General features: G+C 55.0%; 104 protein-coding genes and 4 pseudogenes (2 of these 108 cut by a window edge). 36 read left to right on the forward strand and 72 right to left on the reverse strand.

Annotation, left to right across the window (positions count from 1 at the left end; all coding sequences use genetic code 11):
* From J1779_RS10605 to J1779_RS10630, 6 genes are all read right to left on the reverse strand, one after another.
* Nucleotides 1-783 carry the 5' portion of a M20 family metallopeptidase gene (locus tag J1779_RS10605; protein ID WP_217203730.1) on the reverse strand. 345 nt of this gene lie to the left of the window's left edge, so only the first 783 of its 1,128 coding nucleotides appear in the window; its start codon is at nt 781-783; the stop codon falls past the left edge of the window.
* The gene (locus J1779_RS10610) at nt 783-1,538 is read right to left on the reverse strand and encodes a glutamine amidotransferase (protein WP_217203731.1); all 756 of its coding nucleotides are present in this window, start codon (nt 1,536-1,538) and stop codon (nt 783-785) included. Before J1779_RS10610 ends, J1779_RS10605 begins: the two co-directional genes overlap by 1 nt.
* 10 nt (nt 1,539-1,548) lie before the next feature.
* A complete protein-coding gene (locus J1779_RS10615; protein WP_056772444.1) occupies nt 1,549-2,631 on the reverse strand; it encodes a phosphotriesterase family protein in 1,083 nt (360 codons plus the stop codon).
* Between the two features lie 3 nt (nt 2,632-2,634).
* Entirely contained in the window at nt 2,635-3,636 is a 1,002-nt protein-coding gene (locus J1779_RS10620) for an ABC transporter permease (protein WP_162997907.1), read from the reverse strand.
* A gap of 19 nt (nt 3,637-3,655) precedes the next feature.
* Nucleotides 3,656-4,402, reverse strand: coding sequence for an ATP-binding cassette domain-containing protein (locus J1779_RS10625; RefSeq protein WP_162237796.1), 747 nt, complete (start codon nt 4,400-4,402; stop codon nt 3,656-3,658).
* Between the two features lie 355 nt (nt 4,403-4,757).
* Nucleotides 4,758-5,783, reverse strand: a complete 1,026-nt coding sequence (locus J1779_RS10630) for a LacI family DNA-binding transcriptional regulator (protein WP_217203803.1) — start codon at nt 5,781-5,783, stop codon at nt 4,758-4,760.
* 360 nt (nt 5,784-6,143) lie between these two features.
* Here J1779_RS10630 and J1779_RS10635 point away from each other — a divergent pair, with 360 nt between their 5' ends.
* Nucleotides 6,144-7,094, forward strand: a complete 951-nt coding sequence (locus J1779_RS10635) for an ABC transporter substrate-binding protein (protein WP_217203732.1) — start codon at nt 6,144-6,146, stop codon at nt 7,092-7,094.
* A 42-nt stretch (nt 7,095-7,136) separates the two neighbouring features.
* Here the strand turns inward: J1779_RS10635 and J1779_RS10640 are convergent, their stop codons facing one another.
* Nucleotides 7,137-8,003: a ribokinase gene (locus J1779_RS10640; protein WP_217203733.1), complete on the reverse strand. Its 867-nt coding sequence runs from the start codon at nt 8,001-8,003 to the stop codon at nt 7,137-7,139.
* Nucleotides 8,004-8,030: 27 nt separating this feature from the next.
* Between J1779_RS10640 and J1779_RS10645 the strand changes: the two genes are divergently transcribed.
* Nucleotides 8,031-8,876, forward strand: coding sequence for a BtpA family protein (locus tag J1779_RS10645; protein ID WP_217203734.1), 846 nt, complete (start codon nt 8,031-8,033; stop codon nt 8,874-8,876).
* Nucleotides 8,876-9,532, forward strand: a complete 657-nt coding sequence (locus tag J1779_RS10650) for a TenA family protein (RefSeq protein WP_217203735.1) — start codon at nt 8,876-8,878, stop codon at nt 9,530-9,532. Before J1779_RS10645 ends, J1779_RS10650 begins: the two co-directional genes overlap by 1 nt.
* Before the next feature lie 58 nt (nt 9,533-9,590).
* Here the strand turns inward: J1779_RS10650 and J1779_RS25535 are convergent.
* Nucleotides 9,591-9,692: pseudogene (locus J1779_RS25535) on the reverse strand (LysR family transcriptional regulator); the annotation flags it as partial.
* 209 nt (nt 9,693-9,901) lie between these two features.
* Here J1779_RS25535 and J1779_RS10655 point away from each other — a divergent pair.
* The gene (locus J1779_RS10655) at nt 9,902-10,420 is read left to right on the forward strand and encodes a hypothetical protein (protein ID WP_238485132.1); all 519 of its coding nucleotides are present in this window, start codon (nt 9,902-9,904) and stop codon (nt 10,418-10,420) included.
* A 95-nt stretch (nt 10,421-10,515) separates the two neighbouring features.
* Here J1779_RS10655 and J1779_RS10660 read toward each other — a convergent pair whose 3' ends face one another.
* The 3 genes from J1779_RS10660 to J1779_RS10670 form a co-directional block, all read right to left on the reverse strand.
* Nucleotides 10,516-12,069: a peptide MFS transporter gene (locus J1779_RS10660; RefSeq protein ID WP_217203736.1), complete on the reverse strand. Its 1,554-nt coding sequence runs from the start codon at nt 12,067-12,069 to the stop codon at nt 10,516-10,518.
* A 326-nt stretch (nt 12,070-12,395) separates the two neighbouring features.
* Entirely contained in the window at nt 12,396-12,680 is a 285-nt protein-coding gene (locus tag J1779_RS10665; RefSeq protein ID WP_217203737.1) for a hypothetical protein, read from the reverse strand.
* A complete protein-coding gene (locus J1779_RS10670) occupies nt 12,677-13,171 on the reverse strand; it encodes a MarR family winged helix-turn-helix transcriptional regulator (RefSeq protein WP_235533420.1) in 495 nt (164 codons plus the stop codon). Before J1779_RS10670 ends, J1779_RS10665 begins: the two co-directional genes overlap by 4 nt.
* 56 nt (nt 13,172-13,227) lie before the next feature.
* Here J1779_RS10670 and J1779_RS10675 point away from each other — a divergent pair, with 56 nt between their 5' ends.
* Nucleotides 13,228-14,733 carry an FAD-dependent oxidoreductase gene (locus J1779_RS10675; RefSeq protein ID WP_217203738.1) on the forward strand — a complete coding sequence of 502 codons (1,506 nt, stop codon included), beginning with the start codon at nt 13,228-13,230 and terminating at the stop codon, nt 14,731-14,733.
* A gap of 123 nt (nt 14,734-14,856) precedes the next feature.
* Complete coding sequence (locus tag J1779_RS10680; RefSeq protein ID WP_056773987.1) at nt 14,857-16,098, forward strand: diguanylate phosphodiesterase; 1,242 nt, start codon at nt 14,857-14,859, stop codon at nt 16,096-16,098.
* Between the two features lie 62 nt (nt 16,099-16,160).
* On the opposite strand, the gene J1779_RS10685 is transcribed toward J1779_RS10680, so the two are convergent.
* From J1779_RS10685 to J1779_RS10705, 5 genes are all read right to left on the reverse strand, one after another.
* Complete coding sequence (locus tag J1779_RS10685) at nt 16,161-16,418, reverse strand: biofilm development regulator YmgB/AriR family protein (RefSeq protein WP_056773983.1); 258 nt, start codon at nt 16,416-16,418, stop codon at nt 16,161-16,163.
* Between the two features lie 27 nt (nt 16,419-16,445).
* Nucleotides 16,446-16,745: a biofilm/acid-resistance regulator YmgB/AriR gene (locus J1779_RS10690; RefSeq protein ID WP_371414322.1), complete on the reverse strand. Its 300-nt coding sequence runs from the start codon at nt 16,743-16,745 to the stop codon at nt 16,446-16,448.
* A 16-nt stretch (nt 16,746-16,761) separates the two neighbouring features.
* Nucleotides 16,762-17,085 carry a hypothetical protein gene (locus J1779_RS10695; protein WP_235533417.1) on the reverse strand — a complete coding sequence of 108 codons (324 nt, stop codon included), beginning with the start codon at nt 17,083-17,085 and terminating at the stop codon, nt 16,762-16,764.
* A 154-nt stretch (nt 17,086-17,239) separates the two neighbouring features.
* Nucleotides 17,240-17,479: a regulatory protein YcgZ gene (gene ycgZ / locus J1779_RS10700; RefSeq protein WP_056773978.1), complete on the reverse strand. Its 240-nt coding sequence runs from the start codon at nt 17,477-17,479 to the stop codon at nt 17,240-17,242.
* Nucleotides 17,480-17,711: 232 nt separating this feature from the next.
* Nucleotides 17,712-18,365 carry a DUF1028 domain-containing protein gene (locus tag J1779_RS10705; RefSeq protein ID WP_217203739.1) on the reverse strand — a complete coding sequence of 218 codons (654 nt, stop codon included), beginning with the start codon at nt 18,363-18,365 and terminating at the stop codon, nt 17,712-17,714.
* A 143-nt stretch (nt 18,366-18,508) separates the two neighbouring features.
* On the opposite strand from J1779_RS10705, the gene J1779_RS10710 reads away from it, so the two are divergent.
* From J1779_RS10710 to J1779_RS10730, 5 genes are read left to right on the forward strand one after another with little or no spacing between them, the layout of a single operon-like run.
* Nucleotides 18,509-20,083 carry an ABC transporter substrate-binding protein gene (locus tag J1779_RS10710; protein WP_122096660.1) on the forward strand — a complete coding sequence of 525 codons (1,575 nt, stop codon included), beginning with the start codon at nt 18,509-18,511 and terminating at the stop codon, nt 20,081-20,083.
* Between the two features lie 12 nt (nt 20,084-20,095).
* Complete coding sequence (locus J1779_RS10715) at nt 20,096-21,043, forward strand: ABC transporter permease (RefSeq protein ID WP_122096661.1); 948 nt, start codon at nt 20,096-20,098, stop codon at nt 21,041-21,043.
* Nucleotides 21,040-22,836 carry a dipeptide/oligopeptide/nickel ABC transporter permease/ATP-binding protein gene (locus J1779_RS10720; RefSeq protein WP_217203740.1) on the forward strand — a complete coding sequence of 599 codons (1,797 nt, stop codon included), beginning with the start codon at nt 21,040-21,042 and terminating at the stop codon, nt 22,834-22,836. The genes J1779_RS10715 and J1779_RS10720 overlap by 4 nt, the downstream gene beginning before the upstream one ends.
* Nucleotides 22,833-23,618, forward strand: a complete 786-nt coding sequence (locus tag J1779_RS10725) for an ATP-binding cassette domain-containing protein (protein ID WP_122096663.1) — start codon at nt 22,833-22,835, stop codon at nt 23,616-23,618. The genes J1779_RS10720 and J1779_RS10725 overlap by 4 nt, the downstream gene beginning before the upstream one ends.
* Nucleotides 23,619-23,634: 16 nt before the next feature.
* On the forward strand, nt 23,635-24,402 hold the full coding sequence (locus J1779_RS10730) for a FadR/GntR family transcriptional regulator (protein WP_183849100.1): 768 nt from the start codon (nt 23,635-23,637) through the stop codon (nt 24,400-24,402).
* A 101-nt stretch (nt 24,403-24,503) separates the two neighbouring features.
* Here J1779_RS10730 and J1779_RS10735 read toward each other — a convergent pair whose 3' ends face one another.
* The 3 genes from J1779_RS10735 to J1779_RS10745 all read right to left on the reverse strand — a co-directional run bounded on the left by J1779_RS10735 (nt 24,504) and on the right by J1779_RS10745 (nt 28,591).
* Nucleotides 24,504-25,976, reverse strand: a complete 1,473-nt coding sequence (locus tag J1779_RS10735) for a pyridoxal phosphate-dependent decarboxylase family protein (protein WP_056773956.1) — start codon at nt 25,974-25,976, stop codon at nt 24,504-24,506.
* Nucleotides 25,977-25,994: 18 nt separating this feature from the next.
* Complete coding sequence (locus J1779_RS10740; protein ID WP_056773953.1) at nt 25,995-27,380, reverse strand: diaminobutyrate--2-oxoglutarate transaminase; 1,386 nt, start codon at nt 27,378-27,380, stop codon at nt 25,995-25,997.
* Nucleotides 27,381-27,802: 422 nt separating this feature from the next.
* Entirely contained in the window at nt 27,803-28,591 is a 789-nt protein-coding gene (locus J1779_RS10745; RefSeq protein WP_217203741.1) for a MipA/OmpV family protein, read from the reverse strand.
* 126 nt (nt 28,592-28,717) lie between these two features.
* Here J1779_RS10745 and J1779_RS10750 point away from each other — a divergent pair, with 126 nt between their 5' ends.
* From J1779_RS10750 to J1779_RS10765, 4 genes are all read left to right on the forward strand, one after another.
* Nucleotides 28,718-29,413, forward strand: coding sequence for a response regulator (locus J1779_RS10750; RefSeq protein WP_122096667.1), 696 nt, complete (start codon nt 28,718-28,720; stop codon nt 29,411-29,413).
* Complete coding sequence (locus J1779_RS10755) at nt 29,410-30,579, forward strand: sensor histidine kinase (RefSeq protein ID WP_217203742.1); 1,170 nt, start codon at nt 29,410-29,412, stop codon at nt 30,577-30,579. The genes J1779_RS10750 and J1779_RS10755 overlap by 4 nt, the downstream gene beginning before the upstream one ends.
* A 120-nt stretch (nt 30,580-30,699) precedes the next feature.
* Complete coding sequence (locus J1779_RS10760; protein WP_056773940.1) at nt 30,700-31,836, forward strand: efflux RND transporter periplasmic adaptor subunit; 1,137 nt, start codon at nt 30,700-30,702, stop codon at nt 31,834-31,836.
* On the forward strand, nt 31,833-34,898 hold the full coding sequence (locus tag J1779_RS10765; RefSeq protein WP_217203743.1) for an efflux RND transporter permease subunit: 3,066 nt from the start codon (nt 31,833-31,835) through the stop codon (nt 34,896-34,898). The genes J1779_RS10760 and J1779_RS10765 overlap by 4 nt, the downstream gene beginning before the upstream one ends.
* 33 nt (nt 34,899-34,931) lie before the next feature.
* On the opposite strand, the gene J1779_RS10770 is transcribed toward J1779_RS10765, so the two are convergent.
* Nucleotides 34,932-35,801 carry a LysR family transcriptional regulator gene (locus J1779_RS10770; RefSeq protein WP_217203744.1) on the reverse strand — a complete coding sequence of 290 codons (870 nt, stop codon included), beginning with the start codon at nt 35,799-35,801 and terminating at the stop codon, nt 34,932-34,934.
* 112 nt (nt 35,802-35,913) lie between these two features.
* Here J1779_RS10770 and J1779_RS10775 point away from each other — a divergent pair, with 112 nt between their 5' ends.
* Together J1779_RS10775 and J1779_RS10780 are read left to right on the forward strand one after the other, a co-directional pair.
* Nucleotides 35,914-36,906 (forward strand): nitrilase family protein, encoded by a 993-nt coding sequence (locus tag J1779_RS10775; protein ID WP_217203745.1) that lies wholly within the window; start codon nt 35,914-35,916, stop codon nt 36,904-36,906.
* A gap of 608 nt (nt 36,907-37,514) precedes the next feature.
* The gene (locus J1779_RS10780; protein ID WP_217203746.1) at nt 37,515-38,435 is read left to right on the forward strand and encodes a hypothetical protein; all 921 of its coding nucleotides are present in this window, start codon (nt 37,515-37,517) and stop codon (nt 38,433-38,435) included.
* 116 nt (nt 38,436-38,551) lie between these two features.
* On the opposite strand, the gene J1779_RS10785 is transcribed toward J1779_RS10780, so the two are convergent.
* From J1779_RS10785 to J1779_RS10840, 12 genes are all read right to left on the reverse strand, one after another.
* Nucleotides 38,552-40,207, reverse strand: a complete 1,656-nt coding sequence (locus J1779_RS10785; protein ID WP_122096675.1) for an alpha,alpha-trehalase — start codon at nt 40,205-40,207, stop codon at nt 38,552-38,554.
* 80 nt (nt 40,208-40,287) lie between these two features.
* Nucleotides 40,288-41,694, reverse strand: a complete 1,407-nt coding sequence (gene otsA / locus J1779_RS10790) for an alpha,alpha-trehalose-phosphate synthase (RefSeq protein WP_056773915.1) — start codon at nt 41,692-41,694, stop codon at nt 40,288-40,290.
* Nucleotides 41,691-42,518 (reverse strand): trehalose-phosphatase, encoded by an 828-nt coding sequence (gene otsB, locus J1779_RS10795; RefSeq protein ID WP_238485133.1) that lies wholly within the window; start codon nt 42,516-42,518, stop codon nt 41,691-41,693. Before otsB ends, otsA begins: the two co-directional genes overlap by 4 nt.
* A gap of 171 nt (nt 42,519-42,689) precedes the next feature.
* On the reverse strand, nt 42,690-43,043 hold the full coding sequence (locus tag J1779_RS10800) for a DUF2493 domain-containing protein (protein WP_056773910.1): 354 nt from the start codon (nt 43,041-43,043) through the stop codon (nt 42,690-42,692).
* A 30-nt stretch (nt 43,044-43,073) separates the two neighbouring features.
* On the reverse strand, nt 43,074-44,759 hold the full coding sequence (locus tag J1779_RS10805; RefSeq protein ID WP_217203748.1) for a Na/Pi cotransporter family protein: 1,686 nt from the start codon (nt 44,757-44,759) through the stop codon (nt 43,074-43,076).
* A 98-nt stretch (nt 44,760-44,857) separates the two neighbouring features.
* Nucleotides 44,858-47,572: a magnesium-translocating P-type ATPase gene (mgtA, locus tag J1779_RS10810; protein ID WP_217203749.1), complete on the reverse strand. Its 2,715-nt coding sequence runs from the start codon at nt 47,570-47,572 to the stop codon at nt 44,858-44,860.
* Nucleotides 47,573-47,875: 303 nt separating this feature from the next.
* Nucleotides 47,876-48,121 carry a hypothetical protein gene (locus J1779_RS10815; protein ID WP_217203750.1) on the reverse strand — a complete coding sequence of 82 codons (246 nt, stop codon included), beginning with the start codon at nt 48,119-48,121 and terminating at the stop codon, nt 47,876-47,878.
* A gap of 347 nt (nt 48,122-48,468) precedes the next feature.
* Nucleotides 48,469-49,149, reverse strand: coding sequence for an oligogalacturonate-specific porin KdgM family protein (locus J1779_RS10820; protein ID WP_056773898.1), 681 nt, complete (start codon nt 49,147-49,149; stop codon nt 48,469-48,471).
* A gap of 75 nt (nt 49,150-49,224) precedes the next feature.
* Entirely contained in the window at nt 49,225-51,393 is a 2,169-nt protein-coding gene (locus tag J1779_RS10825) for a right-handed parallel beta-helix repeat-containing protein (RefSeq protein ID WP_217203751.1), read from the reverse strand.
* Between the two features lie 96 nt (nt 51,394-51,489).
* On the reverse strand, nt 51,490-53,055 hold the full coding sequence (locus J1779_RS10830; protein ID WP_122096681.1) for an MFS transporter: 1,566 nt from the start codon (nt 53,053-53,055) through the stop codon (nt 51,490-51,492).
* Between the two features lie 369 nt (nt 53,056-53,424).
* On the reverse strand, nt 53,425-54,408 hold the full coding sequence (locus J1779_RS10835; protein ID WP_217203752.1) for a VirK/YbjX family protein: 984 nt from the start codon (nt 54,406-54,408) through the stop codon (nt 53,425-53,427).
* 144 nt (nt 54,409-54,552) lie between these two features.
* Nucleotides 54,553-55,689 (reverse strand): oxidoreductase, encoded by a 1,137-nt coding sequence (locus tag J1779_RS10840; protein ID WP_217203753.1) that lies wholly within the window; start codon nt 55,687-55,689, stop codon nt 54,553-54,555.
* A 221-nt stretch (nt 55,690-55,910) separates the two neighbouring features.
* Between J1779_RS10840 and J1779_RS10845 the strand changes: the two genes are divergently transcribed.
* The 8 genes from J1779_RS10845 to J1779_RS10880 all read left to right on the forward strand — a co-directional run bounded on the left by J1779_RS10845 (nt 55,911) and on the right by J1779_RS10880 (nt 68,214).
* Nucleotides 55,911-56,978, forward strand: coding sequence for a sugar ABC transporter substrate-binding protein (locus J1779_RS10845; protein ID WP_056773881.1), 1,068 nt, complete (start codon nt 55,911-55,913; stop codon nt 56,976-56,978).
* Between the two features lie 9 nt (nt 56,979-56,987).
* The gene (locus tag J1779_RS10850; RefSeq protein WP_122096684.1) at nt 56,988-58,235 is read left to right on the forward strand and encodes an LVIVD repeat-containing protein; all 1,248 of its coding nucleotides are present in this window, start codon (nt 56,988-56,990) and stop codon (nt 58,233-58,235) included.
* A 144-nt stretch (nt 58,236-58,379) separates the two neighbouring features.
* On the forward strand, nt 58,380-58,856 hold the full coding sequence (locus tag J1779_RS10855; RefSeq protein WP_217203754.1) for a GNAT family N-acetyltransferase: 477 nt from the start codon (nt 58,380-58,382) through the stop codon (nt 58,854-58,856).
* A 98-nt stretch (nt 58,857-58,954) separates the two neighbouring features.
* Entirely contained in the window at nt 58,955-60,400 is a 1,446-nt protein-coding gene (locus tag J1779_RS10860; protein ID WP_217203755.1) for an MFS transporter, read from the forward strand.
* A 49-nt stretch (nt 60,401-60,449) separates the two neighbouring features.
* Nucleotides 60,450-61,343, forward strand: coding sequence for a dihydrodipicolinate synthase family protein (locus J1779_RS10865; protein WP_217203756.1), 894 nt, complete (start codon nt 60,450-60,452; stop codon nt 61,341-61,343).
* A gap of 175 nt (nt 61,344-61,518) precedes the next feature.
* Complete coding sequence (locus J1779_RS10870; protein ID WP_217203757.1) at nt 61,519-62,880, forward strand: SrfA family protein; 1,362 nt, start codon at nt 61,519-61,521, stop codon at nt 62,878-62,880.
* Between the two features lie 4 nt (nt 62,881-62,884).
* Nucleotides 62,885-65,857: a virulence factor SrfB gene (locus J1779_RS10875; protein ID WP_122096687.1), complete on the forward strand. Its 2,973-nt coding sequence runs from the start codon at nt 62,885-62,887 to the stop codon at nt 65,855-65,857.
* On the forward strand, nt 65,854-68,214 hold the full coding sequence (locus tag J1779_RS10880) for a virulence factor SrfC family protein (protein WP_217203758.1): 2,361 nt from the start codon (nt 65,854-65,856) through the stop codon (nt 68,212-68,214). The genes J1779_RS10875 and J1779_RS10880 overlap by 4 nt, the downstream gene beginning before the upstream one ends.
* A gap of 78 nt (nt 68,215-68,292) precedes the next feature.
* On the opposite strand, the gene J1779_RS10885 is transcribed toward J1779_RS10880, so the two are convergent.
* Together J1779_RS10885 and J1779_RS10890 are read right to left on the reverse strand one after the other, a co-directional pair.
* Nucleotides 68,293-68,973, reverse strand: a complete 681-nt coding sequence (locus tag J1779_RS10885) for a type 1 glutamine amidotransferase domain-containing protein (RefSeq protein WP_217203759.1) — start codon at nt 68,971-68,973, stop codon at nt 68,293-68,295.
* A gap of 125 nt (nt 68,974-69,098) precedes the next feature.
* A complete protein-coding gene (locus J1779_RS10890) occupies nt 69,099-69,710 on the reverse strand; it encodes a TetR/AcrR family transcriptional regulator (protein ID WP_217203760.1) in 612 nt (203 codons plus the stop codon).
* A 201-nt stretch (nt 69,711-69,911) separates the two neighbouring features.
* On the opposite strand from J1779_RS10890, the gene J1779_RS10895 reads away from it, so the two are divergent.
* Genes J1779_RS10895 through J1779_RS10905 form a run of 3 tightly spaced genes read left to right on the forward strand, consistent with a single transcriptional unit; the run spans nt 69,912 to nt 73,546 of the window.
* Nucleotides 69,912-71,597: an Hsp70 family protein gene (locus J1779_RS10895; RefSeq protein ID WP_217203761.1), complete on the forward strand. Its 1,686-nt coding sequence runs from the start codon at nt 69,912-69,914 to the stop codon at nt 71,595-71,597.
* A 4-nt stretch (nt 71,598-71,601) separates the two neighbouring features.
* On the forward strand, nt 71,602-72,174 hold the full coding sequence (locus J1779_RS10900; RefSeq protein ID WP_183849056.1) for a molecular chaperone DnaJ: 573 nt from the start codon (nt 71,602-71,604) through the stop codon (nt 72,172-72,174).
* 28 nt (nt 72,175-72,202) lie between these two features.
* The gene (locus J1779_RS10905; RefSeq protein WP_338019858.1) at nt 72,203-73,546 is read left to right on the forward strand and encodes a J domain-containing protein; all 1,344 of its coding nucleotides are present in this window, start codon (nt 72,203-72,205) and stop codon (nt 73,544-73,546) included.
* Between the two features lie 33 nt (nt 73,547-73,579).
* On the opposite strand, the gene amyA is transcribed toward J1779_RS10905, so the two are convergent.
* On the reverse strand, nt 73,580-75,061 hold the full coding sequence (gene amyA, locus J1779_RS10910; protein ID WP_183849054.1) for an alpha-amylase: 1,482 nt from the start codon (nt 75,059-75,061) through the stop codon (nt 73,580-73,582).
* 122 nt (nt 75,062-75,183) lie between these two features.
* Nucleotides 75,184-76,686: a glycine betaine/L-proline transporter ProP gene (gene proP / locus J1779_RS10915; protein ID WP_056774022.1), complete on the reverse strand. Its 1,503-nt coding sequence runs from the start codon at nt 76,684-76,686 to the stop codon at nt 75,184-75,186.
* A gap of 284 nt (nt 76,687-76,970) precedes the next feature.
* Between proP and J1779_RS10920 the strand changes: the two genes are divergently transcribed.
* Nucleotides 76,971-78,152 carry an oligogalacturonate lyase family protein gene (locus J1779_RS10920; RefSeq protein WP_122096693.1) on the forward strand — a complete coding sequence of 394 codons (1,182 nt, stop codon included), beginning with the start codon at nt 76,971-76,973 and terminating at the stop codon, nt 78,150-78,152.
* A 3-nt stretch (nt 78,153-78,155) separates the two neighbouring features.
* Nucleotides 78,156-78,476 carry a cupin domain-containing protein gene (locus J1779_RS10925; RefSeq protein WP_056773847.1) on the forward strand — a complete coding sequence of 107 codons (321 nt, stop codon included), beginning with the start codon at nt 78,156-78,158 and terminating at the stop codon, nt 78,474-78,476.
* 78 nt (nt 78,477-78,554) lie between these two features.
* Here the strand turns inward: J1779_RS10925 and J1779_RS10930 are convergent, their stop codons facing one another.
* The 3 genes from J1779_RS10930 to J1779_RS10940 form a co-directional block, all read right to left on the reverse strand.
* Complete coding sequence (locus J1779_RS10930; RefSeq protein WP_056773844.1) at nt 78,555-79,193, reverse strand: RpiB/LacA/LacB family sugar-phosphate isomerase; 639 nt, start codon at nt 79,191-79,193, stop codon at nt 78,555-78,557.
* Between the two features lie 77 nt (nt 79,194-79,270).
* Nucleotides 79,271-80,032 (reverse strand): 2-dehydro-3-deoxy-D-gluconate 5-dehydrogenase KduD, encoded by a 762-nt coding sequence (kduD, locus tag J1779_RS10935; RefSeq protein WP_056774019.1) that lies wholly within the window; start codon nt 80,030-80,032, stop codon nt 79,271-79,273.
* 356 nt (nt 80,033-80,388) lie between these two features.
* Nucleotides 80,389-80,745, reverse strand: coding sequence for a helix-turn-helix domain-containing protein (locus tag J1779_RS10940; protein ID WP_056773842.1), 357 nt, complete (start codon nt 80,743-80,745; stop codon nt 80,389-80,391).
* Between the two features lie 445 nt (nt 80,746-81,190).
* Here J1779_RS10940 and J1779_RS10945 point away from each other — a divergent pair, with 445 nt between their 5' ends.
* Both J1779_RS10945 and oqxB read left to right on the forward strand, forming a co-directional pair.
* Nucleotides 81,191-82,321: an efflux RND transporter periplasmic adaptor subunit gene (locus J1779_RS10945; RefSeq protein ID WP_238485139.1), complete on the forward strand. Its 1,131-nt coding sequence runs from the start codon at nt 81,191-81,193 to the stop codon at nt 82,319-82,321.
* Between the two features lie 16 nt (nt 82,322-82,337).
* Nucleotides 82,338-85,490, forward strand: coding sequence for a multidrug efflux RND transporter permease subunit OqxB (gene oqxB, locus J1779_RS10950; RefSeq protein WP_217203762.1), 3,153 nt, complete (start codon nt 82,338-82,340; stop codon nt 85,488-85,490).
* Nucleotides 85,491-85,578: 88 nt separating this feature from the next.
* Here the strand turns inward: oqxB and J1779_RS10955 are convergent, their stop codons facing one another.
* Both J1779_RS10955 and J1779_RS10960 read right to left on the reverse strand, forming a co-directional pair.
* The gene (locus J1779_RS10955; RefSeq protein ID WP_056773831.1) at nt 85,579-86,064 is read right to left on the reverse strand and encodes an RrF2 family transcriptional regulator; all 486 of its coding nucleotides are present in this window, start codon (nt 86,062-86,064) and stop codon (nt 85,579-85,581) included.
* A 210-nt stretch (nt 86,065-86,274) separates the two neighbouring features.
* Nucleotides 86,275-86,766: pseudogene (locus tag J1779_RS10960) on the reverse strand (porin); the annotation flags it as partial.
* A gap of 195 nt (nt 86,767-86,961) precedes the next feature.
* Here J1779_RS10960 and J1779_RS10965 point away from each other — a divergent pair.
* On the forward strand, nt 86,962-87,237 hold the full coding sequence (locus J1779_RS10965) for a DinI-like family protein (RefSeq protein WP_217203763.1): 276 nt from the start codon (nt 86,962-86,964) through the stop codon (nt 87,235-87,237).
* Between the two features lie 653 nt (nt 87,238-87,890).
* On the opposite strand, the gene J1779_RS10970 is transcribed toward J1779_RS10965, so the two are convergent.
* The 7 genes and pseudogenes from J1779_RS10970 to J1779_RS11000 form a co-directional block, all read right to left on the reverse strand.
* The gene (locus tag J1779_RS10970; protein WP_217203764.1) at nt 87,891-88,043 is read right to left on the reverse strand and encodes a hypothetical protein; all 153 of its coding nucleotides are present in this window, start codon (nt 88,041-88,043) and stop codon (nt 87,891-87,893) included.
* Nucleotides 88,044-88,087: 44 nt separating this feature from the next.
* Nucleotides 88,088-88,357: a S24/S26 family peptidase gene (locus tag J1779_RS10975; RefSeq protein WP_217203765.1), complete on the reverse strand. Its 270-nt coding sequence runs from the start codon at nt 88,355-88,357 to the stop codon at nt 88,088-88,090.
* Between the two features lie 465 nt (nt 88,358-88,822).
* Entirely contained in the window at nt 88,823-90,358 is a 1,536-nt protein-coding gene (locus J1779_RS10980; protein WP_217203766.1) for a pyocin knob domain-containing S74 family peptidase, read from the reverse strand.
* 60 nt (nt 90,359-90,418) lie between these two features.
* Complete coding sequence (gene cor, locus J1779_RS10985) at nt 90,419-90,655, reverse strand: phage exclusion lipoprotein Cor (RefSeq protein ID WP_217203767.1); 237 nt, start codon at nt 90,653-90,655, stop codon at nt 90,419-90,421.
* Between the two features lie 125 nt (nt 90,656-90,780).
* Complete coding sequence (locus J1779_RS10990; RefSeq protein WP_217203768.1) at nt 90,781-91,455, reverse strand: hypothetical protein; 675 nt, start codon at nt 91,453-91,455, stop codon at nt 90,781-90,783.
* 316 nt (nt 91,456-91,771) lie between these two features.
* Entirely contained in the window at nt 91,772-93,061 is a 1,290-nt protein-coding gene (locus J1779_RS25710) for a phage tail tip fiber protein (RefSeq protein ID WP_338019860.1), read from the reverse strand.
* A gap of 102 nt (nt 93,062-93,163) precedes the next feature.
* Nucleotides 93,164-95,686: pseudogene (locus J1779_RS11000) on the reverse strand (TipJ family phage tail tip protein); the annotation flags it as partial.
* Nucleotides 95,687-95,847: 161 nt separating this feature from the next.
* On the opposite strand from J1779_RS11000, the gene J1779_RS11005 reads away from it, so the two are divergent.
* Nucleotides 95,848-96,054 (forward strand): hypothetical protein, encoded by a 207-nt coding sequence (locus J1779_RS11005; RefSeq protein WP_217203769.1) that lies wholly within the window; start codon nt 95,848-95,850, stop codon nt 96,052-96,054.
* A 73-nt stretch (nt 96,055-96,127) separates the two neighbouring features.
* On the opposite strand, the gene J1779_RS11010 is transcribed toward J1779_RS11005, so the two are convergent.
* The 18 genes and pseudogenes from J1779_RS11010 to J1779_RS11090 all read right to left on the reverse strand — a co-directional run bounded on the left by J1779_RS11010 (nt 96,128) and on the right by J1779_RS11090 (nt 110,718).
* Nucleotides 96,128-96,745, reverse strand: a complete 618-nt coding sequence (locus J1779_RS11010) for a tail assembly protein (protein WP_056769676.1) — start codon at nt 96,743-96,745, stop codon at nt 96,128-96,130.
* On the reverse strand, nt 96,738-97,457 hold the full coding sequence (locus tag J1779_RS11015) for a C40 family peptidase (RefSeq protein WP_217203770.1): 720 nt from the start codon (nt 97,455-97,457) through the stop codon (nt 96,738-96,740). The genes J1779_RS11010 and J1779_RS11015 overlap by 8 nt, the downstream gene beginning before the upstream one ends.
* Nucleotides 97,458-97,459: 2 nt before the next feature.
* Entirely contained in the window at nt 97,460-98,197 is a 738-nt protein-coding gene (locus J1779_RS11020; RefSeq protein WP_217203771.1) for a phage minor tail protein L, read from the reverse strand.
* A 56-nt stretch (nt 98,198-98,253) separates the two neighbouring features.
* On the reverse strand, nt 98,254-98,595 hold the full coding sequence (locus J1779_RS11025; RefSeq protein WP_217203772.1) for a phage tail protein: 342 nt from the start codon (nt 98,593-98,595) through the stop codon (nt 98,254-98,256).
* A 36-nt stretch (nt 98,596-98,631) separates the two neighbouring features.
* Nucleotides 98,632-100,368 (reverse strand): phage tail tape measure protein, encoded by a 1,737-nt coding sequence (locus J1779_RS25785; RefSeq protein WP_420804205.1) that lies wholly within the window; start codon nt 100,366-100,368, stop codon nt 98,632-98,634.
* A gap of 87 nt (nt 100,369-100,455) precedes the next feature.
* Nucleotides 100,456-101,319, reverse strand: a pseudogene (locus J1779_RS25790) (phage tail length tape measure family protein); the annotation flags it as partial.
* Nucleotides 101,300-101,614 (reverse strand): phage tail assembly protein T, encoded by a 315-nt coding sequence (locus J1779_RS11035; RefSeq protein WP_112166094.1) that lies wholly within the window; start codon nt 101,612-101,614, stop codon nt 101,300-101,302. The pseudogene J1779_RS25790 and the gene J1779_RS11035, both read right to left, overlap by 20 nt.
* Before the next feature lie 20 nt (nt 101,615-101,634).
* The gene (gpG, locus tag J1779_RS11040) at nt 101,635-102,042 is read right to left on the reverse strand and encodes a phage tail assembly chaperone G (protein ID WP_217203774.1); all 408 of its coding nucleotides are present in this window, start codon (nt 102,040-102,042) and stop codon (nt 101,635-101,637) included.
* A gap of 10 nt (nt 102,043-102,052) precedes the next feature.
* On the reverse strand, nt 102,053-102,790 hold the full coding sequence (locus J1779_RS11045) for a phage tail tube protein (RefSeq protein WP_217203775.1): 738 nt from the start codon (nt 102,788-102,790) through the stop codon (nt 102,053-102,055).
* Nucleotides 102,791-102,797: 7 nt separating this feature from the next.
* The gene (locus J1779_RS11050) at nt 102,798-103,202 is read right to left on the reverse strand and encodes a phage minor tail U family protein (protein ID WP_217203776.1); all 405 of its coding nucleotides are present in this window, start codon (nt 103,200-103,202) and stop codon (nt 102,798-102,800) included.
* Entirely contained in the window at nt 103,199-103,753 is a 555-nt protein-coding gene (locus J1779_RS11055) for a phage tail protein (RefSeq protein WP_112166087.1), read from the reverse strand. The genes J1779_RS11050 and J1779_RS11055 overlap by 4 nt, the downstream gene beginning before the upstream one ends.
* Before the next feature lie 10 nt (nt 103,754-103,763).
* Nucleotides 103,764-104,039: a DNA breaking-rejoining protein gene (locus tag J1779_RS11060; protein WP_112166085.1), complete on the reverse strand. Its 276-nt coding sequence runs from the start codon at nt 104,037-104,039 to the stop codon at nt 103,764-103,766.
* Nucleotides 104,032-104,358 (reverse strand): DUF2190 family protein, encoded by a 327-nt coding sequence (locus J1779_RS11065; RefSeq protein WP_133822246.1) that lies wholly within the window; start codon nt 104,356-104,358, stop codon nt 104,032-104,034. The genes J1779_RS11060 and J1779_RS11065 overlap by 8 nt, the downstream gene beginning before the upstream one ends.
* Before the next feature lie 83 nt (nt 104,359-104,441).
* Complete coding sequence (locus J1779_RS11070) at nt 104,442-106,400, reverse strand: ClpP-like prohead protease/major capsid protein fusion protein (protein WP_217203807.1); 1,959 nt, start codon at nt 106,398-106,400, stop codon at nt 104,442-104,444.
* Between the two features lie 49 nt (nt 106,401-106,449).
* A complete protein-coding gene (locus J1779_RS11075; protein ID WP_217203777.1) occupies nt 106,450-107,925 on the reverse strand; it encodes a phage portal protein in 1,476 nt (491 codons plus the stop codon).
* Nucleotides 107,922-108,140 (reverse strand): hypothetical protein, encoded by a 219-nt coding sequence (locus J1779_RS11080; protein ID WP_112166080.1) that lies wholly within the window; start codon nt 108,138-108,140, stop codon nt 107,922-107,924. Before J1779_RS11080 ends, J1779_RS11075 begins: the two co-directional genes overlap by 4 nt.
* Nucleotides 108,137-110,230 (reverse strand): phage terminase large subunit family protein, encoded by a 2,094-nt coding sequence (locus J1779_RS11085; RefSeq protein ID WP_217203778.1) that lies wholly within the window; start codon nt 110,228-110,230, stop codon nt 108,137-108,139. Before J1779_RS11085 ends, J1779_RS11080 begins: the two co-directional genes overlap by 4 nt.
* Complete coding sequence (locus tag J1779_RS11090; RefSeq protein ID WP_112166076.1) at nt 110,230-110,718, reverse strand: DUF1441 family protein; 489 nt, start codon at nt 110,716-110,718, stop codon at nt 110,230-110,232. The genes J1779_RS11085 and J1779_RS11090 overlap by 1 nt, the downstream gene beginning before the upstream one ends.
* A 748-nt stretch (nt 110,719-111,466) precedes the next feature.
* Here J1779_RS11090 and J1779_RS11095 point away from each other — a divergent pair.
* The gene (locus tag J1779_RS11095) at nt 111,467-112,018 is read left to right on the forward strand and encodes an ATP-dependent Clp protease proteolytic subunit (RefSeq protein WP_217203779.1); all 552 of its coding nucleotides are present in this window, start codon (nt 111,467-111,469) and stop codon (nt 112,016-112,018) included.
* A gap of 305 nt (nt 112,019-112,323) precedes the next feature.
* A complete protein-coding gene (locus tag J1779_RS11100; RefSeq protein WP_217203780.1) occupies nt 112,324-112,611 on the forward strand; it encodes a hypothetical protein in 288 nt (95 codons plus the stop codon).
* Between the two features lie 17 nt (nt 112,612-112,628).
* On the opposite strand, the gene J1779_RS11105 is transcribed toward J1779_RS11100, so the two are convergent.
* From J1779_RS11105 to J1779_RS11130, 6 genes are all read right to left on the reverse strand, one after another.
* Complete coding sequence (locus J1779_RS11105) at nt 112,629-113,132, reverse strand: lysis protein (RefSeq protein WP_217203781.1); 504 nt, start codon at nt 113,130-113,132, stop codon at nt 112,629-112,631.
* Nucleotides 113,125-113,655 carry a lysozyme gene (locus tag J1779_RS11110; RefSeq protein WP_476655340.1) on the reverse strand — a complete coding sequence of 177 codons (531 nt, stop codon included), beginning with the start codon at nt 113,653-113,655 and terminating at the stop codon, nt 113,125-113,127. The genes J1779_RS11105 and J1779_RS11110 overlap by 8 nt, the downstream gene beginning before the upstream one ends.
* A 1-nt stretch (nt 113,656) precedes the next feature.
* Nucleotides 113,657-113,926 carry a phage holin family protein gene (locus tag J1779_RS11115; RefSeq protein WP_217203782.1) on the reverse strand — a complete coding sequence of 90 codons (270 nt, stop codon included), beginning with the start codon at nt 113,924-113,926 and terminating at the stop codon, nt 113,657-113,659.
* A 386-nt stretch (nt 113,927-114,312) separates the two neighbouring features.
* Nucleotides 114,313-114,567, reverse strand: a complete 255-nt coding sequence (locus J1779_RS11120) for a hypothetical protein (RefSeq protein ID WP_136377038.1) — start codon at nt 114,565-114,567, stop codon at nt 114,313-114,315.
* Nucleotides 114,568-114,674: 107 nt separating this feature from the next.
* Nucleotides 114,675-114,926 carry a hypothetical protein gene (locus tag J1779_RS11125; RefSeq protein ID WP_217203783.1) on the reverse strand — a complete coding sequence of 84 codons (252 nt, stop codon included), beginning with the start codon at nt 114,924-114,926 and terminating at the stop codon, nt 114,675-114,677.
* Nucleotides 114,927-115,113: 187 nt separating this feature from the next.
* On the reverse strand, nt 115,114-115,343 hold the 3' end of the coding sequence (locus tag J1779_RS11130; protein WP_217203784.1) for a DNA-methyltransferase. 826 nt of this gene lie beyond the right edge of the window; the window shows 230 of its 1,056 coding nt (coding positions 827-1,056); its start codon lies beyond the right edge, outside the window; it ends in the stop codon at nt 115,114-115,116.

Below are 115,343 nucleotides of genomic sequence, written 5' to 3' on the forward strand. Positions count from 1 at the left end.
GGTCGCATGTTGCAGATTTGGCGCGGTACGGATATCCACATCAAATTCGGTGTGATCAGGCACCGAATTGATATTCAGCCCGCCACGAATGCGCCCGACGTTCAGCGTCGGCTTTTTCATCAGCGGGTGAGCCGCGCCCGGTTCGAAATGCTGGATTTTCCCCAGCGCTTCGGTGGCGAGATAAATAGCGTTGATCCCCAGCTCAGGCATCGCGCCGTGCGCCGTTTTTCCGCGCGTTTCACAGCGCAACCACAGCGCACCTTTATGGCCGATGACCGGATAGTTGGCCGTCGGTTCCCCGACGATCAGCGCGCCCACCGGCGGCAGTTCGCCCGCGTCGATCAGCGCTTTTGCGCCGTCACAGCCGGTTTCTTCTCCGCCGGTAATGATCATCACCACGCCCTTTCCTGCCCGGATGGCGGCCTGATGTGTCACGCAGGCCACAGCAAACGCGGCTACGGCGGCCTTCATATCGCTCGAACCGCGACCGTACAACCGGTCAGACGTCAGGTCAGAACCGAACGGATCGTACTGCCAGGACTCATTACCCAAGGGCACGGTATCCAGATGCCCGGTAAAAGCCAGCGGTTTGCCCGGTTTGCTGCCGTGTAGACGGGCGATCAGATTGAAACGTTTTTCGCCAAAGCCGCTGAGCGTAACGTCAAAACCCTGCACCTGCAGCCAGTCGGCAAAAAACGCCATGCAGGCCGCCTCATCGCCGGGTGGATTGATGGTGTTGAAACCGAGAAGTTGTTGTGCCAGTGACAAGGTAGCGCCGGTCATCACACTTTCTCCGTCAGCCAGTCCAGACAATTCACCCACAACTGGCGGTAGCCCGGCCAGGCAGCAAATTCAGCCGGCAGCCAGTGTGCAGACATATCACTGGTCCACACCAGCGATCTTCCCTGCTGATATTCCCGTATCGCGACCAGCGGATGCGGCGTCCCGGCCACCGTCGCCAGCAGCTTGCCTTCCGGGTGCATTTCTACTTCGTTGTAGCCCAGCAACCACGGCCAGTCACCGGCGATATCACTGAATACCGCGTGTGGTTCTTTGATCTCAGGATAGATGCCTTCCGGTGTTTCGATTCGGTCATCCCATGCCAGACAGCGCACCGGTAAAACCTTTTCCACCGCCGTATTGTGATAACGCGCCCCGCCGTTGATCCCCTGGAAACTGTAATAGCCACCGATCATCATCAGGCTGCCACCTGCGGCCACGTAATCGTGGATCAGCGTCAGGCGGTTGGCGGTGCGTTGGCTTTTAAGCCAGGTGTCCGGGTGCAGCAGCAACGTATTGGCACCGATATCCGAAAGAATGATCGCATCCCACTGCTGTAATTCCGCCAGCGTGAGTGGGAAACTGACCGGCGCTTCGTGGGCAGTCATGTGCGTGATCTCGTAGTGGCTGTCCGCCAGCGCGGCGAGAAAATCGGTCGCGCCGTTGTGCCAGGTTGCTGTAGCAAACTGGTCGAAACCTTTGATATGCGTGGATGTGCTGGTCCAGGATTCACCGACCAGCAGGATTTTCTTGTTCATCACCTTCTCCTTATTCTCCGCCAAAGACACGCTGCGGGTTATTAATCATTATGTTTTCAAGCTGCTCGCCGCTGACGCCATGCCGGCGCAAACGGGGAACAAAATGCTTCAGGATGTAGCCGTAACCGTGGCCGCCGTAGCGAGTCAGCATGGTTTTTAAAAACACGTCCTGCGACAGCAGAATTTGTCCGATGAAACCATCATCAATCAGCTCGCGGATCGCCCGCGCGTTCTCTTCGTCCGACGGCGACTGCGCAGATTCATCGGCGTAGTAGTAGCTCATGCCGATCATGTCGTACTCGAGGAATGCGCCACGCTGCGCCAGCTCGCGCTGATAACGTTTGTCGGCAAAGCTCGGGTTCATATGGCACAGCACGGTATGGCGCAGATCCGCCCCTTCGTGCTCGAGGATATCCAGCACTTTGTGGCCGAGGCGTTCCCAGCCCGGCAGATGCACTTCGATCGGCACGCCGGTAGCCGCGCTCGCCCGGCCTGCGGCGCGCAGCGATTTCTCTTCATCCGGCGTAAAGCGGCTGGAAACCCCGATTTCGCCAATAAGCCCGGCAATGACTTCCGGCTTATTCTCTGCGCCGCCGACGTCATAAATCAGCTTTTCGGTTAGCTGTTCCAGCGAGATGCTTTTCACCCATTCCGGGTGTGACGGCTCAAGATACAGGCCGGTGCCCATGACAATATTGAGGCCGGTGAGGCGCGAAATCCGTTGCAACGCTTTGGGGTCACGCCCGATGCCGATATTGGTGGGATCGACCACCGTTTGCCCGCCCAGCGCGCGGTACTTCATCAGCTCTTCAATCGCCACATCCACATCAAACAGCTGGCAGTTATCGCGGCTCATCAGCGGATTGAGCGACAGTTCACCCAGATTCTCGATAGACACCGGCATTTCGGCGACGTGGCGATCGCTGCAACAGCATGGCGCGACCCACTTGCCCGAGGCATCCAGCAGAATATGTTCGTGCATCAGCGTGACGCCCATTTCGGCTAACGGGAGCGGCCCGAGTACGGTCATCACATGACCGCTGCCAATGCCGACCGGCAAGGGATCCGCATGGCGAAAAATAGACCCTTTCATTGGCTATCCTTTCGACGGCGTTCGCGCCGGGTTGAGAATGCGGGTGTTTAGCCAGATGGCCAGCAGGATGATCGTCCCGGTGGCGATTTGGGTGTAGAACGGGGAAATGTGCGACAAAATCAGGCCGTTCTGGATAATCGCAATCGACATCGCGCCCAGCAGCGTGCCGATGATGGTGCCGAAACCGCCGAACAGGCTGGTGCTGCCGAGAACAACGGCGGCGATCACTTGCAATTCAAACCCTTCGCCCTGATTCGACGATCCGCTGCCAAGACGTGCAGTAATAATCATCCCGGCCAGTGCTGCCGCCATGCCGCTGATGATATACACGCGCATCGTGACCGCTTTAGTGTTGATTCCGCTGCGGCGTGCGCCTTCGGCGTTAGCACCAATCGCCGTGACGTAGCGGCCAAAGCGCATGTGATTCAGCACGATATGTCCGATACCCAGAGCAAAAATGGCAATCAGCGCAGGCATCGGAATGCCGACTACCCAGGCGCGTCCCATAAAGGCGAACAGGCTGTCTTGCGGGATCGGAATGGAATAACCCTGGGTAATCAGCAGCGCAACACCGCGCACCACCGCCAGCATGGCGAGGGTCACGATAAACGCCGGGATCCCCTCGTAGGCGATGAAAAACCCGTTTATCGCTCCCACCAGCCCGCCGAGCACCAGTCCGCCGATTAACACAACCGGCCACGGCAACCCCCAGTAGTTCAGCGCAATCGCGGAGAGCGCGCCGACCAGCGCCAGCGTCGAGCCGACCGAGAGATCGATACCGCCGGTCGTGATCACCAGCGTCATGGCCGTCGCGACGATCAGCAGCGGTGCGCTCTGACGAACGATATTCAGCCAGTTAGCGCTGCTGAGAAAGTTATTGGTGATAAGCGAAAACACCACGCAGCAGAAGATAAAAAACAGCGCAATGCTCACCACGCCTGAGTGGTTGTGCAGTATGCGGCGCGGCAGCGAATGCCGGATAACACGTGAACCGCTTAAATTGATCATACTCATCCTGTTAACCTCAATGCGCGGCGGCAGATTGCGCGGTGAATTTCTCACCGACAATAAGATTGACGATGTCTCCCAGACTGGTGTCGGCCACCCTGCGGTCCGCGACGTTGGTGCCTTCGTACATCACCATGATGCGGTCGCAGACCAGGAACAGATCCTGCAACCGGTGAGTGATTAAAATCACGCTAACGCCTCTGGCACTGACGCGGCGGATCAACTCCAGCACCGCTTCCACTTCGGCTACCGCAAGCGCAGCGGTCGGTTCATCCATGATCAGCACTTTCGGGTCGAACGCGGCAGCGCGGGCAATCGCAATCGCCTGTCGCTGTCCGCCGGAGAGATTGCGCACCAGCAGATGCGTATCAGGGATCGAAATTCCCAGCCCTTTCAGCATCTCGCGTGCATCAGCGTGCATTTTTGTCTGGTCAAGAAAGGGAATGCCGAGCACGTGTTTCAGCGGCTCGCGCCCCATGAATAAATTACCGGCCACATCCACGGTGTCGCACAGCGACAGATCCTGATACACCATCTCGATATGGCAGCGGCGGGCATCCGCCGGATTGGTAAAGTGCATCACTTCGCCATCCACGCGGATAGCGCCACTGGTCGGTACAACCGCACCGGACAACACTTTGGTCAGCGTCGATTTCCCCGCGCCGTTATCCCCCACCAGCCCCAGCACTTCGCCCGGTTCCAGTTTGAGATTCACGCCGCGCAGTGAACGAATTGACCCGTAAGTCTTGGTGATATTGACCATTTCTACCCGCGGTATGCCGGGTTTAGCCTGTTGCATCTGGAACTCCTGTCACCCGATATCGGTTATTAGGGGTTGGATGGCGCGGAGAAAAAGGTTCTGTTATTCACGGCTTACACCCTTGTAAACCGGTTTACCTGAATAACAGAACTGTCTCCAGTGCCCGTGGGACAAAACGCTTCACTACTTGTTAGCCACAGTGAACTAAGCAGCTTCCATGCCAGAGCGCAGGTAAAGGGGAATCGAAGATTTTTAACTGTCTGTAATTGCGATGAATAAATTTTAATCGCGAGGTAAACCGGTTTACCCGATCAGGCTATGCGAACACTTCATGCGCTAAAATCGTGCGCAATTTGCGCTATTTTGGATCGGGTGAGCGTTGCTGGATGGAATCACGCCCTACCCAGCTAACGGGCAGACGGGTTTCAGCGGGGACATTTTCTTCGCCGTTGAGCAGCCGCAACATCAGGCTGACCGCCGTCCGCCCCAGTTCCCGTGCGGGCTGGCGGATGGTGGAGATCCGTGGCTGGGTGAAGTCGGCATAGCTGGCATCATCGAAACCCACCAGCGACAGCGCCTCCGGCGCGCGCAGCCCCAAATCGCGCAAACCATCGAGCAGGCCGAGCACCAGAAAATCGCTGGCGGCGAACGCGGCGGTCGGGCGTTTTGTGTGGCTGAACAGCTTGTGCAAGGCGTGCTGACCGAATTCTCGCCGGTAGTCGCCATACATCACCCACTCCGGCGGACAGCTCAGACCGGCCTGCGCCAGCGCGGTGCAGAAGCCCTGATAACGTTCGCGCACGCTCATCAGTGCGTCCGGCCCGCCGATAAAGGCGATGTCGCGGTGCCCGGCGGCAATCAGTTCCTGTGTAGCGAGCATGCCACCCTGCACGTTGTCGGCAAAAACCTTCGGCGCAAAACTGCCGGGAATATCTTCATCGAGCAGGACAATGCGCTGATGGCGCTGGATTTCTTTGCATAGCGATCCGTTATCCGGTCGGTTAGTGGCAAACAGCAGACCATCGACCTGGCAGGTATCCAGCCAGCGAATAAACTGACTTTCTTTCTCGGGATTGTTGCGGGTGATACATAAAACCAGGCTGTAGCCGTGTTCGAACGCAGCCTCTTCGGCCGCATCCGCCAGTTCGGCGAAGAAGGGGTTGGTGATGTCCGACAGCACCAGACCGAGGGTTTCGCTTCCGCCCTTACTCAGGCGACGGGCAAGGCTGTTCCCCCGGTAATCGAGCTGTGCGATTGCGGATTCAATCCGGCTGACCGTGTTCTGAGGCAATACGATGCTGTTGTTCATGTAGCGCGACACGGTGGCCTTGGAAAGACCGGCAAGGTTTGCCACATCGGATAACAGCACGCGTTTTTTCATCATCAGGCCACGTTGGATAAAAGGTATCAGTAACATAATTGAGCGTGATTGTTATAGCATTTTCCGCCCTGAACGCGACGCAAAAAAATAGCACTTGACAAAAAATCCGAGTCAGAGAATTGTAATAGCCAGTTTACCTGCACCACCCGGGAAGCAATTCCCAACCGGTAAAACGCATTTTATCCACGCACCGAAACGGACCGGTTGCTTAAATGCTTTTTTACCGGCCTCAGCAATCAGCCTGTTTTTTTAACAGGTTTACGACGATCACTTTGCTATTTGTCCTGCCAACACATTCTGTGCTCAGCGATTATTCGCCCGGGCAATGCTGGTTATATCTCAATCCCAATGAGGACAAAAACAATGATATTCAACACCGGAAAATTTCGTGTTTTAGCGCTCGTCATAGCATTATTTTCTTCAGGTACTTACATGTCTGGTGCAATAGCCGCAGAACCCACTTATGCCCTGGTGCAAATTAACCAACAGGCGTTATTCTTTAATCTCATGAATAAAGGCGCGACGGACGCAGCCAAGGCCAGCGGTAAAAATCTGGTGATTTTTAATGCCACGGATAATCCGGTGGCACAGAATGACGCTATCGAAAACTATATTCAGCAAGGTGTGAAAGGCATTCTGGTCGATGCTATCGACGTCAACGGTATTATGCCAGCCATTAAGGAAGCGGCGGCGGCGCACATTCCGGTGATCGCCATTGATGCCGTGCTGCCGGACGGGCCGCAGGCGGCGCAGGTCGGCGTGGATAATATCGAAGGCGGTAAGATCCTCGGTAAATACTTCCTTGAATACGTGAAAAAAAATATGAATGACAAAGCGCACGTCGGCATTGTGGGTGCGCTGAACTCTGCCATTCAAAACGATCGCCAGAAAGGTTTCACAGACACCCTCAAAGCTAACAAGAAGATCACCGTGGCTGATGTGGTGGATGGCCGCAACGTGCAGGACAGTGCGATGACCGCCGCGGAAAACCTCATCACGGCCAACCCTGACCTCACCGCCATTTACGCCACGGGTGAACCGGCATTGCTGGGCGCGATTGCTGCGGTGGAAAACCAGGGGCGTCAGAAAGATATCAAGGTATTTGGCTGGGATCTGACGGCGAAAGCCATCAGTGGCATTGATGGCGGTTACGTCGCGGCAGTGCTGCAACAGGATCCTGAGCAGATGGGCGCTCAGGCACTGAAGGCGCTAAACGACATCACCGCCGGGAAAACCGTACCGAAGAAAATTCTGGTACCGGCCACCGTGGTTACCAAAACCAACGTTGATACCTATCGCTCACTGTTTAAATAACACCGGATACCGGCCCGCATAATGCGGGTCGGTGCTGGCGTTTCAGGGGGCAGGGTTCAGTAAGGTGTGCAGTTCGGCACAGGTGGGGAACGCGCTGTAGGTACCCCAACGGCTGACGGTAATGGCGGCGGCCTGACTGGCGTGTGTCAGGGCCAGTTCATCAATGCCGCTGTTGCGCAGCAGCGATGAGGCCAGCATCACGGCCAGAAAGGTATCGCCCGCACCGGTGGTATCCACCGCCTGAGTCACCGCGGCCGGACAAAACGTTTGCTGAGTATCCGTGAGCAGTGTGGCACCCTGCGCCCCCTGGGTTATCACCAGATTTGTGACGCCTGTGGGGTGCAATTCCTCCGCCTCCAGCTGGTTGAGCACCGCGATATCTACCCACGGCCAGAGGTGGCAGAAGTCAGGTTTCACCGGCGATGGATTGAACACAGTGGTCATGCCGCGTGCTCTCGCCAGCCGGAACAGATGGCGGGTTTTCTCAAACGAGAAGTTACCCTGCATCAGCATCATGTCGCCGGGCACGGCATCTGCCAGCGCCAGAGTGATGGCTTCTGCGGTGAGGGAATCCGCTGCAGTGGTGGTAGTAATAATGGCATTGTCGCCATCGGCACAATTAAATATCAGCGACATATCGCTGTTACAGGGAGAAAAAGAGACGGGTAAATGACGCAGGGTTTCGTGACGAATTTTTTCCGCCATCCAGCGGCCATTGACGTCATTTCCCATAGCGGCAATTAAGGTGGTGTTTATTCCACAGCGGGAAAGCAGGATTGCCTGATTAGCCCCCTTTCCGCCAATGTCTTGCGAGACTTTATTTCCATGAATGGATGAACCTTTTGTTGGAATATCGGCAATCGCCCAGTTTTCATCGACAGTAATATTACCGATAACATAAACACGCATAGTGTTTCCTTGAACAGGATGAATAAGATGGTTTCTATATCAGCAGAAAAAGTTAACGCAATACAAGCTATTTTTTCACGTAAGAAAGCCGTGATTGGTGTTATTCATTGCGACCCTTTCCCTGGTACACCAAAATACAGCGGCAAATCAATCAGTGATATTATTGAGCGTGCACTGCGAGATGCTGATAATTATATTTCCGGCGGTGTGCATGGTCTGATTATTGAAAATCACGGCGACATTCCTTTTTCCAAACCCGATGATATCGGCCCTGAAACTTCCGCGCTGATGGCGGTAATCACCGACCGCATCCGCACCCGCTTTGATGTGCCGCTGGGCATCAACGTGCTGGCGAATGCCGCGATCCCCGCGCTGGCAACCGCGCTCTCCGGTGGAGCCGATTTTGTGCGCGTCAACCAGTGGGCAAACGCGTATATCGCCAACGAAGGTTTCATCGAAGGCGCAGCGGCAAAAGCGTTACGCTATCGCAGCCTGCTGCGTGCCGAGCATATCCGCGTTTTCGCTGACAGCCACGTCAAACACGGCAGTCACGCCATTGTCGCAGACCGCTCCATCAAAGAGCTGACGCGGGACGTCGATTTCTTCGAGGCGGATGCAGTGATCGCCACCGGTCAGCGCACCGGAGATACCGCCACCCTGAGCGAGATCGACGAAATCCGCAGCGCGACCGAGTTGCCTCTGCTGGTGGGTTCGGGCGTTACGCCGGACAACGTCGGGGAAATCCTCACCCGCACTCAGGGTGTGATCGTCGCCAGCGCATTAAAAGTGGACGGCGTGTGGTGGAATGACGTCGAACTGGCACGGGTGAAACATTTCATGGAAGCCGCACGTGCCGTGCTGGAGGATGAGTGATGGAAACCTTCACCGACCGGCTTTTGCGCGACCATCACAATGTGTGGCAAAGGATGCAGCAACATCCGTTTGTCTGCGACATTGAGCGCGATACGCTTCCCGCCGCTGTGTTTAACCGTTATCTGGTTTTCGAAGGTCAGTTTGTCGCCACGGCGATTGCTATCTTTGCACTAGGCATCAGTAAAGCACCGCATCTCCGCCCGCAACGCTGGCTGATTGGAGTACTGAACGCGCTGGTGGATACGCAGATCGCCTGGTTTGAAACCGTACAGGCAAAGCGGCAGGTGAACCCGGCAGAGTATCCCGACAATCTTCCCGGCGTGAGAAACTTCAGCGACAACATGCTCAGTGTGGCGCAGCGTGGCAGCTATGAAGAAATCATCACGCTGATGTTTGGCGCGGAATGGATGTACTACGCCTGGTGCAAACGCGTGAGTGAGAAAACGCAGATTGATGAGGATCTCCGCCGCTGGGTGGAACTGCATGCCGAAGAGTCGTTTTATCAGCAGGCATGCTGGCTGAAAACGGAGCTGGACCGCTGTGCCGAAACGCTGAGTACCGCACAGCAGCAAGCGCTTTCCGCGTTATACGGCCAGGTGCTGACGTGGGAGATTGATTTTCACAGTGCGGCGTATTGGGATAAACCCGCTGGTTAAGCTGAAACGAAAGCTTCTGTCGCAAAAAAGCCGCATGGATGCGGCCACATCATCGCCTTTAAGACTGATACTTCTTTTCAAAGACATCCGCGAACCAGTCGATAAATACCCGGACTTTCGGTGAAAGGTAGCGCCGGTCAGGGAACAAAATGGACACGGGAGTGGTCTTTAAGGATTTTTGGCGGTGTATTCTCCGTCTCCGACACAGTGCTCCAGCCCCTTCGTTAAGTGACTCATCTCCTCGTCTTCCCGCCCGTTTTGGACAAAATTCCATCCTGTCTTAAAATAATAAGTGTGCGATCTATTACACCCGTGGACGTTACCGCACGTAAAAACATTACGCCTTAGTAATCAAAGAGATTATTCAACATGCTAAAAAATATTAGCCAGATTTTCTGTTTGTTCTTACTGGTCGTTACCGTCGGGATCCACGCGGGCGAAATCAATTTATACTCTTTCAACACCGGTTCGTTTGTCTACCATCTGACCGGCAACTACGGGCAATACAATGAGTTTTTCGACAATAAATTCATGTCTGTTGAAAGAAAATTCTCAGAAGACTCCAAATACAGCGCCCTGCTGGGCACGATGGATAACAGTTTTGGCGATCGCTGTATCGCGATGGGGCTGAGAAGGGACTGGGCATCCGGGGAGTCGGGGTGGGTGTTCAAAGGCGTTTATGGTTATACCGGCGAATTCTTTTTTAATGCCTTCAAGGATTGCGGTGACCATGGCTCCTACAACGATTTTAAGAAAGTCACCGGCATTGGCTTCTCCCCTTACATCTATCACGCCATTCAGTACAACTTCACCGACTATTTCGGCGTGGAAAGCGGGATCATTATTCCGTCTGTTTTTGTCATCAGCGTGCAGTGGAGTTTCAGGTAGGGGCTGGCCGGAAATGACTGAGGCAAATCTTTCGATCTGCCTCAGTGAAGGATTACCTTATTGAGCGGCTATTTGCGCGCAACAGCGTTAACGCATCAGGCATGGCTGACGGGTTTTTGCCCGGTCTTAACGTCGGCATTTTCCAGCATCCGTCGCACAGGAATGATCAGCAGGAACAGCACCGCAGCGCAGATAAGCAATGCGATGGAACAACGCGCGAAGAGATTCGGCAGCATGTCCAGTTGATCCGCTTTGACGTGGCCGCCAATCAAACCGGCAGCGAGGTTACCCAGCGCGCTGGCGCAGAACCACAGCCCCATCATCTGACCACGCATTCTTTCCGGCGCCAGCAGCGTCATGGTCGCCAGCCCAATCGGGCTGAGACAGAGTTCACCCAGCGTCAGCATCAGAATACTGCCCACCAGCCACAACGGTGACACCCCTGCTCCGCCGTTGTTCAGCACGTTTTGCGCCGCCAGCATCATGATCCCAAAGCCCGCCGCCGCACACAGAATGCCGATGATGAACTTAGTGATGCTGCTTGGACGCACTTTTTTCCGTGCCAGCATCGGCCATGCCCAGCTAAATACCGGTGCCAGCAGAATGATAAACAGCGCATTGATTGACTGGAACCAGACGGCAGGGATCTCAAAATCGCCGATCATGCGGTTGGTATAGTCGTTCGCGAACAGGTTAAACGAGGTCGGTTTCTGCTCAAACGCAGACCAGAAGAAAGCGGCGGAAACCAGCAGAATAAAGCACACCAGCAGGCGCGCCCGTTCTTTGCGGTTAAGACCGGCAAACAAGAAAAGATAGACAAAATAGAGGATGACCGACGCGGCGATCACGTACACCAGCGTACTGGCGACGGCGACCGGGTTGATCACAATCACGCCCTGCGCGATCAGCGTCACCACGACAACCACACCTGCCGCCAGTGCCAGCAACCAGCCGCCAACACCCTTTTTCTTCGCCACCGGATTGTTCCAGGTGGAATCCAGCCCGACTTCGCTGTCGTAACGTTTCATTGCCGGAACGGCGTAAACGCGGAAGATAATCAGGGCCACCAGCATACCGATACCGCCGATACCAAAGCCCCAGTGCCAGCCGTGGGTTTTAATCAGCCAGCCGGAAATCAGCGGCGCGATAAAGGAACCCATGTTGATGCCCATGTAGAACAGCGAAAAACCGCCGTCGCGACGCGCATCCCCTTTTTTATACAGCGTGCCGACCATGACCGAGATACAGGTCTTGAACAGACCGGAGCCGAGCACGATAAACATCAGGCCGATAAAGAACAGGTTGTCGCCCAGCACAGCGGATAACGCGATGGACAAGTGCCCGAGCGCGATAAGAATCGAACCGTACCAGACCGCTCTCTGCTGCCCGAGCCAGTTATCCGCCAGCCAGCCACCCGGCAACGCGGCGAGATACATACAGCCTGCAAAGATACCGACGATGGCCGACGCGCTTTCCCGCGCCAGCCCCATGCCGCCGTCGTAAACCGTGGCGGCCATAAACAGAATCAGTAAAGGGCGAATCCCGTAAAACGAGAACCGCTCCCACATCTCAGTGAAAAACAGTGAACCCAGCGGATATGGATGGCCGAAAAAGGTTCGGCTCTCGTTTTTGTTAACAGAGGAATGCATAAATTCTCCAGAGAAAGTCGGTCGGAATGTGTGTGCAAAGCGCCCTGTCCGGCGGCTGTCATGCAGCCGCTCTTGAAGACTCAGCAGGTTAAGATCATTGCTGAATACGGGTATTGTTTGGCGCTGAGGGCAGGACTTTAAGATGAAAAGTCGACGATTGTCCACTTTTAAAGACGTTACGGCGGTTATTTTGCGTACGGAATAGGTATAAATGCGATGAATAGTCTAATTATCACGTATTCATGTGGGTGATTTTCTTTCAGCGAGTGACTTTTCCTGAAAAACTGAAACGCAAAAAGCAGCCACTCCGGTGGCTGCTTTCAATCTCACCACTCTCCGCTCAGGTTCAGCATCAGCGCAAACACCACAAGCGTGACGAGAATTGCCACGACGCTTTCCCCGAAAAGCTGTGTTCTGCCGTAGCCGCGTAACAGTGTTGTTTTAGAGGGAGCTGCCCGCTGCGGGTCGCCGGGTCTGGCGCTCTTTAACCATTCCCGCGTGTGCCGGTAAAGCCGTATCCACAACGTGGCGACAATCAGCAGCAACACCGTGAATACCACGATGCTATTCAGTTGAAACTGCGTTCCCCAATGCCAGTTTGTATTGTTCATGACGGTTGATCCTGTGTATTGACCGGCGCTTCGTCTTTTATGTCGTCAGCAAATCGGCGCATCAGTCGCGCCAGTCCGACGATATCCTCGTTTTCCCAGCGGGAGAAAATACCCTGAGCAATTCTATTGCGCGCCTCATCGATGCGTGCGGTCATGGCTTTGCCTTGCGCAGTCACAACAGCTTCGCGCACGCGGCGGTCGCTGGCATTTGCCTGCCGGGTGATAAGCCCGAGCGTTTCCATTTTAGCCACCTGCCTGCTGACGGTGGTGTAGTCGCGCCCCACTCTGTCTGCCAGCTCGACAACGCCGATCGGGCCGAGCCGTTCCACCAGCACTAACAGCGGAAACAGTGCACGATCCAGCGCGATACCGGCTTCCCGGATCATGGCTTCGTCACGCTGCGGGCGGTTCATGACGCCGACGATTTCCAGTAACGCCCCGTGCAGTTCACGGAGTGTTTCTTCAATATGTGTATTTTGCACGTTTTTAATTGACAATGGACTTCCCCTCTGACTAATGTGTGCATATTACACATAAGAGGTGAGCGATGGAAAAAATATTCAAGACAGATGTGCTGATTTGCGGCGCGGGCGCGGCAGGTTTAACACTGGCTATCGAACTGGCGCGCCGGGGTATTGCCTTTCATCTGATAGAAAAGAGCCCGGCGCCGTTCGGTGGTTCCAGGGGCAAAGGCATTCAGCCACGTACCCTGGAGATATTCGAGGATCTGGGTATTCTCGAACAGATCGCGGCCGCGGGAGGCGTTTATCCGCCTATGCGCCATTACGCTGAAGGGGGCGGCTATCGCGATGAAGAGGTGATTGAGCACGCGCCGCCGACGCCTGCCGAGCCTTATTCGCACCCGCTGATGGTGCCGCAGTTTATGACCGAACGGATCATGCGCGAACGGTTACTCGGACTGGGGCATCAGCCTGAATTTGGCTGCGAACTGCTCAGTGTCGAACAAAATGCAGAGGGCGTAATTGCAAAAGTCATCAGCGATACGCAGGAAAGAACGCTGTCTGCACGCTGGCTGGTCGCGGCTGACGGTGGCCGCAGCAGGGTACGGCAGGCGCTGGACATCCCCTTCCCCGGTAAAACGCTCGGGGTGCGGGCGATCGTCGCCGATGTCACGCTCAGCGGATTAACGCGCGATGCCTGGCACTGTTTTCATCAGGGCGATATGGCGCGACAAATAATGCTCTGCCCGCTCGCCGGTACCGCCCTGTTTCAGGTGCAGGGGCCGGTACCTGCTCAGGGCGAGATTGATTTAACCGCCGAAGGGTTAGATGCCCTCGTCGCAGAACGCACCGGGCGCAGTGATATTCGTATCCGGTCAGTTTCCTGGGCATCGGCCTACAACATGAATGCGCGGCTGGCAGAGCAGTATCGCGTTGGCCGTATTTTACTGGTCGGCGATGCGGCTCACATTCACCCGCCAACCGGCGGACAGGGGCTTAATACCAGCGTGCAGGATGCTTACAATCTTGGCTGGAAACTGGCAGCCGTTGCCGGTGGCGCGCCGGATGCCCTGCTCGATACCTATGAGGAAGAACGCAGGCCTGTCGCGGCGGGGATGCTCGGGCTGGCGACCCACCTTCTGGAAGCGCAGAAACGCGGTGACATGCGGCGCGGTCGGGAAGTACATCAGCTGGATATCGGCTACGCCGGTTCTTCCCTTGCGCAGGAAGACACGGGGCGTCAGCGTACCCTCCTCGCCGGTGACCGTGCGCCGGATGCGCGGGTTCGCCGTGCAGGTGGCGAAAGCGTACGGCTGTTTGATCTGCTAAAAGGAACCCACTGGACGTTACTCGGCGTGGAAATCCCGGCCGGGCAGATCGCCCCTCTCCCCGGCGTACACCTGCATTTACTGGGCGCGGGGGGCGATCTGACGGATGAATGGGGGGAATTTAATCAGGCGTACGATCTTGTCGCGGGTGAAGTTTTGCTGGTGCGCCCTGACGGGTATATTGCCGCCATCGTGACGGCGAAAAATAGCGCGTTTCCCGAAGAGTATTTCGCTAAGTTTTTGACCCATCAGGGAAAGCATTAACAGACGGATGGGCAGACATTTGCAAAATAAAAGTTAAGAAAATCTGATCGATCAAGAATTTTCCATAACAAAAATTTATCTGATATTGTGTCGCTTCTGAGAAGATTCACACTGGAAGATCGAATGCTGTTAACCCTCGTTTATCGCAGTCATGTCAGCGAGCATGTTCAGTCCGCCTCCCTTGCGGGGTTGGTGACACAAGCGAGTTTTAAGAATGAACTGTCAGGTATTACCGGTATCCTGCTTTTTGACGGAACGCATTTCTTCCAGTTGCTGGAAGGGCCCGAAGACGCGGTCGATGCGCTTTATTACACCATCAGTCAGGACCGCCGGCACCATAACGTCGTCGAACTGATGCGAGATTATGCGCATTCCCGGCGGTTCGGTAATGTCGGTATGGAACTTTTTGATCTGCGATCTCATCATGAAGATGTGGTGCTTCAGGCGGTACTGGATAAGGGAACGTCGAAATATCAGCTGACCTATGATGACCGCGCATTGCAGTTCTTATGCACTTTTGTGCAGGCGCGTGAAAAGGAGAATTATCTCGAAATTCTTCCTGCGGGCACCTGGTCGTTTCTGCCTGAAGAACAGCCGGAAGCTGAAGTAGAATTTATCTTTCCGGAAATGCAGGACTACAGCTTTGCGTTCCAGCCGATTATTGATCCGCTGAGCCGTGAGATCATTTCGTACGAGGCGACCTTGCGCGGGCCGGACGGCGGTTCGCCGATGGGCTATTTCTCTAAGCTTTCGCGCATGACCATTTATGAAGCAGATCTTAAATCTAAAAAGCTCGCCTTCGCGCTGGCCAATCAGATGGGGCTGAACAGTAAAACGCTGACGGTCAAACTCCTGCCCATGACGCTGGTGATGGTGCCCGATGCCGTCGAGTTTCTGATTCAGGAAATCACGGCAAACGGTCTGGTGCCGGAGCAGATTGTCGTTGCGATCACCGAGAACGGTGTGATTACCCGCGAAGACAAATTCAACGCAGCAATGAAACAGCTGAAAGCCTCGGGAATGCGTCTGGCGATTGATGATTTTGGTGCGGGATCGGCGGGGTTATTGCTGCTGACGCAGTGCCAGCCTGACAGCATCATGATTGACCGTAATATCATCTGCGACGTTCACACCAGCGGGCCGAAGCAAGCGGTTGTGCAGGCGATCATCAGGTTCTGTTCTTCACTCGAGATATCGGTGATTGCGACCGGTGTGGAAAAGCCGGAAGAATGGATGTGGCTGGATGCCGCCGGGATATGTAATTTTCAGGGTGAGTTGTTTACCACGCCACGGGTTAATGCCCTGCCGGTGGTCGCCTGGCCTGAAATTTTGCAGGAAGATCAGTTACTCAATCAGAATTTTTAAGGCATGCAGGGTCGTGGAAACACGTCCCTGCATCAGGACTGACAAAATATGTCCGGGAATGCTTATTCAATATCATCGTCCGAGGTGCGGTAAACCACATATTCCAGCGCTTCTAAATAAACATCCTGCTTATCCGCGTCACTTTCCTGTTCAATCTTCTGAATCAGACAAAGAATAATATCTTTGTGGGTGACATGCCCTGTCTGGCTTTTTAACGTATTGTAGATACGGATGACTGTTTCATTACCCACCAGAAGTTCAGGATCTTCCGTAAGAATATAATCAGCCAATTTCACATGAGTATAAGACACGTCTTGCATTTTAATACTCTCCATCACTGAGTTTAATTAAAAGCCGGAATCATCAGGGGTGTATCCCACCACTAATTCCAGGGTTTTACGCAGAACATCCAGTTGCACGATATCGGATGTACTTTCGAGCTGATTGATCAGGTGCAAAATGATGGCTTTATTCGTCACCACACCGTTGCTTGCCAGAATAAGGCGAATTGCCGCACCCAGCACTTCGGTTTCGCTGGAATAAAGTTCACCGGCTTTCTCGAAATGCTTATACATCACCGTATGACTGGCTGAATCAATCATCGAATGAGAGTGGTTTGAGGGCATCGTTTCGTTGTAATGAGTCATAACAGAATCAGATGGCTCAATGTTTTTTCTTGTCATCGGACGGCCCTTCAGCGTTGAAAAAGTGTCGAACATTGTCGACGTCACGAACCTCATAACTGATTTGCCCGCGCTTTTGCGCAATGTTATGGCGTATCTCGTTAATAACCTGTTCGCACGCGCTTTTTCGGTTAATGGAATCCGCACTTACAGCCATATACTGTAATTGCGCAATGAGTTTATCGGTCGATATTTGTTTTTTGCTTTTGAGCAAAGAAACAACGGCCTCACCTATCAGTTTGTCCGTCAATTTTTCTTCGTTACTTCTGTACATATTATCAGCCTCTGAATTTACGCCGGCCATAAGGCCTCGGCAGATTAGCTTCAGGTTCAGAGTTATTACCTTGCGCCGTAAGCGGTAAAGGGTTTTAAGGCGATGAATAAATCAGGCCCGCATAATATGTCGAACTGAATAGCTAATATAACCAATCTTTACTTAATAAAATAACTGCCCGGCATTAAGAATCACGTTCAAGTACCAGGTGGATAAGCTTCATATAATGCTTCTCCTCCGCTTCACTTCCGGCCATTTCCACGCGGCTTAAAAGCTTGGAACATAAGGCTTTGCGATTCAGGTTTTTGCCTGCTTCCAGAATTTCAACGACAACGCGGCCCATCGTTTCTTCCTCAGAAAAAACCTGAGTGTACAGTGAAGAAAATGTGTCAGAAGACGATGGATTGAGTTTATTCTGTCGCATGATTAACCCTTATGTTAATACGTGTGTGAATAATAATTGCTGGTGTGACCATAAAGTTATACAAGATATGCAATGTTGTACAGGTATTTTAGGAAAAAAAAGCTAGCAATAAAACTATCTGGCAACAGTATTGTCTTAACTGGCTGAAATTTATGTGTTTCTAGGATTTTTCTGCAAAGCCGTTTCCGCGTAAAAAAGCGTCACCTGTCTTTGCTACGATCCTTGTATCGATTTAACCGCCTGACTGCCCTTTCGGCAGTGCGGCGAAAAAGTCTGCATGCGCGGGCGCGCGGGTTTGTTGCAGGATTTCCGCCAGCATCTCCAGCGGTGAATCCGACCAGTCGGCGCGCAAATCGACGCTGGCATACTGCCGGTCGCACCAGACTTTCAGCGCAGCGGATTTCAGCCCGCGACGGTCACCGCCTGCGGCCGCCCCGGCGTTCATCGCCGCCAGCAGGCGATCGGCGAGAGGCAAGCCGTCACTGTTCTGATAAGTGGCCAGCATCGCCTCCAGCGTTTTCGCCCCCGTCAGTAAATTGCCACCGACCACGCACCCCGCTCCTTCAAGGCTTCCCGCCCAGCCACCGCACTCGGCGCCGCTCCAGCGGGCACAGCGGCCCTGACTGTCGACGATCAGCACCTGCCTTTTGGCCGCGTCGGCATCGTTTTCAAGGATCATGTTCAGCGCACTGGCCGCGTCTTCACCTTGCTGCAACAGCGCCAGCCCCTGCCCGCCGTAGAGCGGATTGGTCATAGCCTGGGTGGCGATCGCGCCGCACTGCGCCCGCCCGTGAACCACCAGCGCCCCCACTGCCGGACCGGCGGTGGCGGTAGCGACGCCCAGCGCCCCTGAGAGCGGATCGCGTGCGACGATCGAAAAGGTCATAAATACTCCGTGACGGTCTGGTTAAATTTATGCGTATAAATTATTGCAATTCAGTTTATTTATACGCATAAATAATAAACAGGACAACGCCTGATTTCCCAAAAAGGTGTTCATTACAGGCTTTACAACGCGACGAGGTCGATATGCTGCCAGCTTTGCGAACGTTAGTTATCCCGCTCTGTCTTTGTCTTGGCACACTGTCGTGGCAGGCTTCGGTGCAGGCGAAAACCCCGGCGGATGCGCTGTTAATCGGTCAGGTGGCGGAGCCGCAGTCTCTGGATCCGCAGGTCGCCACGGCGGCCAACGATTCCCGCATTCTGGTGAATATCTTCGACGGGCTGGTGCGTAACGGCGAAGGCAAGCTGGATATCGAACCGGCGCTCGCCACCCGCTGGGAAATCAGCCCCGATGGCCTGACGTACCGTTTTCATCTGCGTGAAGGGGTTTCATTTCAGGATGGCACACCGTTTAATGCCGCCGCGGTGAAATTCACCTTCGACCGGATGCTGGATGATAAAAATCCCTGGCACAACACCGGCCCGTTCCCGCTGTCGTTCTTCTTCTCGTCGATTAAATCCATCGACACACCCGACGAAAACACGGTGGTGTTCACGCTGAAAGAGCCCTTCTCGCCTTTTCTTTCCAACCTCGCCACGCCGACCGGCCTGATTGTCTCGCCGGAGGCGGTGAAAAAGTACGGTAAAGACGCAGGCCGCCATCCGGTGGGGACCGGTGCGTTTCGTTTTGCCGAGTGGAAAGCCAATCAGCGGGTGGTGCTGACGGCCAATGACGCCTACTGGGATGGCAAACCGGCGGTCAAAAACGTGGTGTTCAGGCCGATTACCGACGGCAATACGCGGGTGGCGGAAATGCTTTCCGGCGGCATTGACGCCATGGTGGAAGTGCCGCCCGATACGGTCAAACTGTTTGCGCAAAAAAGCAATCGCTTCCGTCTCTATCAGACCACCGGCCCGCACGTCTGGTACGTGATGCTCAATACGCAGGTACCGCCGTTTAACGATGTGCGCGTGCGTCAGGCGGTGAATTATGCGGTTAACAAACAGTCGCTGGCTGACAATATTTTGCAGGGTTCAGCCGACGTCGCCGACGGGCCGATCCCGCGCGCGTTTAACTGGGCTGCCAACAAAGACGTTTCCCCTTATCCCTATGATCCCGCCAAAGCCCGCGCCCTGCTCAAAGCGGCCGGTGCCGAAGGCGCCTCGCTGACATTTTATGTGACCGAGGGCGGGTCGGGCATGCTGGATCCCATCCCGATGGCGACCGCCATTCAGGCGGATCTCAAAGCGGTCGGGCTGAAGGTGACCATCCAAACCTATGAGTGGAATACCTATCTGTCGAAGGTCAATGCCGGTCTGGATAACCATACCCAGATGGCAGAAATGGCGTGGATGACCAACGATCCGGACACCCTGCCGTTCCTGACCTTACGCACCGACGCCTGGCCGAAAAAAGGCGGATTTAACTCCGGGTATTACAGCAATCCGCAGGTCGACATCCTGTTGCAGAAAGCCCGTCTGACCACGGACACCGCCGCCCGCGCTGCCCTTTACCGCGAAGTGCAGCAGCGCGTACACGACGATGCCCCCTGGATTTTTGTCGCTAACTGGAAGCAGAACGCCGTGACCTCCACGCGTATTCAGCATTTCGCGCTGCAACCTAATTTCAACCTGTTGCTCAACCGGGTAACCAAACAGTAATCGGAGATGTTTATGGGGAGTTACGTGCTTAAAAGGCTGTTCTCGACCATTCCGGTGTTTATCGGGTTGTCGTTAATTGTTTTTCTGATCATGGCGATGATTCCGGGGAACCCGGCGCAGGCGCTGTTGGGTGCCTGGGCAACGCCGGAAAACGTGGCGCGCATTAACCGCGAGCTGGGGCTGAACAAGCCGCTGTATCAGCAATATCTGATCTGGGCAGGCAATATTCTGCACGGCGACTTTGGCCGCTCATACGTGCTGAACCGGCCAGTGATTGATGAAGTGATGGAGCGATTCAGTGCAACGCTGCTGCTCGGCGGCTGCGCGCTGTTACTCAGCACCGTACTGGGACTGCTGGCAGGGATTTTCTCGGCGGTCAGGCAGTTCGGCTGGGGCGACCGCATCATCACGCTGCTGGTGCTGCTGGGCATTTCTATGCCGTCATTCTGGATAGGCTTGCTGATGATCATGCTGTTCGCCGTGCAGCTGCAATGGTTCCCGGCGTCCGGGATGTATGCAGTCTGGGGCGGCGGTGACGTGGCAGATCTGCTGCACCATCTGGCGCTGCCCGCCGTGACGCTGGCGATAGTCGCCACCGGTGTGATCGCCCGTCTTACCCGCACCGCGATGCTGGAAGTGCTGCGTCAGGACTTTATCCGCACCGCCCGCGCCAAAGGGCTGTCTGAACGCAAAGTGATTTATAAGCATGCGTTCCGGATGGCACTGGTGTCGGTTATCCCGGTGATCGGCATTCAGGCGGGCTTCGTGCTCGGCGGCGCAGTGTATATCGAGACGGTGTTCCAGTGGCCGGGGCTGGGCGCGATGATGGTGAAAGCCGTTGCCACCCGTGATCTGCTGCTGGTTCAGGGCGGCGTGCTGGTCGCCGCCGCAGCCTATGTGTTGATCAACCTGTGCGCAGACATTTTGCAGGCGCTTCTCGACCCGAGGTTAAAATCATGAGCCAGACCATCACTTCCCCCGCGCCGCGCTACCGCCAGTCTTTGTGGGCGCTGCTGCTGGCTAACCGCCTGGCAACGCTCGGCCTGACGCTGCTTGTTCTTGCCGTGGCCGCCGCTCTCGCCGCCCCGCTGTTGCCGATACCTGATCCGGACGCGACGGATTTACTTAACCGGCTGTTGCCCCCGTTTTCGCCCGGCCACTGGCTGGGAACCGATCCGCTGGGGCGCGATATGCTTTCACGTCTGCTGTGGGGAACGCGGGTGTCGCTGGCGGTCGGGATATGCGCGACGCTGCTGGCCGCGCTGCTGGGGACGCTGATCGGGCTGGTTGCCGGGTACGCCGGTGGCAAAACGGACAGCCTGCTGATGCGGCTGATCGACATGCTGATGGCCTTTCCCTACATCCTGCTGGCGCTGGTGATCGTCGCGGTGCTCGGCCCCGGCCTGCTGAATGCGCTGTACGCCATCGCCGTGGTCAATATTCCCTTCTTCGCCCGTAACATTCGCGGGCTGACCGTCGGCCTGCGGCAGCGTGACTTTATCCAGGCGGCGCGGCTGTCGGGTAAAAATCATCTGCAAATTTTGCTCACCGAAGTGCTGCCCAACGTGATGCCCGTGGTGGTGGTCACCATGTCGACCACCGTCGGCTGGATGATTTTAGAAACCGCCGGGTTGTCATTCCTCGGGCTGGGTACGCAACCGCCAAATGCAGATCTCGGCTCGATGCTCGGTCAGGGGCGCGCGCAAATGTTCAGTGCGCCGCACGTCTCCGTGGTGCCGGGGTTGATGATTTTCCTGCTGGTGATGAGTTTTAACCTGCTCGGCGACGGCATCCGCGATCTGCTGGATCCGCGTCTTAAATCCGGTATTTTGCTGCGCGCCCGCGCCGTGACCAGCGTAACGCGTTCCGCCGTGCCGCCCGCCGTAAAGGGAAGCGACGCCCTGCTCGAAGTGGTGGATTTGCAGGTCAGCTTCCGCTCAGGCCGGCAGTCAGTGGCGGCGGTAAAAGGGGTCAGCTTCCACGTGGCAAAAGGCGAATGTCTGGGGCTGATTGGCGAAAGCGGCTCAGGCAAAAGCGTCACCGCGCTGTCGGTGATGGGGCTGGTCTCGTCACCGCCGGGTGAAATCACCGGGGGCGCCATTTATGTCGGCGCAGAAGAGATGCTCGGGTTGTCGCAAACCCAGCTGCAACAGCGGCGTGGCGCGCGCGTGGCCTACATTTTCCAGGATCCGCTGACCACGCTGCACCCGCAGTTCAGCATTGGTGCGCAGATCATCGAATCCATTCAGGCGCATCAGGCGATGCCAAACCGTGCAGCGAAAGACAAAGCGCTGTCGCTGCTGGTCAGCGTAGGCATTGAGGATGCCGCGGCGCGCTTTGATGCGTTTCCACACCAGTTGTCAGGCGGTCAGCGGCAACGCGTGGGTATCGCAATGGCGCTGGCGAATGACCCGGAAATCATCATTGCCGATGAACCGACCACCGCGCTGGATGTCACCGTGCAGGCCCGTATTCTCGATTTGCTGCAACAGTTACGGCGCGAACGCGGCCTGACGCTGCTGTTCATTACTCACGATTTCGGCGTGATTGCGCAGATTTGTGACCGCGTGGCGGTGATGCGTCACGGCGAAATCGTGGAAAGCGGCGATACCCGTTCGGTGCTGCGCGATCCGCAACATGATTACACCCGCAGACTGATCGCAAGCGTGCCCAAACTCGGCCAGGGGCGCGGTTTCCTCAAACAGGTCGGCGAACTGTATGCCACACAAAAACCGCAGCCGGAGGCACTATGAACAATGTCATTGAAGTCAGCGGATTGGTGAAAACCTTTGGCAGCCGTTCAGGCTGGTTCTCCGGTAAAAAACATCAGGTGGAAGCGGTTAAAGGTGTCTCTTTCCATCTTGCCGAAGGCGAGACGCTGGCGGTGGTGGGCGAAAGTGGCTCCGGGAAAAGCACGCTGGCGCGGATGCTGGTCGGGCTGGAGCGGCCGACCTCCGGCTCGGTGACACTGATGGGCGAAGAGATGTCGGCGCACAGTAAACGCGGCGATAAAGCCTTTGGCCGGATGATCCAATATGTGTTTCAGGATCCGGTGGCCTCACTGAACCCGCGCAAAACCATCGCGGATACGCTGGACGTGCCGCTGCGTTATCTGTGCGGCTACCCTGCCGCGCGGCGACAGGCGCGGATGCGCGAGCTTATGGACGCGGTACAGATGCCTGCGGACGCCCTCACCGGCTATCCGCATGAGTTTTCCGGCGGACAGGCGCAACGGCTGGCTATCGCCCGCGCACTGGCGGCGGAGGCGCGCATACTGGTGCTCGACGAGCCGGTCAGCGCGCTGGATGTTTCGGTGCAGGCACAGGTGTTATTGCTGCTCGATCAACTTAAACGTGATTTCGGCCTCTCCTATCTGTTTATCAGCCATGATTTAGCGGTGGTAGAGTCGATAGCCGATCGCGTGGCGGTGATGTATCACGGAGATTTGGTAGAATGCGCGGATAATGACATGCTGTTCAACGCGCCTCAGCACGACTATACCCAACGTCTGCTGGCCAGCGCGCCCAGGGTTTGAGCCAATGAAGGGATGTATGAGCACTGAAACGTCACACCAGCCCGAACCGGTACGCCGCAAGCGCACCGACGAAATCGTCGATGCCATTAAAGAGAGCATCATCAGCGAAAATCTGCTGCCGGGCGACCGTCTGCCGCAGGAAAAAGACCTGATCACCCGCTACGCGGCGGGCAAAGGCACGGTGCGCGAGGCGCTGAAATCCCTTGAAGTTCAGGGGCTGATCCGCACCAAAACCGGCCCCGGTGGCGGTGCGTTTATCGATTCGATGACCGAATCGCGCGCCATGAGTTTGCTGTCCAATTATCTGTTTACGCGCCAGCTTTCCATCAGCAATATCTACGCGCTGCGTAAAGCGCTGGAGCCGCTGGTGGCAGTGAGCGCCATCGGCAACATCGACGCCAAAGGCTTTGAGCAGTTGCATCAGCTGATCGCAGTCTACGATCATGAACCCGCCGACGAAAACGAACGCTGGGAACAGCGTATGGCCGAACTCGATTTCCACGGTGTGGTCGCCAGCTACTCCGATAACGTCCTGCTGGCGTTTATCTGCCACTTCCTGCAACGCCTGCTCAAAGATCTGGCGGTCTGCAAAGACATCTACCAGCGGCCCGAACCGGTAGCGCGCCGTGCCGGTATCGATTATCAGTACCGTCTGATCGACGCCATGCGCCGTCAGGACGCCGACGCAGTGCAACAGATCATGACCGAACACATGCAACACGCCGAAGACGCCATGCTCGGTTTAGAAGCCACGCTGGAGGACCGTTTTTTGAGTGAGCGATGAGGCCGTCATCAGACGATTTCAGCCTGACATGCAGACACAAAAAAGCCGGCAGCATTTTCATGCTACCGGCTTTTTCATACGCTTTACCGCAGAACTAAACCTTACGCGTTCAGCAGTTGCTGCGCCGTTTTTTCAACCAGCGCCAGCAGAACTTTGACGTCGTCCAGCGTGACGGTCGGGTTCAGCAGGGTCAGCTTCAGGCAGGTCACGCCGTTATGCTCGGTGACACCCACGTTGGCGCGGCCTGAATCCAGCAACGCATCGCCGATCTTCTGGTTCAGCAGTGCGACAGCGGCATCGCTGCTGTTTGCCAGTTGCTCAGGACGGTAGCGGAACAGCACGCTTGCCAGCTGTGGCTGCATCACCAGTTCCAGCGCGGCTTCAGACGTCACGTACTGCGCGACGTCCTGTGCCAGCGTTACACCGTGATCGATGATCGCGGCGTACTGTTTCTGCCCTAACGCTTCCAGCCCCATCCACAGTTTCAGTGCATCGAAACGGCGGGTGGTTTGAAGTGATTTAGACACCAGATTTGGCACGCCCGCCTCTTCGTCAAACTCAGAGTTCAGGTAAGCCGCCTGATAACGCATCAGCTCATAGTGACGCGCTTCTTTCAGCAGGAACGCGCCGCAGCTGATGGTCTGGAAGAACTGTTTGTGGAAGTCCAGCGTGATGGAATCCACTAACTCGATGCCATCCAGATAGTCGCGGTATTTTTCGGACAGCAACAGAGCACCGCCCCACGCCGCATCCACGTGAACCCAAATCTGATGCTCAGCCGCCAGTTCAGCGATAGCGCGCAACGGGTCGATCGCACCGGCGTCGGTGGTACCGGCAGTCGCCACAATGGCCAGGATCTGATCGCCATTGGCTTGCGCCTGTGCCACTTTCTCGCGCAAATCGTTGAGATCCATACGGGCAAACTCATCGGTTTTCACCAGGGTCACGCACTGATAGCCGAGGCCGAGCAGTGCCATGTTCTTCTGCACGGAGAAGTGTGCATTTTCAGAACATAACACCTTAATTTTACGCAGGTTGCCGACCAGACCGTCCTGCTGCACGGAGTGTCCCTGACGGGCGAAGAAGGCGTCACGCGCCAGCATCAGCCCCATCAGATTGCTCTGGGTGCCGCCGCTGGTGAACACGCCCGCGTCGCCAGCCTGATAACCTACCTGAGTGCGCAGCCATTCGATCAGCTTCATCTCAATGATGGTGGCTGACGGGCTTTGGTCCCAGGAGTCCATGCTCTGGTTAGTGGCGTTGATCAGCACTTCAGCGGCCTGGCTTACCACCAGGCTCGGGCAATGCAAATGCGCAACACATTGCGGATGGTGTACAGACAAGCTGTCTTTTAAAAAGTATTCAATGGCGCGTTCAATCGCGGCCTGGTTACCCAGGCCGTTTGGATTGAAGTCCAGTTTGATACGTTCACGCAGCTCAGCAACGGTTTTGCCCTGATACATCTCAGGTTGTTGCAGCCACTGCACGACAGCTTCACTGCTCTGTGCAATGGCCTGCTGGTAGGCTTCAGTGCTTTGCGCTGAGCCTGCCAGAATCGGGTTTAACTCGGACATCAGAATCTCTTACTCCGCTCAGACAGGTTTGACGCCAGCCGCTAACAGCGCCTGCTCAAACTTATCGAGGAAAATACCCAGCTCATCATTGGTGATCAGCAGAGAAGGCAACAGGCGCAGAACGCAACCGTTACGGCCACCGCGCTCGAGGATCAGGCCCGCTTCGAAGCATTTTTTCTGCAACAGGGCGGACAGATCGCCATCGGCCGGGTAACAACCCATGTGATCCTGCGCTTCGTCAGGTTTAACAATCTCGATACCGATCATTAAGCCTAGGCCGCGCACATTACCGATGACCGGGTAACGTTTTTGCATCTCGGCCAGTTTGCCTTTCAGCCATTCGCCCTGTTCAGCGACTTTGCCTGCGATGTTGTTGTCTTTCAGGTGCTTCAGCGTGGTCAGGCCGGTCGCCATTGCCAGCTGGTTGCCACGGAACGTGCCGGTATGGTGACCCGGTGCCCATGCATCGAACTGTTTTTTGATACCCAGAACAGCCAGTGGCAAGCCACCGCCGACCGCTTTAGACATCACAATGATGTCCGGCTCAATGCCCGCGTGTTCGAAGGCAAATGGTTTGCCGGTACGGCAGAAACCCGCCTGCACTTCGTCGAGGATCAGCAGAATGCCGTGTTCCTGAGTGACTTTACGGATGCGCTGTAACCATTCGGCAGGAGCCGGGTTAACGCCGCCTTCACCCTGAACGGCTTCCAGAATGACGGCCGCAGGCTTACGTACGCCACTTTCGACGTCATTGATCAGGTTATCGAAGTAATAGGTTAATGCTTTAACGCCAGCGTCACCGCCAATGCCCAGCGGGCAACGGTACTGGTGCGGATAAGGCATAAACTGCACTTCTGGCATCATGCCGTTGACGGCTTCTTTCGGAGACAGGTTACCTGTTACCGCCAGCGCGCCATGGGTCATGCCGTGATAGCCGCCGGAGAAGCTGATCACGCCGGAACGCCCGGTGTATTTTTTTGCCAGTTTCAGTGCAGCTTCCACCGCATCGGCGCCAGACGGGCCGGTGAACTGTAAGCAATACTCTTTGCCCTGTTGCGGCAATAAAGAAAGCAGATATTCAGAGAACTGATCTTTCAACGGGGTTGTCAGATCCAGTGTATGTAACGGCAAGCCGCTGGTAATGACATTTTGGATGCTTTGCAGCACGTCAGGGTGGTTGTGTCCAAGCGCTAACGTTCCTGCGCCTGCCAGACAGTCAAGATATTGATTATTCTCAACATCGGTGATCCACACGCCGTTGGCTTTGGCAATCGCTAACGGTAACTTACGTGGATAACTCCTGACATTCGATTCAAATTCAGCTTGTCTTGCCAAATAGGTTTCATTGTTTCCATTTAATGAATTCGCACCTAAATTATCAATACGGACTTTATCCGTCATCATATCTCTCCTACAACCGGGGGTTATCGCTAACGCCTAAGTTGAATAATTGAATAAAAGAAGTCACTACCGTGAAAAAACGCGGCCAATATATGGCTTTTTTGCCCCCGGCTCAATAACTTATTTTGTATAGAATTGTTTATTCTTTTTCATATGAATCAATAACATGCTGATTTTATGACCGATAATGCTGCCATAACTCTGTTACGCGGGCATTAATAAGGCACTAAATTGCTGTTAAATGGGCAGGCAGACACCGCCGGAGGGCGGTATTCAGAAGGCCTGACGACGATAAAAGGGGGGGAACCCCCCTGTCTGTCAGGCGCGGAAAAAAACAAAAAATACGCTGTTTAAGAGCGCGTACAGCAGCAATATAAGCAGTATAACCCGTGTATCGATATTCATCCTGCGCTCTGTCCGGGTGGTTAAAAGGTGTAGAGCAGCGCCGCGGAGGCGGTGGCCTGATTGCGGCGAAACACAATCGGGCTGTCGGCGGCGTGATCGTCAAGCCAGGTATATCCGCCGATTAACACCGTCGCCCAGTGCGGTGAAAACTGATGGCTCCAGGTTAAATCCGTATTGATGCCGTAAAACCCGCCGCCCGGCTGATAGCGTGCATAACCGCTGCGTTCACTCTGGGCGCTGTTCACCCCGTAAAACGTTTGCATGTAACGGCTGTCACCAAACAGCGCCGCCGATTGCAGCGCCACGGTATCCGTCTCGTCCTGCCACGGCAGCACCGTCAGCGATGCCTGATATTGTGCGCCCTGCCCGTCGGTCAGCGGCAAGGTGGCTTTCCCCTCCAGCGAAAACCAGCTGGTGGCCTGCCAGCCCACCGCCACGGAGGTGTTCATCACCGCTTTGATGGAGCCCATGCCCTTCAGCTCTTTTGAACCGTCTCGCCAGGTGGAGTCCTTTTCGGTTCGTCCGAAGCTGTAACCCAGGGTGTGCTCCAGATATAACCCGTTATCGCTTTGCAGGTCGTAGCCGATGCCTTTCAGGCCGTCGAAGAAAAACGCGCCGTCGCGCGCCTGAATCACCGGGGCTATGAGCGTGTGGCGCTTGTCTGAACCGCTGTATTTCGGCGCATTCTGCACGCCGACGCCGAGCGTGACACTTGACGCCGGTGTACTGCTGTCTTCTGCCCAGGCGACCGTTGCGGTGGTGGTGAATGCAACACATGTCATGTGCATGATCAGTTTTCTGGTTATCATGAATTCCTCGTTACCCGATGTTTGACGGCCAGGAAGGGGTTCAGGGCACGTCCGAAGCGGGAAGTATGGAGAGGCAGTGTCAATAAACTGCTTGGGAATTATGAAGAAACTGTCAAGGTCACCTCAATGCAGACTAAACGAGTGCTGGTTATAGAAGATGATGCCGATGCGGCGGGCGTTCTTGAGGCCTACCTGAAACGTGAAAATTATGAGGTGAAGGTGGCGGGCGACGGGTTGCTGGGGCTGGAAATGGTGAACAGCTGGAAGCCTGATCTGATCCTGCTCGACGTGATGTTGCCCGGCATGAACGGTACTGAAGTGCTCTCGACCCTGCGCCGTACGCGTGATACGCCGGTGATTATGGTCACCGCCATGGGCGATGCGCCTGACCGCATTGGCGCGCTGCGTTACGGCGCGGATGATTATGTGGTGAAGCCTTATAATCCCGGCGAAGTGGTGGCGCGCGTTCAGGCCGTTCTGCGCCGTGCCGCACCGAAAACCCGGCAGGCCGAACTCCTGCGCTGGCAGGGGCTTGAGGTGGATACCGAATCGCTCACCACCACGGTGACTGACGCTGACGGCATGCCGAAAAGCCTCGAGCTGACGCCCACTGAATTCGCGCTGTTAGTGATACTGATGGGCGCCCCCACGCGCCCCTTTACCCGTCAGCAACTGCTGGAACGCTGCCTGCCGGAAAGCGAAGCGCTGGAGCGCGTGGTGGATACCCACATCTATAACCTGCGTAAAAAACTTGAGCTGGCAGGCATTCTGAATGTCCTGATCAACGTGCGCGGTATCGGTTACAGGTTCAGACAGCCATGAAAAAGCCACAACATCAGTCTCTTTGGCGTTGGATCTGCCTGCGTGTTCTGACGCTGGCGATCGGTTCCGTGGTGCTTATCGCCTTATGCATGTGGCTGAGATTTGTCATCCAGAATTTATGGATCCTTCACCATATGCCTGTCTCGATGAGAGAGGAGTTTGCCCTGCTGCGCGAACAGCCCGCGCTGAATCTGGCGCGTTTTCACCAGATTGTCGATGAGCGCTGGGGGATCCGCTACTCCGATCCCAGCATTGCGTCTTCGGACTGGATCACCGTCGGCGTGCTGGTGCTGACCGTGATTCCTTTTATCGTTGTGCTCGGGTTGCGCGCCGCGCGTCCGCTTTCGGCGCAGGTGAGCAGGCTGGCGGCGGCGGCGGGATCGGTGGCACGCGGGGAATTCAGCACACGTGCCGAAAAGGTGGAAAAGGCACCGGCGGAACTTATCCAGCTGACGGAAAACTTTAACGCCATGACCGGGCAACTGGAACGTTACGATCGTGAACTGCGGGCCTCCCACGTGGCGATGGCGCATGAATTACGCTCGCCGCTGACCGCCGCCATTGGCCGGTTGCAGGGCATGATCGACGGTGTGTTTGAGCCGGAGCCTCAGCAACTGAATATGGTGATGAAGCAGCTTCGCCACCTCAGTCGTCTGACGGACGAACTTCACCTGCTTTCGCTGGCCGACGCCGGACAACTCCAGCTGACGCCTGTCACGCTTAATCTCACCGATCTGCTGCTCGAACGCGCCGCCTGGCTTAAACCGCAGGCCGAAGCGGCGGGCATGGCGATTGAGATAAACCCGTCACAGCCTTATAGCTGCGTCGGCGATCCGTTCCGCCTTGCCCAGGTGTTCACCATATTGATGGAGAATGCCCTGCGCTACGCCGCAGAAGGCGCGCATCTGGAGGTGAACGTCCGTAAGCTGGCGGGCGGGATAGAGATTGCGTTTCGTGACTTCGGGCCAGGCGTCACGGCGGGCTTTTTGCCTGATATGTTCGAGCGTTTCACCCGCGCAGAATCCTCGCGTGCCCGCGATTCCGGCGGCAGCGGGTTGGGGCTGTCAATCGCCAGGGCGATCTGCGTGGCGCATGGCGGCACCATCCGCGCTACCCTGCCGGACAGCGGCGGCCTGCAAATTTCAGTATTCCTTCCTGACGCGTAACGCGCTTTTTAACAGGACGGGCAAATAAATTGCCCGTCTTGAATTTTCCTTGATGAAACATACAGGGAATCTGGACATAACCCGGTTTGAATAGCGCCATCTCAATTCAGGAACCGGGTCATGACAGACACATTCACCGATTACGCCAGCCGGGCCATTTGCCACCTCACCGGCTCACAACGCCTGCGCGCCCTGTGGCCTTTTTTGCTGCTGATCCCGCTCGGGTTAGCGCTCACCGCCTGCCATGATCAGAAGAAAAAATCTGAAGCCCCTGCGCGGCCTGTGCGGTTTATCATCGCGCCTGCCCCTTCGGGGGCCAGCACCCTGCTGCAAACCGGTGAAATCCGCGCCCATGACGACGTCACGCTGAGTTTCCGGCAAGACGGACGTCTGATCAGCCGCGCCGTTGACGTGGGTGACCACGTGCGCGCCGGGCAGTTACTGGCCACGCAGGAAAGCGATACCAGCCAGAATCAGCTCAGCAGCGCCAGGGCCGATCTGAACAGCGCGCGCGCCGCCGAACGGGTGGCGGCGCTGAACCTGCATCGGATGACACTGCTGATGCCGCAAGGGGCGATATCCCGCGCACAGTTTGATACTGCGCAGTCAGACTGGCAGGCCGCGTTGTCGCGCCGTCAGAGCAGCGAATCCAGCCTGAAAACGGCGCAGGATAATCTGGCGTGGACGCGGCTGACCGCCCCGGACGACGGCGTGATCACCGCCGTCAGCGCCTCTGCGGGCCAGGTGGTCAGCAGCGGTCAGGCGGTGGTCACAGTAGCAGGCAGCAACGCACGCGATGCGGTGTTTAACGTCGCCACACCGCAAGCCCTGACGCAACAGAGCGCGGTGTCCGTTTCCCTGCTCTCCGATCCCGCCGTTCGCACGACCGGGCATCTGCGCGACATCAGCCCGCAGGCCGATCCACAAACCCGCACCTGGCGGGTGCGGGTGACGCTGGATAATCCGCCACCGGCCATGGCGCTGGGTGCCAGCGTTCAGGGCGCGTGGCAGCAATCCGGCCAGACGATGATTTCCCTGCCCGCCTCGGCCCTCACCCGTATTGGCAATAAACCGGCGGTGTTTGTGGTTGACCGCGCAAGCCAGCGTTTGCAACTGCGTGAAGTGACTCTTGGCCGCTACACCACCGATGACATCTCTGTCTGCGCCGGGATCGTCGCCGGAGACGCGGTGGTCACCGCGGGCGTCAGCAAACTGCGTCAGGGTGAAAAAGTCATCGCTCAGGAGAGCAATCCATGAGCCCGCGTTCCCTTAAAGAGACGTTTAACCTTTCCGGCTGGGCGCTGGGGCATCAGCAGCTGATGATCTTTTTCATGCTGATGATCATGGTGGCGGGCGTGCTCAGTTATGAGCATCTGCCGCGCAACGAAGATCCGGCGTTTACCATAAAAACGGCGGTGGTCTCGGCGCAGTGGCCGGGTGCCAGCGTCCATGACACGGTCAGCCTGCTCACCGATCCGCTGGAGAAAAAACTTCAGGAAACGCCGCATCTGGATTACGTGCAAAGCGAAACCCGCGCCGGGCAGACGATCATTATGGTCAATCTTCGCGACGACACGCCGCCCGCCGCGGTGGCGGATATCTGGTATCAGGTCCGTAAAAAAATGCAGGATATCAGCCCGTCACTGCCGCAGGGCGTGCAGACCGTCGCGGTCAACGATGAGTTCGCCGACACCTTTGGCACCCTCTACGGGTTTACCGCAGAAGGTTACAGCATGCGGGAGTTGCGCGATCAGGTGGAAGGGATCCGCCGCAGCCTGATGTCCGTGCCGGACATCGGTAAAGTCAGTCTGCTCGGTGAACAGGAAGAGCAAATCGTCATCGCCTTTTCGCCGCGTAAGCTGGCCGGAATGGGAATTGATTTACAGCAGGTCACCAGTGCGCTGAAAGCACAGAATGCGGTGGTGCCCGCCGGGACAATACGCAGTGACAAAGAGAATATTTCACTGCGGGTCAGCGGCGCGCTGAATTCGGAAGAAAATCTGCGCAATGTGACGCTGCATATCAACGAGCGCTATATTCCGCTGACCGATATCGCCACCCTCAGCCGCCAGAGTCAGTCGCCGCCTGCCCTCGCCTTTCGGGTGAACGGCCAGCCCGCCATTGGTCTGGCGATATCGATGGCCGCCAGCGGCAACATGACAGACTTTGGTCAGGCGGTTAACCAGCAGATGACCGATATCGGCAAACGCCTGCCGCACGGGATCGAAATGACCAAAGTCGCCGATCAGTCCGCCGTGGTGGCGCAGGCGGTCAGCGGATTTGTGCGGGTGCTGCTGGAGGCGATTGCCATCGTGCTGGCGGTGTCTTTTGTGTCGCTGGGCACCCGCGCCGGTCTGGTGGTGGCGGCGGCGATCCCGCTGGTGCTGGCGATGACCTTCACCGGCATGCTGCTGGCCAATATCGGCCTGCAACGCATCTCCCTCGGCGCGCTGATCATTGCGCTCGGCCTGCTGGTGGATGACGCGATGATCACCGTGGAGGCGATGGTGTCACGGCTTGAAGCGGGCGACAGCCGCTGGCGCGCGGCCACCTATGCCTTTGAAACCACCGCATTCCCGATGCTGACCGGCACGCTGGTGATGATCGCCGGTTTTATTCCGGTGGGGTTTGCTGCCTCCAGCGCCGGAGAATATTGTTTATCGCTGTTTGCCGTGGTGCTGATTTCCCTGCTCAGCTCGTGGGTGGTGGCGATTCTGTTTTCGCCGCTGATGGGCACCTGGCTGCTTTCCTCGCAGGTAAAACATCCTCACGCCGGACCGGGCAGGCTGATGCGTTTTTATCAGCGGTTACTGCTTACTGCGCTGCGTCACCGCCTGCTGACCGTGGCGTGCGCGGTGGCGGCGCTGCTGATTGCCCTTTACGGCACGACCTTTATGCAGGGTGAATTCTTTCCGGCCTCCGATCGCCCTGAATTGCTGGTCAGCCTGACGTTACCGGCAAATGCGTCGCAGACAGAAACCGCGCGGCAGACCGAAAAACTGGAGCGCACCCTGCGCGGAAACCGCAACGTCGATCACTACTCCAGCTATGTGGGCGGCGGTGCGATTCGTTTTTATCTGCCGATGGATGTGCTGAGCGACAATGAAAATACGGCGCAGCTGGTGGTGGTTGCCAAAGATCTTGAGGCGCGTGACCGCCTCCGGCAACAACTGGAAACCGAGCTGGCGCGCGATTTCAGCGATCTGACCACCCGCGTTTCACCGCTGGAGCTGGGCCCGCCGGTTGGCTGGCCGCTGAGATATCGGGTCAGCGGCGCGGATTATGCCAAAGTCCAGACCATCGCCCGCCAGCTGGCGACCCTGGCCGGAAATAACCCCGGCGCGCGCGCGGTGAACCTCACCGCGGGCGAACCGGAGCGCGCCATTACCCTGCGCGTCAACCAGACTGCCGCGCGGGCTGCGGGCGTCTCTTCCGAATCGTTGGCGGAAACGCTCAACACCCTCTATTCCGGCAGCACCATTACTACGGTGCGGGATCGTAACCGGCTGGTGGACGTGATCATGCGCGGCAACGACGCAGAGCGTCAGGATATCGACACGATTTCAGGGATGATGCTGACCACTTCCGGCGGAGCAAAAATCCCGCTGGCGCAGGTCGCTACGCCGGAATGGGGCATTGATGAACCGGTCATCTGGCGGCATCAGCTGCTGCCGTTCATCACGGTGCAAACCGATCTCGCGCCGGGCATGAGTGCCGAAACGCTCTCCCGGCAACTGTCTGCGCAGGTGTCACGCCTGCAGGCCTCACTGCCTGCCGGTTATCACATTGAGGAAGGCGGTACGGTGGCTGAATCGGACAAGGGCAACCGTTCGGTGTACGCCATGCTGCCGGTGACATTATGCGCAATGCTTATCCTGCTGATGATCCAGCTTCAGCGTTTTTCCCGCATGCTGCTGGCGTTAATGATGGCGCCATTTGGGCTGATCGGCATTGTGCTGGCGATGCTGCCGACCGGCACGCCGATGGGATTTGTCGCGCTGCTGGGGGTGATTGCTCTGGCGGGGATGATTATCCGCAATGCTGTGATCCTCATTAACGAAGTCGATAACAATAGCCGCAACGGCATGGAGAACAATGCCGCGATTATCGCCGCCGCCGCACACCGCGCCCGCCCTATCCTGCTGACCGCCTGCGCGGCGATCCTCGGGATGATCCCGATTTCCCACCAGGTATTCTGGGGGCCGATGGCCTTCGCGATCATTGGCGGACTGATGGTCGCCACGCTGGTAACGCTGACGGTGCTGCCTGCGGCAATGAGCCTGGTGATGGAAAAGGCAGGAAAGAATAAGCCGTCATGAAAGGAGCCAGCCCCGCCGAAGGGGCTGCTGTGTCTACTCGCTTTCAGCCACGCAGGCGGTCACCATCTTCACAAAATTATCGCGGATGACATCCGTGGTCTGCGGGTCCCACGCGATACCCACTTCCCAGCAGGTTGCGCTGCCGGTCAGCGGCAGAATGTTCAGCCCCGGCGGTGCGATGTGCGTGACGCTTTGCGGTAACAGCGCCACGCCAATACCGGCAATCACCAGCGCCACCAGCGTCTGGATATCTTCCGCCTGCTGCGTGGCACATACCTCAAGCCGGTTTTCTTCAAGAAAGCGGTCGGTCTGTGCATTCAGACCGCGCCCGCGTTCATTGTAGAGCCGCAGTAAAGGCAATTTTTTCAGCCACTCTGCGGCGCTCAGATCGTTTTTATTCGGTGTGATTAACACCAGTCGGTCTTCAAACAAGGTGTGATAGCTGAGTTGTGCGGGCGCCGGGGTGCGGACAAAGCCTGCCTGCAACTCGCCGGTTTGCAGCATGTCATATTGCTTAGCGGAAGGCAGATCTTCCAGGGTGAACGCCACCCCCGGATATTCCGACCTGAATTTTGCAATGCATTGAGGCGCAAAGAGAAAACTCGACAGCCCGAATCCGGCGGCAATCACCCCTTCGCGGCCTCTGGCGACCTGATCGGCGTGGTGTAAAAACACGGCGGTTTGCCTGAGGGCTTTCTGCGCTTGCGGGAGGAGTAATTTCCCTCCGGCGGTCAGGCATGTGCCGTGCCTACCGCGTGCAAACAGCGTCACACTGAGCATCGATTCCAGCAGATTTATTTGCTTGGTCAGCGCCGGTTGAGAGATGGAAAGTGCGTCGGCGGCGCTGGCGTAATTCTGTTTTTCAGCCAGAACCACAAAAGCGTTAAGTAAACGAAGGTTCATTTGTCATTCCGGTTGGTTATCAGGGATGGAAAATCATTCATTATAAAGTTATCAACGTCATTGCTGTAATACCAGCGTCAACAGATAAACCTGAAACGACCGGAGAACAGCGATGCATGAAAATCAGTTAATCAAGGCGGCAGTGATTCAGTTCCAGCATCAGGCGGGTGACAAGAAATATAACCTGATGATGATGGAGAAATTTATCGGCCAGGCGGCCATTGAAGGGGTGAAAATCCTCGCGTTTCCCGAGATGTGTATCACGGGCTACTGGCATGTACCAAAACTAAGCGTGGCAGGCGTAGAAGCGCTGGCGGAACCGGTGGAGACTGGCCCGTCTGTCGGCCTTATCCGCGCCCTTGCCATGAAACATCAGATGCTGATTGGCGCGGGATTGATCGAGCGCGCCGCGGACGGGCGTCTCTATAACGCCTACGTGGCCTGCATGCCGGACGGGTCGCTGCATACCCACCGCAAGCTGCATGCTTTTGAGCATCCGGCAATCAGCAGCGGCGCGGGCTTTACGGTATTTGATACGCCGTGGGGCGTGAAGGTGGGCATCCTGATCTGCTGGGATAATAATCTTGTGGAAAACGTGCGTGCCACCGCGCTGCTCGGCGCGGATATTCTGCTGGCCCCGCATCAGACCGGCGGAACGCATTCCCGCAGCCCGCATGGCATGAAGCCGATCCCTCTGGAACTTTGGGCGCAACGCGCTGAGCGCAAGGCCGAAATCACCGCAGCGTTTAAAGGCCCCAGCGGTCGTGAATGGCTAATGCGCTGGCTCCCTGCCCGTGCGCATGATAACGGGCTGTTTATTCTGTTCAGCAATGGCGTCGGGGCTGACGATGACGAAGTGCGCACCGGCAATGCGATGATTCTCGATCCGTATGGCCGCATTGTGCGGGAAACCTGGGCAGCGGCTGACGCGATGGTGTGTGCGGAGCTCGATCTCTCATTAATTCCCATGTGTACCGGGCGCCGCTGGATGTCAGGACGCCGTCCCGAGCTGTATAAGATCCTGACTGAGCGTCAGGGCTATGAGCGGGATGCGATAACGGTGCGGTTCTCAGAGGCACTGCCGGGAATAAAACAGCAGGAATGATAGTACGTTGATAATGATATTAATAAATTCTAATTTTTAAATTTATATCATTTTTAGGGCGCCCCTGAATTTTTTACGTTAAATGGTGACTTTACTGTGTCAGCAACAAATGGATTCAATTCCATTGGATTGTCTGATTATCCGCAGAGTTAAGTTTCGTTTTAAGTCATATTTCTTTTTATGTGAATTCACTCCCGGAATACTCTTTCCGGGAGTGAAACGGTATTTATATCGTGCTTATCCTGCCGGTCCCCCGTTGCTGCGGCGGTTACTCGCCATTCTCGCCATACAAACCCATCCTGTAGCGGATATTCGCCGCCGGCGCGATCCTGTGTGGGTTTCTGATGATTGACAGGACATTGCAATACCCTTTCTTTTTGCCGTGTCAGTCACATGATGACGCTATTTTATGTATAAATGATGCGTCAATCAGATCGTTGTTATTTTTTTTCATCGTGATTAATTCGGTATTTATTATTTTTAGTTTGATGATTATTTTTGTGTTGCGTAATCATTAGTTATTAAATTTCTCCGGTAGTAATTTGCACCCATCAAATGTTGTGCCTGTTTCATTTCAATCTACTATTAACGCTAACAAAGGAAACACTATGTCCCGATCAACATGGTCTAAAGTTGAAGAATTTGCAGTAAGACTGCCTTCTGGTGAAAGTTCAACGACTGTCACGGCGAATGGAAATCAACAGGTTGAAGTCATTGTTGATATTAAAGTGGTCGATGCTAATGGCTATCCGGTTCAGCTGACAGAATTTGATATTAACCATCTGAATTTAATCGACTCTAATAACGGCGACCGCTTTGTTTACGACTGGTCTTTTAGAAAATCAGCAGAACCGAATAATAATCCTGTCGCCCCTGCGACAGCCGTCTCGGGAGCCGGTCCGTTGTCTGGCGTTCAGTCTTTCAGTTTTTGGGTGAGTACCGTGGTGCCGGAGCCTGTCTCTATCGGCGCCTCTGTTCTCATGCCTGATGAGTCGCTTGTCACCACTGTTAAAGCCCCTTTTAGTAGTCACGTAAGTTGTCGTGGCACAGCGCCAATCTCCTATACCGTAGCGGATGTTAATTTCTTCTATGAGAACACCTCTAACTCGAAGCCTTTCGCTGATGGCGTGACGATGGATCAGGATAATTACTATCTTACATTGAAAAATGGTAATCCGATTGTTTCTGTTGAGTGGAATTATGGTGTTCTCAACATGTTTACACTTTTCAATGAGCCAGTCCGTTGCGTTCAGCAATTTGCCTGGCCGCTGGACAGTGCGGAAAAACAAACAATTACCTATCAGTCTGCAACGGCAACAGACAGTTATGAAATCAAGGTAAATAACCGCGCGGGCACGGTCTGTTTCACCCGGATGTCTATTAAAGACACGGCGAATCCTTCAGTGGAAACGTTTGAATATCCGGTGACATTCCGTATTATTGATGATCAAGGTAACTATGGTGATTTTACCGCGTCATCATCAGGTGACTTTAATAACATCAAGCTTTCTGATTATCCGCAGAGTTAAATTCTGTTCTGATTGATATTAACATGTAATATTAATTTGTTGCGTCAACTCACTCCCGGAATCATTATTTTCCGGGAGTGAAACGTTTTTTACATGTCAGTTGATTTTTGAGGCGGTTACTCGTAATTCTCGCCATACAAACCAATCAACCGCCGAACCACGCCATTCGTCCAGCCGAAACCGTCCTGTAGCGGATATTCGCCGCCGCCGCCCGCCCGTGAGGCGTCGCCGGAGATATGGTATTTCTCGATCAGTTTATGATGCTGCTGATAATACTGGTTTACGGTTTTCAGCCAGCTGCGGGCAATCTGGTCGCCGAGCGCGTCATTGCCGTAAAGTTTAAAGCCCTGAATGGCCATCCATTGCAGCGGTGCCCAGCCATTGGGTTTATCCCATTGTTCGCCGGTGTCATATTCCGTCGCCAGAATACCGCCCGGCGTGAGCAGACGCTCCTGCACCGCGGTCGCCAGCCGTTCCGCCTGCGCGTGCGTGGCAAGCCCGACGTAAAGCGGCACCACGCTGGCCGCAGAGAACAGCGCCATGTGCTGCTGGTGCCAGTCGTAATCGCGGAAGCACCCGCCCTCTTCGTCCCACAGATAGCGGTTGATGGCCTCGCGGCGCACCTCGGCTTTTTCGCGAAAACGGACCTGCGTGGTTTTATCGCCCTTCAGCCCGGAGATATTGGCGATCGCGCTTTCCAGTTTGTACAGGAACGCATTCAGATCGACCGGAATAAACTGCGTGGTGCGGATACTGGCGAGGCGGTCGGCGTCGCGCAGCCAGCGTGAGGAGTAATCCCAGCCGGATTCTGCCCCTGCGCGCAGGTCGCGGTAGACTTCGTTTGCCGGGCGGCTCGACAGCCTGGCGGTTTCCACATCTTCCCGCCAGGATTCATCTCTCGGGGTATCACGGTCATCCCAGTAACGGTTGAGCAGCGTGCCATCCGGCAGGCAGACCACGTGACGATAGGCCTGATTCGGCGTCAGCGACTCGGCGCCGTCCATCCAGAATTCGTACTCCATCAGCAGATGATCGAGATAACGTTTTGCACCGCGCACACCGTCTTCTTCAAACAGTTCCACCATCAGCGCAAAGATCGGCGGCTGCGAGCGGCTGAGGTAATAGGTGCGGTTTCCGTTAGGGATGTGGCCATAAATTTCGATCATCCAGGCGAAGTTATCCGCCATGGTGCGCAGCAGATCGTTACGGCCGCTTTCCGCCAGACCGAGCATGGTGAAGTAGGAATCCCAGTAATAGGTTTCACTGAAACGCCCGCCCGGCACGACATACGCCTGCGGCAGTGGCAGCAGCGAGGACCAGGGAACATGATCTTCCGGCTGACGGGTGAGTACCGGCCAGAGTTTGTCGATGTGTTCTTTCAGGGAATCGCCCGGATCGCTGACATACTCGTCGCTGTGGTTGGCGGGCAGAGAAAAGTGGGCATCCACGAAACGCTGCAAATTGAATCCGGGATGGTTTTTGATGCGCCGGTAGCGCAGTAAAATGTCCAGCGGATCCATTTTCGGCGGGCAGTCGGGGAAGGTTTTGCTGTCTTCAAACAGGTGCGAGGACTGTACCGCCACAAACAGTTCGAGATAACGGTCAGCGGGCGTCAGCGCATCCGAGTGCGGCAAGCCTTCGATCATTTCCGGTTCCGGCTCGGCGTCCATCATCCTTTCGAGGATCAGTTCAATGGGTTCAAGCTCAGTCAGGCGATCGTCTGCCACCTCAGTTTCATTCGCTTCCTTCATCGGAAATTGTGTATTTTCCATATGCTACAAGCCTCTGCATTGCTGAAAAGAATACAGCCCGGACTCAGGGCTGTATCAAAAGGGTGAATGCGACGAAAACCTTACGCCACAGCGTCATGACCGATGCTGTGAGCGGAAATGGCGTTCAAATCTTTCAGATAGGTGTCGCCCCAGTTCGCGATGTCGTTTTTGCGCAGCACGTCCATCATGTCGTTGTAACGTTCAATACGCTCTTCCAGCGGCATGGTCAGCGCTTTATCCAGCGCCGCCGCCACATCGTCACGGTCGTAAGGGTTGACGATGAGTGCGGCGGTCAGTTCAGTCGCCGCACCGGCAAACTGTGAAAGTACCAGCACACCAGGGTCTTTCGGATCCTGAGCGGCCACATACTCTTTCGCCACCAGATTCATGCCATCGCGCAGCGGCGTCACCAGCCCGACGTCAGTCAGGCGGAACAGTTTCATCAGCAAACTGCGCTGGAAATGCTGGTTGAGATAGAACAGCGGCGTCTGGTTCAGGCTGCCGTACTTACCGTTGATGCGCCCCACTTCTGTCTCCAGCTGATGACGCAGATCCTGATAGGCCTGCACATCACCGCGCGACGTCGGGGCGATTTGCGAATAACGCACTTTGCCGCGGTGCTGCGGGAATTTCTCCAGCAACGCTTCGAATGCCAGAAAACGCTCCGGCAACCCTTTGGTGTAATCAAGGCGTTCACAGGAAATGATGTTCTGGGCTTCGCGCAGCTCCTGCTCCATCGCTGCCAGTTTTGAGGGCAGCGGCCCTTCGGCCATCTCTTTAATGCTGTCCGGCGCGATGCTGATCGGGTACACGCCGGTGCTGAACGTGTTGCCAAACGCCTGATGCATGTAAGTGCCGGTAGGCTGCAAGGTGGTCAGTTCACCCAGGTTATCCAGAAATGCCAGACGGTCGCCTTCGGTCTGGAAACCGAGCAGATCATACTGGGACATCATTTCCAGCAGTTCATTATGCGGCGGCACGGCGTTGAAAATTTCCGGCGTTGGGAACGGAATGTGCAGGAAGAACCCGATGCGGTTAGTCACGCCCAGTTTGCGAAGCGCGGCGGCAAACGGCAGTAAATGATAATCGTGGATCCACAGAATATCGTCCGGTTTCAGCAGCGGCAGTAATCTTCTCGCCAGCAGGTCATTGACCCGGCAATAGCCTTCCCAGGCTTCACGCTGGTAATCCACCAGATCGATACGGTAATGCAGCGCGGGCCACAGAACGGCATTGGAGAACTGGCAGTAATAGAGATCGTAATCGTTTTGATTGAGCGGAACGGAGGCATAAGTAATGCCGTCATCTTCCACCACGCTCATGTCATCGTCTTCGTTCTCAGAAATTTCGCTGATCTCACCGTTCCAGCCAAACCACAGACCTGAGGTATTTTTCAACGCATCCACAATACCTACGGCCAGACCCCCCGCAGATTTTGACCCATCAGGGATAGCAATACGGTTAGAAACAACAACCAGGCGGCTCATAAACTGGACTCCTTTTCTTGTTCATTATTTTCATTATTGAGGGTGTGACGTTGTAACGTTGCCTGTTCAAGGATCTGTGCAATCCATGCGTGAACATCTGCAACCCGGCTGAGGCGATAACGCGCATGGCTTTGCCCTTCACCGACTTTTACCGTAATACCGTGCAACGCACTCACGGCCTGAAACCCTTTCTCGTCCGTCAGGTCATCCCCGACAAAAACCGGGGTGCGCCCGGCGAAAGGTGCCTGCTGCATAAAAGCAGCGATGGCCGCACCTTTGTCATTGCCACGCGGCTTGATTTCAGCCACGCATTTTCCACGCTGAAGCATCAGCTCAGGAAACTTCGCCACCGCGGCTTCTGCCAGTTGCAACACCTGCTGCTGATAGTTTTCCGCCTGACGGTAATGCAGTGCGAACGCCATGCCTTTGGCTTCGAGCAGCGTGCCCGGCATGGCGGCCATGCCCTGCTCCAGCATCTGTGCCAGCGGTCCGGCTACGCCCTCGGGCAGGCTGACGCGGTGGAAATTCCCCGCGCTGTCGCGCATTTCTGCGCCATGTACACCGGCTGCCGGGAAAATCAACGGCGCGGCGAGCTGATCCAGTTGCTCAATCGGGCGACCGGAAATCAGCGCGACTGCGCCGCCACAGGCCGCCGAGAGGCTGTGCAGATTGTTTCGTACGCTGACCGGGATCGTAACGGCGTCAGGCTCGGGGCAAATTTCAGCCAGGGTGCCATCGACATCGAAGAAGAAAGCATAATCCCCGCCGCAAATGGCGGGATTGGGGGGTGTTTCCGCGGTGGTATCCTGCGTGATAGTCGTCAAAGTAATGCTCCTGTTTGTGAGGCCGGGCACAATCAGATGCTGTGCCTCTTGCTTTTTGCAATCCATTAACTATAGCCCCTTATGACCGCCTCACCGGGATTATCAGATTATTCCAGACAGGAGCACCGGGGCTTTCAGACCTGAAAAGCCCCGCGCATGGCATTTCAGGGTTTACAGGGCATCGTCCATTTCCATCACTTTTATCCCGGCCTGACGGGCAAGCTTTATGCATTCTGCCGTATCCTCTCCGCCGGAAAATGCCAGGATAATATCTGGCCGGCTGTCTTCAATCATGAAAAGGTTACGACGGATTTCTGCATATTTGCCGTGCAACGCCCAGTTAGCGGGGTAACGCACCACATGCACGTCTGCATCGCGCGCCCAGCGTTCAATCATTGCGCCGAGCGACTGATGCCCGCCGTGGATCAGCACGCGGATGTGCTGGCTGTGGGCATAAAGCTCCAGCACCCGTTCGACAGTATGAATATCAGCGTAAAAACGCCCGGCGCAGATAAGCACTCTCATCGGTGAACTCCTTTATTTTTATTGTTGTTATCAGGCGTGCGGGAGTGTGTCTGCCCTGCCGTTCTCATCACTCAGACGATCAATGACCGGGTAGGCCACGGCGGCGATATGGTGATGCACGCGGCGGTAATCGCGCAGCACACGCTGGAAAATATCGCCGGATTCCGCCCAGGCACTTTTATCATCACGCAGCTTTTTAAAATGCTCACGGCTGGCGGTGGCCTCGATCTGGCGGATAACGTCTTTACGCCTGACCAGCTGATGTGCCGCCGCCAGGTCCTCGCCCAGAAATGCGGTAACCGCCAGACGCAGGCTGGTGAGCATTTCCGTGTGCAGCAGACCGATGTTGTGCAATTCGAACTCGCTGAACAGCTCACCGCGCAGGGAGCGGCGTGTGGCTAACTGCGCCAGGCTGCTGGAGAGAATGTCGCCCGCGTGCTCCACGTTGATCACAAACATCAGGATTTCCTGCGCGCGGTCAGCGTCGGCGTCACTCAGACCGTCGTGCCCCAGATCGGCGAGATAAGCGCGGATCGCCGCGCTCAGGCCATCGAGCTGGTGATCCAGCTGGCGGATTTCCGCCGCTGAATGTCTGTGAGGTGTGTTAAACAGCGCACGAAGCCGGTCGAGCATGGTATTGAGCATGTCAGCGGCGCGCAGGGATTCCCGCACCGAATTGGACAGCCCGATGTAGGCGATATCCAGCCCGGCTTCATCGAGATACATCGGCATGGCGGCGCTGCCGGTGCGCTCAGCCTCGGGCAATAAACGTTCGAGCAGGCGTGCCATCGGCGCCGTCAGGCCGATAAAGGCCACCGCCAGCACCGCGCTGAAGGCCGTGTGGAACCACACCACCAGCTGCGGCGTGGTCAGTGCCAGACGCCCGGCGAGCTGGCTGAGCAGCGGCATCATCGCCAGCGCCACCACGCAGCCTGCGCCGCGGATCAGCAGATTGCCCACCGGCAGACGGCGTGCGACGGCAGACCCGGCATTGAGTACCGGCGGAAGTGCGCCGCCGATATTCGCGCCGAGCACCAGCACCATGGCGGTGACCGGGGTCATGACGCCAGTGGCGGCAAGCGACGCAATCAGCAAAATTACTGCCACGCTTGAATGGCAAATCAGGGTGAGAATGATCGCCACCAGCAGCGCAATCAGCGTATCGCCCTCCAGCCCCTGCATCACGGCATGGAAAACCGGGGTGGTTTCGATGTGGCCAAGTGTCGCGCCGAGCAGGCTGAGTGCCATCAGCATCAGGCCGAGGCCAATCAGCGCACAACCGGCGCTTTCAAAACCGGTGTGATCGCGCATTTTGAACACCACGAATCCGCTCAGCATCAGCAGTGGAATGGCAATCGCGGTGTTGAAACTCATCAACTGAACGACCAGCGTGGAGCCGACGTTGGCACCGAGCATCACCGCCAGCGCGGGGGCCAGACTCAGCGTACCGGCGGCGGTGAAAGAGGTTGCCATCAGGCTGACCGCCGTGCTGCTTTGCAGCAAACCGGTGATGCCGATCCCTGCCAGCAGCGCCATCCAGCGGTGCGTCAGGTGACGGCCCATCCAGTTGCGCAGCGGTGTGCCAAACCCGCGTTGCAGCGCGGTTGAAATCATATGGGACCCCCAAAGCAGCAGCGCAATTGCGCCCGCCAGATTGATCAGCAGCGTGGTGCCGGATTGGGTGGTCATGGTGGTAACGGTATGGGTCATGGACATCGCAGTCCCCTTTTTCAGGGTTGTCATTGTTATTCACTGACAGCAAATAAAGTGTTAAAGCAGGTGCCGCGATGGGCTGCGGCACCTTGTTCAGCGGATCAGAACCACTGTTTGAAACGACGGATATAAAGGGTCTTCATGCCCTGCGCCACGCAGCAGTAGGCCAGCAGCGTACCGGCCAGCCACGGGAAGTATTCCCACGGCAGCGCCTGCAATCCGACAATCGGGCCAAGCGGTGAGAACGGCACGTAAATACCAAATGCCATCACCAGGCAGGTCATCATCATGACCGGCCAGGCCGCAGTGCTCTGAATGAACGGGATTTTCTGGGTACGCAGCATGTGCACCACCAGCGTCTGTGACAGCAGACCTTCGACGAACCAGCCGGACTGGAACAGAGTCTGCATCGATTCGCTGTTGGCGCTGAACACGTACCACATGACCGCAAACGTCGTCATATCGAAAATCGAGGACGTCGGGCCAATCCACACCATGAAGCGACCAATGTTTTTGGCATCCCACTTACGCGGTTTTTTCAGGAACTCTTTATCGATTTTGTCCCATGGCAGCGCGAGCTGAGAAATATCGTACATCAGGTTTTGCAGCAGAAGCTGAATCGCCAGCATCGGCAGGAACGGGATAAACGCACTGGCGACCAGCACCGAGAACACGTTGCCGAAGTTGGAACTGGCGGTCATGTTCAGGTACTTCATGATGTTGCCGAACGTCTCGCGTCCTTTCAGTACACCCTCTTCCAGCACCATCAGGCTCTTTTCCAGCAGGATAATATCGGCCGATTCTTTGGCGATATCCGTGCCGCTGTCGACGGAAATCCCGACGTCTGCATCCCGCAGCGCAGGGGCATCGTTGATGCCGTCGCCAAGGAAGCCCACCGTGTGGCCGTTGGCCTGCAAGGCTTTCAGCACGCGCGATTTCTGCAACGGCGTCAGTTTGGCAAATACCGTCCGTTCTTCGGCCAGCTGTTGCAGCGTGGCGTCGTCGAGGCGTTCAATCTGCGGCCCGAGCAGCGGTTCGCCCGGCTCCAGCCCGACCTGACGGCAGATCCGCTGGGTGACCACCGCGTTATCGCCGGTCAGCACTTTTACGGCCACGCCGATTTCACGCAGCGCCGCAATCGCCGGGCCTGCGGACTCTTTCGGCGGATCGAGGAAGGTCAGGAACCCACTGATGATCAGGTCATGCTCATCGTCGGTGCCGTACTGTTTTTTCGTTTCTGCCGCAGGAAGGGTGCGGGTGGCGACCAGCAACACGCGAAAACCGTCTTTGTTGTAGTCATTCGCCATGGCCAGCAGCGCCTGACGACGGGAATCACTCAGCGCCACAACCTTGCCGTTTTCCTGCATGTGGGTGGAAATGCTGAGCATCTCTTCCACGGCGCCTTTACACACCAGCAGATGATTTTGCTGCGGATCCTTCACCACAATCGACAAACGACGGCGGATAAAATCGAACGGCATTTCATCGACTTTGCTGTAGCCCTGCGGTTTGACGAAGCCGGGCGTGGTGTCTGAGAAATAGATCACGGCCTGATCCATCAGGTTTTTGATGCCGCTCTGATGGAAACTGTTCAGCCACGCCAGTTGCAGCACGGCGTCATTCTTTTGCCCGTGAGTATCCATGTGGTGCTCAAGAATGATTTTGTCCTGCGTCAGCGTGCCGGTTTTGTCGGTACACAATACGTCCATCGCGCCGAGATTCTGGATAGCGTTCAGACGTTTGACCACCACCTTGCGCTTCGCCATCGCCACGGCGCCTTTCGCCAGATTGGCGCTGACGATCATCGGCAGCATTTCCGGTGTCAGACCGACCGCGACCGCCACGGCAAACAGCATGGCATCCCACCATTCGCCTTTCATAATGCCGTTAATGAGGAATACCACCGGCACCATCACCAGCATGAATCGGATCAGCAGCCAGCTGACGCTGTTGACTCCCCGGTCAAACGCTGTCTGGACGCGGGTGCCGACAATGGCTTTTGCCAGCGAACCGAAATAGGTGCGCGGACCGGTTGCCACCACCACGGCCTGAGCCGTGCCGCTGACCACGTTGGTACCCATAAAGCAGATGTTCGGGATATCCAGCAGATTCTCGTTTTCCGCCGCAACGTCGCTGGCAGATTTCTGCGCGACGTTGCCGAGCGTGTCATATTTTTCCACCGGCAGGGCTTCACCGGTCAGTACCGCCTGGCTGATAAACAGATCCCGGGATTCGATCAGCCGCACGTCGGCCGGGATCATGTCCCCGGCGTAGAGCTGCACGATGTCTCCCACCACCAGTTCGCGCATCGGGATTTCACGCAGTTTGCCCTGCTGCCCGGCCGCATTGCGGCGCAACACGCTGGCGGTGGTGCGTACCATGGCTTTCAGCGCTTCGGCGGATTTTGCCGAGCGATGCTCCTGCCAGAAACGCACCAGCCCGCTGATGGCAACCATCGCGCTGATGATATAGACCGACACCAGATCCGTTTCCTCACCGGCGCGCAGCGGGAACCAGAAATCGGTGAAAAAACTGATGATGGCGAGCACCGCTAACACATAAATAAACGGGTTGTTGAACGCACGGATCAGCTGGATCAGCGCGTGAGGCGGTTTGTCGTGGGCCACTTCGTTGTAGCCCTGCTTATCCAGACGCTGGGCGGCGGCGGATTCCGTCAGCCCTTCGCGGGTGGCATTGACGTTAATCAGCGTCACGTCCACGCCGTTTCTGGCTTCCATCGCAGCACGCATGGAAAGCGCCTGCTTTTTTTTGTCCTGATTTTTCAGGGGAGTTGCTGTTTTGTTTTGTACAGTCATGGTGGTGCTCCTGTCGCCGGTAACGCGTCCGTTGTATGGCTGTCTTATATTTCGGGCAGCCGAAAACATTCGCGTTATTTAAGCGATCGGTGTTTACGTCTTTATTGCACAAGATCTCCCGCCGTTTATTATTTCTCTTACGTTGAGAAAGAAAATAAACAGAGTGAAATCGATAATGAGTCTTTTATTTCGGCATGACTTCGCCGTTCTCTTTATTCATTCCATAAAGGAAAATAATAAAAAGACGTCGCGGTCAGGCGTCAATAAGGACGAAATTCAGCGCAGCAGATGCCACGGGCTGAATCAGGCGGGGGAAAGCCGACTTTGAGGTTCTTCGTTGTCAGAAAAAACACAACGCTGCTCCAGCTGGCCGGTCACGGGACTGACGCGCCAGGTGGTCACAGAGTGATTCATTCTGTTGATTTTAGAAGAAAAAAGAGATGACGAGTTTTTATTGCGGGCAGCCAGCGTCCTGTCGCGAGACGGGCGGACACGCAAAGTGGATGTCAGCGTTTTGACATCAGCAAAAAAGGAGAATTTGAACTTCATAACACACCTCGGGACCGTGACCTTCAGGTTGAGGTGGGATTACACGAGAGCATCAGGCTCTAGCGAGGCACACCCAAACGATGAAATGATCACAATCGATTTCATGTTTAATATTCCGGCGGGCTATATCAGCGTCGTCCGGTGAGTTTCGCAATACTGTGTCCATTAGTCTCTTATGTATTAGTGGATAAAGGCCGCTACTTCTGGCTCGTGCAATTTACCCATGCCGTATATTATTGTCAACCCGCAAAAGCAGTTTAAAATGTTTCGTTTATATTTCAGTGAGGAAATAGCCGGTCAGCCATCACTGACCGGCAAGAAGTCTGTCACACCCTGATCAAGAGATATCAGAAATTATATTGGATCCCCAAACGGAAACGGGTTTGTCTTTCGTCCGTGGTTTTTCTCACCGACACATCACCGATTTGTGCATAAGGCGTCCATTGCTTATTAATATTATAAGCCACTTTTAAATCCTGCTCATAATCCCACTTGTCATTGTCATACAGAATCTGATCGCTGTGTTTATAAATATAGTTATATTCGAAACGCCAGTCGGCAAGACGATAACCCAACCAGATTTCGCCACGGTTTGTTTTGCGGTCTTCGGTATTCTCTTTGGTATAACGGGTATATTCGTAACGATAGCGGGCATTGAAATAGATGCCGCTGTCGAAGGTATATCCGGCGGTTAAAAACGGCTTATAGATACTGTTGTCCGAACTGGATTCCAGGGTAAAACCGGGTTGCAGGAAAAACGCCGGTGTCACTTTATACTGATAGCTGATGGTGCTTTCAGTGCCGTTATCTACCAGATTATTAAAGGGTTTATTCGGGTTATCGCCGCCGGATTTCCACTTGGCTTCCAGTGAAAAACCAAAGCCATTGGCAAACCGGTGAGACACCATGGCCCGGTCTTTATGTTGTTTACTGTCGTCCAGCCATTCGTGGCGAAGATCAATAGTGACAGCCTGACTACCGGCGCTGGCCAGCAGCAGACCGCAGAGCAGCAGTCTGTTATTTTTCATGTTGTTATTAATCCCAGAGATATTGAGTAGTATTTTTATGTTTGTATTTACGACACGTACTTATTCTGACTTCTTTTATTTCTTTTCTAAAAAATGCTGATAATTAAAGGCGCCGTCCGCATGACGGGTTACAGGCTCAGGCAGTTTCAGCGAGAGATAATTATCTGGTGTGATGATTTCCCCTGCCCTGTTTACGCTGTGATGACCGGTGTAGAAATAATTACTGTCGTCGACATTGCCGCTCACCGCATCGTCATACTTGCCGGGCGTGGTGCGCAGTGACAGGTTATCTCTGAAGCTTCCCTGCTTGTCCGCCGTGGTGTAGGGCGAAGGACGGAACAGGAAATTGAAGCGTTTGTTGTCCACCGCGCGGTTGCTTTCAATCACCAGCGCACCCGGATTGAAGTTGTCGGTAAAGCCGTCCATGCCGTTTTCGACTGCCACGTTATGGCGGACAACGTGTGCCACCGGTAACCCTTCGCCACCCAGTTTGAAACCGTTGCTGCCGTTGTGCACAGACAGGCTGTTTTCGATGGTCACGCTGCCGTTCGGGCCGTCCTCAATTTTGTTGAACAGGTCAAAGCCGTCGTCAATGTTGTCATGGGAATAACAATTCACCAGCCGGTTGCCCTCGCCCACGCGCATTTTCACCGCAAATCCGTCAGCATTTTTACGCCCCGGATCCTGATTCCCCCAGGATTCAGAATTGCTGATCAGGTTATGGCTGGCCCAGAGTGCCCGCCCGATGCCGTCCGGCGAAGCCACCCAGATGCCGGTGTCATCGGCATGGTGGGCCTTGATCCGGTCGAGATGGTTATAGCTGCCGGCGATATGGAAGCTTTTACCGGTGACGGTAATCCCCTGCACGTTCCAGTAGCTGGCTTCCAGTTTCAGCCCGCTGAACACCACGTTATCGCCCTGCGCACGCAGCGTTTTCATGGCTTTTTCCGTGCCGCTGGCGGTAGCCGGGATGACGCTGGCCGGATATTCGCCGTCTGCCAGCCACAGCGTACCGCCTGGTGCTAACAAATTGACCGCACTGGAGAAATCCAGCGGATGTGCACGTGAACCGTCACTGCCCGCCACGCCCTGCGGCGAGACATAAAGTTCATCAGGATTATTCACCAGCGCCATACTGACCGGGAATTCCTGCGTGAGCGGCTGGCCGTTATCCGGTGTAAAGGTCACGCTGAGGGCGGTTGAGGGCTTATCGGCATGAAAAGGTAGGCTGATGATTTCTCCGCCCCGCACCGTTTTCTGGCGCAGCAAAGGTTTTTTCTCCTGCGTAATCTGCAACTGACCGTCGCCGTTGGTGCGCAGCTGGAAGACACCGTCACGACGGGCCATCACCGGTGAAGACATCACCTCAATGCGCGCTTTAAGTGACGGCGTCACGTAAGGCGCGGAAGGCAAGGTCTGCGCGGCGGACAGCGTCAGCGTGGCGTGATTCACGGTGATGCTGGCATTGCGCGAGGCGAAGAAGCCGACGTAGTACCCGGTTTTATCAAGTTGGGTGATGCGGTCGGCACCTTCAACCGTGCGGGTGGTCCACTGGTCGCTGCCCTGCGGGGCATAAGCGACCTCAAAACCCGAATCCGTACGTGTCAGGCGCAGCGAGAAATGCGCAGGCGTGTTCAGCGGATGATAGCTTTCACGCACCATGCCAATTCCGGTATTGCCCCAGGGTTGCTGCACGCCCTGCCGGGCGAGAAGTGCCACCACCGGCGGTTTATCGCCTGTCGCCATGACGCTGTTCATCACCATATTGGAGGCGGCCGGTAACTCCTCGATGCCCGGTTTAGTGACCGGTTCACGGGGGTTGCCGAGAATGTCGCGTACCAGTAACCCCGCGCCTTCCTGGCCCGCCGGTTTCGCACCGTTTTCAGGGCCAAACTGATTGAGCGTAATGTCTGCTTCCAGCCGGAAATTCGCCTGTGCCGGTAAGCGGGTGTAGAAATAGGTCAGCCCGTCGTGGCTGTTGCCCACTTTGCCGCCACGGCTTTCCAGGGTAAATGGCGTGGTCAGCAAGATGCCGTCTGACGGGATGGTTTTTCCGTCGGCCAGACGGGTTTCATTCATGCCGATTTTTTCCGGCAATACGTTGGTGGCAAAATTGATATCGGTAGACTGACCAAACGTGATGCTGTGCCAGACCAGTTTGCTGGCATCAGGCAATGCAGCGGCCATGCCTTGTGCGCTTGCTGCGAGAGTCAGCGCGACAATAAACAGATGTCGTTCCCACATAGTCGTTCTCATCCTAAAAACGTAAGGCGTCGCTGGCCGGATTTCCCGGCCAGTCGGTAAGGTGATTGATTCAATCTGCGTGGTAAAACTGAGGTATTACGGGTGTTGCGTGGTGCTCACCATCGGTTTCGGATCGGTTAACTCAACGGCGGGCGTATCGAAGATTTTGCGGCACACTTCACTGTTGCCCCAGCATTGTTCATACGGATAACCAATCAGGTTTTCCATCACCAGGCGAACGTCCGGCTGAATATCGCTGATTTCGCCGCCTGCTTTGATGCGCGCCACTTCGCCCAACACCACCAGGTGCGTTTTGCGGTTAAGTTTCATCTGATTACTGAACACCATTGCCATCAGTGCCAGCGCAATGACCCCGATACAGAACACCAGCGCAATTGCCGTTACGGCACTTTCCGGCTGGGTGTGAGATTTGGACTGGAAGCCGTAGAAGCTGAGGATAGCGCCCATCACGAAGACGATCACCGAACGCATCAGCTTGCCGGAGAACGTCATCGCACCGGCATAAATACCTTCGCGACGTCTGCCTGTGAAGGCTTCGTCAATGTCGGCCAGGAAGGTGTACACCGTCCACGGGATGTAATACACACCGCCGGTCCCGATACCGAAAATCACGGTAATGGTCAACATGGCGACCGTGGCGTACTGCTGCGGCAGGTGCATAAAGTGCAGCAGGCTGTAACAGGCGACCGAGAACACCACAATGCCCAGCGCCAGAATGTAAGGCTTGCTGAAGCCGTGCTTCACACAGATGCCGATGAAAATGGCGGTGGAGAACAGTTGCAGAATAGAGTTCAGGCTGCTCAGCCCGGCCACCATGGTCGGGTCATATTGCAGAACGAAAATGATGAAATACGTGAAGACCGATGCGAACAGCCATTCCGCCCCAAAGCCGCACAGGTACATGCCCAGATGTTTACGGAACACGCGCAGGTGGAAGGTGGATTTCATGTCGCGAAGCAGCGTGAGCATGGTTTTGCCCAGCGTCATTTTCTTCTCATCCACCGGCGTGGTTTCTTCAACCGGACGCTCCCAGGAGGAGAGATACAACATGCCGATCGCCACACATAAGATCACACCGTAAGTCAGGGCCGTGAAAAAGAACGGCTCGGCGGAGTCTTTGCCGTAGATCAGAATGAACTGACCAGGAATGAACGCGGCGAGGAAGTTAGCCACTTTACCGAAGATCGCTTTGTAGCCGGTCAGCTTGGAGCGCGCGGAGAAGTCAGTGGTCATTTCCGTGGCGAGGGTTTCGTAAGGCACCATCACCGAGGTGTAAATCAGCTCGAACACCACGTAAGTCGAAAGGTAATACCAGAAGCCGAAGCCTTCCACCCACAGCAGCGGGTAGAACATCATCAGCGGGATGCCCAGTAAAATGAAGAAGCGACGGCGGCCAAAACGTTTGCCGAGGCGCGTTTTGCCAAAGTTATCGGAAAGATAACCCATCAGCGGGTTGCTGATCGCATCGATGATGCTGGCGACCGAGAAGATGGCCGAAGCTTGTAACAACGTCAGGCCACAAAAGGTCGTGTAGAAGTACAGCAGCCAGATACCGGCAATGGCCAGCGCGCCGCTGCCCAACAGGTTGCCGCCACCGTAGGCCAGCTGATGTCTGAATAAAATTGGTTTTTCTGCGTTCATCGTGTTTCCCGCCCAGAGAGATATTTTATATTTATGAACCGGTGTTTTGTTTTTTTAGAGATATCGTTTTATATAGGCGAGCATGATGAATAGATGTGAATTAGTTCACATTTGATATACCAGACGAAGGGAAGAACGTGGATTTTGCGATGCAGTTATCATTCTTCTCCATAAATAACACACATTTGGCGCGATTATTTACGTTGAATTAATTCACAGTTGAATGATTTCAGACAGGCAGCCTGCGGTGAAATACCGTGAGGGTTCATCACCTTACAGGCATGTCATACGGCAGGTTTTTTAAGAGGAAAGGCCAATCCCTGGCCCTGGTGCTTGCTACAGCGAGTGATTCAAAAGAGGCGCAAAGGTTCAGGCCTTCAGCAATGACGCTGTGCTTTCCTGTAATTCATCGAGCAATGTGTAACGTTTACGGTATTCAGAACGCTTTTTGCTGGGTAACTCTTCCATGGTTTTGCGCGGCAGCGTCAGCGGAACGTCATATAAGGAAGAAGAATATGGCGTGGCGCTGATGGAATCCCAGAATTCGTTATAGCTGGCGACGAATACGTTCTTTTTACGGTGACGGTAACGCAGGCTGCGGAAAACATGGCCGGTGTCGCTGACCGCCAGGATCCGCTGTACGCCGGTGTGTGCGGCAATGCGTTGCAGGCTTTCCAGCAGCAGACGTTTCGGGAACAGCCCGTAGCAGGATTTGGTCGCCTGTTTGATCACCTCATGCGGCGTCGAGCGGTGCGCTCCCTGGAATCCCCCCACGATTATCGTCAGGCCTTCAGGGCGTTGCACAACGCTGAACGTCAGCGCGGCCAGCAGCGTTTCTTCCATATACAGGAACATGTTCGCCTCGCCTTCCCGCTCGGATTTACCGATCGATCCCAGCATGACCCTGAAGGTTTCACCGTCTTTGCCGGTGAACTGTGTGACGGTGTCACCGTTTGCGCTGAGGAAGGTGTTGCGCAGCGGCGCGCTTTCAATGTTACTGACGAAGGCGTAGTGATCAACCAGCGCAGACGCGCGTCCGGCGGACGGCAACCCGAGGTGCAGATAGGGTTTGTGGATTTTGCTCGGTAATTTGGTCTGAACGGTGAACGCCTCCTGCCAGACCGGTTCGGCGGCCATCTTGTTAAGGACTTTCAAGGTATCCAGCGGATGCAGCAACGTGCGGACGGCGTATTTGACACGGAACATCCGGTCGCGCCACAGGTTATCCGGTACACAGGCACCGCTCAGCAAATCCATGAACAGACTGAATCCGCTGACTTTTTTGTTAAGAGTAGGGTCAGTGGACTGGGGTCCGCTGAGGGATTCGATGTCGTTAAGTGGTGAGTGTTCCATGACTTATTTCCGCTGCCTGAAATAATCACGGTATCACCCGATTTTTAAACAACTTTACAACGCTTCCTTAAAGAAAACCGCGCCCGACCGGTAGATGAATCCTGTTGAGGCGCCGTTTACATTATCTTTACGTAAGGGGGAGAATTAAGGTTTTGCAGCCTCTTTAGCATCACCCCTTCGCTCAGCGTTATTCTCCACAAACTGTTCTTCGACAAATTCAAACGCCCGCCGCAGTTGTGCGGCGTCGGGATGGCCCGGCAGTAGATGGATGGATTCACCGGGCTGGAGCGTGCGTTCAATCAGACGCGACATCTGCTTTTCATCCGTGATATCGACCTGCAATTGGGCCAGACTGACCGGCAGATCAAGCACCTTATACAGTGCGGTCAGTTGCACCACCACGTCCGGCTGATTCAGCAACGCGCTTTGCACCAGAATACCGTAGGCCACTTTGGTGCCGTGCAGGAAAGCATCAGTCTGCGGCAGAGCGGTCAGGCCGTTGTGCACGGAATGCGCCGCCGCGATGCGCGTGTACCGGTCGCCCAGCCCGCCTACTAATCCGCCGCCCGCGATGATTGCATCCAGCACATTCAGGAACGGCTGAGTCAGCTGATGATCATCCTGCGCCTGTAAGGCCGCTTCGCTTTCATTGAGCAACACGTCGCGCAGCGTCAGCGCGGTATTCAGGCCGAGCTGAACCGTCAGGGGCAGCGTTTGCGGCTGCGGGCTGAGCACCACGGCCTCGTACCATTTCGCCAGCGTGTCGCCGATCCCTGCCAGCAGATACTCCTTTGGCGCGGCGAGAATAATGCGCGGTTCGACCAGCACCAGATGGTTGGCATCCCTGAAGATTTCGTAACGCAGCGCCTGGCCTTCGTCGTTATACCAGACCGAAAGCGGCGTCCAGGCCGCGCAGGTGGCGGCGATGGTTGGGATCGCCACCACCGGCAGCCCTAGACGGCGCGCCACGACTTTCGCCGTATCCAGCACCGCCCCGCCGCCAATGCCGATCACCACCTGACGATCCGGCCCGCCGATCTCTGCAATCCGCTGCACTTCTGTTTCGCTGCAATGTGCGTTAAACAGCACGTGTCTGGCCTGTGAGGCGGTAAAGGCTTCCGGCAGATAATCCTGCGCAGCCAGCAGCGCCCGTTCGCCGTAAATCCACAGCGCCTTATCCAGTTGCGCCGGGGTATAAAACTCAGTAAGACGCTCAATGGCGCCGGGGAAAGAAAAATAGTTGGCAGGGCCGGGGACCACGCGGATATCGGTATCACTCATCGGGAATTCCTTAATATAGAAGCTGTTAACATCCTACCCCCGGACATCCGGATGGCTAATACTCTTTGGCATTAACTTATACGTTTTAGTTCGTTGCCAACGGCTGCGCCGTCATCAAAACTCGGACAATCAATTCATTAACTCACTATAAAAGCCTGCACAAAAGCTCAGATGAATTGTCCTCCCGTTTTAATGATGATTAACCACACAGGGTAATAAAAATGAAACTGCTCTCCACCTCATTGCTGGCGTTAAGTTTATTCACCGTCCTGCCGTCGTTTGCTGCACAAACCGCTGCGGTGCCGCAAGCGATTGCCGGGCATCAGGGGCCCATCCGCATCGCGGTGATCCGTAATCTGGGGTCGGACGATAACACCACCCAGTTTGTCTCCGGTGTGATTCAGGAAGGCCGCAAACTCGGTTTTCAGGTCAGCACTTTTCTGAGTAACGGCGACGACGCGAAATTCCAGGATTTCGTCAATCAGGCCATCAGCCAGAAATATGACGGCATTATTTTGTCGCAGGGGCGTGACCCCTATTCCACCGAGCTGGTCAAACGTATCACCGCCAGCGGCATTGCGGTGTCGGTCTTTGATACCGCGGTAAATGGCGAGATCCCCGGCGTGACCGTCACGCAGCAGGACGACGCTTCGCTTACCGATCTCTCCTTCGGCCAGCTGGTGAAGGATTTCAACGGCAAAGCCAATATCGTCAAACTGTGGGTGGCCGGCTTCCCGCCGATGGAGCGCCGCCAGACGCAGTACAAAAAACTGTTGCAGGATCAGCCCGGCATTCATGAACTGGAATCGATTGGCGCGGTGTCTTCTGACGTTCAGGGGGATACAGCAAATAAAGTGGGCGCGATCCTGGCGAAATATCCGAAGGGTAAAATCGACGCGATCTGGGGAACCTGGGATGCGTTCAGTCAGGGCGCGTATAAAGCCCTGAAAGAGAATGGCCGCACTGAGATCAAACTCTACAGCATTGATATTTCCAATCAGGATCTGGCGCTGATGCGCGAACCGAACAGCCCGTGGAAAGTCAGCGTGGCGGTAGATCCTAAACTCATCGGCGCCATCAACCTGCGTCTGGTCGCCAACAAAATCGCCGGTGAAAAAACGCCTGCCACTTATGAGTTTAAAGCGGCGGCCATTCCGCAGGCGTTGCTGTCGGGCAATCCTGATGCGGTCAACGTGGCGTCGCTGGCAAAAGTGATCCCCGGCTGGGGAAAATCCGATGACTTTATCGCCCCCTGGTTCGCTACCCTCGAAGCGCAGCATAAAAAATAAGGCCGGATTATGACGACGTATTCTCTCCCACAACCGGAGTACAGCCGCAATATGCGGCTGATCGGCCACAGCGATCAGGGCGGTAAACCTGATGGCGTGCAGGTGATGGTTCACCGTGGCTACGCCTATATCGGGCATATGGTGTCGCAGGGTTTTTCGATTGTGGACGTGCGCGACCCGAAAAACCCGCGCCCTGCCGGTTTCATCCCTGCGCCGCCGGGCACCTGGAATGTGCATTTACAGGCGCACGACGATTTACTGCTGGTGATCAACGCCCGTGATTTGTTTGCTGACGTGCGTTTCGCCGATGAAAAAGTCTATTACACCCGTTCCGTCAGCGAGACGGTGCAAGGCACGCAGCAACGCGGATGGAGCGCGGGCGTGCGGATTTTTGATATTTCGGTGCCCGATCAGCCAAAAGAGATCGGCTTTCTCGGGCTGGAAGGTATCGGCGTGCACCGCATCTGGTACGTCGGCGGCCGCTGGGCATACGTTTCAGCGCTGATTGACGGTTACAGTGATTATATCTTTCTGACAATCGATCTGGCCGACCCGCGTAATCCGCAGGTTGCCGGGCGCTGGTGGTTACCGGGAATGCACACCGCAGGCGGCGAAACGCCGGACTGGCCGGAAGGCAAACGTTACGCGCTGCACCATGCGATCATCAGCGGGGATACGGCGTATGCCAGCTGGCGCGACGGCGGCCTGACCTTGCTGGATATCAAAGACCGCAGCGCGCCGCAGCTGATTTCGCACCGAAACTGGAGCCCGCCCTTTGGCGGCGGCACGCATACGGCACTGCCGTTGCCCGACCGCGATCTGCTGGTGGTGCTCGACGAAGCCGTTCTCGACAATCAGGAAGACGGCGAGAAACTGATCTGGCTGTTTGACGTGCGCGAACCCTCGAATCCGGTGAGTATTTCCACCTTTCCGCAGCCGGACGAACGGGATTACGTCAGCAAAGGCGCGCATTTCGGACCGCACAATCTGCATGAAAACCGGCCTGGCAGCTTCGTCAGTTCCACGTTGATTTTCGCCACCTATCAGAACGCCGGTGTGCGCGCATACGACATCAGCAACCCCTATCAGCCAAAAGAAACCGGCGCGCTGGTGCCCGCTGCACCTGAAAGGATGATCGATAAACGTCCCGGCAGACCGCAGGTGATCCAGTCCTGCGACGTGTTTGTCGATGCACAGGGGATCATCTACAGCACCGACTACAACGGCGGCCTGTCGATTATCGAGTATCTGGGGTAATGCATTGCGCCTGAGATTGATGATGTCAGGCGCTTTTTAACACAGAGTCACTGATGACTTCCTGACGCCCCTCCCTTATAAGATTTATAGTAGGCGAGTACCGCCCCGGCTACTTTTACTTCTCAATGTAAGGAAACCCTGCAAGTGACTGCTTTCAAAAATCTGTCAATCCCCTGTATCAGACCCGCAACGCCAGCAGACGTTGGTGCGATTTTTGATATCCGCACCCGTGTGAAGGAGAACCCGCTTTCCCGCGAGCAACTCACAGAAATGGGTATCACGGATGAGGCGATCCTTGAAGCTATGCTGGCAGCGCCTTGTCTGTGGATCGCCGAAGTGGATGGCGCCCCGGTGGGATTTTCGATGGCCAACCTGGAAGAAGCCAGCGTTTTCGCGATGTTCATCCTTCCCGGTTTTGAAGACAGAGGAATTGGCCGGAGCCTGATGGCAAGAGCAGAAGAGGCGCTGTTTGACCTTCATTCTACCATCTGGCTTGAAACCAGTGCTGAGAGCCGTGCTTTCGGGTTTTATCAGAAACTCGGCTGGCAGGAGGTTGAGCGGTTTGAGGATGGCGATGTCAGACTGGAGAAAACGAAGCCAGTCGCCAGTGCACACCGGTAAAATCGCTCTTTTTGCCCCTCGCCTGATCTATAACCCAGCCAAAGGTGTGTGATAGGTTTAATACTTATCATCCATCTTTTGCTGTTTCAGGACAGACCATGAGCCAAAGTAAACCGGATGTTGCAGAACATCCGTCGCAGGACAGTGCCGAACGTTCAGGGATCTCCGTGATTGCTTTACTGGTTGCCGCGGCTTTCTTCATGGAGTTTATCGATGGCACGGTGATCGCCACCGCACTCCCGCAAATGGCGATATCTTTCGGGGTGTCTGCGGTGGATCTCAATGCCGGGATGAGCGCGTATATGCTGACGCTGGCGGTGTTGATCCCGGCCAGCGGCTGGGCAGCGGAGCGGTTTGGGGCGCGGAATGTATTCACCTTTGCCCTCGCCGTTTTTACGCTTGCCTCCCTGTTCTGCGCGATGGCGACAGGCGTCGGGGAATTTATCCTTCTGCGCATTATTCAGGGCATCGGGGGGGCGCTGATGGTGCCGGTCGGGCGGCTGACCGTGCTGAAAACCACGCCAAAACCTCAGCTGATTAAAGCCATCGCCACCCTCACCTGGCCCGCGCTGGTCGCGCCGATCCTCGGGCCGCCGCTGGGTGGATTTATCACCCACTATGCCTCCTGGCACTGGATTTTCTACATCAACGTGCCGCTCGGAATCATCGCCATGATCCTCGCATGGCGGCTGTTTCCCCAGCAACCCGCCGACCAGCCCAAGCATTTCGACAAACCGGGCTTCGTGCTGACCGGACTGGCGATGCTGGCGCTGGTGACCGGTCTGGAGCTTATCAGTCAGGATCATATCTTGTGGGCCACCGCCGTGCTGCTGCTGTCGGCGGGCGCGGCGATGTCCGTGCTGGCTGTGCGTCATTTGTCCCGATCTGCTGCGCCGATGGTGCACCTCGGATCGCTGGTCATTCCGACCTTTCGTATCAGTATGGGCGGCGGTTCGCTGTTTCGTATCACCATCAGCGCCGTGCCGTTTTTACTGCCGCTGATGTTGCAGGTCGGGTTCGGTATGGATCCGTTCCACGCCGGGCTGCTGGTATTGGCGGTGTTCGCCGGGAATCTGGCGATGAAACCGGCTACCACGCCGCTTATCCGCCGCTTTGGTTTTCGGCCTGTGCTGGTGGTGAACGGCCTGCTGAGCGTTTTCTCGCTGCTGTTTTGCGCTTTTCTGACACCCGGCACGCCGGACTGGCTGATCATGCTGCTGCTGTTTCTCGGGGGCCTGAGCCGTTCGATGCAGTTCACCGGCATCAGTACGCTGGCATTTTCGGATGTGCCCGCCAGCCACATGGCGGATGCCAATACACTGTTCAGCACTGCGCTGCAACTCTCGGTCGGGCTGGGCATCACGGTTGGCGCGCTGGGCACCCGTTTCGGGGAGCAACTGGTGGAGCGGATGCAATGGCAGGCGGTGCCGGGAATGAGTTTTAAAATCGCGTTTGTGGTGATCGCTGTGATAACGCTTTTCGGCTGGCTGGACATGCTGCGCCTGAAACCTGATGCAGGGGCAACAGTTTCCGGCAAACACTAAACTTTACTCTATGATTAATCGTGTTAATTCACCTGAACCGGAGAAACCGATGTTTGCAGGATTAAGTGCTTTTCCCCTCACGCCGCTCAATCATAAATGTGTCGATGAACGTGCGTTTGTGCGGCTGATTGAAAGAAGTGTCAGTGCAGGCGTGGATTCGATCGGTGCGCTGGGGTCAACCGGCAGCTATGCCTACCTCAGCCGCGATGAGCGCGCGAAAGTGGCCCGTCTGGCCGTAGAACATGCAGACCGGGTGCCGGTGATGGTGAGCATCGGTGCGACCAGCACAGCTGAGGTGTTGCATCTGGCGGAAGATGCCCAGCAGGCGGGCGTCAGTGCGGTGCTGCTGGCACCGGTGTCCTATCAGAAACTGACCGCTGACGAAGTGTTTACGCTGTATGAAACCGTATCGCGCCATCTTTCGGTGCCGATGTGCGTTTATGACAATCCTAACACCACGCACTTTGAATTCAGCGATGACCTGTATGTCCGCGTGGCGCAGTTGCCGCACGTTGCCAGCATCAAAATTCCGAATCTTTCTGCCGATCCGCAGACAACCCGCGCGCGGCTGGAGGCGATCCGCGCCCTGCTGCCTGCCCATATCACCCTGGGCGCCGCGGGCGATCTGGCGGCTGCCACGGTGCTGACTCAGGGCGGTGATGTGTGGTATTCGGTGATTGCCGGTTTATTCCCGCAGATCCCGGTGGCGATCACCCGTGCAGCACAAAACGGCAATGAGGCCGAAGCGCAGGCGCTGTCCGCCGGGCTTGAACCTTTATGGGTCTTTTTCAGAAAACACGGCAGTGTGCGGGTAGTCGCGGCGGCCGCTGAGTTGCTCGGTCTGGCGAGTGCGCCTTGCCTGCCATTGCCGCTGCACGCGCTGGCCGGTGACGAACGGCAGCAACTGGCTGGCGTACTCGACAGGCTCGGTCTGCACGCCTGATCTTCACGGCGGGAGCCCTTCCCGCCGTATTTCCCTTTCGCCACGGCACAAACAGCCACCCTTTTAGTCGCTTATTCCACCGTTTGATTTCCCTTAAATCATCCATACTGTCAGCATCATGCACCTTTTTCGGGTGCACTTTTTGCAGAGCAAAACCTACAAGGGCTATTCAGGCGTGGCAAAATCATTTTTACGCAGTGGCAGTCTCAACGACATCCTTGCGCTGGGCGAAAACGGGCAACCGGTTTATGCCTCAGCCCTGCAATTACGGGAAACCTTACGTCTGCGTAAACAACCGTCGATTGCCGATTGTCTGGCTATTCCACAGCTTAATGAGTCGGGCGATCGTCTCGACTGGTACTCCCCGCGCGAGGGTAAAGTGATCTCCTGGGCTGCCGCGACCGATGCGGCGCGGGCGTCGGCACTGCGTCACCTCGAAAACTGCCTCGACACCGTTGCGCACATCAGCGCTGCGGCGAAATCTTCAGAAAAATCAGCCTTGCAGTTTTTCGGCGCGTTGCTGGAAAAAGCTTTCCGTTTTCCGGATCAAAACCACGTTTATCTGGTTGGCGGCCAGCCGGTACTGACTTTCTGGGGGTTTGTGAGCCTGGATAACAGCAGCAATGCCGATGCCTTCGCCTGTCTGCGTGAGACAGTAAAAGCCGATGAACCTTTACCCGCCTTCGCCATGGCCGCCGACGATGCAGCGGCTGACGTGCCACCTGCTGAGCCGGTTCGCGTGGTGAAAACCATTGAAGCGCGCGCCGCCGAGCAGGATGTGCCGGAGCCTGTGCCTGTCGTCACGCGCCGTAAAATTTCGCCTCTGATGTGGGCGCTGCCCGCCGTTGCCCTGGTGATTGCCGGTTCTGCTGCCGGCTGGCTTTATTCCCGTACGCCCGCCGCGCCTGTGGCCGTCGCTAAGGCGCAACCAAAACCTGCGCCGCAGACCATTGAGCCGCGCGCCATTGCGCCGACGCCGGTGGTGGCTGAACCTGAGGCTAAAGCAGAGGCCGTCAGCGTGCCGCAAGTGAAAGCGATACAAACCCCGGCGGCGCTGCCCGTAGCACCTGCTGCGGTGGTGGCCTCACCTGAACCGGTGGCGGACGTCGAGAAAAACCCTGTCGTGGCGGAGCCTGCGCCAGTTCCCGTCAGTAAGAACGCGCTGGTGATGCCACCGGACGCGGTGAAAATCGGTTCGACCAAATTCCTCAACGGTAACTGGAATGTGATTGTCGATATTAAGGATCCGGTGACCGGCAAGCCGCCGGTGCTGCGTTATCAAATCAAACAAGGTCAGGGCACGGTGAAAATCAGCTACGGCGCAGGCATTACCTGCCGGGCTGCCATCAATGCCGGGCTGATGCAGTCGGGAAATCTGGTGATCAACAGCCGCTACCGCGCCAAATGCAGCGACGGTTCCCGCTATCAGATGCCGGAAATCAGCTGTACTCAGGCCGCGACCGGCGCCGCTGTGTGTCAGGGGCGCTACAACGGTGACACGGTTTATCCCATGACGATAAAGCGCGAAGGTAAATAACAGCATGCTGGCAACGATTACTGATTTTAAACAAAAAATTACCCTGATTCAGGACAGCGGGATCCAGTTCCTCGACTTCGCGCTAAAACCCGTCTGGGATGAGGCTTTGCCCGCGAAATTCGTGCGTAAAAGCGCGAACGGCCCGCTGCTGCGTCTGGAGTATAACGCGCAAAGTGGCCGTCATTTTCTGCCGGGGCTGGACGGCGGCGCGCCTGAAGTGGTGCGTCCGGAGTTCAGTTTTCCGCTGGAGCAGTCTCTGCAATTGCTGGATCAGATCTGGCTTCCGCTGCCGTTTCTGCGCTTCAATCCGCCGCGCACCTTTATGGCGGGCCCGGATAACTGGGCACGGGTGCAGATCCGCGCACTTGAGACGCCGGAAGCCGACGGCAGCACGCATCGCGTGGTGATCGCATTTGACACCCGTGTGGCCGAAGGGGATGACGAACAGTCGCTGCTCGCGCCGACGCCGGACGATGTGAAGAATGGTATTCATTTTGCGCTGGCATGGCACAACGAAGAGTTGCTCGATTTTCTCGACCAGACCTGGGTGGACGGCTGGCTGCGTGAAGTGTTCACCGAACAGGTGGCGATCCGTGAGCTGCGTGAAGTGCGCAATATCAAAGTGGCGCTGCGCGAGTTTGAATATCAGGCGCATTACCTGAATCTGCTGGGCATGCTCGGCAGCCAGCTGGGTATCCCTGAACTGAAGATCAACGGCGCAACGTTGCAGGAACCCTCGATCAACGTCGATCTTATTCTGGATGTCGGCAACTCGCACACCTGCGGCATTCTGGTGGAAGATCACGTCGGTGAAACCGATGGCCTGAAACAAACCAGCGAACTGCAACTGCGGGACCTGTCGCAGCCGCATTATCTCTATAACGAGCTGTTTGAAAGCCGGGTGGAATTCTCACAAGCGCGTTTTGGAAAGCCGAATTTCTCAGTCGAAAGTGGCCGTGATGACGCTTTTATCTGGCCGTCCATTTTGCGCGCCGGTCGCGAAGCCAGCCGGCTGGCCCAGCTGCGTGAAGGAACGGAAGGATCCACCGGACTTTCCAGCCCGCGCCGCTATTTGTGGGATGAAGACAGTTACACGCCAGGCTGGCGTTTCAGCCAGGGCGGCCACGGCGCGGTGCAGGAGCCGGTGGCTGCCGCCATGCCGCTGACGTTTCTGATCAACGACGAAGGCCAGCCGCTGTCCGATCTGGCACCGGAGGAACGTCTGCCGGTATTTTCCGCGCACTACAGCCGCAGTTCAGTGATGACGCTGATGCTCTCTGAGCTGCTGGCGCAGGCGCTGATGCAAATCAACAGCCCTGCCCAGCGCGCCAAAATGCTGCGTTCTTCCGCGCCGCGCCAGCTGCGAAACATCATTCTGACCCTGCCTTCGGCGATGCCGAAACCGGAGCGCGAAATCTTCCGCCGCCGCATGCAGGAGGCCATCGGTCTGGTGTGGAAATCCATGGGCTGGCATCCTTCTGACGACGGATTCAAAACCCAGAGCGATAAGGCCAAAAGCCGCATGCCGGTGCCGGATGTGCAGATGGAGTGGGATGAGGCCACCTGCGGGCAAATGGTCTACCTGTATAACGAAACGCAGGTGAATTTCGGCGGCCATACCGGCGAGTTTTTTGCCAGCATGGCACGCCCCGATCGTGAACTGGCCGATGACGAACCGGTGGGCAAAACCCTGCGTATCGCCTCGATCGATATCGGCGGTGGCACCACCGATTTAGCCATTACGCAATACTGGCTCGACGACGGCATGGGCAATAACGTCAAAATCACCCCGCGCCTGCTGTTCCGTGAAGGGTTTAAAGTGGCGGGCGATGACATCCTGCTGGACGTGATCCAGCTGTATATTTTGCCTGCCCTGCACGCCACGCTGAAAAAAGCCGGTCTGGCGAACCCTGACAGCCTGATGACGCGGCTGTTCGGCAGCGAAGGCCGCATGGACGGCCACGCCACGCTGCGTCAGCAAAGCACGTTGCAGATTTTTATACCGCTGGCCCGCGCCGTGCTGGAAGTGTACGAAGGCTTTGATCCGCTGGACACGCATGCCGAAATCGATGCGCCGTTCGCGGAACTTCTTGAACAGCGCCCGACGCAAAAAGTGCTCGATTATCTGCACGGCGAGATCCAGCGCGCGCTGCCTGCCGGTTCGGAGATGTTCGACATCATGCAGGCGCCGCTGGTGCTGAAACTGAGCAAGCTGCACAGCGAGTTTTTATCCAACCGCATGAGCATTACGCAGAATCTGCGTTCGCTGTGCGAAGTGGTGTCGCTGCACGACTGCGACGTGTTGCTGCTGACCGGACGTCCGTCGCGCTTCCCCGGTATTCAGGCGCTGTTCCGCCACCTGCAACCGCTGCCGATTAACCGCATGCTGTCGCTGGATGGCTATCACACCAGCGGCTGGTATCCGTTCAATAAACTGGGCCGCATTGATAACCCGAAATCCACCGCCGCCGTCGGCGCGATGCTGTGCCTGCTGGCGCTGGATCTCCGTCTGCCGGGCTTTTATTTCAAGGCCGGGGATTTTCAGCCTTATTCCACCGTGCGCTATCTCGGGATGCTCGACGGCAATCAGGCGCTCACCGACGATAACGTCTGTTACAGCGACATCGATCTCGATGCCCACGATTATAAACTCGACGGCGCGGCCAACTTCCGCATCCGCGGGGCGATCTGTCTGGGCTTCCGTCAGCTTGAAAATGAGCGCTGGCCCGCATCACCGCTGTATACCCTGTCTATCGCCGAGCCGGAGCTGGCGCGTAAAGTCGCCGGTGACAGCGTGCTGCGCGTAAAACTGGCGGTGAAAAAAGGGGAAGATCACCCGACGCCGGAATATTTCGACATCGCCAGCGCAGTGCTGGATAACGGCACCAAAGTGCCGTCTCACCATCTGCGACTTCGGCTGAACACACTGGGCGAGAACTATTACTGGATCGACAGTGGGAGCGTATTTGTTTCATGACCACAACAACGTTAAGCACTGACCTGCTGCAACAGCAATTCGCGCACCTCGATGACACCATAGGCGACGCGCTGGAATGGGTGGAACAGACCCGCGAACAGGCACCGCGTCTGGATCTGGAAGCGGATCGCCTGAATCTGCAACTTAAACGCTGCCGCGACAAAGCCCGCCGTCTGACGCAGGCGACACAACTGCCGCAGACGCTGGGCTTTTACGGCCATTCTCAGGCGGGAAAATCTTATCTGATTTGCGCACTGGCCGCCGGCAACTACGGGCGTCTCGAAACGCGCCTGGGCGGCGTCACGCTCGATTACCTGACGCAGATTAACCCGGGTAACCGCGCTGCGCGTCTGGCGACCCGCTTTACCCGTCAGACTGAAGTGAAAGACCGCGCGTTTCCGGTGCGGGTGCTGCTGCTCAATGAGGCCGATCTGGCCCGCATTATGGTGCGCGCCTTCCAGCCGGATGCGCACTACCACGTCCCGGATACGCAGCAGATCACCGAACATCTGAACAAGCTGATGATGCACCGTCAGCCGCTGCCGGTGCCAGGATTCCGGAGTGAGGAGATGATGGGATTATGGGATTCCATGATTCGCCTCGACGCGCGCCGCTTCCGTCATCTGAATGCCCATTACTGGCCGGTTGCAGTGCAGCTCGCGCCGTACCTGAATATCGACGATCGCGCACGCCTGTTCTCCCTGCTGTGGGGCAACGTCCCCGCGCTGACGACGGCGTATCGCCATTACGCGCACACGCTGCAACATTTGGGCGGTGCGCAGAGTCTGCTCGCACCGCTGAGCGTATTAGTGGATGACGCAATGCAACCGGCCGACGGCATTTTCAGCCAGTCCCCGGCTTATGATATTGAGATTTCTGTTTGCCCGGAATTCGCCGGTGAGAGCCATGCGCCGGTGACGTTGTCCCTCGAAGAGCTGACGATGCTGGCCGCCGAAGTGCAGATCCCCCTGCTTTCTCCTCCGCGTGAAGCGCTGTTTGAAGAGATCGATCTGCTGGATCTGCCGGGCTACGGCGCGGCGGAGGAAGAGGTTGACGGCGAGGACGACATCACTCCACTGTTTCGCGCCAAGATCGCCTGTCTGCCGGAGCGTTATACCGATCGCCATGAAATGAACATGCTGATGGTGTGCACCGCCGCTGACCGCCGTGACGATGTGGTCGCCGTTGGCCGCACGCTGGAACACTGGGTCAAAGAGATGCACGGCGAGAATCCGCAGGTGCGCAGCCGCCGCAAACCGGGTCTGGTCTGGGTGCTGACGCCGTTCGATCGCCGTATGACCGAATCGGTACATTACGATGAAGCGGTACAGCGCCATGTGGGGAATCCGGGTGATGCCTGGGGCGCACTGCTGGCCATGGACGATCGCGGATTACAGCGCATGGCTGATTATCTGGTGGCGGAAATTCGCCCTGAAATCCGGCTCAACCGTCTGGCCGAACAGCGCGATGAGTTACGCCGCGAACTGGCTGATAACCTGCTGGGCAGCTGGTATCAGGAAGGTGAAATGGCGGATCCGGCACAGAAACAGCGCACCGTACAGACTGTGATCAAGGCGCTGCAAACCCGAACCGGCGTTCACGGCGAACTGCTGGAAAAACTGTTGCCGGGACGTGATGAGTTGCACCGTATTTACCGGGAACTGTCCGAACAGCCCGACGACGCCCGCGTGCAGGATGAGGCAGGCGTGGAAAGTTTTGGTATCGGCATCAATATCGATTTGTTTGCTGAACAGCAGGATACGCAGGTCTGGCAGGAAAAAGCCGATGACGGCACCGCGTTTGCGCGGCAGGTACAGCGTTACTGGGTCAACCATTTACGCAGTTTGCCGGAAAACGAACCGCTGATTGCGCTGATTGGCGTGGCCAAACCCACCGTCGAATTACTGATGGAAGAGCTGATTACCGCCAGTTTCCGTCTGGAAATGGGCGATGCGCTGATCCGCACGCTGGGCGGCGCTCTGCCCGCCGGTACGCGTGAACACGAGCATCACGCTGACCGTCAGGTTTCCCGCGCGCTGACCGTGTTAGGCGATTTTGTCGCCTGGCTGGGTTTTGAAAAACTGAGCGAGGCGCAACGCCCGGAAAGCCGCATCAATAAAGGCAGTAAGATTTTCGCCAAACCGCAGAAAAGCGTAGCCAGCTGGAAATCGACCCAGCGCCTGACCAAACTCTCCGCTGCGCCAGCCAATGCCACCGCGTTTTATATTTACGACTGGCTGGTCGGTTTACAGGAAAGCATCATGCGCAATGCGGGCTATGCCGCCGGCGGGGAAATTCCGTTGTCGCAGCGTGAAGGTCTGGAGCGTTTGCTGAAGGCGTTAAAAACCGCAGAGTGATAAATACATAAACCGGAACATCAGAGTGATGTTCCGGTTTTATTTTATGGCGCGTGCGGCCATGTTTGTTGCAGCGGATTATTTGTTCAGTTGATCAACCAGCAGTACCGCGGCTTCCGCGGAAGAACCCGGGTTTTGTCCGGTGATCAGCAGGCCTTCACGTACCACGTAAGAACCCCAGTCAGCGCCTTTGGAATAGACACCCCCCAGTTTTTTCAGCTCATCTTCCACCAGGAAAGGCACCACGTCGGTCAGGCCAACCGCTTCTTCTTCGGTATTGGTAAAACCGGTGACTTTTTTGCCCTGAACCAGCGGATTGCCCTGCTCATCTTTCACGTGACGCAGCACGCCCGGCGCGTGGCACACCAGCGCAACAGGTTTACTGGCAGCGATGAACGATTCGATCAGTTCAATGGAGTGTTTATCTTCCGCCAGATCCCACAATGGACCGTGGCCGCCAGGGTAGAATACGGCGTCGAAATCAGCCTGCGAAACGCTGTCCAGACGCACTGTCTCTGCCAGCTGGGCGTTGGCCTGCGCATCGGCTTCAAAGCGGTGGGTTTGTTCTGTCTGGAAATCCGGCTCATTGCTTTTCGGATCCAGCGGTGGCTGGCCGCCAGCCGGTGAGGCCAGCACAATGTCTGCGCCTGCATCTTTGAACGCGTAGTAAGGCGCTGCCAGCTCTTCCAGCCAGAAACCGGTTTTGCGGCCAGTGTTACCCAGTGTGTCGTGTGACGTCAGAACCATCAGAATTTTCATGTTGTGTATCCCGTTTGTGATGTTGCAGGTTGTCTTTAATAGTAGACCAGTAATAGTAGACCAGTCGTCTTGTAATTGCTTTCAAAAAAACACCTCAGCGCGAGGTGTTTTTTCTGACCATCCGTTTAGCGAGGTGGATGGATAATCTGTTGTGTCATTGCCATGGCAGCGTCAAAAGGTTGCGTATTGCGCACAATTTTCACCATCACGCTCGAGCCCAGCCACAGCTGATACAGCCCTTGTGCGGCCATCAGCGGTTTATCAGTGACGCTCATCGACCCTTCTTCAACGCCGGTTTCAATCACTTTCGCGATGCGGCTGATAATGCCGGAGGTGCCTGCATCAAGCGCCTGACGCATCGATTCAGAGAGATCCGCCACTTCTGCGCCCAGTTTTACGGCGAGGCATTTTCCCTGACAATCGTAAAAAGACTGACTCTCCTGCCACTGCTGCCAGTAATTCATCAACCGCTGCGCCATGGCCAGGCCGGGCTGTGAAAATGTGGCATCCATTTCAGCGTGGTAATCCTGAAAATAGCTTTTCAGCAGTTCTTCACCAAACGCATCTTTCGAACTGAAGTAATGGTAAAAAGACCCCTTCGGAACGGATGCCGTGGTCAGAATTTCATTCAGGCCGACGGCCGAGAAGCCTTTCTTCGCCATGAGTGACTGCCCCACATCGAGAATGTGCTTGCGGTGATCGGTCTTGCCTGTGTCAGATGCTTTTGTCGTGTTCATGGGCTCAATCTATATTGAATTAGACCAGTCGTCTAGTGGTTATTTGAAAAAAGTCGCTGCTGAGGTTCTGTATTGAGGCTAAACGTCAGTTTTTCGTCAAGATTTCATCGCGCAATCTACAAAATTATCTCAACTTTCTGTAAATTTGGCCGATGAAACTTCTTTCAGTTGTATTCAGCTTACGCCTCTGGGGTCATACGGATGTTGATTGGGATTGATTTAGGCACGTCAAACTGCGCGGTGGCTCTCTGGCAGGACGGTGGTTCCGTTCTGATCCCTAACGTTTATGGAAAAAATCTGACCCCTTCGGTGGTCGGGCTGGACGATGACGGCCACATATTGGTCGGCGCCCCCGCGCATGCACGATTGTTCACGCATCCTCATCTCACCCTTTCAAGTTTTAAGCGCTTCATGGGGACCGATCATCAGTTCCGTCTCGGTAAGCAATATTTTCGTGCGGAAGAGCTCTCCGCCCTGCTGCTGCGCAGCCTGAAAGCCGATGTGGAGCAGCATTGCGGGTGCGAGATCACCCGGGCGATTATCACCGTTCCCGCTTATTTCAACGATATTCAGCGTAAAGCGGTGAAAGCGGCCGGTGAACTGGCGGGGTTACATGTCGAACGCCTGCTGAACGAACCGACGGCGGCGTCACTGGCATACGGGCTGGTGAATCAGCAGGAACAGAAATTCCTGGTGTTCGATCTGGGCGGCGGCACTTTTGATGTTTCGATCATCGATATGTTCGAAGGTGTCATTGAAGTGCGCGCCAGCAGCGGTGATGTATTCCTCGGTGGCGATGATTTCACCCGCAGCCTGGTCGGCTGGATGCTGGCGCAATATCCGCAGCTTGATAAAGAGGACACCGCGCTCTTCGGTCAACTGATTACGCTGGCAGAAAAGGCTAAGTGCCAACTGACCACCGAAGACAGCGCGACGCTGAGATACCAGTGGAAAGATCTCGCGCTGAACTGGACGCTGACCCCCGATATATTGGCGCAATGCTGTGAAAGCACGCTGGAGCGCATGAAAAAACCGGTGATTCAGGCGCTGCGCGATGCCAAATTCTCCGCCGATGAAGTGGACCACGTGGTGCTGGTGGGCGGCGCAACCCGTATGCCGCTGGTTCGTCAGGCGGTGGCGCGTCTGTTCGGGCGCTTCCCGCGCAGTGAACTGCAACCGGACGAAGCCGTGGCGCTGGGTGCCGGTATTCAGGCCGGGCTTGCGATGCAGGATCAGGCGCTCGATGACATCGTGCTGACCGATGTCATGCCCTTTACGCTCGGCATCGGCATTTCGCGCCCTAAAGGCGACGGCTACGAAGGCGGCCATTTCCTGCCGCTGATCGAACGAAATAGCTTTGTGCCGGTCAGCCGGGTGGAAACCATCACGACGATTTCCGATCAGCAAAAACAGCTGGATGTGTCGATTTATCAGGGCGAAGCGCGCCGGGTAACGGACAATATTTTGCTCGGTTCGCTGCAGGTGGATGTGCCTGCGCGTCCGGCGGGTGAAATGACCGCTGACGTGCGCTTCACTTATACGCTCGACGGCATTCTTGAAGTGGAATGCCTGATCTCCGGCACCGGTAAACTGGAAAAGCTGGTGATTGAAAAGGCGCCGGGCAGCCTGACGCCGGCACAAATTACCGAAAGTTTGTTGAAGCTGGAAAGCATCAAACAGCATCCGCGTGAGCAACTGGTCAATCGCCAGCTGGTGGCCGAAGCCAACGCATATTATGAGCAGAGTCTCGGTGAGCAGCGCCAGTTCATTGCCAGTCAGCTTTATCATTTTGAGCATGTTCTTGATTCGCAGGATGCGCGGCGGATTGCCGAAGCCCGCAAGGAGTTTGAAGCGCTGCTGGTGCATTTACGCCGGAACTGGGAATAACCCGGTGGAGATCTGGTCCGTTCTTGGCATAGAACCCACCCAGGACATCACGGTGATCAAACGGGCGTATGCCCTTCAGCTGAAAAAAACGCGGCCAGATCAGGATCCCGACGCTTATCAGCAGTTGCGCGAGGCGTTTGAATCCGCCAGACGTGGCGAATACTTTTGGGCAGAAAGTGACATTGTCACCTGCCCGTTGCCTCTGATGGCACTTACCGATGAATCCCTGATCCGCCAGATGCAGGTGCACGCCCTGGTGTGCGACGCCGTTACCCTGCTGCTGTCAAATGAACAAGCCGGTCTGGTGCAGCTGTTTGCCTGCCTGTCGGACGATTTGCTGCAAAACCTTCAGATGCGCGAAATGTTCAGTCAGCAACTGGCCTGGGATTTGGCGGAACGTGAAGGACTGACGCCGTCTGTGCTTGAGCAGGTGGCGGCGATGATGGAATGGGAAATCGACCATTATCAGCCGGTCGGGATTTCAATTTATCAGCTTCAGGCGCTGTACCAGCAGATTGAAAAGACCACCGGGCGCCGTTATCAGGCGGATTCGGGCATGCTGTGGAGTGACGACTGATGCTCTTTTTCTATTCAGGATTAGCGACGTGGGTGATTCGATGAGCAGCCAGGGAATATGGTCGGTATTAGGCATTGAGCCGACTCAGGATCTCAGTGAGATTAAACGGGCTTATGCCCGCCAGCTGAAAAATACTCGACCGGATCAGGATCCGCAGGGCTATCAGCGCCTGCGTGAAGCCTTCGATGCCGCGAAGAATCAGGGAAATGAGGAGGTCTTTAGTGACGTTGTCACGAAAAGCGCGCGTCCTGACGATAACCTTCCCGCTCCCCTGACGGACAGATTCATCCCGTACGAAATGGTCGATGAATTGCCGCCAGAACCCGACAATGTCTACCTGTTGCGCAGCCAGGTGCTTGAGCAAATCCCTCAGATCATTGATGCGATGATGGATGACGAAATCGCGGGCCTGAGCCGGCTGGAAAGTTATTTGCAGAGTGATTTACTGCAAAATCTCGAACTGCGGGAAATGTTCAGTCAGGAAATTGCCGGGCAACTCAGTGAGCGCGAAGGATTGTATTCGACGTTACTGAGCCAGGTTTCCGCCATCATGGGCTGGGAGATCGACAATTATCAGCCTGCGGGTATTTCCGCCCGACGGCTGCAGGCGCTTCAGGCACAGATTGAAATGACCGCTGCGAATCATTACTGGTCGGTGATGATGCGTGAATATCAGGGGTCTGCGTTGAACCGGCTGCGCCTGAGGTTACTGACGGTGGAAGGTGCCACCGTCCCCTGGTGGGCAAAACTGGTGCCTGATTTTATGTCGTCTCTGAGTCAAAAACTCAGGGAAATCAGGATGCATTATCCGGCGTTGTTACCGCGCCTGAATTCGGTTTTGCTCAATACCCTGGCTGAAACCCGGCTGATGCTGCGCTGGGGAGCGGTGTTCCTGAACGGTTTCTGGCTTTTGCTGATCATGCTGGCGACGCGTGAGCATCCTCAGCCGTGGCGCTCACGCCTGTTGCTCATCGCGATCATTGGCTTATATCTTCACGGTTACCCTTATCTGGAGCGAAAATTACGCTACCGGGCACGCGGGCTGTGTGTGGCCCAATGTCTGCTGTCGCTGCTCTCAATCGCGATCATCGTAAAAATAATGCTCGGCTTCTTCAGGGTATTTGCTCCGGATGCAGGAAACCTGGTCATGGCAGTCACCCATTACGGCGTCCTCAGCGCCAGCAGTTTTTGTGTTCTCTGGATGATGGCACCCAAAACCTGGAAGTGGTACGGCGTGCCGTTAAATGCGATGACGTTACTGATGATATTACCGTGGGAAGTGGTGAGGAAAAGCCGCGGGAGCGTCAGTGTCGTGGCCTTTATCATGCTGCTGTTTGTCTATTCGCTGCTGATTGCCGTGGGGTTTCGTTAAGAATGCGGGCAGCGCGCGCTGCCCGCCAGGTTGTCACTCTGCCAGTATCCACACGCTCACACTGCCCGCTTCGCAGTAGAATTGCGCCGTGCCGTGCTCGTCGGTTTCAATAATGTCGTCGCGATGTTCCAGTAAATCACGCCATTTTCGGTGCGCGAGATTTTCTCCCATGTCGATGGTTTTCTCCCCCGCTTCACTGTTGGACATCACCACCACGCAGCCCGGATGTTCTTCGGTGCCACTGCGTGAAAACGCAATACAGTTCGGATGATCGAAATAGTCCGTCTGCACACCCCATGCATGGGTTTGCCGGGCTTTGATTAATGTCTCGAGCCCTGGGATCGCAGGCATGTCGATGGTGTAATTGTTGCCGTCATCCCCCTCATCTTCGTAGGTCGCGCCTAACAAATCCGGATAGAACACAATCGGCACGCCCTGCTCACGCAGCAGGATGAGGGCGTAGGCCAGCGGTTTGAACCAGGGCTCGATCGGCGCTTCCAGCGACTGCAACGGCTGGGTGTCGTGGTTAGCCACCAGCGTTACGGCGTGTGCCGGGTCAGCGGCCACCAGCGTGTTATCGAAAATCTGCGTGAAGTTGAAATCCGCACCCTGTTTTGACGCATGGTGGAAATTCAGCTGCAACGGCGCATCGAACAGCATGGTTTTGCCGTCGACCTGATCGATGTAATTTTGCAGCGTCGGCACATCATGCGACCAGTATTCCGCCACGATATACATAGGTTGATCGGCTTCAGCCTGAATATGATCAATCCAGTCTTTATAAAACCACGCCGGAATGTGTTTTACGGCATCCAGACGAAAGCCGGTACATTGGGTTTGATCCATCAGCCAGCGCGCCCAGAACTTCAGCTCTTCGTTGACCGCATTGTTACGAAAATCAACGTTGGCACCCATCAGATAATCGTAATTGCCGAATTCATCATCGACCTGATCGTTCCAGCCACCGGCGGTATAATCGTTGACGATTTTGAAGATACCGTTTTCATCCGGGTTTTCGATGTGGTCGACACCGCTGAAACAGTGGAAATCCCAGATGAATTTCGAGTACTGCCCCTGCCGTGCGGGGAACGTGAAACGCGTCCAGGCATCCGCTTCGATGATGTCATCGCTGATATCTTCACGGTTATCAATATTCACACGGTTAACCTGTACACGCTCTTTCTCGTCAGCCCCCATTTTGTGGTTGAGCACCACGTCGAGGATGACGCCCAGCTGATGCGCTTTCAGCGCTGCAATGGCCGCCATCAGCGCTTCTTTATCGCCGTATTTGGTGCCACGCGTGCCCTTCTGGTCGAACTCACCGAGATCGAACAGATCATAGGTGTCGTACCCGACCGAATATCCACCGGAATCTCCTTTATAGGCAGGCGGTAACCAGGCTGCGGTAATGCCGATTTCGGCCAGCCATGCGGCCTTTTCTGCCACTTCCGGCCACAGTTTGCCACCGTCCGGGTAATACCAGTGAAAGAACTGAAACAACGTAGGATTCTGCATTCATGATTTCCATTCAGATGACCGGGAAATGAAGTATGGAGCAGGATTGGGAAAAATGCGGCGGAAGGAAAAAAAAAGCCGGTCAGCAATGCTGACCGGCCCGGAACGGCATCAGATCGGGATCAGTTGATTTCAGGATGCTGATCGATCAGGTTCTTTCTTTTCGCCTGAAGTTCAGCAATCTGCGCATCGATATCTTCGATCTTGTGTTCGATATTGTCATGGTGCTCTTGCAGAATTTCTTTCGCTTCTGCACGGTCAGAGGCCGCTGGCGTAGCGCCTTTTAGCGGACGGTTTGCGGTTTCTTTCATGAAGATACCGGTTATCAGACCAATCACTGCCACCACCATCAGATAATACGCTGGCATGTACAGGTTATTGGTGGATTCTACCAGCCAGGCGACGATGGTCGGCGTCAGACCGGCTATCAGCACTGACACGTTAAAGGCAATCGCCAGCGCACTGTAACGGATGTGCGTCGGGAACATGGCCGGTAATGTCGATGCCATCACGCCGATGAAGCAGTTGAGCAACACCGCAAGGATCAGCAGACCTAAGAAGATCAGGCCAATCACGCCGCTGTTAATCAGGATGAAGCACGGGATGGACAGAATAAACAGGCCCACGCTGCCGATCAGAATAAACGGCTTACGGCCAAAACGGTCACTCAGCATGCCCATGAACGGCTGGACAAACAGCATACCGACCATGATGGCAATAATGATCAGCACACCGTGGTCTTCTGAATAGTGCAGGCTGTGCGACAGGTAGCTCGGCATGTACGTCAGCAGCATGTAGTAAGTGACGTTAGTGGCGATAACCATACCGACGCAGACGATTAACGGTTTCCACTGTTTGGTCAGGATCTCGCGGAAAGAAACTCTCGGCGGCTCTGCAATGTCTTTACGTGAATCGCTGTCGATTTTATCCACGTGCTGCTGGAAGGTCGGGGTTTCTTCCAGCGCATGACGCAGGTAGATACCGATCAGGCCCAGCGGTGCAGCGATGAAGAACGGGATACGCCAGCCCCACTCGAGGAAGTTTGCTTCACCCACAATGCTGGAGATCAATACGACGACGCCCGCACCCAGGATGAAACCGGCGATCGAGCCGAAGTCCAGCCAGCTGCCCAGGAAGCCACGTTTTCTGTCCGGCGAGTATTCGGCGACAAAAATCGCGGCACCGGTATATTCACCGCCCACGGAGAAGCCCTGCGCCAGTTTTGCCAGCAACAGAAGGATCGGAGCCCAGATACCGATGGTGGCGTAACCGGGGATCAACCCGATACAGAAGGTACTGACCGACATGATAATGATCGTGACGGACAAGACTTTTTGACGACCGAACTTATCACCCAGCGCACCAAAGAACAGACCGCCCAGAGGCCTGACCAGGAACGGAACCGAGAACGTTGCCAGCGCGGCAATCATCTGAATACCGGGATCTGCGCCAGGGAAGAACACCTGGCCCAGCGCAAATGCCACAAAACCGTACACCCCGAAGTCAAACCACTCCATGGCATTTCCCAACGCAGCCGCCGTGATCGCCTTCTTGAGTTTGGTGTCGTCAATGATGGTGATATCGTTGATTTGCATCGGTTTAACGCGTTTCTTTCTCAATCTAATCATGTACATCCCTTTTTCAAATATCTCCACTGTTTCTAGCGAGAGGTATTCTGTTCAGTACCCTTAATGTATTTCGGGTATCAATTGTTATTTGCCAAACCATGACATTATAGAATGTTTTTTACAGAAGGGAAAAATGTGATCAACCTTACATTTTCAACAGCGTCTGCCGTCATGTGACCGCGCTAAGTGGTAATGTGTTTTCAATTTAATGAAATATCATTTCAATTAATAAAACAAAGCCAACAGCACGGCTGATTTTGTTGCCACTTACGAGGTGAATCATGGCGAAAGGTTCTCAGATTCAATTCAGTTTTCACACCGTTCAGGATCCACAGACCGGTGCCCGCGTCACGCGACTGACGCCGCCGGATGTTCTGTGTCATCGCAACTATTTTTATCAGAAATGTTTTACCCGCGATGGCTCTAAGGTTCTGTTTGCAGGGGAATTTGACGGGCACCGTAACTATTATCTTCTGGATCTCAGCAGCCAGAAAGCGGTGCAACTGACCGAAGGTCAAGGGGATAACACCTTTGGCGGATTCCTTTCTCCGGACGATCAATACCTGTATTACGTCAAGAATGAGCGTCGTTTACAACGGGTGAAACTGGATGATTTCAGTGAAACCACGGTGTACCAGGTGCCGGAAGAATGGGTCGGTTACGGAACGTGGGTGGCTAACAGTGAATGCACCAGCCTGGTGGGCATTGAAATCAGTCGCGAAGACTGGACGCCGTTGTCAGACTGGAAAATCTTCCAGGAGTTCTACCACAGCAATCCGCACTGCCGGTTGTTGCGTGTCGATTTATTGAACGGTAAATCCCGTGTGATTCATGAGAAAAATGAATGGCTCGGTCACCCAATTTATCGTCCTTATGATGATAGTACCGTCGCGTTTTGCCACGAAGGGCCGCACGATCTGGTGGACGCGAGGATGTGGCTGGTGAATGAAGACGGCACCCAGGTACGCAAGGTGAAAGAACATGCGCCGGGGGAAAGCTGCACGCATGAGTTTTGGGTGCCGGACGGATCGGCGCTGATGTATGTGTCGTATCTGAAAGGCCAGCACGATCGTCATATCCGTCGCTTTGATCCGCAGACCGGGGAAGACATCTCCCTGATGACCATGCCTGCCTGTTCGCATCTGATGAGCAATGAAAACGGCACGCTGCTGGTGGGCGACGGTTCCGGAACGCCGGTGGATGTAAAAGACACCGCCAGCCATACGATTGAAAACGATCCGTGGTTGTATATTTTTGATGCCAAAACCCGTCAGCATGCTCCGCTTGCGGCACACAACAGTTCATGGCGCGTGCTGGATGGCGACCGTCAGGTCACGCATCCGCACCCCTCTTTTTCACCAGACGATCGCCATGTGTTATTCACTACCGATTCTGAAGGATTGCCTGCCCTGTATCTGGCGGAAATTCCTGACGCCCTGCTCAGTTCATTACGTAAGGACTAAACGATGTTCATTTTTAGAAAAGATATTCCTCTGCAGGACCTGGGCGACGGTGTGAGCCGTCGCGTTCTGGCGCACGACGGCACCATGATGGCGGTTGAAGTGTATTTCGAAGAAGGTGCTGTCGGCCCGATGCACAATCACGTGCATGAGCAACTGACTTACGTGTTGTCGGGGCGTTTTAAATTCACTATCGGCGAAGAGACGCTGGAAGTGTCGGCGGGCGATACGCTGTATAAAAAACCTTATATTATGCACGGCTGCGTATGCCTGGAGAAAGGTGTGTTGTTAGATACCTTTACACCGCAGAGACAAGACTTCCTCTGACCGGCTGGCCGTCAGAACAATAAAAAACCGGTGCTGATTTCAGCACCGGTTTTTTTGATCTCAAAAGAAAGGGATAACTTATGCGAGGATTTCACGCACGAAGTTTTCGATCTCTTTATTCTGACCATTTTCGAAGAAGCATTTCTGGAAGCGTTCGCCGCTGACAGCGGTTTTCACCAGTTCTTTATCAATAGCGCGCAGAGTATCAAGGTAGTTTTCTTTTACCACCGCCGCTTTGACCTGATTCAGAATGCCCGCGTTACGCACCTGCGGTTCTTTACGGTCCGCCGGATAGCCCTGACCTTTCACGCCAGTGAAGGCTTTTTCGAAGATGAAACGCACATTCAGCTCTGCGCCCCAGCCAAAACCTTTGGCGAAAGGCAACGACAGCGCGTTACCGTTGTTGATTTGGGCAAACAGGAACGCATCTGCCGGATCAATACAGTAACCGCAGTTAACGCCCGGATGGATGTTCAGTGACATCAGTGCGCCCTGCCCGGTGCCGCAGCCCGCGACCACGAAATCGACCGCTTTTGAGTTCAGCAGAATGCTGGCCATGATACCCAGATGGATGTAAGTCAGGTGATGATCCTGCTCGTCAGACATGCCGACGTTGTACACCGGATACTCTTTTTCGGACGCAACCGCGTTCAGCTCTTTAAGAATGATCGCGTTTTTCGCGGCCTGACTGTTTTCCATCATCAATGCAATTTTCATGAGATTTCCTCTTTAGGCAGCGGTTTTATCCGCTGCTGTCTGTGAATGCTTCTATGGATGAATGAGGTTTGGCGGAATTAACGCGCCAGCCAGCCGCCATCGACGGCAATCGTGTAGCCATTAATGTAGTCGGATGCCGTGGAAGACAGGAAGACAACCGGCCCCATCACGTCAGACGGTAAACCCCAGCGCCCGGCCGGAATGCGGCTGAGAATTTCTTCGCTGCGGGCTTCATCGGCGCGCAGTTGCTGGGTATTGTTGGTCGCCATGTAACCCGGTGCGATCGCGTTGACGTTGATGTTGTGTTTCGCCCACTCGTTCGCCAGCAGACGGGTAACACCCATCACGGCACTTTTCGATGCGGTATAAGAAGGTACACGGATACCGCCCTGGTAGGAAAGCATCGACGCAATATTGATGATTTTACCGCCGGTGCCCTGCGCAATGAATTGCTTCGCTACCGCCTGAGACATAAAGAACACGGATTTGATGTTCAGGTTCATGACGTCGTCCCAGTTCTTTTCACTGAAGTCGATGGCGTCTTCACGGCGGATAATCCCGGCGTTGTTCACCAGAATATCCAGATGACCCATCTCGGCAACGGCACGCTCCAGCAACGCCGGGATCACTTTGGTGTCGCTGAGATCGGCGGTCAGGCTGAGAAAACGACGGCCAGTCGCCGCAATTCTTTCAATGGTTTCGGCAGGCTCAACGATGTTGATCCCCACGATGTCACAGCCGGCTTCCGCCAGACCGATGGCCATACCCTGGCCAAGACCGGTGTCGCACCCGGTCACCACGGCGACTTTTCCCTTCAGTGAAAAATTATCCAGAATCATGATGTTTCCTTTTTCCATAAAACGGAGGCGAATGCGCTTTTCCGTCACACAAGAATGAGTCGGGCAATGCCCGGCTACGAACTGATGGGGAGAAGTTTAGCGATAAAATTCGCGCAACTCAAGAAAATGAAACATCATTTCAATTTAGATGAACTTTGATGTCGTTTTTTGTTGGGTTGATCACGTCCTGAAAGAATGCACAGTGCAAACGCATGACCGGAAAACCGCGCAGGCTGGAAATTAAGCAGAAGAGTGTGCAAAGGCGTGTTAACGAAGGTGGAGCGAGGGGATAACGCAAAATCACTGCCCGGCGGGAGCCGGGCCAGCGGTACTGAAATCGGTAACGGGCGGCGCGCTTAGTGCATCGACCCCTGGCACTCGGTGGCCATGGTCAGACCGCGACGCCAGTCACCCGGAGTCTGTCCAAACTGACGTTTGAAACTGCGGGTAAAGGATTGCTGAGAATCAAAGCCCAGCGAGATCGCCACGCTGACGATAGGCTCACGGCTGCTTGCCAGCATATCGGCAGATTTCTTGAGCTTTTTCTCACGGATGAATTCACCCATCGGCAGGCCGGTATGTTCTTTAAACATGCGTTGCAGATACCAGCGCGAATACCCTGCCCGTTTAGCGACGGTCTTAATATCCAGTCGCTCTTCCAGATTGTGATCGATCCAGTCGATCAGGTCGTGAATGAAATCCTCGGTTCTCATGGGCTTTCTCCTGTCTCTTATTCAGTTTGTTGCCGCCCCCCGAGGGCGTCTTTTTCTAAACTGACGCACTTTGCGATTAAATGCAAGTTTTACTATTGCATTTAATGTGTCGGTACGGGATAGTCACGCTCCCTGAAGTAAACGTTCTGTAAAACAGCACAGAAAGTGTAACAGTATTTCTTGCACTTTAGTAGCGGCGTCCCTACAATCCCCTCGAATCAATTGTATCAGACATTGATACATAATTGTGCTGATGAACGGCACAAGTCCCAAAAAAGTCAGATCAGGCAAAGGACGTTACCCGGAGGACAGACCGGTTGTATTGCCTGACAGCACTTACTCACTGGAAATAAAAATAATGAAAAACCTGCAAAAACCGTTGGTTGTTGCACGCGACCGCCTGCGCGGTACGCCTTTGACTTTGCGCCTTTCAGGGGTTGCGTTCATGGTCGCCCTGCTCGCCGGGTGTGATAACAGCGTGGCACAAAACGCCGCGCCGCCAGCCCCGCAGGTCAGTGCGGCCGATGTGCTGATTAAACAAATCAGCCAGTGGGATGCGTTTAACGGACGTGTGGAAGCGGTGCAAAGTGTTCAGCTTCGCCCGCGTGTGTCGGGCTATATCGATAAAGTGAATTATCAGGAAGGCCAGGAAGTGAAGAAAGGTCAGGTGCTGTTTACCATTGATGACCGCACCTACCGCGCGGCTCAGGAGCAGGCACAGGCTGAACTGGTGCGTGCCCGCAATCAGGCCAGCCTGACCCGCAGCGAGTCCTCCCGCACAGAAAAACTGATTGGCACGCAGGCCATTTCCACTGAAATCGCCGAGCAGCGTCGTTCGGCAGCATCTCAGGCACAGTCTGATGTGCTCGCCGCTCAGGCACAGCTGGACATGGCGCAGCTGAATCTGGATTTCACCCGTGTGACCTCTCCGATTGATGGCCGCGCCAGCCGCGCGATGATCACCACTGGCAATCTGGTGACCGCGGGCGACACCGCCAGCGTACTGACCACGCTGGTGTCGCTGGACACGGTGTATGTCTACTTTGATGTCGATGAAGGCACTTTCCTGCGCTATCAGGCGATGGCGCGTGATGGCCAGCGCAATGACACCCCGCAGTCCCGTTTGCCGGTGCACGTCGGTCTGGTGGGTGAAGACGGCTATCCGCATCAGGGCGTGGTCGACTTTACGGATAATCAGCTCAACTCAGGTACCGGCACCATCCGTATGCGCGCCCTGCTGGATAACCGGGATCGCACCTTTACGCCGGGCCTGTTCGCCCGCGTGCAGTTACCGGGCAGCGCGGAATTCAGCGCCGTGCTGGTGGACGATAAAGCCGTTCTGACCGATCAGGATCGTAAATTTGTTTACGTGGTTGATAAAGACGGTAAAGCACAGCGTCGCGATGTGGAAGTTGGCCGGATTTCCGGTGGTTTACGTATTGTGCAGAAAGGTCTGGAAGCGGGTGACCGCGTGATTATTGACGGCGTTCAGAAAGTCTTTATGCCGGGTATGCCCGTTAACGCCAAAACCGTCAGCATGGCGGCCAACAGCGTCACTCCTGCCGCCGCTAAATAAAAGAGAATTCTGACTCATGGACTTTTCCCGCTTTTTCATCGACCGGCCTATTTTCGCCGCCGTTTTGTCGATTCTGATTTTAGTCACCGGGGCGATTGCCATTCCCCTGCTGCCGGTCAGCGAATACCCGAACGTGGTCCCGCCGAGCGTACAGGTTCGTGCGGAATATCCGGGTGCCAACCCGAAAGTGATTGCAGAAACCGTGGCGACGCCGCTGGAAGAAGCCATCAACGGCGTTGAAAACATGGTGTACATGAAATCGGTCGCCGGTTCCGACGGCGTGCTGGTGACCACCGTGACGTTCCGTCCGGGTACCGATCCGGATCAGGCACAGGTCCAGGTGCAGAACCGTGTGGCACAGGCCGAAGCGCGTCTGCCGGAAGATGTACGCCGTCAGGGTGTGACGACGCAGAAGCAATCACCGACCTTAACGCTGGTGGTGCATCTGGTGTCGCCTTCCGGTAAGTACGACTCGTTATACCTGAGCAACTACGCCACGCTGAAGGTGAAGGACGAACTGGCGCGTTTGCCGGGGGTCGGCCAGATCCAGATTTTTGGTGCGGGCGAATACGCGATGCGTGTCTGGCTCGATCCCAACAAAGTGGCGGCGCGTGGGCTGACAGCCAGTGACGTTGTCACGGCAATGCGTGAGCAAAACGTGCAGGTGTCTGCCGGTCAGCTGGGCGCAGAACCGCTGCCAAAAGACAGCGACTATCTGTTGTCGATCAACGCCCAGGGGCGGCTCAAGAACGAAGAAGAGTTCGGCAATATCATCCTGAAAAGCGGTGATAACGGCGAAATCGTTCGTTTACGCGACGTTGCGCGTATTGAAATGGGCTCCGGCAGTTACGCCCTGCGCTCGCAGCTGAACAATAAAGATGCGGTCGGTATCGGTATCTTCCAGTCACCGGGCGCTAACGCGATTGATCTTTCTGATGCCGTTCGCGCCAAAATGGCCGAGCTGGCTACCCGCTTCCCGGAAGGTATGACCTGGCGGGCGCCGTATGACCCGACGGTGTTTGTGCGTGATTCGATCAGTGCTGTGGTGCATACGCTGCTGGAAGCCGTCGTGCTGGTGGTGCTGGTGGTGATCCTGTTCCTGCAAACCTGGCGTGCGTCGATCATCCCGTTACTGGCGGTACCGATTTCGGTTATCGGCACATTCAGCATTCTGTATTTGCTCGGTTTCTCGCTCAACACGCTCAGTCTTTTCGGGCTGGTGCTGGCGATAGGCATCGTGGTCGATGACGCCATTGTGGTGGTGGAAAACGTCGAGCGAAATATCGAGGAAGGTCTGGCACCCAGGGAGGCGGCGCATCAGGCAATGCGGGAAGTGTCCGGGCCAATCATTGCCATCGCGCTGGTGCTGTGTGCGGTCTTTGTGCCGATGGCGTTCCTTTCCGGCGTCACCGGTCAGTTCTACAAACAGTTTGCGGTCACCATTGCCATCTCCACCGTGATTTCGGCGATTAACTCCCTGACGCTCTCCCCTGCTCTGGCAGCTCTGTTGCTGAAACCGCACGGCGCGCCAAAGGACATGCCATCAAGACTGATCGACCGTCTGTTCGGCTGGATTTTCCGTCCGTTTAACCGCTTCTTTAACGCCAGCTCACACGGTTATCAGAATGCGGTGTCAAAAACGCTCGGACGACGTGGTGCCGTCTTTGCGGTTTACGTTCTGCTGCTGTGCGGCGCCGCGCTGATGTTCAAAATGGTGCCGGGCGGCTTTATACCGACGCAGGATAAGTTGTACCTGATTGCCGGGGTGAAAATGCCGGAAGGGGCATCGCTGTCACGCACCGATGCCGTGATCCGCAAGATCAGTGCGCTGGGGCTGAGCACCGACGGCGTCAGTGATGCTGTGGCATTTCCGGGGCTGAACGCCTTGCAGTTCACCAATACGCCAAATACCGGCACGGTGTTCTTTGCGCTGAAACCGCTGGGCGAACGTACCCGCACGGCGGCGGAAATTAACGCCGAAATCAACGCCAAGATCTCGCAGATTCAGGAAGGTTTCGCCTTCTCGATAATGCCACCGCCAATTCTCGGATTAGGTCAGGGTTCCGGTTACTCGTTGTACATCCAGGATCGTGCAGGTCTGGGCTACGGCGCGTTGCAGACGGCAATCAACACGATGTCCGGTTCGATTATGCAAACGCCGGGAATGGGCTTCCCTATCTCCTCTTATCAGGCCAACGTGCCGCAGCTGGATGCGCATATTGACCGTGACAAAGCCAAGGCGCAGGGCGTTTCTCTCGATGATTTGTTCAGTACCTTGCAGGTGTATCTCGGTTCGTCATACATCAATGACTTCAACCGGTTCGGACGCACCTGGAAAGTGATGGCGCAGGCTGACGGCCAGTTCCGCGACAGCGTGGAAGACATCGCCAATCTGCGTACCCGAAATGACAAAAGTGAAATGGTGCCGATCGGCAGTATGCTGAACATCACCACCACTTACGGCCCTGATCCGGTTATCCGCTATAACGGTTATCCGGCGGCAGATTTGATTGGTGATGCTGATCCGCGCATTTTGTCTTCGACACAAGCCATGACCGAGCTGACAGAAATGTCGAAAAACCTCCTGCCAAATGGCATGAATATCGAATGGACAGATCTGAGCTATCAGCAATCTACACAGGGTAACGCCGCGCTGATTGTGTTCCCGATGTCGGTTCTGCTGGCGTTTCTGGTACTGGCTGCACTTTATGAGAGCTGGACGTTGCCGCTGGCGGTGATCCTGATTGTGCCGATGACCATGCTTTCAGCGCTGTTTGGCGTGTGGCTGACTGGGGGTGATAACAACGTCTTTGTTCAGGTCGGGCTGGTGGTGCTGATGGGGCTGGCATGTAAAAACGCCATCCTGATTGTCGAATTTGCCCGCGAGCTGGAGATGCAGGGTAAAGGGATTGTGGAATCGGCGCTCGAAGCCTGTCGCCTGCGTCTGCGCCCTATCGTCATGACGTCCATTGCCTTTATTGCCGGGACAATTCCGCTGATCCTCGGTCACGGCGCTGGTGCGGAAGTGCGCGGCGTCACGGGCATCACCGTTTTCTCCGGAATGCTGGGGGTGACGCTGTTCGGGTTGTTCCTGACGCCGGTATTTTATGTGGCACTGCGCAAGCTGGTGACGCGTAAGCATGCGGTGCAGGAGACGCAGACAGTCTGATAAGTAATGACAGAAAGCAAAAAGCCGGGAAATTATCCCGGCTTTTTTACGTCTGAATGTCGCTAAGTGAGTATCAGATGGCTGATATTTATTTCGTGCAGAGCGACTTATCTGCGTATTCCGCAGCCAGGTCTTTGGTGCATTTGTACTTGCCGCCACGTTCAAACTCGGCCAGCGCATCGGCTACCGTATGGCGACCCAGCACCTGCAATGACGCCTCTTCAGCCTCATTCACGATATTTTTAAAATAGGTACAGGCATTGGCGCTGACAACACAGCGGGCAGGCACATCGGGACGTGCGGCCCACAGGCGTTTATCTTCAATCACGGCGCAGTAAATATCACGCAGCGTTATGTCTTCCGCCGGGCGGCCAAGATGAATCGAGCCGGTACGGCCAAGCGTTGAGACGATAATGCCATGCTGAGTCAGTGGCACCATCAGTTTGCGGATGAAGCTGGAGTTGGCTTCCAGACCTGTAGCTAAGATCGCACTGGTGCAGCGCTGTTCAGCCTTTTGGGACTGAGCGATACAAAACACCATCTGCATGGCTGTCGGAAAGCGATAATCTAACATTTCATTGTCCTGAGAAACCAAGTCTTAGGTTAAGCACCGTATCACAGAGGAATAACCCTGTACGTGAGCTGGTCAATAATATAACAAAGACTGTTGCATTATTGAAGGCGGGGACGGCGTTAACGCACAGAAAGTCACGTTTTGGGCACAAAAAAACCCATCCGGAGATGGGTTTTCTTTAGGCTATTTCTAAGACTTTTGGTCAGGAAATTAGAACTGGTAGATCATGCCAACGCCAACAACATCATCGGTAGAGATGCCGTTGTTTTCGTAGAAATTATCATCGTTGTCCAGCAGGTTGATTTTATAATCAACGTAGGTGGACATATTTTTGTTGAAGTAATAGTTCGCGCCAACAGAAACGTATTTAACCAGGTCTTTGTCGTTGTCTTTTCCGCCATTGCCGTTGTTCAGGTCTTTACCTTTAGACTGCAGGTAAGAAACTTCCGGACGCAGACCGAAGTCGAATTGATATTGTGCAGTGACTTCAAAGTTCTGCGTTTTATTTGCAATGCCGTCATCGCCGTACATGGTCATATTACGGGTTTCAGCATACATGGTCGCCAGATATACGTTGTTAGCGTCGTATTTCGCGCCAACTGTCCAGACATCAGCTTTGTCACCACGGTTATCAGCAGTTTGATCATTAGTACGGTCAGAAGAGGCATAAGCTGCACCTGCACTGATACCCATACCGAAATCCTAGGTAATTAAATATGCACTAACCTATTGTTTTATATTATTAATACAACCTAATTATCAAGTTTTTTGGTTTGCAAATATCTCTTCCTATCCCTATATGTTTCAACGAATTAAAATTAGTTTTGCAGAAGGGTTTTATTTTACAAAAACAAACATTGCTGTATGTATAACCAGTTAACTTGTTTGGGCGATTTTATGTTTGTTGAGCTGATTTACGACAAAAGAAACATGGCCGGTGTACCGAACGCCAACGCGCTGATCTTGGCTGAATTGACCAAACGCGTGCATGGCACCTTTCCTGATGCTGACGTGAAGGTTAAACCGATGGTGACGCTCAGCAGCATCAACACGAACGCCAGCAAAGCACGGAAGGCAGTTCTGGCGGGAATAGTTGAAGAGATGTTTCTTTGCACTCAGATTGGCGATGGGAAACCCAAATACTCACTTCGCGAGTTGCCCGAATGGGTTTAACGCAACCTTTTGAAATATAACCTGGCCAATGCGCCGGGTTTTTTGTGCCTGTAATCTGGCAAAATCACCGCTCTGCACTATTCTCATAGCAGCTGACGCAAGATCAGCAAGCCTGCCAAGGCCATGAGTACCTACCTACTGATAGCCCGCCGTTAACGCGGGCTCTTTTTTTACCTGTTTTATGGTGAATATCTAAGCATTAGCTAATCTTTAGAGTGGGTGGGATAACCGCCATCCAGAAGCGTAATATTGATACCTTTGATTTTTGCCCGCCTTTAAAGCGGGCTCTTTTTTAATAGTCAAAAACGGGGGGATTTCTTTAATTACTAAACCATGTTTTATAAGCCAAATTCTCAAGAGCTACTATTATGCTTTCGGGAGCATCGCTCTCGTTCCGAAACTAAATTTTGTGATAATTCACTGGCCTTCGTTCGCGAGGGCTTTTTTACTCCCTAACACTACACCATTGAGCGAAAACAGCTACTTATGAGTAGTTATCCTATAGATTGGATAATTATTACCCCGCTATGCTTATCACGTTCTACCCGAAAATTTCCAATGTAAAAAACTGATGTTTATTGCCCGCCTGTCGCGAGCTTTTTTTATGAGTTCTTTATCAGTAAGTCCACTGCATGCCTATATCTGTTCTTGTATTACATATGGGTAACTTCTTGATGCTGCCTTTCAAGATATGTAATGATGTTTTCTACACTCACCACTTTCCCTTGCTCAAGTACAGCCAAGACTGCGTCGCCTATTTCTTTTCTAACTAATAAATTCTCTTCTTCAGTTTGCATATCAACCATAAGTAGTTTTTCACTTAGATTAGCACACAGATTTGCATAAACTTTCAAATGCACGGCGTATCATCGAATACATCATTCCTGGCATCGTAAATGATATGCGTCACCACCCCCTCGATCATCAGTTCGTCGTCAGTGAACGATTCACCGAATTCAATGAACACGTTTTTGTCTGCCAAAGACTCGAGCCCGTGCCGCAGAATTGTCACCAGACGCAAGACCTGAATCTCTCCATTGATTTGTGCCAGAAGCAAATTACCGTCAACCGGTTTGATCGCAGGATCAAGAACAAGCATTGTGCCAGAGTTGATATTCATCCCGTGGTACCGCTCGGAGATGTACAAACGGGACGAAGGGCCTGTGCAGTTACAGACTTTGTTCAAGTCGATACGCGATCCAACGTAATCGCTCGCAGGTGATGGAAATCCCATATCAACGCCCTCCATTTGGGTTGAAGAGAGCGAAGGTCCGGGCGTCACCCTCTACAGTCGAGACGTCGCTAAACGTATTGACGTAAATTTCGATCCAGCGGTTCGCTTCACGCAATTCCCAGTGCCAGTTTCTCTTCGCCAATTCAGCCACAAAGTCCTCAGTAGTGACGGTTCGGCGGCCTTTAGGGCAAATCTTAATCGCATGCTTAAATGCATCATCTATTTCATATCGCCGCGGCATAAGCCCTCCTTCAAATACTGTTTATTCATACAGTATAATCATGAGTAACATGAGGAGGAAAGTCCGATCAGAGACATTTCTGTTATGCCGCTGATCGGCAAGGGAAGAAATTATGTGGTGGATTCTTCATAATCTTCGGAGCTGGGCACGGTAAAGATAGGCGGCGCTTCTTTCCATGGGTATTCATTTTCAATCGCGGTATTTTTAATAATTTCGGATTGCGCTTTGATGTTAGCGATCAGCGTTCTTGCATCATCAGGTTTATCAAGAGCGAGCTGTACAAGTTCGAATAGTGTTTTGATGGCTTCAGAGTGGAATGCCGCTGATGCACCAGAAGTGTTCAAATATTTGAAGTTTGGGATGACAGTGCCGTCACTGAACTTCCGATCCCCGTTGTAGGTAATCGCTTCTTTACAGGCGCGTTCTACATCTTGCGCAATCAATCCAACCTCTCTGCCACCATCTTTTTTTCCGTAAGTTGCACCACGGAAAGTGAGTACCGCCGCCAAGGCATTGTTAACTGGCTCAATGTCGAACTTGTGACGTTCATCAGATCCAGATGTCCATGTGCCGGATGCTGTCGCATTGCCGCCGCGGAGAAACTCCCATCCGCCGCCGCCAGATAATGCGACGAAATAAGATTGTATGGTTGTATCCCCTGCACGACGAATCCCTGTCTGAGCGAGTTCAGTGTACCAGCGGTACACAGTCCATCCGATAGGATTCCCCACGCCACCGCCCGATGTGACGTTATTTATTTCTACTCGGTTGTTCTCTCCGGCCGCTACGGCTAAACCTGCAGCAGCACCAGCCGTTAGTGAACCTGAAACGGCTCCGCCTGCTGTAGAAAATGCACCTAATGCTGCCCTTGCAGCGGCGGCGGTTGAAGCACCAGTTCCACCGTTTACAATCGGCAAAGTGCCATTAACGCCGGAACCAAGAGGCACTTGTATTTTACCGTACTGAGGAACCCAGTCAGACCAGTTAGGGGATGCAGGGGTGAATGCACCCGTCAAACCACGTATATATGTCTCTCCTTGAAAGGAGATGTACATTTGCTGGCAGCCATAGGCTGATTTAGTCACATAGAGCGTCCCGGCTTTTGCAATCGGGTATCCGTTGGCAATGATCGCATTGGCGTTTGCTGTCTGGTAGTAAATATTGAAATCAGTCACATTCCCCAGACTGTTTGGCGTCACTGTGGCATTCAGAAGGCCACCGTCGGCATAAGCTTTCGCCATGTCAGAGGTCAGTTTCGCAAAGCTGCTGATGTTCACAACGGTGCCGTCAGGAGCTGTCACGCTGACAGTGCCAGTTCCCGTCATGATAGTTTGCCAGCCGTCCATCTGTGACTGGTAGTAACCGAGCTGCGCGGCCAGGCGTTTGGAAAAGTCAGGTATCGAATCCGTATAAAAGCTCATCACCGCGTAAGCGGCTCCAGCAGCCACGGTACCGGCTGATGTGGTGAGAGTCAGATGAGTTGCATCCTCCACGCTGGCGATTTCATAGATTTTAACTGTTCCAGATGCCGGAAGCAGAAAGGCCTGCCCCGGACCGACGCCGAACTTAGCATCTAAAAAGTTAGTGCCGGTGCCGGTGACCTTTGTTGCCGCTACGGAGACTGTGCCTGTTTTATACCAAGCCATATTTACGTTACTCCAGATAATAAAAAACCCGCCGAAGCGGGTCTGTTTAGGTTGGGTAATTTATTTTTCACACGTCGTCGATGTGAAGTTTGATCTGCTAACCCAGCGCCAGCCAAAAGGGTCTCCGGCTTTATACTGGGTTTGGCCTGCAACCTTACGTACGCCATAAATCTGTACAGACTTTTCCTGTCCACCGATGAGCGCGGTACCGCTACAGACGGGTTGCTGCTTCTCAATAACGCCTGAACATCCCGTAAGTACTCCCGCCAATGCAATCACAAATAAAATTTTTTTCATTTTTATGTCCCTTCGATACTGGATATCGGGACGATAACAACGATATTTGGAGAGGGATAATTGGTTAAATAGATCAATTACTTGAAATTGATCGTTCAAAACGATCGTTCAATTCAATCAATTGATTAATAAGCAGATACATCAATTGCGTATACCACGTCGTTTGAGTTTGCATAGCCAACATTCTCGAGCTGATCACCTCCCGGACTGTCTGTCTGGGTAGAGGATATTCGAGTAGTTGACCCGTTGAAGTATGCATAGGTCTGAATGGGTGACTGGAAAGGGCGCGTTGCGCCCCCAGAATGAATAACGCCGACCATTAAGCCAGTCATCTGTGGCATTACCGCGTAATTTCCGCTGAGTGAGGTATCGATGTTGTACCCCAGGTTAGCCGGATTACCCGGCGTTCCAACAGCAATGGGGGGATTCATCACCTTGGTTTCATTGGTCAGTATGCACTGTCCCTGAGCGTCGTTTATCGCTATCCCCCACGCCGGTTTCGGCTGGGGAATGACGATGCCAAAAATATAAACAGTGACATTACCTACGCTGCCGCCGGCAAGTCTGCCTACCGTAAGCGTATATACACCACTATTATTACTGAGCCTGCCGTAAACACCGGTTACATCAGATTTGAAGGCGACAACAAAGGGGCTCGAGACAGAGACGGCTAAGTTAATCACCCCGCCGCTTCCGCCAAAGTTGTACATATTCTTTGAGACCAGACTCATCGGCGTCGTGTCTGGCGTTGAGAATGGAATACCATACTCATCGACCAATATTGCCCCGTAATTTGCCATGTCATTGCTTCACTAAGTAAACGATCAGCCAACCTTCAGCTGCCGTGAATGTACCGGTTGAATAATCAGAACCGGCATTTGAGAGGGATACGCCGGTCGTGGAGGTGGTGATTTTTCGCCGGGCCGATGAAAGCTCAGCCCCCATAACCGGCGACTGCATCACGGACACCTTATAACCAGAAGGTACGACATAGGACCATGCCCCCGACACCTGGTCTTTTGATAGATAGATTGAGCCCAGTATCAGGATCCTCACCAGCCCCGTGTTATTGGGGGTCCTCGAAGCACTCCATGTTTGAATACCAAAATTCGCCAATCAGAATACCCCCGTCAGTTCCCCGATCTGCACACGCAGGACTCCGTTACCATCTGCAACGCTGATAGTTGTGTTGGTGGTTTTCATCTTGCCACCGCTGCCGGTACCGAAGTTCACAAAGGTACCGCCTTTATCCAATCGCCAGCCGGAGACGTTGGCTACGTAATTGGTGGACTGAATGAAGTTGCCGATCTTGGCGTTGGTAATTGTGCCGTCCTGAATGAAACCTTCATCAATGAACGTCTGCCCGCTGCGAATGGCAAAGAACGCTTTTGGTGTACCGTTCACATCAGACATGACTGTGAAATTGCTCGCCAAAAATGCCACGTTCGTCTGCATGCCTTCCGGAGTATTTTCAATGCCAATACCCATGCCCGCTGCATAATAGGTACCATTGCTGGTCACGCCCAACTTTATGCTGTACTGCGCAGACACATTCCCAGCTAAATCAGCCATTGCGCTGGCGGTTGTCTGCACGACGGCATTTGTTTCACTGAATTGAGCTTCTACGGTCTGCTGATACTCAGCAAAGGCTCTGCCCGCATCAGCCTGCGCTGTTTCGGTGGCTGTCACGCGAGCCCGAATAATCCCTGTAGCTGCACGCTGCCCGGTGGCATCTTTGTCATTGGAAAGCGAATTCTCAATAGCCGCTAATGCGGAACTATCGAAAGAGGCTTCAGTAACGCTGGCAAGGCTTGCGATAGCCTGTTCCGTTGTCGTCTGCGCCGTTTGCAATGAGCCTATCGAGGCCGTATTCCCGTCGGTCGTTGCCTTGACGCTGTCAATCCTTGTCCCCAGGGCTGTATCTGCAGTAGAGCGCGCCGTCGCCTCAGACGTTATTGCTGTGGTGTTATTTCCGACCGTCGTTGTCAGGCTATCAATACGATCACCCAGAGCGGTGTCTGCTGTAGCGCGAGCCGTCGCTTCGCTTGTGATAGACGTCGTATTATTTCCAACGGTTGTCGTTAGATTATCAATACGAGTACCCAGCGCCGTATCTGCCGTAGCGCGGGCAGTTGTCTCCGTGGTGATTGCAGTTTTATTGTCCCCCACTTGAGCATTAGTCAGATCAATACGCTTGCCCAGCGCCGTATCAGCGGTGGCGCGTGCGGTAGTTTCTGTGGCAATCGCCGTCTTATTACCGTTCGCAGTAGCGGTTACCGCTGAAATCTGCTGAGCCTGGTTAACATCATTCTGCTGGAGGATGTTGACCTGTGAGACAACCTGAGCGATTGAAGATGTGCTGCCGCCGGTTATGGCGTCTACCTTGCCTTGCAGCTCAGTGTTCACCTCATCAATGTGAGTATTGGTTGCATCAATTTTATCGTTGGCTGACGTGACAGCGTCATCCAGCTCTTTGACGCTATCCTCTACAGAATCGACCCGAGAAACCAACTGTTTGCCCAGTTCCGAGTTCAGCACTTCTTCGGCGATGTCGCCCAGTATCTCGGACACATCAACCGATGACGTCCCCATGACGAACTCAGTCCACTCCCCTGCGTTACCAATCCTGTCGACCAACCGGGCGCGGTACCAGCGGCGAACGCCTGCCGCCATCGGTCCGTGCTGATACGACGAACCCGGATAGGGAACCGTCACCAGTAATGTCGGGTTTTGATGGTCATCCGTGGTGGACTGCTGCAACTCGGTATAGGCGGTATCACCGCTGCCTGCAGGAAATGCCCAGGTCACGTTGATATTCCAGACGACGTTGTCGCTGGCGAGCAGATTTGTCGGCATGCCGGGTTTACCCACTTTGCCGTTCAGCGTAGTCGAATCTGCGTATCCCCACGGAGAGGACACATCGACGGCGTTGATCGCCCGGACGCGCACGTCGTACACGCCCGCATAAATTCCCTGAACGGTAAAACCCTGCGCGCTGGTCTTACCTACGTTAACCCAGTCGCCGTTGTCTTTGCGCCACTGCGCGGTGTAATTGATCGCCCCTTCCACTTTGTCCCATGACGCCTGCAGCGACGCGACGGTAAGCCCCTGTGCGATGTGGTCAACTTCTGTGACCACGATATTTGCCGGTACCTTCATCACGTTGGTCGGCGTGACAGTGATCGGTGCTGAATCGACTTTCACCCCGTCATCGATGTAACGGTATTTATTCGGGTCGTGCTGCACGCCCGCAATCGTGAACGTGCCGTCGTCATTTGAAGAGATTGACGTGATACGAAAGTATTGAATCGCTAAGTTATCGCTGTCGATGGACCACACGGCGCCGCTCACCGGCGTCATGCGGTATGCGGTGATAACCGTGAACGTTTTCTTATCGGCGCTGACGCCGCTGATCGTCCGGGTTTGCGCCGTTCCATCGGGCAAATTCACTACCAGACGGTCGCCGATGCCGTAATCCGCTACCCGGTCAACGGTGATGTTTTTGCCGTTAACCGCACTGATGCGTCCGCCGTTGGCTTTCCCGGCTCTGAACGGGTCAGCGATGCCAATAATTTCTGCCGGCATGGGAATGTAACCGTCCAGCCCAACGCCAAAGGACACGGTGCCGTCTTTCGCATTGGACAGGATCACCCAGCGCCCGCGGCGGTGCGCCTCGCTCTGAGATGTGCAGCCAATGGCCGTCAGCTGGGTTTCATTCCAGTTATATCGTGCGACAAGATCAGGCTCATAAACGCTCTCGATCGTGTCAGAATAATGATTAATCGGATCTGACCAGCTGACCTGACAGGAAGAAAAGCGGTTTTTATAGGAGCCTCCGGCGTAAGTAAACATGCCGTCAACCACGTTTGAGCTGTGGTAGGTAAAATCCACGTCGTCCTGCGGAACGTCGGCGCGCACGAAAATCTGGTCGTTCCCCCAGAAGGTAATGCCCCGGAAGATGGCGGCCAGATCCCGCAACACGGTGTAGGCATCCTGCTGGCGCTGGATGAACACGTTGCAGGTAAAGCGTGGTTCTGTGCCACCGGCGCCGTCTGACACTGCCGCGTCGCAGTATTGCGCGATGCTGTACAGCTCCCATTTGTCGATGATGGTCGCGTCTACGCGGTTGCCCATGCCGTAAATTTCATCGAGCACCAGGTCGTAAAAAATCCACGCGGGGTTATTGCTGTAGGCGATTTTGAAATCACCCGACCATGTCCCGCTGTAGGTTCTGGTCACTGGGTCATAGGTGGTCGGTACCCGGATCAGTTTGCCCTTTGGCTTGCAGGTGGTTTTCGGCACGCTGCCGTTAAATTGGCTGGAGTCGAGCTCGACATAAAGCAGCGCTGTATTCGGATAGCGCAACTTACTGTCGATTACCTCAGCAAAGGAAAACACCTTGAAGGCGTTTATCAGCTTGGTTGAGGTTGAATCTGGGGTGATGCGGCGCACGCGTATTGTCCAGCCTGACGCCGAGTCAGGTAGATCGATGCGATGGTCACGCTGATATTCTGACGTTGTTTTTCCTTCAAACTTACCGTTGACGACCGTTTTATACGCCGCACCGTCGGTAGATAGGTCGATGGCATATTCCGTGACGGTGCCGACCATGTCGCCGTTGTCTTTGTACTGGTACTGAATCGGCAAGCTCAGCTTGATCCGGATAGCATCGAGTGTCAGGTTTGAGAATTGCCGGGTCCACGGCGTGGAGGCTTTTACCTCGATGCCCACCGAGGATTCGTTATCAATTTCAGGCATGCCCTGCAGGTAGGCCTGATCCTGCGTGCCTTTACGGTAATCCCACTTCACGCCGGTAAAATTATAGGTGCCGTCATCGTTCGCCAACGGGGTATCATTGAGGAAGATTTTCTGCGCGACCAGGTCACCCTGAATCTCACCTTCAGAGAGCGCGAGAACCATCTTAAGCTTCGCTTGCGACAAAAGATCATCGGCCTGCTCAACCGGCGTATGAGCACTCCCGCCACCGCCTTTAGCGCCTAGGAGAATAGTTTCGCCTTGAAGTAGTTGCATATGTCGCCCATAAAAAAACCGCCCCACGGCGGCTGTTAATAGATCACTGTTCGAATATCAGGATGTTAAAAATTTCATGATGGATATATGTTATAGATTGAAATCGAAATATTTATCCCGCGTAACATTCTCCAACTAAATAGCCTAAAATGAGGATAACCATGCCACTTGTTAATAGAAAGATTGAGCTTAACTGTAAGTTTGATAACCTAAAAGATGCTGAAATTGAGGTTGTGCAGCTCAAAATGGTAATTGGTTTACTTATTGCAAAAATGCCATTAGATCAAAGAGAAAATATTATTCTCGAACTTAATGGGTTCGGCTTGAATGAATTTTCCAAGCAATTTACTCAATTTGTTCTTGAGTAAATTTGCAAAAGATAGCTTCTTTGGGCTACACAATTATCCTCCTGAACCTGACTCCTAAACTAAACAGGCATTTTTATTGCTGATCGCTGGAGAAAATACCTGCGCTGATGATCGCACCGCCGATTTCACGCTGCCCGTAAAGTAGCGGCACGGGGTATCCCATTGCCACCGTATTAACCGGGGCGCCGAATGCGTAGTTTGCTTTGTTGTCAGAGTCAGACGAAGCCCCAACGTTAAAGCTGGGCTGTGGCGTGAGCATCTGCACCACGCCGCCGATGGTCATACTAAGACCAATACCCACCAGCGCTGTGGTTGTTGCCGCCGCCGTAGCCGCACTGATCCCGGCAAACGCCGCGAATGAGGCGCCAGCGGTAAAGAAGGCTGCCACCAAAGCAACAGCGCCAATCACAATCTGCAGCATGCCTGCCTGTTTCGCCCCTTCAATCACCGGCACCATTGTGTACTCGGTCGCCGCCGCGGACATGTCGAACTCCTCAAGCGAGATGTTGTTCTTGCCGCTGTAGAAAGCGAACTTCACCCCGTTGAGATGGGCGTTTGAAACGTACTTTTTGAAGCCCTTCACCTGGGAGCACATCGCGCGCAAAAACTCGTTGATGTCCGCCACGTGGAAACGGTGAACCCTGCCGAATTTCTTTCCGATTGCGCCTTTGAGCGTCATGGTCTTAAGCATTAACTAACTCCTTGCGACGGACGACGCGAACCGTCCGATCCCGGAAATATTTACCGTATGGAACGCGGGCAGAAAGGTTGCCAAACATGTGGTGAACCATGATGTTATCTCCAAGATAAATCGCCGCGTGATTGGTGACCGGTGCTTGAACCCGCATCATGATCATATCGCCAGGCTGCATGCTGCTGGCATCAATCTCGACGAACCCTTCAGCCTGCCAGTTATCGTCATAGAGATTTTCTTTCCCGTCGACCCACCACTCACGGTCAACTGAGTAATTTTTTACGGTAATGCCGTACTCCATCCGGTAGTAGTCCATGATGATCGACCAGCAGTCAGCATGGCCCAGAACCCAGCGGCGGCCAGCAAGCTCGCGATCGCCGCGCGGTGACAGCGTACAAAAATCACCGTCCGGCCACGACATGATCCCCCACTCCACGCCGGAGTGGTCGCACTGGATGCGGTCCATTTCTGACGGGACCAGATGCACCACATCGGGGTGTGAGTGGATCACCATGATGACTTCCCCGACCTTGGTCGCCGCCAGATAATCATCCGGCGACAGCATGAAGGTTTCAGCCGCGTTCTCGGCAATATTGCGACAGGGAATGAAACGCTGGCCGGTACCGGTTTCGACGATCAGCCCGCAGGCCTCGTTCGGATATTCAGCGGCCACGTGCGCCCGGATTTGGCTGATGAGTTTTTCACGCATAGTTATTTCCCCTGTAGATTGGCCGCCGGGAAGCCGCCAAAGGGTAGTGGGTTTTCGGTACCAAACCGCAACTTGCAATCCGACATCCGGCCGCCGCACACATCCAGCGCGGGATTGCTCGTGGGCGTGCCGTCTTTCAGAAAGTAATTGGTGCCGTTGTAATCGCAGCCGGTTCCCGTTCGATACCATCCACGCATGCACCAGGTGCACACCGGGGTTATCTGGCGGGTTGGCAGCTGCAGGCTTTGAACGTCGAACGGCGAACACAGTTCGAAGTCGACCTGAATCCGCGTCTCGGCTTTTTTGGCGTTGATGTAGTAAAGCTGAACGCGTTCATCAATCGGGCTGGCAGTCGGGTTGCCCGCTGTCCAGTTCGCGGCATCAAGATATTTGGCCAGCGTGGTGTGCACTTTGACTTTCGCCTTCACCATGTCGTCGTACTGCAGGCACAGCGCCGTGACGTAGTTGCCCACGTTACCCACCGAAAGCGTTGGCGTTGGCTGCGACCCCGTGCTGGATAGCTCCAGACCGGTTAACTCGTAGGGGTGCGGATCGTATTCATTACCCTGCCAAATGGTTGAAGGCAGGTTGTCGGCGGCGAAAGACTTCCAGCCCGCGGAGTCTATGTTGTGCGCATGAAAGCGCAGCATGGTGTCGAAGCCAAACGCCGTCCCGTCGATTTCTATCAGCTGGATCAGCTGCCCCGGTTCAAGCGCCTGCACGTCCTGGGTAAAGCTCATGATATCTCCAAATAAAAAAGGCCACCCAAAGGCAGCCTCAGATAGTTGTGGTGGTTTTAAGGCGCAAACGCCTGCTCGAAAGTAAAACTCAGCGTCGCCTTGTCTCCCGCGGGAAAACTGACCGACACTGAATCAGACTTTACCCGCCAGAGGAGCCGTTCTCCCCAAGGAGTCGTCCACCAGAAGGATGAAATCACGTGGCTCAGGAGAAATTGACGGATCGCCGACGCCTCCGTTTTTTTACCCGTCCAGCTCAGATTCCACGTTTCAGCTTTGGCATTGATGCCGCTGGCGGCAACCTGTTTGTAACCGTCGCCGAACTGCGCTTGTAGCGTTCTGACCGTGTCGGTACCCTGGGCGCTTTTCTGCGTTCGCCAGGTAAAGGTTTCTGTAGGCATCACTTCTCCCAAAATTACAGAATGCGTCATGCGGAATTATTTTTTATACAGCAGGCCGCCGGGAGCCATTTCCTTCCTGAGCCTGTCCGATATTGTCTGCTGAACAATGCCCTGCAGTTGTTTGGCCGTGTTTGCCGTATCGCTGCTGCTGACGTCATTCGATGAAGACTGCTCGCCGATGGTTACCGGGGCGTAAACGCTGATGTCGGTCGCGCCGAACCTGCCCGCCGCCCCGCGGGATCCCACATACCCACCCGTGGCGTAGCCCTTCATCAGGCGATAAAGATTAGCCACGCCCAGACGGCTGGTCGCCTCCTTTGTGAAAACGAACTCCCCGCCGTGAACGATGCCTTTGGGCTCATACTTACCGCCGTGCCCGGTGTAGCCGCCCACGTCAAACTCGCGGATATAGCCGCCGTTATAAGCCAGCTGCAAATTACTGTAGGCCCCTGATGAGAACGATGTGTTTGACGAAGAGGAGGAGGCGCTGCCGCTTATCCAACCCAACGCAGACTGGACGGTATAGGCGACGATTAGCCGGTTAATTATCTGAGCGATCATTTTTAAAATCGACGTTGAGAAATCCCGAAAGCTGGCTTTACCGGTGGTCGTCAGGCTTGTCAGGCTGTCAGCAAGGCCGTTGAATCCCGCCTGCGTCACCTGTTGCACCGAAGTGAATACATCGGTTGCAGATTCGGCGTATTCGGCCCAGCCCTGCTTCGCTCCCGCCACCCAGTTCGACCGCAGCGCGTCCTCTGCCGCATACGTTGCCTGCTGCTCCTGCAATACCCGTTTCTGAGCGTCCGGATTGAATGCATAGGTTTCCTGCAGACGCTGCAGCGTCGCGGCTCTTTCCGCCTGTTTTGATGAAACGCCATCCGCCTGAGCATCCAGCGCCGCGCGCTTTGCCGACTGCTGCAGAGCAAACTTATCGGCCTGATCGGAGAGCGCATTCAGGCGCTGCTGGGCCGCGACTTTATCCCCTATCGCCGCCAGCTGCCGTTTGTACTCCAGCGTTTCTTCTTTATGCGCCAGCAGTGACTTTTCCTGCGCGGACAGCTGGCGGGTGCTGGCCGCCTGCTCCAGCACCGTATACTGATTCTCCGTCTGCCACAGATCTTTGCGCTGCTGGCTGATAACGTCGTTCACGCTGGTGTGCTGCTGCAGGACTTTGAGCTGGGCCTGCAGGGTCATCAGCTCACCCTGCGCATTATCCGTCGCCTTGTCCCCCGCCGAGGTGGTGATCGCTTTCGCTTTGGGCGTTTTCGGATCTTTATATTTCTCTTCAATACCCTTTTTAATCTGGGCAATTTCATCGTCGCTCAGCGCCTGATTAAGCCGGCGGCGTTCGGCGATGTACTGATTAAGACGCTGGTACTCCTGCGTTCTTTGCTCTTCCTTGCTCTGACCCGCGTCTGAAATCGACTGGAAGTGCTGCTGATTCTGAAGCGAGCTGCGCTCAAGGTTTGACTGCTTCTGTTTTTCGTCGGTTTTTCGCTGCTCGGCGTGAAGCTGCTCGGTCAGGGAGGAGACCATCTGACGTGCCTGATCGCGGGCGGTTTCCAGCCCAAACCGCTGCTGCCCCTGCGCGGCGGTGTTTCTCAGCCCTTTGTCCAACTCATACAGCCTGTCCGTGGCATCCGCGAGCTGTTTCTGAAGCGAGTCCGCCCGGCCTATATCCAGCAGGCGGTTCCACATGGATTTGAAAGAGTCGCCGACGTAGTCCGCCGCGGTTTCCAGCGCGCCCATGTTCTCTTTAATGTTGCCGGCCATGTCCTTGAAGCCGGCGGCGGCGGCTGTGTTGGCGTAGTTAAGCGCCTCGGTGTTTTTCCCTGAGTCCTGCAGGCTTTTCACGTAGTCCAGCTGCTGGGCGGTAACGTGACCATATTGCTCGGCCATCGCCCGCAGCCCGCTTTGCGGATCTGAGGTAATGCGGCCAAACGCCGCCGCCAAATCTTCTACTTTGGTGCCGGTGGCATCAGACAGGGTAGAAATGGAGGTGGCCACGCCCAGGAAGTTTTCCCCGAGATTGGCCCCCGCTTTGACTAACGCATTGAGCGCCGCGGTACCGGCGGTAAAGGAGTCGCCGCCCTGCGCAATCGCCTCGGCCATTACCAGCAGGTTGTTGGCAGTCTGCCCCGAGCGGTCACCGGTCATCACCAGCGATTTGTTAAATTCGCTGAGCACCCCCTGACCCTTTACAAACGAATAGGCCACGGCCACCACGGCAACGGCCAGCGCCACAAAGCCCAGGGTCGCCGGCGTGAGCAGGCCACGCACCTTCCCCAGATTTTCGGCGTTCTCCGCCAGCGCATTGGCATTCTCAGATAACGAATCTTCAGACTTTTCAGCCGAATCACTGACGCCAAAGAGCGCGGCCTGGATCGCACGGAAGAGGTTCGATACGCCGCCGAAGGAATCTTTAACCTGCCCGCCCTGCTGGAGCATGATAAGGAAGGGGCTTTGCCCACCGGCGAGCTGGGTCGCGATATCGGTAAACTGTGCGGGGAGGTTGCGCAGGGCGTTGTTGTACTGCCCCACGGATATCCCCACCCGTTTTGCCACCAGCTCCTGGCGGGAGAAGGACTGCTGAACCTGTGCGGACGTCTCAACGGCGGCGGCGCTCAGCCCGGTAAACTGCTTACGCACGTAGCCGAGCTGTTCATTGAATTTCGCGGCGTCAACGTCAAGATTAACGACCAGATCACCCACTGGCTGGGCCATAGCGCACTCCTCCTGGCAGGCTTTCTGCGATCGCCATTAGTTGTTCATCATCAGGTTCGTGATTTTCTTCCACGACCTTGGGTTTAAGCAGGCTAAAATGACCCGCGGTCAGTTCTGTTTCCCCGCACACCAGCGATAAAATATGGAGGCTAAGCGAGGCAAAGTGGGCATCAAGTAACGCCTCTTCGAAGTAATGGGTCTGATAGAACTGATGCCACTCCTCGAGCTCGCTGGAGGACATGTTTGAAAGCATGGTGCGCCAGTTGGGTCGTCTCAACTCGCGCGCCAGCTGCATAACAAAGCCCTTTTCACGGGTTAGCGCTTTTCCGCCGTCTCCTCTTCAGCGACGGACTCTGAGGGCGCAGCTTCCGTGGTGACCTCGCCCTGCTCCGGGTTCAGCATGCCGGACAGGATTTTGACCTGCGTATCCGCTTTGCCGATGGCCTCGACCGGCCAGGTGCTCATGACCTGCTGCTGCAGATCGTGAATATCCGGCTTTGGTGACTCACTGTGCCAGAGCGACATGGCAATGATCATCGCGCCGGCGCGGATATTGAGCTCTACCAGCGCGGACGTCAGAGTCTGATCATCAGGCTCATCTTTCGGCAGGGCCTTTTCCTGCGCCGCCAGATAATGCAGCAACTCAACGCGCTGCAGCGCCGAGAGCTCATAGAGCGTGGTTTTCGCCCCGTTAAACTCAAACAGTTCAGACTTTAAAAACATGCTCGCTCCGTTAGGCCGCCGTGACGGTCAGGTTACAGATGGCCACTTTCTGACCCTCATTGGTCATGATGATGATTTGCGCCGTGCCCGCTTTGACGCCTTTTGCCGTCACGTTTTTACCGGAGACGGTGATGGTGGCAACGGTCAGATCAGATGACGCCGCGCTGAAAGAACCGTTAGTCGCGCCGTCAGGCAACACCGTGACGCCGATGACGCTGCTCTGCCCGACCACGACGCTCGCGGCGGACGGGGTGACGGTGACGCCCGAGACCGGAACCGCGGCAGCCTGATTGCTCTCCGCCAGCGCCGGCTTGCCGGTATTGGTGATTTTCACCGTGCGAGTGATCACCTCTTTTACCGGTACCGCTTTGCCCAGGCTGCTGATCCAGCCCCGGAAAACGTCCACGGCGGTGTTGGGGTAACGGATTTTGTACCCGCGCACCGCACCGTCGTAGAACCAGTTAACCAGATCCTGCTGGCCGCTTTCGCCCGGCTTCCAGGCCAGCGTAAAGGAGGTGTCACCCGACGATTTAGCGCCCTGCGCGGTGCCGTTCCAGTCGGCGTCGGCATCATCAAGATAGGTGTCATCGTAGGATTCCGCCGTCATTTCACCCGGCGTCAGCTCCTTGATTTTTGCCAGCCGCGTCCAGTCCTGATCCGATAACGGATTGGCATAGGGATCGCCGCTGCCGGTGTAAATCCAAAGCGTGGTGCCCGCACCTTTGGTCGGTTCGAGTTGTGTGGTCATAGATTCCTCACATTAAGTAAGTCAGGGTGTAACGCAGGTCAGCAGAGCCCCACGTCGACATTTCATCATCGCGCTGGTAGTCGTAGCCCTCCGGCGTGATGTTTTCGATAAGGTCTGAAAGTGCCGGGATGTCGCCTACCACCGGATAAATATGCTGCTCCATCCACCGGTCGAGCTCGGTGTCGGGGCTCACCGCCTTGAGAAAAACCTCGACGTGAAGCGTTGCCCGCCATTCCTCTTCATCGAGTGTTTCCCCGGTAGGTTCCGCGCCCGAAAGATAGACGGCGACGGCGGGCAGGTCTTCGGCGGTCAAAAAGCTCGGACGACCGTCATACCAGGTCACGGAGGGGGCGGTCACCGAAAGCTTGAGCGCGTCCAGCACGGCGTTGCGGATTTTCGGGTGCTTTATCATCGTTTAACGATAAGCCTCAGTTGATTTTTCAGGGCCGCCGCCATCTCTTTGGGCATATCGCTTTGCATCAGGCGGTTTGTCTCCACCGTATAGGCGTTGGTTAGCGGCGTCGTCAGGGGGATTTTCACCACGTCAATCGGGTACCGGCTTTTCCCCGAGCGCTGGAGAACGTGCCAGCGTCCGTTGGCAAGCTGCTGAATAAAGGCGTCGCGGAACGTGAAGCGCCCGATTTTCAGCACGCTGCCCTGCCCGCGCACGTTGCCCTTACGCCGGGAGATACGCATTTGCGCGGCCCCGAGCTTGATGGCGGGCAGGTTGCCCCGGTTGATTTTTAACGTGGCGACAGGCCGGTTCATCGTGGCCTTTTTCAGCTTTGCGCGTTGCATGACCAGCTTTCTCGGCACCTTCGTTTCCTTCGATACCGACGAACTGCTCCGGCTGATCGCCCGCCCCGCCACCCGGTTCACGGCCTGCGCCGAGGCGCGGGGAACGGCGGTCTTACTGATGTTGTTCAGATTACTGATCGCCTGTTCAAGCCCTTTGATGGTCATGTGCTCCCCTTTATTCCAGCCAGATTTGCGGCTTTCCGTTAAACACCTGATGGCGGGTGACGATGTAACTTTCGCCCTGATACATCACCTGATCGTTACGGTGAGGCCGGTAAGCGGCAGAAAAAATCACCACGGACAGGCCGTCACCGCTGACCGGCCCCATTTCGGGCAAAAAGTGGCTTTCAACGCCGGTAAGCACGGCGCCGTTAATCACCACGTCTCGCCCAAAGCGCGCGACGGTGGTGGCATCCATCCGCGCCGCCAGCGCATCGAACGGGTTAGGCATTGATTTTGACTTCAACGACGGTCGAACCTGCACCGGCCTGTTCCCACGCGATCCCCGCCGCCACGGCATCCGCCGCCGCCAGCTGGATTTCACCGTCCGCGATATACACTTTTGTCCCCGCCGGAATGGCGTCGGCGGAGACTTTCGGCAGCAGGAATACCCCTTCCGCCATGCCCGTACCGGTTTCATTCGGGGCAATATCCACCAGTGAGACAACGAGCAGGGAACCCAGCACCACGGGGGCGCCGCTCTCAATCACCGCCTGACCGGTATTGGTAATGGAAATGGTCTGCCCTTCCTGCACAAAATTCTTAGCCATAACAAAGCTCCATACGCCCCGCGAAGGGCGAATTTTAGGTATAAAAAAAGCCCTGACGGGCGTGAAGGTAACGCGGGGAAATGTTACTGGCCGCTGGACTTGACCAGGCCGCGGTAATCCAGCGGCGCCACGCCGGCGTCGATGCGCACTTTCGTCGCGATGCCGTCGGTATTGAAGCCTTCCTGCTGGTCGATGTACGGCAGCTCGACCCCGTTCAGGTAAGCCACCTCGATGGTATCCATGCCCTGCGCCGCCGCCAGATACCAGGCTTTCGCGCTGTTGTCATCGAGGCGTGGCTCACCGATAACCGTCGCAAAGTTCTGGATCGGGTTGATGATGCCGGCGTTCACGTCGGCCCCTTTCACGCTGGCTGATTTGATCGTCTGGTTGGCGACCGTCTCAAGCGAGGTCGGCACAATCAGGAAGGCCGGGCGAATGTTCAGTGTGCGCCCGGTGGTCGGCTCTTTCTGTACGCGCATCAGCTGGCGGCCGGCGTCCAGATTGGTCACGTCAATGGCGCCGGAGGCCAGGTTTTTGTGATCGCTGCTGAACAACGCCTTGCCGTCGGATAACTTCGGGTTGCCGGTGAGCACGGCGTAGACCAGATCGCCGATGGTGGCCTTCGCCGCGCGCCCCATTTTCATCGGCACGTCGGTCAGCTGGTTCAGATCGTCATTGATGATGGCCTGACGGGTAATGGAGAAGATTTCACCGTAGGTGGCCAGCGCGATGGTTTCGCTGTTATCTGCGGTGGTCACGTATTTGTACTCCGCCCCTTCGCGCACCTTACGCAAAGACGGGAAGCCGCCCATGCCGACGCGGTGCGCCGTTTTAAAGTCGGAGAGCTGCCCTTTCTTCGTCCAGGCTTCGAAGGTCTCTTCCGACTCTTCCCAGCCCTGCAGCAGGGACTTATTCGCCACGTCCAGCAGGATATTGCCGAAGTCGGAGGTGCTGTGGGTCAGGGAAAGGCCGACCATCTGCATCGGGTTGAACGCCCCCACGCTGACGCCGCGTTCGGTCAGCGACATGCGCGCATATTCGCGCAGCGTCATGCCGTTGTAGACGTTGTCGTTTTGGCGGTCCTCATAGCCCGCGCGCGCCATCAGTGCCTGACGAATGCCGTCGCCGGTAAAGTTACCGTTCCCTGCGTAGATGTGTGCATTGCCGCCGTTTTTATTCGACGGACTGGCATCTTTGCCCAGCATGACCAGCAGTTGGTCCTTGGCCTGCTCGACCGTGCAGTCGATGTCTTCGATGCACGTCGCCTGCAATTCCTGATGGCGGCCGCCGAACATCGCGAACAGGTCTTTGATCCCCGTGACACGCTGTTTCTGTGCCGCAATCACCTGATTACGAATGGTATTTTCATCCAGCGCGGCGGGGGCAGGAACAACCGGTGCAGCGAGCGGATTCTGCGGCGCCGGCGGGTTCTGGGTAGTCGCTTTCGGCTTAGTGATCATGTTTTTCAGTGCGTTTGGCATAGCGTCGAATTCCTCGATACGTTTTGAATTAATGCGGGCCATCGCCTGCACCGCGGTAGAGATCTGGTCGGCAAAACCGTGCTCAAGGCATTCCTGAGCGGTCATCCACGTTTCCTCACCCAGCATCAGGGAAAGTTCGTCGGAGGTTTTACCGGTTTTTTTGGCATAGGACGGGATCAGCACGGCCTCGACCTTGTCCAGCAGGTCGGCATAGTCGCGCATGTCGTTGGCGTCGCCGCCGGTGATCCCCCAGGGTTTGTGGATCATCATCATGGCATTTTCAGGCATGATGATGGGGTTCCCCACCATCGCAATCACCGACGCCATCGAGGCGGCAAGGCCGTCGATATACACGGTTTTGCTGGCCGTATGGCTGTTGAGCAGGTTGTAAATGGCAATGCCGTCAAAGACGTCACCGCCCGGTGAATGGATGTGCAGGTTGATATGGTCGAGGTCGCCCAGCGCTTTCATGCTGCTGGCAAACTGGCGGGCCGTCACGCCCCAGTAACCAATCTCGTCGTAAATATAAATATCGGCGGTCTTGTCACCGCTGGCCTTCATGCGGAACCAGCTTTTATCGCCCGCCGAGGCTTTGGGTGACACACTCAGTTTATTTCTTGGATTCTTGCGCACTGGCTTCCCCTTTATCGTTTGCCGGATCCGTGTCGAAGACCAGATCTAACGCTTTATTTTCGTCGACTTCCGCCTTGCGGCGGCGTTTTACATCGCCCGGATTGGCGCCGCGCGCCCGGATCCAGTCACCTTCCGTTGCCGCCCCGCCGCGCAAAAGTACGCGCCACGAATTGGCCTCTTTCATTGGGTCAATCCACGGCATGACCGGTCCGCTGTACACGGCGTTAAACAGCGTCGCCGTGTCCACGTCGGGGGGCACGTTGATCACCCCCGCGGTGATGGCCATCTGCAACCAGCTGCGGTACATCGGACGGGTCACGGCGGCGATAAACGCATCCTGAAGAATGCCGTACCCTTCAAAGGACTCGACCAGCTCCTGACGCTGGGAGCTGTAGGTGCCGTTATAGTTGCGGGATATGCTGGAAAAGCTGCTGCGGCTGCCGGCGGCCACCGCCCTGAGCTGACCGTTGCGGAAAGTCTCAAGGTTAGGATTGGGCCGGTCTGATTTAATCATCCCAATCTCTTCACCCGGCGCCAGTTCATCGAAAAGCATGCCGGGTTCGATGTTGAGCTCACGGGGACCTTTGTCATTACCTTCGTCGCTGTATGTCTGGCCGTCGCCTTTTTTCACGTACATGCCCAGCGCGGCGGCAATGCGGGCGGCGGTCAGTTCTGAATCCTCGTACTCTTTCAGCGCACTCAGACGGATAAGGATGCCGGAGAGCAGGCTGTTGCCGCGGACCTGATGAAGACGGCGCATGAATTTCAGGTGCATCATGCCGTCTGCGGCGATTTCTTTGGTGTTGCCCAGCGCCACGCCGGAGGTCACCAGATTCTTATACACGACGTACTTTGTCGGGCATCCCCAGCTGTTGAGATAAATGCCCTGGCAAATTCCCCTGCCGGTATCGCTCATCTCAAGCGGGATGTAATCCGGCTCCAGCGCCTCGACCCAGAAGGGGATGTTGGCCGTAGGCGTCAGTCCGGGTGCAGCACCCCGAACCATTTGCCCGAAAACCTCGCCGTCGCGCAGCCAGGTTCGCGCCATCAGACGCTCAAGGACCGGGCGGGTAAACTGCCCGGTAACGTCGGGAGAAATAGACCACTCCGCCCACGCAGCACGTATTTGTTTGGACAGGTCATCGGCCACCAGCCCCGTTTTCAGGATAGGCTGGGGATCAACAACGATGCCCCGCGCGCCGACGATGCGCTCTTCCAGCTTGTCCAGCAGGCCGATCACCAGGTCGTGATTATTGTCCAGCCAGCGCGCCTGCTCGCGGATCGAACGTCCGGCGAACTGGGTAAGCTGGTTGGCATTGCGGTTTTCGCGCTTCGCCCGGTGCGTGCGCGTCGGTAATGCCGCCTCGTAGGCGTTTACCGCCACGCGTGAACGCAGGCGGGATGCCTTCCAGCCGGGTGAAAACAGGCCAATTGCGTCATCAATCAGGCTCATCGCGGGAACCTCGCCAGCCGGTACTGCGGTCGCCCGCGCTGTGACGCCAGCAGCGTGCTGAGACGTCGCTCCCAGACGTTTCGCCCCTTCTGGATTTCGCTCAGGTTCTCCATCGTCATGGACTGCCCGTTGAACGTGATGGATTTCCCCTGCAGAACGGCGCGCTCGGCGGTCATATACTGCTGGATCATGTCTTCAATATCGGCCTGATTCATACCCAGCCTCCTGATGTCGATGGCGCCCAGGCAGAAGGTTTATCCTCTGTCCGCGCGCGGGTTGTTTTCGGTTTTGGGTGATTACTGCGGGCTGGCGGTTCTGACTGCGTGCCGGGTGTTGGTTGCGCAATGGGCTGCGCCCACGAAGGCGGTTTTACCCAGTCTATTCGCTCATACCCGCGCAAAATCACCAGTGCATGGGCATAGACCATCAGGTCGAACGCCTCGTTGGCCCCCTTGCCCGGCTTAGTCCATTTGCCGTCAGCGCCCCGTTCTTCGTAGGTCAGTTCGTCATAGAACCACTCCCCCAGCCAGTCAGGAAAGTGGACGTAGTTAGCCCCCGGCGTATCGCGCTGAAGGGCGTTACTGATCCGGTCTTTGAGCATGTTGGTCTGCAGAAGGTAAAGCGGCACGTCACCGCGGGCCTCCGCCCGGCGGTTTGGGCGGTCGGTATTGTCCGGCAGTGACTTGGTGATCAGCTTGCTGCGGGTGGTGCTGTCGCCTTTGAAGAGATAAACGCGCTTGTGCACGCCATCGCGGCGGCATTGGCGCCAGAACTCATAGGCATTGCCGGTGACACCGTCTTCACCGCCGGAGTCGACGGCCATCGCCAGCACGGGCAGAGAAACGTCAGGATTGCTGTTGAGTGGCCACTGCTTATCCAGCACGTCCGTGCGCAGCAAATCCCAGTCTTCCAGATAGCCAGCCGGGTCAATCGGCAGGCTTTCGCCGTGCGGCCCCGTGCGCATCGACTGTTTAATGTTGTATCGGTCAACGACCCAGCGCTCACCGTGGGCGCCATAGCCGATCACCTGCACAACGAACCGCCGGTTGCGTCCGCCCTGTACGTCAACGGTCGCCACCAGAAAACGCACCCCGTAAGGCACGGTGCGCTTGGTCACGGTCGAGGCGCGCGCCATCAGGGTTTCGGATTTGCGCTGCTCAACGCTGGACTGGGGGATATAAGGCAGACCCCAGTCAGTATTGATCACCGCTTTAAGGGTTTCTTCACTGCCGTTCGCCTCGTAGTCCTGCTGAGCGGAAAGCAACTTGTAGACCAGCTGCGAAAGCGTTTGGTACGCCGCGGCGGGTCCCTCCATCCAGAATGACGCAATGCGCGATCGTCTGGCCGTTCCCGTGACAGTGCCATGACGGTCAATCTGTTCACCGTCGCGAAGCCAGACACCTTTCTGATTAAGTGCGCGCTTCTGCCCTGCTGTAATTTTTCCCCGGCAATGCGGACACTCTATGAATGCCGCCTCGCTGGCGACCACAGGGTCGGCAATATTCTGATAACCCTGCACCACGTCTTTCGCAGGCTGGAAGTGTTCGCCGCAGTGCGGACAAGCCCAGTACCAGCGTCGGCGATCGCCACGGTTATATAAAGAAAGAATGCCGGTGGTCGGCGGCGCCTCATGCAGTGAACTGCGGCGCCATTTGGTATCACGAATATCGCGACCCGGTGAGCTCTCCACCAGCGTCATGCCCGAAGACATAAATGTCGTCGTACGTTTTGAGGCCAGCGTAAAAGCGTCTCCCTCACCGTCAATATCTTCGGGGAATCGGTCATAGTCTGTCAGTGCAACGCACTTATAATCGGACGAGGACATAATATTAATAGAGGGCCAGCCGATTTTGAGGTAGTTCCCTGCCCGGAATGTCCGGTCGTATACGTTGTTATCATTACGGCGCGGGCTCAGGCGTTTAGCCACTTCAGGGCTGCTGCGAAAGGTCCGGTCAAGGCGCTTTTTGCTGTGCTCACGCGCCTTCTCTTCCGTCATCTGGATAAGCAACATATCCGAAGGGTCACAGACAACGTTGTAAACAATCCAGCCGTCGATCAGACCGATGGTTTTACCTGTTCGGGACGGACCGACGAAGATCACGGCGTCGTACTCGCGGGATGCCAGGCAGTTCATGGGGTCGACAACATACGGTGCCAGATTCGGATCCCAGGGAACGGAGTTTCCCGCCCCCATCGGCACGCGCATATATTGTCTGACCGCATCGGCAACCAGCATGCGCCGCGGTGCGCGAAGAATGCCTGGTACATCTCTCCGGATGCCACGCGCTGAAGCCCGCTTTGCCATCAGTCCTCCTCAGACGTGTCCTCCTCCGGTTCTGCATCAGTGACCTTCTGCGCAATCTGGTCACGCAGATCATCAATAATATTTTGTATACGCATCACGGCGGACGGCGGTAACGCGCAATCTCGCTCGAGTACGTCCGGCAACGTTTCCAGCACCTGAACCACGGCTTTCGCCATCACTGAAAACTCTCTTGCCACATCTTCTGCAGGGATGAGCTGCCCCATGCTTTGTTCAAAGGTCAGACGCTCATTCTCGGCTTTCCAGTGCGCCAGCCGGTCGGACGGAGTCATTTCTGCCACATCTCCAGAAACCGTCGGGATCATCAATTCGGTTAATACATCGGTGACGGAAAATAATTTCAGTTTCGCGTTACTGCCCGGTGCAGGGTCGACGTTTTTCAGGCGCGCCGCGACCGTCTGCCGATGCACACCGGTGATCCCTGCAAGTTGGTTGATGTTCAGTTTGAGCGAGGCGATTTCTTGGTCCATGATGGTGAACACTTTTTAAACGATTCGACATCTTTGCAATTTCGCTTACTGCAAAATCAATAACCTGCGCAGATGATGATGATGACCCTAGATCGCGAAAACTAGCCGTTTTCCGCGAGTCCGCCGCCCCGTGGAGAGGCCCCCTGCTGGGAGTACCTTTTAATGCTAATGATTAAAAATGCAACTATATCGTAATGCGCCATTTAATCCGGAATTATGAGTAGTTGAGTTTAATACTCATTATTGCTTGCTGTTAGATCATCCTGAATTTGTTAAGACTTTTCTCCGGAAAATAAAAAACCGCCCGGAGGCGGCTTACATTCGTGCTATTTTCGGCCGAGCAGGACCTTTAGCCTTACAATTTCAGTTTCAAGTTCAACTATTGCGTCTAATGCGACATCGACTAAAGAACTGACAGGCTTACCTTTATATAAATCTGATGAGCATAGCCTACCATGAGAAGCGTTCAGTAAAATTGTATGTGCGTCGTTATCTGCCATGACTTAATTCCCTCTCAGGTCCAAGCATTTAATTACATGCTAATGAATAACACTACATAAGATTCATTAGGATTATGCAATCAGCGAAGCACTGAATTGAAAAAACAAGATGGGGCATTTCTCACTGCGATGCACATACTTAATCGACCTTAACCTTCCTATGAGAGGAATAACATTCATGTTGAAATCAAGTATTTTGTACCTGATACTGGTCATACCCACTTGGGGTTAACCTTCTGGTAATTATAATGATTCATACAGCTCATTTTTTATGTCCAGTTAATCCGAGCACAGTCTGTAGCCTTCAGAACAGTTGCTTATCAGCACTGGCGCAAGGTGCGACGCAAATAAATTTACACATATCCAGTTCAGGGGGGGACGTAACCTCAGGATTCACAGCTTACAACTTTATAAAAACCCTCCCTATACCTGTTCACTGCTTCAACATCAGCAATATCGATTCAATAGCTAATGCAATTTTCCTTGCTGGGTCACGTCGCTTTGCTAATCATGGCGCGAGATTTCTTTTACATCCTTTCCAATGGCAATTCGGAGGGATGCAAAGTGTCGATCATGAAAGAATGCGAGAATGGGTTTCAAGTTTAGACCACGATCTCGACCGTTTGGTCTCTTTGTTTAACGAAGAAACTATCGGAGCAACTATGCTCTGCGACTGGCGGGAGTTTATCAGAACATCCACTATTCTCAACCCTGAACGAGCTGCCGCACTGGGACTTATCGAAGGTGTACAAGAGGCCACTATCGCTAATCCCAACGCAACTTGGTGGATCAATTGTTAACATATTAGCTTTTATCCTTTCCACCCGATTGCATTAAATTACAGTCGGGTATTTAACTTATTATTTATGTACCCAATTTATCTTTCAACTTAATAAAACTGTCCATTAGCAAACAATATCCTGTCAATCAGTATGATATCGCTTCTGAGCTTCAGCGGCATAGCCCTGAAGGTATTGGATCACTTGTTACTCGTGCTGGTTGACTGCAATATTGAGAACTCATAGCTCAACTATTGTAATTTTCTAAGGACTTTAAGCATTTTGTGCTCTATTGTTAGGATATCCTTTCAACAGAGTGAAAACCTATGGAATGGAAAGTTGTAGACAGAATCTTTTCAACGGCAGAAAACCTGCAGATTTTAAAAGTGACTGCACCAGGAAATCTGAAGTTCTCAATCTGGGTTAAATCTAATCTCGAAGTGCCACTTTGTTGCATGCTAACGCCTGTGATCGATGGATATATTGCCAACCATGACAAAGGCCATTTTGTTGCTATCCAAAAAGTTGTGCCATTTAGCATCAATCAGTGGGAGCACCTTAAATCAGCCCAACAACCAACCCAGTCGGTCAATGAGGATGAAGTTGTTATCTAGGAAGTTTCTCCAGACAATTAAGGTTTGCATTGTTTTGCAACTTGCTCGACATAGCCTTGGAGATATTCAATCACTTCGTTGTCTTTGATGGCGCTGGCTCGGAGATCGAGAACAGCCCGTCCACCAGCGCCAGAGAGTTCGACTTGTGCTGCATCGCCCAGGCCGCCGGTTCCGGTAGTGCTGTTCCCGACGAGCTCGCAGGTGGCAAGGTTTGCTGCCGCGATCCGCACCCGGCGAGTGCCAGCAGCGACATCAGCACGCAACCGGTCATTTTTGGCCTGTTCATCGGCTAATTCCTTCGTGTGTTTGGCATCCAGCGCCGCCAGCGCGGTTTGTGCCGCTTCGGTTCGCTTCTTCTGCTTAGTCAGGTCAATCACGGCCTGATCACTGAATTTCTTCAGCTCTGCGGTGTGGAATTCATTCAACTTTGATACGTCAGCGTCCCAGCGTATTCCTTCAATCCACCAGGTCAGCGCCCCGCCAGCTACGAAGGCCAGCACGATCGATAAATTGTTATTCATCCAGCCCCCAGCAGGTCAGTTCGCTTTCTTGATCACGCCTGATGACCTGACCAGCGCAGTTGTTCGCCCAAATTCGGCAATCTTTCCCACCGTCCCAGATCCAGCGTTTAATCTCTGCGCAAGCACCAAGGCGGTCACCGGCGTTAATTTTTCGGTAGAACGTAGAAGGGAAGCATTTGCTCGGCCCGATGTTCCAAGGACAGAACGAGGCGATCCCTACCTTCTGGGGAGGAGTAAGCGGAACGTGAATGTTTTTATCAACCCACGCCAGCGCTTTGGCCTGCTCGGCTTTGTCGATAGCATCGCACTGTGACGGCGTTAGCTTCATGCCTTTAAGTACAGGCTTGCCATTCACATACGTCACGCCGCCGCAGATTGTCCAGATGCCACCTTGATCAGGGTAGGCAATGAGGCTTGTGCCTTCTTTCTCATCCTGAAATTGACCCATCAGAGCCGGGGCCGAGGCGCCAGCAGCAATCAGCGCCAGCATTGCTGTACTGAGCTTTGTCTTAAGCTTTGCCAAATCAGACCTCGTTGGTTTTCTGTGCGAGATCATTCACCAGCTGAACCGTTGCTGATGGATTTTTGGTATCAACCTTATCGGCGATCTCTTGGAGTATCCGTGTGCGCTTCATCTGTTCGCGACGATTCAGGAAATACGTCAAAGCTGTAAAGAGTGCCCCGATCAGCACGCCAGCGATAAAGCCCCAATCCTGAAGGGATAAGCTTGCAAAGAAGGCCGTAATTCCAGCACCACCATATGTAGCGTTACTGTATTTTTCGTCCATTTTCATAGTCTCCCCCTCCGGTTTGCCGGTTGGGTGCGCAGTCGAGATGTAGGAAGAAATTAGCGGCTCAGTCACTTTGCGAAAATTGAATGGTTAGCTGATTGACTGGCCGCTAAAAGCGGAAAAGGCCACCTATATGCAGCCCTTAATTTCACTTAAAAATTATTTAACTATTGACCATTAAAGATGTATGTTTTTTTCTTCCCTGGTGTTGGCCACTGATTGGCAACCTCACTTTCTGCTTAGTGCAGAGGTGAGGTTTTTTTTGGATAACTTCCGAGATATAAGGCCAACTAAGTAAGAGAGTGCTAAATGCACATTGCTATCTTCAATGCCGAATCAATGAAATAAAAAAGGCCGCCCGCAGGCAGCCTTACTAAAGTTTTCTTACACTATGTAGTTACCGAGCTCATTAGCCGCGACCACTCTTCTATCTGGGGTCGGTAAATGAATTTAGCTTCATCAGGTTCGAAAAGACTGAGACCTTTTACGATGCATGCAATACAGGGAAACTGCTCAGGCATCTGAGCTAATATCTCCCGCTCCAGTAAGTCAGGATCAAATAATGTGCTCAGGCCTTCATCTAAACGCAAAAAGTCATGAGTCATCCACAATTTGTATTCAAATTCGTTTTTCAACAGTTTCATAGCCCCTCCTTTTTTATCTAAAAAGGATAGCAATGATTCTGCCAAACGGTAATGAATTGACACATTTTTGACAGGTCACCTGCGGCAGCCGTTGAGCCTTGACTTTTCTAGTCCAAGATACCGAATAGTCTGGCCCACTCTACAACCTGAGAACGGTAGACAAATTGCAAAGCTTCAGGCTCTAAAGGGCTTGGACCTTTTACTACGAAAACAATGCATGGAAATTGATCGGGCATCTGATGCAAAAGTTCTCTTTCTAACTCATCGGGCTCGAAAACGGATGGGTATTTCTCATCAAGATGAAAGTAATCTTTCTCCATCCATTGTCTATATTCAAACTCAGTATTTAGTAGCTTCATGCAAATCACCCCACGCTAATGTCTATGAACAGGATAGCAGGCATCAGGCTACTGAACGATGATTTAGATCCACACTCTCGCAGTGTTAGATTGAGTAACGGGCATTGGTAAACCCCTTATCACTGTTATTGTCCTCCGCGAATAGTGGGCATAAAAAAGTCCCAGACAATGCCGGGGCTGTAATGTGTTATGAGGTATTCGACTGTTCAGGGAATACATCTCCCAACGTCTGGTTATACCGTTCCTCTTCGAGTTCCACGCCCAGCGCGAAACGTCCCAGGTTGATGGCCTCTTTTATCGTGGAACCTGATCCCATGAAAAAATCAGCCACTACATCACCCGGTCGGCTGCTGGCGTTGATGATGTCTCTCATCATCTCCGCTGGCTTTTCGCATGAGTGTTTTCCAGGATAATAAG

This window comes from Rahnella rivi (assembly GCF_019049655.1).
In the GTDB taxonomy this organism is placed as follows: domain Bacteria; phylum Pseudomonadota; class Gammaproteobacteria; order Enterobacterales; family Enterobacteriaceae; genus Rahnella; species Rahnella rivi.

Bases quoted from the DNA above. Each gene is read 5' to 3' on its own strand.
- J1779_RS10610 (WP_217203731.1), bottom strand. From the start codon at position 1,538: ATGAACAAGAAAATCCTGCTGGTCGGTGAATCCTGGACCAGCACATCC.
- J1779_RS10615 (WP_056772444.1), bottom strand. From the start codon at position 2,631: ATGAAAGGGTCTATTTTTCGCCATGCGGATCCCTTGCCGGTCGGCATT.
- J1779_RS10625 (WP_162237796.1), bottom strand. From the start codon at position 4,402: ATGGTCAATATCACCAAGACTTACGGGTCAATTCGTTCACTGCGCGGC.
- J1779_RS10630 (WP_217203803.1), bottom strand. From the start codon at position 5,783: ATGATGAAAAAACGCGTGCTGTTATCCGATGTGGCAAACCTTGCCGGT.
- J1779_RS10635 (WP_217203732.1), top strand. From the start codon at position 6,144: ATGATATTCAACACCGGAAAATTTCGTGTTTTAGCGCTCGTCATAGCA.
- J1779_RS10640 (WP_217203733.1), bottom strand. From the start codon at position 8,003: ATGCGTGTTTATGTTATCGGTAATATTACTGTCGATGAAAACTGGGCG.
- J1779_RS10645 (WP_217203734.1), top strand. From the start codon at position 8,031: ATGGTTTCTATATCAGCAGAAAAAGTTAACGCAATACAAGCTATTTTT.
- J1779_RS10650 (WP_217203735.1), top strand. From the start codon at position 8,876: ATGGAAACCTTCACCGACCGGCTTTTGCGCGACCATCACAATGTGTGG.
- J1779_RS10655 (WP_238485132.1), top strand. From the start codon at position 9,902: ATGCTAAAAAATATTAGCCAGATTTTCTGTTTGTTCTTACTGGTCGTT.
- J1779_RS10660 (WP_217203736.1), bottom strand. From the start codon at position 12,069: ATGCATTCCTCTGTTAACAAAAACGAGAGCCGAACCTTTTTCGGCCAT.
- J1779_RS10665 (WP_217203737.1), bottom strand. From the start codon at position 12,680: ATGAACAATACAAACTGGCATTGGGGAACGCAGTTTCAACTGAATAGC.
- J1779_RS10675 (WP_217203738.1), top strand. From the start codon at position 13,228: ATGGAAAAAATATTCAAGACAGATGTGCTGATTTGCGGCGCGGGCGCG.
- J1779_RS10680 (WP_056773987.1), top strand. From the start codon at position 14,857: ATGCTGTTAACCCTCGTTTATCGCAGTCATGTCAGCGAGCATGTTCAG.
- J1779_RS10685 (WP_056773983.1), bottom strand. From the start codon at position 16,418: ATGCAAGACGTGTCTTATACTCATGTGAAATTGGCTGATTATATTCTT.
- J1779_RS10690 (WP_371414322.1), bottom strand. From the start codon at position 16,745: ATGACTCATTACAACGAAACGATGCCCTCAAACCACTCTCATTCGATG.
- J1779_RS10695 (WP_235533417.1), bottom strand. From the start codon at position 17,085: ATGGCCGGCGTAAATTCAGAGGCTGATAATATGTACAGAAGTAACGAA.
- ycgZ (WP_056773978.1), bottom strand. From the start codon at position 17,479: ATGCGACAGAATAAACTCAATCCATCGTCTTCTGACACATTTTCTTCA.
- J1779_RS10705 (WP_217203739.1), bottom strand. From the start codon at position 18,365: ATGACCTTTTCGATCGTCGCACGCGATCCGCTCTCAGGGGCGCTGGGC.
- J1779_RS10710 (WP_122096660.1), top strand. From the start codon at position 18,509: ATGCTGCCAGCTTTGCGAACGTTAGTTATCCCGCTCTGTCTTTGTCTT.
- J1779_RS10715 (WP_122096661.1), top strand. From the start codon at position 20,096: ATGGGGAGTTACGTGCTTAAAAGGCTGTTCTCGACCATTCCGGTGTTT.
- J1779_RS10720 (WP_217203740.1), top strand. From the start codon at position 21,040: ATGAGCCAGACCATCACTTCCCCCGCGCCGCGCTACCGCCAGTCTTTG.
- J1779_RS10725 (WP_122096663.1), top strand. From the start codon at position 22,833: ATGAACAATGTCATTGAAGTCAGCGGATTGGTGAAAACCTTTGGCAGC.
- J1779_RS10730 (WP_183849100.1), top strand. From the start codon at position 23,635: ATGAGCACTGAAACGTCACACCAGCCCGAACCGGTACGCCGCAAGCGC.
- J1779_RS10735 (WP_056773956.1), bottom strand. From the start codon at position 25,976: ATGTCCGAGTTAAACCCGATTCTGGCAGGCTCAGCGCAAAGCACTGAA.
- J1779_RS10740 (WP_056773953.1), bottom strand. From the start codon at position 27,380: ATGATGACGGATAAAGTCCGTATTGATAATTTAGGTGCGAATTCATTA.
- J1779_RS10745 (WP_217203741.1), bottom strand. From the start codon at position 28,591: ATGATAACCAGAAAACTGATCATGCACATGACATGTGTTGCATTCACC.
- J1779_RS10750 (WP_122096667.1), top strand. From the start codon at position 28,718: ATGCAGACTAAACGAGTGCTGGTTATAGAAGATGATGCCGATGCGGCG.
- J1779_RS10755 (WP_217203742.1), top strand. From the start codon at position 29,410: ATGAAAAAGCCACAACATCAGTCTCTTTGGCGTTGGATCTGCCTGCGT.
- J1779_RS10760 (WP_056773940.1), top strand. From the start codon at position 30,700: ATGACAGACACATTCACCGATTACGCCAGCCGGGCCATTTGCCACCTC.
- J1779_RS10765 (WP_217203743.1), top strand. From the start codon at position 31,833: ATGAGCCCGCGTTCCCTTAAAGAGACGTTTAACCTTTCCGGCTGGGCG.
- J1779_RS10770 (WP_217203744.1), bottom strand. From the start codon at position 35,801: ATGAACCTTCGTTTACTTAACGCTTTTGTGGTTCTGGCTGAAAAACAG.
- J1779_RS10775 (WP_217203745.1), top strand. From the start codon at position 35,914: ATGCATGAAAATCAGTTAATCAAGGCGGCAGTGATTCAGTTCCAGCAT.
- J1779_RS10780 (WP_217203746.1), top strand. From the start codon at position 37,515: ATGTCCCGATCAACATGGTCTAAAGTTGAAGAATTTGCAGTAAGACTG.
- J1779_RS10785 (WP_122096675.1), bottom strand. From the start codon at position 40,207: ATGGAAAATACACAATTTCCGATGAAGGAAGCGAATGAAACTGAGGTG.
- otsA (WP_056773915.1), bottom strand. From the start codon at position 41,694: ATGAGCCGCCTGGTTGTTGTTTCTAACCGTATTGCTATCCCTGATGGG.
- J1779_RS10800 (WP_056773910.1), bottom strand. From the start codon at position 43,043: ATGAGAGTGCTTATCTGCGCCGGGCGTTTTTACGCTGATATTCATACT.
- J1779_RS10805 (WP_217203748.1), bottom strand. From the start codon at position 44,759: ATGTCCATGACCCATACCGTTACCACCATGACCACCCAATCCGGCACC.
- mgtA (WP_217203749.1), bottom strand. From the start codon at position 47,572: ATGACTGTACAAAACAAAACAGCAACTCCCCTGAAAAATCAGGACAAA.
- J1779_RS10815 (WP_217203750.1), bottom strand. From the start codon at position 48,121: ATGAAGTTCAAATTCTCCTTTTTTGCTGATGTCAAAACGCTGACATCC.
- J1779_RS10820 (WP_056773898.1), bottom strand. From the start codon at position 49,149: ATGAAAAATAACAGACTGCTGCTCTGCGGTCTGCTGCTGGCCAGCGCC.
- J1779_RS10825 (WP_217203751.1), bottom strand. From the start codon at position 51,393: ATGTGGGAACGACATCTGTTTATTGTCGCGCTGACTCTCGCAGCAAGC.
- J1779_RS10830 (WP_122096681.1), bottom strand. From the start codon at position 53,055: ATGAACGCAGAAAAACCAATTTTATTCAGACATCAGCTGGCCTACGGT.
- J1779_RS10835 (WP_217203752.1), bottom strand. From the start codon at position 54,408: ATGGAACACTCACCACTTAACGACATCGAATCCCTCAGCGGACCCCAG.
- J1779_RS10840 (WP_217203753.1), bottom strand. From the start codon at position 55,689: ATGAGTGATACCGATATCCGCGTGGTCCCCGGCCCTGCCAACTATTTT.
- J1779_RS10845 (WP_056773881.1), top strand. From the start codon at position 55,911: ATGAAACTGCTCTCCACCTCATTGCTGGCGTTAAGTTTATTCACCGTC.
- J1779_RS10850 (WP_122096684.1), top strand. From the start codon at position 56,988: ATGACGACGTATTCTCTCCCACAACCGGAGTACAGCCGCAATATGCGG.
- J1779_RS10860 (WP_217203755.1), top strand. From the start codon at position 58,955: ATGAGCCAAAGTAAACCGGATGTTGCAGAACATCCGTCGCAGGACAGT.
- J1779_RS10865 (WP_217203756.1), top strand. From the start codon at position 60,450: ATGTTTGCAGGATTAAGTGCTTTTCCCCTCACGCCGCTCAATCATAAA.
- J1779_RS10875 (WP_122096687.1), top strand. From the start codon at position 62,885: ATGCTGGCAACGATTACTGATTTTAAACAAAAAATTACCCTGATTCAG.
- J1779_RS10880 (WP_217203758.1), top strand. From the start codon at position 65,854: ATGACCACAACAACGTTAAGCACTGACCTGCTGCAACAGCAATTCGCG.
- J1779_RS10885 (WP_217203759.1), bottom strand. From the start codon at position 68,973: ATGAAAATTCTGATGGTTCTGACGTCACACGACACACTGGGTAACACT.
- J1779_RS10890 (WP_217203760.1), bottom strand. From the start codon at position 69,710: ATGAACACGACAAAAGCATCTGACACAGGCAAGACCGATCACCGCAAG.
- J1779_RS10895 (WP_217203761.1), top strand. From the start codon at position 69,912: ATGTTGATTGGGATTGATTTAGGCACGTCAAACTGCGCGGTGGCTCTC.
- amyA (WP_183849054.1), bottom strand. From the start codon at position 75,061: ATGCAGAATCCTACGTTGTTTCAGTTCTTTCACTGGTATTACCCGGAC.
- J1779_RS10920 (WP_122096693.1), top strand. From the start codon at position 76,971: ATGGCGAAAGGTTCTCAGATTCAATTCAGTTTTCACACCGTTCAGGAT.
- J1779_RS10925 (WP_056773847.1), top strand. From the start codon at position 78,156: ATGTTCATTTTTAGAAAAGATATTCCTCTGCAGGACCTGGGCGACGGT.
- J1779_RS10930 (WP_056773844.1), bottom strand. From the start codon at position 79,193: ATGAAAATTGCATTGATGATGGAAAACAGTCAGGCCGCGAAAAACGCG.
- kduD (WP_056774019.1), bottom strand. From the start codon at position 80,032: ATGATTCTGGATAATTTTTCACTGAAGGGAAAAGTCGCCGTGGTGACC.
- J1779_RS10940 (WP_056773842.1), bottom strand. From the start codon at position 80,745: ATGAGAACCGAGGATTTCATTCACGACCTGATCGACTGGATCGATCAC.
- J1779_RS10945 (WP_238485139.1), top strand. From the start codon at position 81,191: ATGGTCGCCCTGCTCGCCGGGTGTGATAACAGCGTGGCACAAAACGCC.
- oqxB (WP_217203762.1), top strand. From the start codon at position 82,338: ATGGACTTTTCCCGCTTTTTCATCGACCGGCCTATTTTCGCCGCCGTT.
- J1779_RS10955 (WP_056773831.1), bottom strand. From the start codon at position 86,064: ATGTTAGATTATCGCTTTCCGACAGCCATGCAGATGGTGTTTTGTATC.
- J1779_RS10965 (WP_217203763.1), top strand. From the start codon at position 86,962: ATGTTTGTTGAGCTGATTTACGACAAAAGAAACATGGCCGGTGTACCG.
- J1779_RS10970 (WP_217203764.1), bottom strand. From the start codon at position 88,043: ATGGTTGATATGCAAACTGAAGAAGAGAATTTATTAGTTAGAAAAGAA.
- J1779_RS10975 (WP_217203765.1), bottom strand. From the start codon at position 88,357: ATGAATATCAACTCTGGCACAATGCTTGTTCTTGATCCTGCGATCAAA.
- J1779_RS10980 (WP_217203766.1), bottom strand. From the start codon at position 90,358: ATGGCTTGGTATAAAACAGGCACAGTCTCCGTAGCGGCAACAAAGGTC.
- cor (WP_217203767.1), bottom strand. From the start codon at position 90,655: ATGAAAAAAATTTTATTTGTGATTGCATTGGCGGGAGTACTTACGGGA.
- J1779_RS10990 (WP_217203768.1), bottom strand. From the start codon at position 91,455: ATGGCAAATTACGGGGCAATATTGGTCGATGAGTATGGTATTCCATTC.
- J1779_RS11005 (WP_217203769.1), top strand. From the start codon at position 95,848: ATGCCACTTGTTAATAGAAAGATTGAGCTTAACTGTAAGTTTGATAAC.
- J1779_RS11010 (WP_056769676.1), bottom strand. From the start codon at position 96,745: ATGCTTAAGACCATGACGCTCAAAGGCGCAATCGGAAAGAAATTCGGC.
- J1779_RS11015 (WP_217203770.1), bottom strand. From the start codon at position 97,457: ATGCGTGAAAAACTCATCAGCCAAATCCGGGCGCACGTGGCCGCTGAA.
- J1779_RS11020 (WP_217203771.1), bottom strand. From the start codon at position 98,197: ATGAGCTTTACCCAGGACGTGCAGGCGCTTGAACCGGGGCAGCTGATC.
- J1779_RS11025 (WP_217203772.1), bottom strand. From the start codon at position 98,595: ATGCCTACAGAAACCTTTACCTGGCGAACGCAGAAAAGCGCCCAGGGT.
- J1779_RS25785 (WP_420804205.1), bottom strand. From the start codon at position 100,368: ATGGCCGGCAACATTAAAGAGAACATGGGCGCGCTGGAAACCGCGGCG.
- J1779_RS11035 (WP_112166094.1), bottom strand. From the start codon at position 101,614: ATGCAGCTGGCGCGCGAGTTGAGACGACCCAACTGGCGCACCATGCTT.
- gpG (WP_217203774.1), bottom strand. From the start codon at position 102,042: ATGTTTTTAAAGTCTGAACTGTTTGAGTTTAACGGGGCGAAAACCACG.
- J1779_RS11045 (WP_217203775.1), bottom strand. From the start codon at position 102,790: ATGACCACACAACTCGAACCGACCAAAGGTGCGGGCACCACGCTTTGG.
- J1779_RS11050 (WP_217203776.1), bottom strand. From the start codon at position 103,202: ATGATAAAGCACCCGAAAATCCGCAACGCCGTGCTGGACGCGCTCAAG.
- J1779_RS11055 (WP_112166087.1), bottom strand. From the start codon at position 103,753: ATGACCATCAAAGGGCTTGAACAGGCGATCAGTAATCTGAACAACATC.
- J1779_RS11060 (WP_112166085.1), bottom strand. From the start codon at position 104,039: ATGCCTAACCCGTTCGATGCGCTGGCGGCGCGGATGGATGCCACCACC.
- J1779_RS11065 (WP_133822246.1), bottom strand. From the start codon at position 104,358: ATGGCTAAGAATTTTGTGCAGGAAGGGCAGACCATTTCCATTACCAAT.
- J1779_RS11070 (WP_217203807.1), bottom strand. From the start codon at position 106,400: ATGAAGGCCAGCGGTGACAAGACCGCCGATATTTATATTTACGACGAG.
- J1779_RS11075 (WP_217203777.1), bottom strand. From the start codon at position 107,925: ATGAGCCTGATTGATGACGCAATTGGCCTGTTTTCACCCGGCTGGAAG.
- J1779_RS11080 (WP_112166080.1), bottom strand. From the start codon at position 108,140: ATGAATCAGGCCGATATTGAAGACATGATCCAGCAGTATATGACCGCC.
- J1779_RS11085 (WP_217203778.1), bottom strand. From the start codon at position 110,230: ATGGCAAAGCGGGCTTCAGCGCGTGGCATCCGGAGAGATGTACCAGGC.
- J1779_RS11090 (WP_112166076.1), bottom strand. From the start codon at position 110,718: ATGGACCAAGAAATCGCCTCGCTCAAACTGAACATCAACCAACTTGCA.
- J1779_RS11095 (WP_217203779.1), top strand. From the start codon at position 111,467: ATGATTCATACAGCTCATTTTTTATGTCCAGTTAATCCGAGCACAGTC.
- J1779_RS11100 (WP_217203780.1), top strand. From the start codon at position 112,324: ATGGAATGGAAAGTTGTAGACAGAATCTTTTCAACGGCAGAAAACCTG.
- J1779_RS11105 (WP_217203781.1), bottom strand. From the start codon at position 113,132: ATGAATAACAATTTATCGATCGTGCTGGCCTTCGTAGCTGGCGGGGCG.
- J1779_RS11115 (WP_217203782.1), bottom strand. From the start codon at position 113,926: ATGAAAATGGACGAAAAATACAGTAACGCTACATATGGTGGTGCTGGA.
- J1779_RS11120 (WP_136377038.1), bottom strand. From the start codon at position 114,567: ATGAAACTGTTGAAAAACGAATTTGAATACAAATTGTGGATGACTCAT.
- J1779_RS11125 (WP_217203783.1), bottom strand. From the start codon at position 114,926: ATGAAGCTACTAAATACTGAGTTTGAATATAGACAATGGATGGAGAAA.